This is a genomic window from Xanthobacter aminoxidans (assembly GCF_043193615.1).
Taxonomy (GTDB): domain Bacteria; phylum Pseudomonadota; class Alphaproteobacteria; order Rhizobiales; family Xanthobacteraceae; genus Xanthobacter; species Xanthobacter aminoxidans.
Window position 1 is genome coordinate 561,047 of record NZ_JBAFUS010000002.1, and the last position, 111,916, is coordinate 672,962.

The 111,916-nt window shown below is 69.0% G+C and carries 98 protein-coding genes and 2 tRNA genes (1 of these 100 only partly in view); 57 read left to right on the top strand and 43 right to left on the bottom strand.

Going from position 1 to position 111,916, the window contains the following annotated elements; genetic code table 11:
- Positions 1-129 precede the first annotated feature (129 nt).
- Entirely contained in the window at positions 130-2,016 is a 1,887-nt protein-coding gene (locus V5F74_RS11635; protein ID WP_250166371.1) for a methanol/ethanol family PQQ-dependent dehydrogenase, read from the bottom strand.
- 508 nt (positions 2,017-2,524) lie between these two features.
- Here V5F74_RS11635 and V5F74_RS11640 point away from each other — a divergent pair.
- The 3 genes from V5F74_RS11640 to V5F74_RS11650 are packed head-to-tail and all read left to right on the top strand — an operon-like array spanning position 2,525 to position 5,393.
- Positions 2,525-3,229, top strand: coding sequence for a hypothetical protein (locus tag V5F74_RS11640; protein ID WP_394008184.1), 705 nt, complete (start codon positions 2,525-2,527; stop codon positions 3,227-3,229).
- Entirely contained in the window at positions 3,226-4,743 is a 1,518-nt protein-coding gene (locus V5F74_RS11645) for an ATP-binding protein (protein WP_394008185.1), read from the top strand. Before V5F74_RS11640 ends, V5F74_RS11645 begins: the two co-directional genes overlap by 4 nt.
- Positions 4,740-5,393: a response regulator gene (locus V5F74_RS11650; RefSeq protein ID WP_024278271.1), complete on the top strand. Its 654-nt coding sequence runs from the start codon at positions 4,740-4,742 to the stop codon at positions 5,391-5,393. The genes V5F74_RS11645 and V5F74_RS11650 overlap by 4 nt, the downstream gene beginning before the upstream one ends.
- A 178-nt stretch (positions 5,394-5,571) precedes the next feature.
- Here V5F74_RS11650 and V5F74_RS11655 read toward each other — a convergent pair.
- Positions 5,572-5,647, bottom strand: a tRNA-Ile gene (locus tag V5F74_RS11655).
- 193 nt (positions 5,648-5,840) lie between these two features.
- On the opposite strand from V5F74_RS11655, the gene V5F74_RS11660 reads away from it, so the two are divergent.
- On the top strand, positions 5,841-6,593 hold the full coding sequence (locus V5F74_RS11660; RefSeq protein ID WP_029559091.1) for an SIMPL domain-containing protein: 753 nt from the start codon (positions 5,841-5,843) through the stop codon (positions 6,591-6,593).
- 109 nt (positions 6,594-6,702) lie between these two features.
- Complete coding sequence (locus V5F74_RS11665; RefSeq protein WP_394008187.1) at positions 6,703-8,055, top strand: NUDIX domain-containing protein; 1,353 nt, start codon at positions 6,703-6,705, stop codon at positions 8,053-8,055.
- Positions 8,056-8,095: 40 nt separating this feature from the next.
- Here V5F74_RS11665 and V5F74_RS11670 read toward each other — a convergent pair whose 3' ends face one another.
- From V5F74_RS11670 to ltnD, 4 genes are all read right to left on the bottom strand, one after another.
- Positions 8,096-8,893 carry a DUF2189 domain-containing protein gene (locus tag V5F74_RS11670; protein WP_394008189.1) on the bottom strand — a complete coding sequence of 266 codons (798 nt, stop codon included), beginning with the start codon at positions 8,891-8,893 and terminating at the stop codon, positions 8,096-8,098.
- A 163-nt stretch (positions 8,894-9,056) separates the two neighbouring features.
- A complete protein-coding gene (gene glsA, locus V5F74_RS11675; RefSeq protein WP_394008896.1) occupies positions 9,057-10,892 on the bottom strand; it encodes a glutaminase A in 1,836 nt (611 codons plus the stop codon).
- Positions 10,893-11,053: 161 nt separating this feature from the next.
- On the bottom strand, positions 11,054-11,311 hold the full coding sequence (locus V5F74_RS11680) for a cysteine rich repeat-containing protein (protein ID WP_029559087.1): 258 nt from the start codon (positions 11,309-11,311) through the stop codon (positions 11,054-11,056).
- A gap of 139 nt (positions 11,312-11,450) precedes the next feature.
- On the bottom strand, positions 11,451-12,389 hold the full coding sequence (ltnD, locus tag V5F74_RS11685) for an L-threonate dehydrogenase (RefSeq protein WP_394008191.1): 939 nt from the start codon (positions 12,387-12,389) through the stop codon (positions 11,451-11,453).
- Between the two features lie 165 nt (positions 12,390-12,554).
- Between ltnD and otnC the strand changes: the two genes are divergently transcribed.
- Positions 12,555-13,256 (top strand): 3-oxo-tetronate 4-phosphate decarboxylase, encoded by a 702-nt coding sequence (otnC, locus tag V5F74_RS11690; protein ID WP_029559085.1) that lies wholly within the window; start codon positions 12,555-12,557, stop codon positions 13,254-13,256.
- Between the two features lie 66 nt (positions 13,257-13,322).
- On the opposite strand, the gene V5F74_RS11695 is transcribed toward otnC, so the two are convergent.
- From V5F74_RS11695 to V5F74_RS11710, 4 genes are all read right to left on the bottom strand, one after another.
- Positions 13,323-14,351, bottom strand: a complete 1,029-nt coding sequence (locus V5F74_RS11695; RefSeq protein ID WP_394008193.1) for a polysaccharide deacetylase family protein — start codon at positions 14,349-14,351, stop codon at positions 13,323-13,325.
- Positions 14,352-14,526: 175 nt separating this feature from the next.
- Positions 14,527-17,826 (bottom strand): error-prone DNA polymerase, encoded by a 3,300-nt coding sequence (locus V5F74_RS11700; protein WP_394008194.1) that lies wholly within the window; start codon positions 17,824-17,826, stop codon positions 14,527-14,529.
- On the bottom strand, positions 17,823-19,430 hold the full coding sequence (locus tag V5F74_RS11705) for a Y-family DNA polymerase (protein WP_394008196.1): 1,608 nt from the start codon (positions 19,428-19,430) through the stop codon (positions 17,823-17,825). Before V5F74_RS11705 ends, V5F74_RS11700 begins: the two co-directional genes overlap by 4 nt.
- Positions 19,312-20,130 (bottom strand): ImuA family protein, encoded by an 819-nt coding sequence (locus tag V5F74_RS11710; protein ID WP_029559081.1) that lies wholly within the window; start codon positions 20,128-20,130, stop codon positions 19,312-19,314. Before V5F74_RS11710 ends, V5F74_RS11705 begins: the two co-directional genes overlap by 119 nt.
- 259 nt (positions 20,131-20,389) lie before the next feature.
- Here V5F74_RS11710 and V5F74_RS11715 point away from each other — a divergent pair, with 259 nt between their 5' ends.
- The 5 genes from V5F74_RS11715 to V5F74_RS11735 all read left to right on the top strand — a co-directional run bounded on the left by V5F74_RS11715 (position 20,390) and on the right by V5F74_RS11735 (position 26,896).
- Entirely contained in the window at positions 20,390-23,392 is a 3,003-nt protein-coding gene (locus V5F74_RS11715) for a DNA translocase FtsK (RefSeq protein ID WP_394008198.1), read from the top strand.
- A 151-nt stretch (positions 23,393-23,543) separates the two neighbouring features.
- Positions 23,544-24,356 (top strand): ABC transporter ATP-binding protein, encoded by an 813-nt coding sequence (locus tag V5F74_RS11720; protein WP_029559079.1) that lies wholly within the window; start codon positions 23,544-23,546, stop codon positions 24,354-24,356.
- Between the two features lie 3 nt (positions 24,357-24,359).
- Entirely contained in the window at positions 24,360-25,169 is an 810-nt protein-coding gene (locus V5F74_RS11725) for an ABC transporter permease (RefSeq protein WP_029559078.1), read from the top strand.
- A 20-nt stretch (positions 25,170-25,189) separates the two neighbouring features.
- A complete protein-coding gene (locus V5F74_RS11730) occupies positions 25,190-26,206 on the top strand; it encodes an ABC transporter substrate-binding protein (RefSeq protein ID WP_029559077.1) in 1,017 nt (338 codons plus the stop codon).
- A gap of 483 nt (positions 26,207-26,689) precedes the next feature.
- Positions 26,690-26,896: a cold-shock protein gene (locus V5F74_RS11735; protein WP_024278308.1), complete on the top strand. Its 207-nt coding sequence runs from the start codon at positions 26,690-26,692 to the stop codon at positions 26,894-26,896.
- A gap of 233 nt (positions 26,897-27,129) precedes the next feature.
- Here V5F74_RS11735 and V5F74_RS11740 read toward each other — a convergent pair whose 3' ends face one another.
- Positions 27,130-27,714, bottom strand: a complete 585-nt coding sequence (locus V5F74_RS11740) for a L,D-transpeptidase (RefSeq protein ID WP_029559075.1) — start codon at positions 27,712-27,714, stop codon at positions 27,130-27,132.
- A gap of 153 nt (positions 27,715-27,867) precedes the next feature.
- Positions 27,868-28,728: an alpha/beta fold hydrolase gene (locus V5F74_RS11745; RefSeq protein ID WP_394008201.1), complete on the bottom strand. Its 861-nt coding sequence runs from the start codon at positions 28,726-28,728 to the stop codon at positions 27,868-27,870.
- Positions 28,729-29,113: 385 nt separating this feature from the next.
- On the opposite strand from V5F74_RS11745, the gene V5F74_RS11750 reads away from it, so the two are divergent.
- The 3 genes from V5F74_RS11750 to V5F74_RS11760 all read left to right on the top strand — a co-directional run bounded on the left by V5F74_RS11750 (position 29,114) and on the right by V5F74_RS11760 (position 31,672).
- Positions 29,114-30,427: a hypothetical protein gene (locus V5F74_RS11750; protein ID WP_394008203.1), complete on the top strand. Its 1,314-nt coding sequence runs from the start codon at positions 29,114-29,116 to the stop codon at positions 30,425-30,427.
- Between the two features lie 311 nt (positions 30,428-30,738).
- Positions 30,739-31,044 carry a KGG domain-containing protein gene (locus V5F74_RS11755; RefSeq protein ID WP_394008205.1) on the top strand — a complete coding sequence of 102 codons (306 nt, stop codon included), beginning with the start codon at positions 30,739-30,741 and terminating at the stop codon, positions 31,042-31,044.
- Between the two features lie 121 nt (positions 31,045-31,165).
- A complete protein-coding gene (locus V5F74_RS11760) occupies positions 31,166-31,672 on the top strand; it encodes a YciE/YciF ferroxidase family protein (RefSeq protein WP_029559072.1) in 507 nt (168 codons plus the stop codon).
- Positions 31,673-32,249: 577 nt separating this feature from the next.
- Here the strand turns inward: V5F74_RS11760 and V5F74_RS11765 are convergent.
- The 3 genes from V5F74_RS11765 to gph form a co-directional block, all read right to left on the bottom strand.
- The gene (locus tag V5F74_RS11765) at positions 32,250-32,606 is read right to left on the bottom strand and encodes a hypothetical protein (RefSeq protein ID WP_156026420.1); all 357 of its coding nucleotides are present in this window, start codon (positions 32,604-32,606) and stop codon (positions 32,250-32,252) included.
- Positions 32,607-32,897: 291 nt separating this feature from the next.
- Positions 32,898-32,972, bottom strand: a tRNA-Val gene (locus V5F74_RS11770).
- A gap of 123 nt (positions 32,973-33,095) precedes the next feature.
- The gene (gph, locus tag V5F74_RS11775; protein WP_051679327.1) at positions 33,096-33,812 is read right to left on the bottom strand and encodes a phosphoglycolate phosphatase; all 717 of its coding nucleotides are present in this window, start codon (positions 33,810-33,812) and stop codon (positions 33,096-33,098) included.
- Positions 33,813-34,075: 263 nt separating this feature from the next.
- On the opposite strand from gph, the gene V5F74_RS11780 reads away from it, so the two are divergent.
- The 3 genes from V5F74_RS11780 to V5F74_RS11790 all read left to right on the top strand — a co-directional run bounded on the left by V5F74_RS11780 (position 34,076) and on the right by V5F74_RS11790 (position 35,987).
- A complete protein-coding gene (locus V5F74_RS11780; RefSeq protein WP_051679326.1) occupies positions 34,076-34,543 on the top strand; it encodes a hypothetical protein in 468 nt (155 codons plus the stop codon).
- Positions 34,544-34,694: 151 nt separating this feature from the next.
- Positions 34,695-35,402 (top strand): ribose-5-phosphate isomerase RpiA, encoded by a 708-nt coding sequence (gene rpiA / locus V5F74_RS11785; RefSeq protein WP_024278317.1) that lies wholly within the window; start codon positions 34,695-34,697, stop codon positions 35,400-35,402.
- Between the two features lie 24 nt (positions 35,403-35,426).
- The gene (locus V5F74_RS11790; protein WP_029559067.1) at positions 35,427-35,987 is read left to right on the top strand and encodes a DUF2059 domain-containing protein; all 561 of its coding nucleotides are present in this window, start codon (positions 35,427-35,429) and stop codon (positions 35,985-35,987) included.
- Positions 35,988-36,224: 237 nt separating this feature from the next.
- Here V5F74_RS11790 and V5F74_RS11795 read toward each other — a convergent pair whose 3' ends face one another.
- Positions 36,225-38,327 (bottom strand): glycosyltransferase family 2 protein, encoded by a 2,103-nt coding sequence (locus tag V5F74_RS11795; protein WP_394008208.1) that lies wholly within the window; start codon positions 38,325-38,327, stop codon positions 36,225-36,227.
- A 155-nt stretch (positions 38,328-38,482) separates the two neighbouring features.
- Here V5F74_RS11795 and gor point away from each other — a divergent pair, with 155 nt between their 5' ends.
- Positions 38,483-39,844: a glutathione-disulfide reductase gene (gor, locus tag V5F74_RS11800; protein WP_394008210.1), complete on the top strand. Its 1,362-nt coding sequence runs from the start codon at positions 38,483-38,485 to the stop codon at positions 39,842-39,844.
- A 211-nt stretch (positions 39,845-40,055) separates the two neighbouring features.
- On the opposite strand, the gene V5F74_RS11805 is transcribed toward gor, so the two are convergent.
- A complete protein-coding gene (locus V5F74_RS11805; protein WP_394008212.1) occupies positions 40,056-40,982 on the bottom strand; it encodes an SHOCT domain-containing protein in 927 nt (308 codons plus the stop codon).
- A 157-nt stretch (positions 40,983-41,139) separates the two neighbouring features.
- Entirely contained in the window at positions 41,140-42,429 is a 1,290-nt protein-coding gene (locus V5F74_RS11810) for a multidrug effflux MFS transporter (protein WP_394008214.1), read from the bottom strand.
- A gap of 425 nt (positions 42,430-42,854) precedes the next feature.
- Between V5F74_RS11810 and V5F74_RS11815 the strand changes: the two genes are divergently transcribed.
- Together V5F74_RS11815 and V5F74_RS11820 are read left to right on the top strand one after the other, a co-directional pair.
- A complete protein-coding gene (locus V5F74_RS11815) occupies positions 42,855-44,291 on the top strand; it encodes a class II 3-deoxy-7-phosphoheptulonate synthase (RefSeq protein ID WP_029559062.1) in 1,437 nt (478 codons plus the stop codon).
- A gap of 311 nt (positions 44,292-44,602) precedes the next feature.
- Positions 44,603-45,055 carry a DUF6790 family protein gene (locus V5F74_RS11820; protein ID WP_394008216.1) on the top strand — a complete coding sequence of 151 codons (453 nt, stop codon included), beginning with the start codon at positions 44,603-44,605 and terminating at the stop codon, positions 45,053-45,055.
- A 118-nt stretch (positions 45,056-45,173) separates the two neighbouring features.
- Here the strand turns inward: V5F74_RS11820 and V5F74_RS11825 are convergent, their stop codons facing one another.
- The 4 genes from V5F74_RS11825 to V5F74_RS11840 form a co-directional block, all read right to left on the bottom strand.
- Positions 45,174-46,394 carry an ABC transporter substrate-binding protein gene (locus V5F74_RS11825; RefSeq protein WP_394008217.1) on the bottom strand — a complete coding sequence of 407 codons (1,221 nt, stop codon included), beginning with the start codon at positions 46,392-46,394 and terminating at the stop codon, positions 45,174-45,176.
- Between the two features lie 184 nt (positions 46,395-46,578).
- A complete protein-coding gene (locus tag V5F74_RS11830; protein ID WP_024278326.1) occupies positions 46,579-47,079 on the bottom strand; it encodes a GNAT family N-acetyltransferase in 501 nt (166 codons plus the stop codon).
- Positions 47,080-47,609: 530 nt separating this feature from the next.
- Positions 47,610-48,797, bottom strand: coding sequence for an FAD-dependent monooxygenase (locus V5F74_RS11835; protein WP_394008219.1), 1,188 nt, complete (start codon positions 48,795-48,797; stop codon positions 47,610-47,612).
- A gap of 169 nt (positions 48,798-48,966) precedes the next feature.
- On the bottom strand, positions 48,967-49,227 hold the full coding sequence (locus tag V5F74_RS11840; RefSeq protein ID WP_024278328.1) for a zinc-finger domain-containing protein: 261 nt from the start codon (positions 49,225-49,227) through the stop codon (positions 48,967-48,969).
- Between the two features lie 465 nt (positions 49,228-49,692).
- On the opposite strand from V5F74_RS11840, the gene V5F74_RS11845 reads away from it, so the two are divergent.
- A complete protein-coding gene (locus V5F74_RS11845) occupies positions 49,693-51,492 on the top strand; it encodes an ABC transporter ATP-binding protein (protein ID WP_394008221.1) in 1,800 nt (599 codons plus the stop codon).
- Positions 51,493-51,777: 285 nt separating this feature from the next.
- Here V5F74_RS11845 and nth read toward each other — a convergent pair whose 3' ends face one another.
- Positions 51,778-52,740, bottom strand: a complete 963-nt coding sequence (nth, locus tag V5F74_RS11850) for an endonuclease III (RefSeq protein WP_394008223.1) — start codon at positions 52,738-52,740, stop codon at positions 51,778-51,780.
- Positions 52,741-52,762: 22 nt separating this feature from the next.
- On the opposite strand from nth, the gene V5F74_RS11855 reads away from it, so the two are divergent.
- Positions 52,763-53,302 (top strand): DUF2244 domain-containing protein, encoded by a 540-nt coding sequence (locus V5F74_RS11855; protein ID WP_394008225.1) that lies wholly within the window; start codon positions 52,763-52,765, stop codon positions 53,300-53,302.
- 152 nt (positions 53,303-53,454) lie between these two features.
- On the opposite strand, the gene V5F74_RS11860 is transcribed toward V5F74_RS11855, so the two are convergent.
- The 3 genes from V5F74_RS11860 to fae form a co-directional block, all read right to left on the bottom strand.
- Positions 53,455-54,150, bottom strand: coding sequence for a ChrR family anti-sigma-E factor (locus tag V5F74_RS11860; protein WP_394008227.1), 696 nt, complete (start codon positions 54,148-54,150; stop codon positions 53,455-53,457).
- Positions 54,147-54,728 (bottom strand): sigma-70 family RNA polymerase sigma factor, encoded by a 582-nt coding sequence (locus V5F74_RS11865; RefSeq protein WP_250168684.1) that lies wholly within the window; start codon positions 54,726-54,728, stop codon positions 54,147-54,149. The genes V5F74_RS11860 and V5F74_RS11865 overlap by 4 nt, the downstream gene beginning before the upstream one ends.
- A 241-nt stretch (positions 54,729-54,969) precedes the next feature.
- Positions 54,970-55,509 carry a formaldehyde-activating enzyme gene (fae, locus tag V5F74_RS11870; protein ID WP_394008228.1) on the bottom strand — a complete coding sequence of 180 codons (540 nt, stop codon included), beginning with the start codon at positions 55,507-55,509 and terminating at the stop codon, positions 54,970-54,972.
- 188 nt (positions 55,510-55,697) lie between these two features.
- Here fae and V5F74_RS11875 point away from each other — a divergent pair, with 188 nt between their 5' ends.
- Entirely contained in the window at positions 55,698-55,841 is a 144-nt protein-coding gene (locus V5F74_RS11875) for a hypothetical protein (RefSeq protein WP_024278335.1), read from the top strand.
- Positions 55,838-56,797 (top strand): site-specific tyrosine recombinase XerD, encoded by a 960-nt coding sequence (locus V5F74_RS11880; RefSeq protein WP_394008230.1) that lies wholly within the window; start codon positions 55,838-55,840, stop codon positions 56,795-56,797. Before V5F74_RS11875 ends, V5F74_RS11880 begins: the two co-directional genes overlap by 4 nt.
- A 216-nt stretch (positions 56,798-57,013) precedes the next feature.
- Here V5F74_RS11880 and V5F74_RS11885 read toward each other — a convergent pair whose 3' ends face one another.
- Complete coding sequence (locus tag V5F74_RS11885; protein WP_394008232.1) at positions 57,014-57,589, bottom strand: nitroreductase family protein; 576 nt, start codon at positions 57,587-57,589, stop codon at positions 57,014-57,016.
- A 267-nt stretch (positions 57,590-57,856) separates the two neighbouring features.
- Between V5F74_RS11885 and V5F74_RS11890 the strand changes: the two genes are divergently transcribed.
- The 3 genes from V5F74_RS11890 (at position 57,857) to V5F74_RS11900 (ending at position 60,106) form a co-directional block, all read left to right on the top strand.
- Positions 57,857-58,852: a hypothetical protein gene (locus tag V5F74_RS11890; RefSeq protein WP_394008898.1), complete on the top strand. Its 996-nt coding sequence runs from the start codon at positions 57,857-57,859 to the stop codon at positions 58,850-58,852.
- A 32-nt stretch (positions 58,853-58,884) separates the two neighbouring features.
- Positions 58,885-59,247 carry a c-type cytochrome gene (locus tag V5F74_RS11895; protein WP_394008234.1) on the top strand — a complete coding sequence of 121 codons (363 nt, stop codon included), beginning with the start codon at positions 58,885-58,887 and terminating at the stop codon, positions 59,245-59,247.
- Between the two features lie 169 nt (positions 59,248-59,416).
- On the top strand, positions 59,417-60,106 hold the full coding sequence (locus V5F74_RS11900) for an outer membrane protein (protein ID WP_394008236.1): 690 nt from the start codon (positions 59,417-59,419) through the stop codon (positions 60,104-60,106).
- Between the two features lie 64 nt (positions 60,107-60,170).
- Here V5F74_RS11900 and thrS read toward each other — a convergent pair whose 3' ends face one another.
- Positions 60,171-62,147 (bottom strand): threonine--tRNA ligase, encoded by a 1,977-nt coding sequence (gene thrS, locus V5F74_RS11905; RefSeq protein WP_394008238.1) that lies wholly within the window; start codon positions 62,145-62,147, stop codon positions 60,171-60,173.
- Between the two features lie 457 nt (positions 62,148-62,604).
- Here thrS and V5F74_RS11910 point away from each other — a divergent pair, with 457 nt between their 5' ends.
- The 3 genes from V5F74_RS11910 to V5F74_RS11920 all read left to right on the top strand — a co-directional run bounded on the left by V5F74_RS11910 (position 62,605) and on the right by V5F74_RS11920 (position 65,508).
- Positions 62,605-63,237, top strand: coding sequence for a L,D-transpeptidase (locus V5F74_RS11910; RefSeq protein ID WP_250168690.1), 633 nt, complete (start codon positions 62,605-62,607; stop codon positions 63,235-63,237).
- A gap of 38 nt (positions 63,238-63,275) precedes the next feature.
- The gene (locus V5F74_RS11915) at positions 63,276-64,289 is read left to right on the top strand and encodes an amino acid ABC transporter substrate-binding protein (protein ID WP_029559042.1); all 1,014 of its coding nucleotides are present in this window, start codon (positions 63,276-63,278) and stop codon (positions 64,287-64,289) included.
- A 172-nt stretch (positions 64,290-64,461) separates the two neighbouring features.
- A complete protein-coding gene (locus V5F74_RS11920; RefSeq protein WP_394008240.1) occupies positions 64,462-65,508 on the top strand; it encodes an MBL fold metallo-hydrolase in 1,047 nt (348 codons plus the stop codon).
- A 142-nt stretch (positions 65,509-65,650) separates the two neighbouring features.
- Here the strand turns inward: V5F74_RS11920 and cutA are convergent, their stop codons facing one another.
- Positions 65,651-65,971 (bottom strand): divalent-cation tolerance protein CutA, encoded by a 321-nt coding sequence (cutA, locus tag V5F74_RS11925; RefSeq protein WP_394008242.1) that lies wholly within the window; start codon positions 65,969-65,971, stop codon positions 65,651-65,653.
- 143 nt (positions 65,972-66,114) lie between these two features.
- Between cutA and V5F74_RS11930 the strand changes: the two genes are divergently transcribed.
- The 3 genes from V5F74_RS11930 to V5F74_RS11940 are packed head-to-tail and all read left to right on the top strand — an operon-like array spanning position 66,115 to position 69,444.
- A complete protein-coding gene (locus V5F74_RS11930; protein ID WP_374250262.1) occupies positions 66,115-66,891 on the top strand; it encodes an NAD kinase in 777 nt (258 codons plus the stop codon).
- 21 nt (positions 66,892-66,912) lie between these two features.
- Positions 66,913-68,331 carry an MBOAT family O-acyltransferase gene (locus V5F74_RS11935; protein ID WP_394008244.1) on the top strand — a complete coding sequence of 473 codons (1,419 nt, stop codon included), beginning with the start codon at positions 66,913-66,915 and terminating at the stop codon, positions 68,329-68,331.
- 15 nt (positions 68,332-68,346) lie between these two features.
- Entirely contained in the window at positions 68,347-69,444 is a 1,098-nt protein-coding gene (locus tag V5F74_RS11940; RefSeq protein WP_394008246.1) for an alginate O-acetyltransferase AlgX-related protein, read from the top strand.
- A gap of 166 nt (positions 69,445-69,610) precedes the next feature.
- On the opposite strand, the gene V5F74_RS11945 is transcribed toward V5F74_RS11940, so the two are convergent.
- The 5 genes from V5F74_RS11945 to folE all read right to left on the bottom strand — a co-directional run bounded on the left by V5F74_RS11945 (position 69,611) and on the right by folE (position 74,311).
- Positions 69,611-70,249 (bottom strand): flavin reductase family protein, encoded by a 639-nt coding sequence (locus V5F74_RS11945; protein WP_029559037.1) that lies wholly within the window; start codon positions 70,247-70,249, stop codon positions 69,611-69,613.
- A gap of 87 nt (positions 70,250-70,336) precedes the next feature.
- Positions 70,337-71,431, bottom strand: coding sequence for a patatin-like phospholipase family protein (locus V5F74_RS11950; RefSeq protein WP_394008248.1), 1,095 nt, complete (start codon positions 71,429-71,431; stop codon positions 70,337-70,339).
- A gap of 130 nt (positions 71,432-71,561) precedes the next feature.
- Positions 71,562-72,467, bottom strand: a complete 906-nt coding sequence (locus tag V5F74_RS11955) for an AraC family transcriptional regulator (protein ID WP_394008250.1) — start codon at positions 72,465-72,467, stop codon at positions 71,562-71,564.
- A gap of 557 nt (positions 72,468-73,024) precedes the next feature.
- Positions 73,025-73,513, bottom strand: a complete 489-nt coding sequence (hisI, locus tag V5F74_RS11960) for a phosphoribosyl-AMP cyclohydrolase (RefSeq protein ID WP_394008252.1) — start codon at positions 73,511-73,513, stop codon at positions 73,025-73,027.
- Between the two features lie 72 nt (positions 73,514-73,585).
- Positions 73,586-74,311: a GTP cyclohydrolase I FolE gene (gene folE, locus V5F74_RS11965; RefSeq protein WP_029559033.1), complete on the bottom strand. Its 726-nt coding sequence runs from the start codon at positions 74,309-74,311 to the stop codon at positions 73,586-73,588.
- A 365-nt stretch (positions 74,312-74,676) separates the two neighbouring features.
- Between folE and V5F74_RS11970 the strand changes: the two genes are divergently transcribed.
- Entirely contained in the window at positions 74,677-75,120 is a 444-nt protein-coding gene (locus tag V5F74_RS11970; protein WP_374250265.1) for an iron-sulfur cluster assembly scaffold protein, read from the top strand.
- Between the two features lie 3 nt (positions 75,121-75,123).
- Here the strand turns inward: V5F74_RS11970 and V5F74_RS11975 are convergent, their stop codons facing one another.
- Positions 75,124-75,723: an HD domain-containing protein gene (locus V5F74_RS11975; RefSeq protein WP_051679321.1), complete on the bottom strand. Its 600-nt coding sequence runs from the start codon at positions 75,721-75,723 to the stop codon at positions 75,124-75,126.
- A 165-nt stretch (positions 75,724-75,888) separates the two neighbouring features.
- Here V5F74_RS11975 and yidD point away from each other — a divergent pair, with 165 nt between their 5' ends.
- Positions 75,889-76,257: a membrane protein insertion efficiency factor YidD gene (yidD, locus tag V5F74_RS11980; RefSeq protein ID WP_394008255.1), complete on the top strand. Its 369-nt coding sequence runs from the start codon at positions 75,889-75,891 to the stop codon at positions 76,255-76,257.
- 16 nt (positions 76,258-76,273) lie between these two features.
- On the opposite strand, the gene V5F74_RS11985 is transcribed toward yidD, so the two are convergent.
- Positions 76,274-78,448 carry a transglycosylase domain-containing protein gene (locus V5F74_RS11985; protein WP_394008900.1) on the bottom strand — a complete coding sequence of 725 codons (2,175 nt, stop codon included), beginning with the start codon at positions 78,446-78,448 and terminating at the stop codon, positions 76,274-76,276.
- Between the two features lie 247 nt (positions 78,449-78,695).
- On the opposite strand from V5F74_RS11985, the gene V5F74_RS11990 reads away from it, so the two are divergent.
- Positions 78,696-79,025, top strand: coding sequence for a hypothetical protein (locus V5F74_RS11990; protein WP_081837760.1), 330 nt, complete (start codon positions 78,696-78,698; stop codon positions 79,023-79,025).
- Between the two features lie 32 nt (positions 79,026-79,057).
- Here the strand turns inward: V5F74_RS11990 and V5F74_RS11995 are convergent, their stop codons facing one another.
- Genes V5F74_RS11995 through gspD form a run of 3 tightly spaced genes read right to left on the bottom strand, consistent with a single transcriptional unit; the run spans position 79,058 to position 82,560 of the window.
- The gene (locus tag V5F74_RS11995; protein WP_394008257.1) at positions 79,058-79,678 is read right to left on the bottom strand and encodes a tetratricopeptide repeat protein; all 621 of its coding nucleotides are present in this window, start codon (positions 79,676-79,678) and stop codon (positions 79,058-79,060) included.
- A gap of 3 nt (positions 79,679-79,681) precedes the next feature.
- Positions 79,682-80,326 (bottom strand): prepilin peptidase, encoded by a 645-nt coding sequence (locus V5F74_RS12000; RefSeq protein WP_394008259.1) that lies wholly within the window; start codon positions 80,324-80,326, stop codon positions 79,682-79,684.
- Between the two features lie 8 nt (positions 80,327-80,334).
- Positions 80,335-82,560: a type II secretion system secretin GspD gene (gspD, locus tag V5F74_RS12005; protein WP_394008261.1), complete on the bottom strand. Its 2,226-nt coding sequence runs from the start codon at positions 82,558-82,560 to the stop codon at positions 80,335-80,337.
- 489 nt (positions 82,561-83,049) lie between these two features.
- Between gspD and V5F74_RS12010 the strand changes: the two genes are divergently transcribed.
- The 12 genes from V5F74_RS12010 (at position 83,050) to V5F74_RS12065 (ending at position 92,620) form a co-directional block, all read left to right on the top strand.
- Positions 83,050-84,723 (top strand): GspE/PulE family protein, encoded by a 1,674-nt coding sequence (locus tag V5F74_RS12010; RefSeq protein WP_374250271.1) that lies wholly within the window; start codon positions 83,050-83,052, stop codon positions 84,721-84,723.
- Between the two features lie 4 nt (positions 84,724-84,727).
- Complete coding sequence (locus V5F74_RS12015; RefSeq protein ID WP_029559024.1) at positions 84,728-85,936, top strand: type II secretion system F family protein; 1,209 nt, start codon at positions 84,728-84,730, stop codon at positions 85,934-85,936.
- A 27-nt stretch (positions 85,937-85,963) separates the two neighbouring features.
- On the top strand, positions 85,964-86,416 hold the full coding sequence (gene gspG, locus V5F74_RS12020; RefSeq protein WP_374250273.1) for a type II secretion system major pseudopilin GspG: 453 nt from the start codon (positions 85,964-85,966) through the stop codon (positions 86,414-86,416).
- A gap of 15 nt (positions 86,417-86,431) precedes the next feature.
- Complete coding sequence (locus V5F74_RS12025; protein ID WP_394008264.1) at positions 86,432-86,908, top strand: Tfp pilus assembly protein FimT/FimU; 477 nt, start codon at positions 86,432-86,434, stop codon at positions 86,906-86,908.
- Positions 86,895-87,296: a prepilin-type N-terminal cleavage/methylation domain-containing protein gene (locus V5F74_RS12030; protein WP_394008266.1), complete on the top strand. Its 402-nt coding sequence runs from the start codon at positions 86,895-86,897 to the stop codon at positions 87,294-87,296. The genes V5F74_RS12025 and V5F74_RS12030 overlap by 14 nt, the downstream gene beginning before the upstream one ends.
- Complete coding sequence (locus V5F74_RS12035; protein ID WP_394008268.1) at positions 87,293-88,021, top strand: PulJ/GspJ family protein; 729 nt, start codon at positions 87,293-87,295, stop codon at positions 88,019-88,021. Before V5F74_RS12030 ends, V5F74_RS12035 begins: the two co-directional genes overlap by 4 nt.
- Positions 88,018-89,019 (top strand): type II secretion system minor pseudopilin, encoded by a 1,002-nt coding sequence (locus tag V5F74_RS12040; RefSeq protein ID WP_394008270.1) that lies wholly within the window; start codon positions 88,018-88,020, stop codon positions 89,017-89,019. The genes V5F74_RS12035 and V5F74_RS12040 overlap by 4 nt, the downstream gene beginning before the upstream one ends.
- Complete coding sequence (locus V5F74_RS12045) at positions 89,016-90,098, top strand: PilN domain-containing protein (protein ID WP_394008272.1); 1,083 nt, start codon at positions 89,016-89,018, stop codon at positions 90,096-90,098. Before V5F74_RS12040 ends, V5F74_RS12045 begins: the two co-directional genes overlap by 4 nt.
- A complete protein-coding gene (gspM, locus tag V5F74_RS12050; protein WP_394008274.1) occupies positions 90,095-90,706 on the top strand; it encodes a type II secretion system protein GspM in 612 nt (203 codons plus the stop codon). Before V5F74_RS12045 ends, gspM begins: the two co-directional genes overlap by 4 nt.
- Positions 90,703-91,389 carry a hypothetical protein gene (locus tag V5F74_RS12055; RefSeq protein ID WP_394008276.1) on the top strand — a complete coding sequence of 229 codons (687 nt, stop codon included), beginning with the start codon at positions 90,703-90,705 and terminating at the stop codon, positions 91,387-91,389. The genes gspM and V5F74_RS12055 overlap by 4 nt, the downstream gene beginning before the upstream one ends.
- Positions 91,390-91,490: 101 nt before the next feature.
- Positions 91,491-92,111 carry a TIGR02466 family protein gene (locus V5F74_RS12060; RefSeq protein ID WP_394008278.1) on the top strand — a complete coding sequence of 207 codons (621 nt, stop codon included), beginning with the start codon at positions 91,491-91,493 and terminating at the stop codon, positions 92,109-92,111.
- A gap of 26 nt (positions 92,112-92,137) precedes the next feature.
- Positions 92,138-92,620, top strand: coding sequence for a copper resistance CopC family protein (locus V5F74_RS12065; protein ID WP_394008280.1), 483 nt, complete (start codon positions 92,138-92,140; stop codon positions 92,618-92,620).
- Here the strand turns inward: V5F74_RS12065 and V5F74_RS12070 are convergent.
- Together V5F74_RS12070 and V5F74_RS12075 are read right to left on the bottom strand one after the other, a co-directional pair.
- The gene (locus V5F74_RS12070) at positions 92,517-95,162 is read right to left on the bottom strand and encodes a fused MFS/spermidine synthase (protein ID WP_394008282.1); all 2,646 of its coding nucleotides are present in this window, start codon (positions 95,160-95,162) and stop codon (positions 92,517-92,519) included. The genes V5F74_RS12065 and V5F74_RS12070 overlap by 104 nt on opposite strands.
- A gap of 121 nt (positions 95,163-95,283) precedes the next feature.
- On the bottom strand, positions 95,284-97,218 hold the full coding sequence (locus tag V5F74_RS12075; protein WP_394008284.1) for a hypothetical protein: 1,935 nt from the start codon (positions 97,216-97,218) through the stop codon (positions 95,284-95,286).
- 262 nt (positions 97,219-97,480) lie between these two features.
- Here V5F74_RS12075 and V5F74_RS12080 point away from each other — a divergent pair, with 262 nt between their 5' ends.
- From V5F74_RS12080 to V5F74_RS12115, 8 genes are all read left to right on the top strand, one after another.
- On the top strand, positions 97,481-98,344 hold the full coding sequence (locus V5F74_RS12080) for a peptidyl-prolyl cis-trans isomerase (protein ID WP_394008286.1): 864 nt from the start codon (positions 97,481-97,483) through the stop codon (positions 98,342-98,344).
- Positions 98,341-99,330: a HupE/UreJ family protein gene (locus tag V5F74_RS12085; RefSeq protein ID WP_051679312.1), complete on the top strand. Its 990-nt coding sequence runs from the start codon at positions 98,341-98,343 to the stop codon at positions 99,328-99,330. The genes V5F74_RS12080 and V5F74_RS12085 overlap by 4 nt, the downstream gene beginning before the upstream one ends.
- 37 nt (positions 99,331-99,367) lie before the next feature.
- Complete coding sequence (locus V5F74_RS12090; protein WP_024278378.1) at positions 99,368-99,979, top strand: HupE/UreJ family protein; 612 nt, start codon at positions 99,368-99,370, stop codon at positions 99,977-99,979.
- Positions 99,976-100,641 (top strand): HupE/UreJ family protein, encoded by a 666-nt coding sequence (locus tag V5F74_RS12095; protein ID WP_051679311.1) that lies wholly within the window; start codon positions 99,976-99,978, stop codon positions 100,639-100,641. Before V5F74_RS12090 ends, V5F74_RS12095 begins: the two co-directional genes overlap by 4 nt.
- 140 nt (positions 100,642-100,781) lie before the next feature.
- Positions 100,782-102,365, top strand: coding sequence for a Do family serine endopeptidase (locus V5F74_RS12100; protein WP_029559009.1), 1,584 nt, complete (start codon positions 100,782-100,784; stop codon positions 102,363-102,365).
- A gap of 209 nt (positions 102,366-102,574) precedes the next feature.
- The gene (locus V5F74_RS12105) at positions 102,575-103,294 is read left to right on the top strand and encodes a response regulator transcription factor (protein ID WP_024278381.1); all 720 of its coding nucleotides are present in this window, start codon (positions 102,575-102,577) and stop codon (positions 103,292-103,294) included.
- Between the two features lie 74 nt (positions 103,295-103,368).
- On the top strand, positions 103,369-104,748 hold the full coding sequence (locus V5F74_RS12110) for an ATP-binding protein (protein WP_374253543.1): 1,380 nt from the start codon (positions 103,369-103,371) through the stop codon (positions 104,746-104,748).
- A gap of 156 nt (positions 104,749-104,904) precedes the next feature.
- Complete coding sequence (locus tag V5F74_RS12115; RefSeq protein WP_394008289.1) at positions 104,905-107,868, top strand: bifunctional [glutamine synthetase] adenylyltransferase/[glutamine synthetase]-adenylyl-L-tyrosine phosphorylase; 2,964 nt, start codon at positions 104,905-104,907, stop codon at positions 107,866-107,868.
- A 160-nt stretch (positions 107,869-108,028) separates the two neighbouring features.
- Here V5F74_RS12115 and pepN read toward each other — a convergent pair whose 3' ends face one another.
- Together pepN and V5F74_RS12125 are read right to left on the bottom strand one after the other, a co-directional pair.
- On the bottom strand, positions 108,029-110,659 hold the full coding sequence (gene pepN / locus V5F74_RS12120; protein WP_394008291.1) for an aminopeptidase N: 2,631 nt from the start codon (positions 110,657-110,659) through the stop codon (positions 108,029-108,031).
- A 102-nt stretch (positions 110,660-110,761) separates the two neighbouring features.
- Positions 110,762-111,583: a sulfite exporter TauE/SafE family protein gene (locus tag V5F74_RS12125; RefSeq protein WP_029559005.1), complete on the bottom strand. Its 822-nt coding sequence runs from the start codon at positions 111,581-111,583 to the stop codon at positions 110,762-110,764.
- 207 nt (positions 111,584-111,790) lie between these two features.
- Here V5F74_RS12125 and V5F74_RS12130 point away from each other — a divergent pair, with 207 nt between their 5' ends.
- Positions 111,791-111,916 carry the 5' portion of a hypothetical protein gene (locus V5F74_RS12130; RefSeq protein ID WP_394008293.1) on the top strand. It continues 147 nt past the right edge of the window, so the window shows 126 of its 273 coding nt (coding positions 1-126); it begins with the start codon at positions 111,791-111,793; the stop codon falls past the right edge of the window.

Below are 111,916 nucleotides of genomic sequence, written 5' to 3' on the forward strand. Positions count from 1 at the left end.
CGTCTGGCTCGCGTCCGGTCGCGCCGTCGTTCGGCGGGCGATCAGGGTGGCGATGGATGCGCTTGTGGCGAAAGAAGAAACCGGCCGCCGCCGAGGTGACGGCGGCCGGCAAGGGGCGGTTGTCGGAGGTCAGCCGCCGGAAGCGTATTCACCCACCTTCGGGTCGTCGTAGGGGCCCTTGCCGTCGAGCGAGAACACCATCACGCCGCCACCCATCTGGGTGTAATTCTGCAACTGCTTGAACGCGCCCACGGAGCCGAGGCCGGCGGTGGGGTCGTTGAGGTCGAACACCAAGCCCACGCCCGGCCAGCCGCCGACGCCGTAATAGATGGCGACGTACTGCACGCCCTTGTGGGTGTAGGTCATGGGATGGCCGATGACGCCGGACGGCAGCTTGAACTTCCACAGAAGCTCGCCGGTGTCGCTGTCGCGGGCCTTGATGAAGCCGTCCAGCGTTCCGTAGAACATCACGCCGCCGGCGGTGGCGAGCGTGCCGCCCCAGGCCGCGAAGCGCTCCATCACTTCCCACTTGTACTTGTTGTTGATGGCGTCGTAGGCCTTCACTTGGCCGAGGCCTTCATAGGTCTGCTTGTTGCCCTTCGGGCCGGGATACATCCACAGCGTGGCGCCGACGAAGAACTGACCCGCGCGGTAGGGGAGCATGAAGGGCTCCCAGTCCATGCAGATGTGGTTGATGCCCATGAAGAAGGACTGCCGCTCCGGGTCGTAGCTGTCGTGACCCTGGTTGTGGTAGCCCATCGCCGAGGGGCAGATGTCGCGGCCCTTGTGGTCCATGCGCGTCGCGTATTCCGGATCGCGCTGGGGCAGGCCGGTCTTCAGGTCCACCTGCTTCACCCAGTTCACCGTGTCGTCGATCTTGTCGGCAGACACGAGCGAGCCGTCGGTGCGGTCGAGGGTGTAGACGATGCCATTGCGGTCCGGATGCGTCAGGAGCTTGCGCATCTTGCCGGCCTTGTCCTTCTGCTCGGAGAGCATCATGACGTTGACGCCGGCATAGTCCCACTCGTCGTGGGGGGTCTTCTGGTAGCCGAAGTGCGCTTCACCGGTGTCGATGTCGCGGCCCCAGATGGTCATGGTCCACTTGTTGTCGCCGGGACGCATGGTCTCGTTCCACGGCGCGGGGTTGCCGGAGCCGTAGTAGATCATGTTCGTGCCGGGATCGAAGGCGTACCAGCCCCAGTTGGTGCCGCCGCCGATCTTCCAGGCGTCGCCTTCCCAGGTGCCGGTGCCGAGGCCCTTCTGGCCGTACTGGGGATTGGCCTTGTTGAAGTCGTCGGCGAGCTTCACCTGCTCGTCCGGGCCGGTGGCATAGGCCCGCCACTTCTGCGCGCCGGTCTTCACGTCATAGGCGGTGACGTAGCCGCGCACGCCGAGCTCGGCGCCCGAGGAGCCCACCAGCACCGTGTCCTTCACCACATAGGGGGCGATGGTGAGGGTGGAACCGACCTTGATGTCGGAATTCTCCAGCTTCCAGAACTCCGCGCCGGTCTCGGCATTGAGCGCCACGATGTGGCCGTCGAGCTGGGTCTTGAGGATGAGCGCCGGGGTCTTGCCGTCGCCAGGCCAGTAGGCGAGGCCGCGGTTCACCACGTCGCAGCAGGCGACCGCGCGGGCGGTGGGGTTCTGCTTCGGCTTGTGCTGCCACAGGATGTGGCCCGGATCATCCAGGCCCACCGCGAACGTCGTGTTCGGGTAAGGCGAGTGGATGAACATCATATTGTTGACGACGAGCGGGGTGCCCTCGTGGCCGGACAGCACGCCGGTCGAGAAAGACCAGGCCGGGCGAAGCTGTTTCACGTTCGCCTTGTTGATCTGCTTCTGCGGGCTGTAGTTGTTGGCGTCGTAGTTCTTGCCGGTCATCGGCCAGTTGTCGTCGCTCTTGGCGAGTTCGACGAGCTTGTCGTTGGCGAGCGCCTGCGAACTAACGGCCGCGGAACCCGCCGCCAGGGCGAGGGTCACGGCACAGAGGGAGACGGAAGAAAACAATCTCGTCATTTGGCGTTTTCCTTGGGTGGTTCCTCACTCGGTTGGACTTGTCCCTCCCGCACCCGTGCATGCCCCACGCGGCCGGATGGCAGCGGGAGCGACACGGGAGCCGAAGCTTCCCCTCCGCTTGCGCAGATGGTCCGCACCTCCGCCCCATGGCCGGGACGCAGGAGATCGCACCTCGCGGGAAGCAGAGCTGGTGATGGCCAGGGTGGCGGTCGTCCTCCGATTGCGACCTGAGACCCGTTCTTCTTTTTCTTATTGAATTCTTATGGTTCGTTATCTTGTGTGGCACCAGTTGAAGCGGTATCCGCACCTTTGTCTGCCGATCATTCGGCAATTCATTGTGGGAACACTTGGCAAAGACGGTTGCCGGACTTCCATAAGTGTCTGATAAGTATGTTGTTTGCCGACCGCTGCCGCAGCGTTCCAAGCCCCGTCCGGGTTCGTTTATTTGTGCTGTTGTCGGAGGTGTTGTGCTTTATATCATTCGTGTTTTCGCCAAGATGGAATCTGAATGCCTCTTGTTCTGAGAAAATATTCAGAGATCGTCGCGGCCTACGCAGATGGCCGGGCGATAAAGATGTCAGCAGAGACGGCAGATTACGTGGGAGAGACTGCTTTGCCGATGCGCCTTGGCCGTGCTTCCCATCGGCTGTCCATCGCCCGGCTCTTCGCAGTGTGCCTTCTGGCAACGGCGGGCACGCTCGTGCTGGCGTCGTGTGGCGAGGAGGAGGAGCGTCGGCCGGTTGCCTCCAGCGCGGCTTCTGCGCCGGAGGCGGCGCCACCGCCCGGGGCCGGCAGCGCCGCCAAAGGAGCCGGCCCGCGAGGCGGTGCGGCGCGCGAGTGGCTGGATGTCGGCGATAATACTCCGCCCGAGGTCTTTCTCGCCACGCGGTCCGTGCCAGCCGGAGCCCCCGCGTCGGCTGAGGCCGTGGCGGAGATCGCGACGCTCTTGAGCGAGGCCGACGCCGTGTTCGACGAGAACCGCCGCATGCTCGCCAACCGGACGCTCCAGCTGGAGCGGATGCTGGGCGAAATTTCCGTGGGCGAAAGCCCGCAGGCGCTGCTCGGGGGCTTCATCACCGTCGGTCGCGCGGTCCGGCGGATCGGCTATAGTGATTTGTGCCAGCACTATTTCAATCTGCGGGCCGCCGGGGCGAGTCGCGAGAACGCCCTCGCCGCGCTTGCCGCGCCGGCGGCCGAACGGAGGAACCCATGAGCGTCCACCCCGCCACGCGCGCCTCGTTGCCGCGGGGCATCGCGGGCGCGAAAGACGAGGCGGGACAGGCGGGCGCGGGGGAGGCGTCGGTGCGCCGCGTGTCGCTGCGCACCCGCGTGCTCGGCGCCGTTCTCGCCATCAATCTGGTCGCCGCCGTGGTTGCGGGCGCCGTGGTGGTGGTGAATGCGCGCGTCGCCGCCGGGCGCGAGATGGTGGCCTCCATCGAGATGGCGGAAAATATGGTCCGCGAGGTGGCCGAGCGTGTGGCCACGGAGCAGGGAACGACCCTCGCCGCGGCCTTTCCGCCCCACCTGCGCCACCTGCGCCATGTGCGCATCTCCCTCGAAGGGCCGGACGGGCGCCCAGCCGTGTTGCCCGCCGATGGCGCGCCGGCAAACAGCGAGGCGGCGCCCTCCTGGTTCGCCCGGCTCATCGGCGTGTCACAGGTCACGCGACGGATCGACGTGGTGGCTGACGGGCGTCTCATCGGCCGGGTGCGGATCGAGGGCGTTCCCGACGACGAGGTGGCGGAGGTCTGGGACGACGTATTCGATTTCGCCAGCGTCGCCCTCGCGGTGAACTTCGCCATCCTCTCGGCCCTGTTCGTCGCCCTGGGACAGGTGCGACGGGATCTCTCGCGCTTTCGCGGCGCTCTGGACGAGCTGGAGCACAACGAGTTCGCCTGCCGCGTCGAACCGCCCCGCACGCGCGAGCTCGCCGAGGTGGCGGAGCGCTTCAACGCCTTCGCCGAAACCCTCGGCGCGGCGCGGGAGGAGAATGCCCACCTCTATGGCCGTCTCGTGAGCCTGCAGGAGGACGAGCGGCGCCAGATCGCCGGTGATCTGCATGACGAGCTGGGGCCACTCATGTTCGGCCTGAAGGCCAGCGCCGATTCGCTCGCCCGCCTCGCGGCCACCGCACCTGCGGAGAATGCTGAGCGCATGGTGGCGCGGGCGAAGAGCCTCATTGAGATCGTCGAGCGGATGCAGGTCGCCAACCGCCGCCTGCTCACCCGCATCCGCCCCGCTGCGCTCGACCATGTGCCGCTGAAGGACGTGCTTTCCAGCCTCGTCGCCGATTTTCGCCAGCACGATCCCGAGCGGCGATTCGCGCTGGAGACAGGTGTGCTTGCCGATCATTACGAGCCGTCGTTCGACGCCACCGTCTATCGCTGCGCGCAGGAGGGCGTGACCAATGCGCTCAAGCACGGCAATGCCCGTTCCGTGCGCATCATCGTGGGCGAGGAGGGCCGACGTGGCGCAGGGGGCATGCTGCGCCTTGTCGTAGCGGATGACGGGCAGGGGCCGCCGGCCATTCCATCGATGGGTCATGGCCTCTCGGGCATGAAGGAACGGGTGCGCGCGCTGGGCGGCATCTGTCGACTGGAGCGGGGTAGCGAAGGAGGGGCGCGCCTTTTTGTGGAGCTTCCCATCCCGTTGGGGCATTCTGCCTCTGCGTCTTCGGCCTCCGCCGAGGGCAGGCGCGTGCGTTCAGGGCCAGGGCATTCGGTATGACCAGCGTTCTCCTCATCGACGACCACCCCATCGTGCTGCAGGGCTGCCGGCACTTGCTGGAGGACGCGGGCATCAGCGACCTGATGGAGGCGCAGACGGCGCTGGCTGGCTATCGCCTGTTCCGTCGCAAGCGGCCGGACGTGGTGATCGTGGATCTCGCGCTCAACGGCAGCGGCCTCGCCGGCCTCGCTCTGGTGCGGCGGCTCAGGGCGCAGGCGGCGCGCATGCCCATCCTGGTCTTCTCCATGCACGCCGACCCGGTGATCGCGAGCCGCGCGCTGGAGGCCGGGGCGACCGGCTATCTCCTGAAGGACACCTCGCCCGACGACCTCCTCGAAGCCTTCGAGAAGGTGCGGCGCGGCCAGCCCTACATCAGCCACGACCTCGCGCTGGAGGTGGCCCTGCTCGGCACACGCGGGCGCAGCGGCGTGATGGCCGATCTCACTCCGCGCGAGCTGCAGGCGCTGGCGCTGCTTGCCGAGGGCAAGGCCTATGGCCAGATCGCCGACGAACTGGGCGTCAGCTACAAGACGGTGGCCAACACGTGCTCTCAGCTCAAGGCCAAGCTCGGTGCGACGAATCTGGCCGAGCTGATTCACCGCGCCATCCAGTACGTGGCCGGCGCCCCGACCGGACGGGCGAAGAACTAGGCTCGCCTTCCCGGTGAGTCTGAGCTTCACAGGTTCGGACGCCGTCTGTGGACATTGTGGTAGCCGCTCTCAGCCAACAGAGTGAACGCGACACCCGAAAGCCATTCACAGGTGGCGTGCCTAGCCGCCGAATGCGTGAGCGCTCCAGAACACACTTCGTCCACAAGCCATTGAGATTTGGTGGGCCCGGCAGGACTCGAACCTGCAACCTAACCGTTATGAGCGGTCAGCTCTAACCATTGAGCTACAGGCCCCCAAAGTGCGGCATGTTCCTGCTGCTCTACCAATCCTGCCTCTCGGGAACAACAGATTCCCGTCCAGCCGGGAGACGCGTGCCCTTAGGGTGGGGACGGGGGCGGGCTCGCCGCAATGGCGCCGTGTTCGCGCTGTCGTCTGCGGGTCCAAGTCCCGGTGACAGAACGCCCGGGGCCGAACGAGGATACCTCCATGCGTCATTCGCCGGCCCGCATCGTTTCCCTTCCGCGCGCCGCGGCCAGCACGGCGGCCGTGTTCGCGGCAGCCCTGGCCGCAACGCTTGCCGTTGCGGGGCCTGCGGCAGCGGCGGCCACCATCACGGTGGTAGGTGAGGCGAAGCGCACCGCGCCGCCGGATATGGCGGTGCTCACCACCGGGGTCGTCAGCAACGCCAAGACCGCCGATGACGCCCTCGCCGCCAATTCCAAGGCGGTGTCGGAGGTGATCGCGGCGCTGAAGGCGGCCGGCATTGCGCCGAACGACATCTCCACCTCCTCCTTCTCCATCCAGCCGCAGCAGTCCTATCCGCAGCCGCCGTCGCGCGAGACGCCGAAGCTGATCGGCTTCGAGGTGCGCAATTCGGTGCGGATCACGGTGCGCGACCTGGGCAAGCTCGGCGGGCTCCTCGACAAGGTGGTGCAGTCCGGAGCCAACCAGTCCTCCGGCCTCTCCTTCGCCCTCGCCGACACCGACCGTCTGGAAAGCGAAGCGCGCGCCGCCTCCGTGAAGGATGCCATCGAGCAGGCGAAGGGCGTCGCGGCGGCTGCGGGGCTTCGGCTCACGCGCATCATGTCGATCCAGCCCGAGGGGCAGAGCGGTGGTCCCATCATGCCGGCGCCCATGATGATGAAGGCGGATTCGGCCCGCATGGCCGTGCCGGTCGAGGCTGGGGAGATCGAGGTGCGGGCCCGTACCGTCCTGGTCTATGAAGCCGAGCCCCAATAGGGGCAGGCCGTCGCGTTCCACGCCGATTTCTTGGCAGGAATGCTTTGTGATAGATCAGTCATAATGACCGATTCTACCGTCGGCGGGCGGAGAACGGGTCCCCCGTGTATTGCGTCTGTTTTTCACGTACCGCCGATGTTGGATCGTCATGGCGCCTTCGTCGGAATGGCCCCATCTCGCGGTCACCGGCGGGCCTTCGGGACGCAGGGTGCAATATGCTGCCCTGCCGTACCGTGTGCGGCGCGACGGCGAGGTGCAGGTCCGCCTCATTACTTCCCGCGAGACGCGCCGCTGGGTGATCCCCAAGGGATGGCCCATCAAGGGACTGACGCCTCCAAAGACGGCCGCCCGCGAATGCTATGAGGAGGCCGGCCTCGTCGGCGTGGTCTCCCGCGAGCCGCTCGGCGCATACACCTACGAGAAGCGCCTCGGCACCCGCTCGGTGCTCTGCGACGTGCTGGTGTTCCCACTCAAGGTCAAGCGCCTGCTGCAGAAGTGGCCGGAACGGTTCCAGCGCTATGGATTCTGGTTCTCCGTCGAAACTGCTGCTGCGGCGGTTCAGGAGGAGGATCTCTCCGAGCTGATTCTGTCCTTCGGAGCCATCATGGCGCGGCGCTGGGAGGAGGCGCAGGCCGAAGCCTCGAGCGCCGCCGAAGGAGCCGCCGCCAAGGCGAAGCCGGCGAAAGCGAAGGTGACCAAGGCCCGTGAAGGCAAGGCCAAGGTGGGCAAGGGCACGGACGCTGCAACCGAGCAGGCCGAGCCCGAGGCGACGAACGGAAAGCCGTCGAAGGCGCCGAAGCCGGTAAAGGCTGCCCCGAAGTCGGCAAAGGCGAAGGCGAGCAAGGCGAAAACGGCCAAGACGAAGTCCGCGAAGGGCGGGGCGGCGCTTGCCATGGGCCCGGAAAGCCCGTCGCTGGCCGATGAGGCGCAGGAGAAGGACGCTGCGCCGCCCGCCCGGACCAAGGGCGCCAAGGGCAAGGTGAGCAAGGCGCTTGCAGCACAGGCAAAGGCTGCTCAGGCCCCGGTGCCTGCCGCCGATGCCAGCCCGGCAAAAGCGGGGGCGAGGACCAAGGGCGTTGCCAAGACGACGGTCGCCAAGGCGGGGAGGACAGCGACGGTCGCAAAGTCGGTGAAACCCAAGGCCGTGAAGCCGAAGGTGGCGAAGGCCAAGGGCTCAGCGAAGCCGGCCAAAGTTGCGGCAGTCAAAACCGCCTCGGGCAAAGCTGCGCGGGTCAGGAAACCGGCTGCCAAGACCGCGATTGCCAAGACCGCGATTGCCAAGACCGCGGCTGCCAAGATTACGACGGCCAAGACCGCCACTGCGAAGGGCACGACGCCCAAGACAACGACAGCCAAGCCCGCTAAGGCGCTCGCGTCCGCCGCGGAGAGCGCTACCGCCAGCAAGAAGGCGCGGGCGCGCAAGGCCGCCGCGCCTAAATCTCCGTCCAAGCCGAAGCGCTAGGCGGCGTGCGCCAACGCGCCTTCGCGCCGGCGTGGCCGTTTCAGGGAAGCGGGGCCACGGCCCGGCGGTACAGGTGCCATGTGGCGTGCCCCAGAACCGGCAGCACGAAGATCAGCCCGAGGAAGGCCGGCGCCGTGCCGATGGCGATCAGCGCCACGACGCAGATGCCCCAGAGGATCATCGGACCAGGGCTGGTGAGCACCGCCTGCACGCTGGTGATCATCGCGGTCACCACGTCGAGATCCCGGTCCATGAGCAGCGGGAAGGAGATGACGGTGATGGAGAAGAGCCCCAGTGCAAGCGCCGCACCGATCACATGGCCCACCGCCAGGAAGGCGATGCCGTCCGAGGTGGTGAACAGCACCTTCAGGAAGTCGTTGAGCGTGGCGAAGGAGGCGAAGCCGAGGAACAGCGCGAGCAGCAGCCGCACCTGATACATCCAGATGATGAAGGCGAAGATGGTAACGAACGCCATCCAGCCAAGCTCGCGCTGGCGCTGGGCGAAGATGGTGGACAGGACACCCTGCCATGTGGGCTGGCGCCCCGCCTCGAGTTCCCGGCTGACATCGTAGAGCCCGGCCGCCACGAACGGCCCGATCAGCACGGATCCGGCGAAGAGCGGATAGGCGAGATAGCCCAGCTCGAAGAAGAAGACGCAGGCAACGATGGCGAGACCGCCCGCCGCATAAAGCGCGCCGAACGCAAGGCCGAAGGCCGGAGCCTGCGCGAAGTCTGACAGTCCCTCGATGAGCGAGGCCTTCACGTCCGCGAACGTCACCGCCCGGACCGCCGGCATCGCCTGCACGGCCTGTGGCCGGTTCTCCACCGTATCCACCATCTTCACCTCCCGAATTCTTCTCTTTGGAAGAAGACTGGGAGGGGAACGGGGGGTTGTAAAGGGCTTCGCTCAAGGCTGGCCGAAAGTGCTAGGCGCGGTGCGCGACCGGACGGCCTCCTGGGGCTTGTGCCTGTGATGATGCAAGCCAATGATGCGGAAGGGTTTATCCGGTCAGCATCTCGATGCGGGCGGTGGCCATGCGGATGCGCCCGGCAAGCAGGATGGCGAGGTTGCGCATGATCTTGTCGGCGGCGCGGGCGTGGGTCTCCTGGAAGGCATGGAACTGGTCGGCCGTCACCTCCACGCACACCGCCTCCGTGTCCGCCCAGACGTCCGTGCTGCGCGGCTGCTCGATGAGGGCCATTTCCCCGAACACCATGCCGGGGATCATGGTGGAGAGCCGCACGTCTCCCACCGAGCGCGCGCTGACCATGCCCCGCAGCAGGAAATAGACCCTGGCCGGCGGCTCGTTGGCGGAGATGATCCTTGTGCCGGCCGGGAATACGACGCGGGTGCCGAGCCGGGACAGATCGGCCAACTCCTGAGGGGAAAGGCCCGCGAGCAGCGCCTGTCGGCTGAGGTCCGCCTCCACCTCTATGCGCGAGAACCCGCCATGGCGGTACACCACCTGGTCCTCGGCCCACTCCACCGCCGCGTCGTAGGTGGGGAAGATGCGCACGCGCACGCCCTGCTCGCGCAGCGCCTTCAGCTGGGGATTGAGCGGGGAGGCCGCCTCCACGCCGGCGATGACCGCGGTGGTGGCGGCCGGCAGCTGGTTCTTGATGAGGCCGGTCAGCAGCCTCAAGCCGGCATCGGTGATGGTGGCGACGCGGTGCAGGTTGAGGATGAGGAACTCCGGCACGTCACCGGGGGCGGTGAGGCGTCGCGTGACATAATCCATGGAGGCGAAGGAAAGCTTGCCGGCCAGCTCGATGGCGCGGATGGCGCCGGAACGGGCGGAGAGGATGTCCTGTTCGTGCGGCTGCCGGCCGGGCTTGGAGGGCACGGTGCGGAAATCGTAATCGGCGACGATGCAGGTGCGCACATCGTCCCGCCGGGAGAGCATGTGCAGGTCGAAGGCCTCGGAAATGGCCTCGCAGGTACGGATGCCGCGCACGCTGTTGCCGTGCATGTCGAGCCGCGGAGAGAAGGTGCCGAGGCCGAGCTGGGACGGCAGCGCCGCGAGAATGCCGCCGCCCACACCGCTCTTGGCCGGCACGCCCACGCGGTAGATCCACTCGCCGGCGAAGTCGTACATGCCGGATGAACTCATGACCGCCAGCGTGCGCGCCACCGCGTAGCTGGAGGCCACGGTGACGCCGGTGAGCGGGTTGACGCCGTGGTTGGCGAAGGTCGCGCCCATCACTGCAAGGTCTCGGGCGGTGACGAGCACGGAGCACTGGCGGAAATAGACGTCGAGCAGCCGGTCCACGTCTCCCGTGACGCCGCCATAGGTGCGCAGGAGGTAGGCGATGGCGCGGTTTCGGTCGCCGGTGGAGCGCTCGCTCTCGAACACCGCCTCGTCCAGGCCGAGGTCGCGCCCGGCGAAGCGGCCGAGGGCTTGGCGGATCAGCTCGAACGCATCCCCGCCGGTGCTCTCGGCAATCAGGCCCGAGCAGGCGATGGCGCCCGCATTCACCATGGCGTTGAACGGCTTGTTGTCGGCTCGAAGGCGGATGGAGTTGAACGCCTCGCCGCTCGGCTCCACGCCGATGGCCGCTTCCACCCGCTCCGCCCCCAGCAGATCGAGCGCCAGGGCGAACACCATGGCCTTCGACACCGACTGGATGGTGAAGGGCACCTGCGTGTCGCCCGCCTCGTAGACATGCCCGTCCGTGGTGGCGACAGCGATGCCGAAATGGTCGGGATTGGCCTTGCCCAGTTCGGGGATGTAGGAGGCGACCTCGCCCTCGTCGATGCGGGAGAAGTCCGCGTGCGTGTCCTTCAGGAACCGCAGCAACGGGGTCTCGAGGGTGGTCGAGGGATGGGGCAAGGTCAGGCTCCGAATTCACCTCCAGTGAAACGCCACCTGAGCCATGATGCAATGCCGCAAAACCATCGTCGCGCTGACGGAGGGAGAGCAGAGCAAGTCAGCGCGCGAGCCGCCGTGCGCTGCGGCAGATAACGCCAGCCTCGCGCGCCTGAGGTTCGCTGAGGAAACTACTTCTTGCCGAGGGCGCCGAGGGCGGCCTGGCAGGGCGGGGTCGTCTGTTCCTTCTTGCTCTGCATGCACTGGACCACGCGGCCGCCGCCGGGTTGCACGTCGCCGCACAGCTTCTTCACGTCCGCCGAACAGGCGGTGCGCAGGGCCTGGGCCTGCTCTGCGGTGAGATTGGCGGCGGTCTGCGCCGGAGCCGGGCCGGCGCAGAGGGCCAGAAGAGGGAGCGCGAGGAAAGAGGCGCGCAGGGAGAGGGTCATCGGCAGGATCCTCGTGTGGTTGCGTCGGTTCTATGCCTGACCCTCGCGGGGCGAGGTTGCACAGGCATTCCCCGAAGGTAACGAATCGCGACGGAGTGTAACGTCCCTGCCGCGGCAAAAAAGCGACTCCCGCCGCGCCTCAGCTCTCTTCGCCTGGGAGCTTGGTGCCGGTGATGCGGGCATAGAGGCGGGCGACGGAGGCGTCGTCGTCGCGGCCCATGCCGGCGGCGGAAGTGGCGAGAAACATCTGCAGGGCGGCGGCCGAGACCGGCACCGGGAACTTCGCGCTGCGCGCCATGTCCTGGATGATGCCGAGGTCTTTCACGAAGATGTCCACGGCGCTTTTCGGCGTGTAGTCGCCGTCGAGCACATGCGGCATGCGATTCTCGAACATCCAGCTGTTGCCGGCCGAGGCGGTGATGACCTCGTAGACTTTCTTCAGGTCCAGCCCCTGCCGCGCGGCGAAGGCCATGGCCTCGCTGGCGGCGGCGATGTGCACGCCGGCGAGGAGCTGGTTGATCATCTTGAAGGCGGCACCCTGACCGGGAGCGTCACCCAGCGCGTAGAGCTTGGCGGCCATGGCATCGAGGGCTGGCTTCGCCCTGGCGAAGGCGGCGGGGCTGCCGGAGGCGAGGATGGTAAGCGCCCCTTCCGCCGCCCTTTGGGCGCCGCCGGAGATGGGGGCGTCGAGATAGTGCCGCCCAGTGGCCTCCAGCCGTGCGGCGAGGCTGCGGGCGATGTCCGGGTCCATGGTGGCGGAGGAGATGAAGACGGCGCCCTCGGGCAGCGTCTCGGCGACGCCGGAAGGCCCGAACAGGATGGCCTCCGTCTGCGCGGCGTTGACCACCACGCTCACCACCATGTCCGCCCCTTCGGCCGCCTCAGCCGGCGAGGCCACACCACGCCCGCCCGCGGCGCTGAAACGCTCCACCGCGGCCGCGCCCACATCGCAGCCGGCCACATGGAGCCCCGCCCGCAGCAGAGACTGCGCCATGCCGAAGCCCATGGAGCCGAGGCCGATCACGCCCGCGCGTCCGGCGCCCTGGTTGCCCGCTGTTCCTTCCGCCTGCTCGACCATGGCCGTTTCCCCGTGTCTCGGCCGCCTGTTGGCCAGACGGCATCCGGAGCCTTTGTAAGAGTCCGCCGATGGTGGATCAAATCGTTTTAGCCGCGGTGCGGTTCACGCTTGCCAAGGGAGTTCCGCTTCGCTTTGGTGCGTCGGCGGAACAAGCGGAGGCCGGCCATGGACGAGACCAGACTGCGGGAGGAGATCTGCCGCTTCGGGCGCTCCCTGTTCGAGCGGGGGCTGACGCCCGGCTCGTCCGGCAATATCAGCCTGAGGCTCGACGATGGCGGATGGCTGGTGACGCCCACCAATGCGTCCCTCGGCTTCCTTGATCCCGCGCGCATCTCCCGCCTCGATGCCGCTGGACGGCTCCTGAGTGGCGATCCGCCCACCAAGGAAATCCCGCTGCATTCGGCGCTCTACGAGACCCGCGGGACGGCCCGGGCCATCGTGCACCTGCACTCAACCCACTCGGTGGCGCTCACCATGCTGCCGGAGATCGATCCGCGCGCGGCCTTGCCGCCCATGACGCCCTATTACCTCATGCGTGCCGGGCAGACGGCGCTTCTGCCCTATTATCGGCCGGGCGATCCCGCCGTCGCTGACGCGATCCGGGGCCTTGCCGGCCGGTACACGTCAGTGCTCTTGGCCAATCACGGTCCGGTGGTTGCGGGCGACACGCTGGAGGCGGCGGTCTTCGCTACCGAGGAGCTGGAAGAGACAGCGAAGCTCTATCTGCTGCTGCGCGGCCTCAATCCGCGTTATTTGTCGCCGGCACAGGTGGACGATCTGGTGAAGACCTTCGGCCTCACGCTCCCCGCGCCGGATGCCCACCACGACCACGACCATCACGGGCATGCTCATTCGACCGAGGACTGACCGGTCCGAAACGAGAAACGGCGCCCCGGGGACCGGAGCGCCGTTCGAAGGAATACCCCTCTCGCGTCAGTAGACGCCGGCACTGCGGGCCGGGGCCGGGGATGCGGCCGGCTTCGGCGCGGCGGCGGCCGGCTTGGAGGTGCCGGTGGGCTTCGCCGCATCGGGCTTCGCGCCGGCGGGCTTCGGCTTCTTGGCGGCGGCTGTTCCGGGGGTGGCGAGGGCCACCTTCAGCGGCTTGTCCATGGCCACCATCTGCGACAGCGTGGCGAACTTGTAGCCCTTGGCCGCCAGCTCATCGAGGATGCGCGGCATGGCATCCACGGTGGTGGCGTAGATGTCGTGGGAGAGCACGATGGCGCCGGGCTTCACCTGCGCCATGATGGCGTCATGCACAGCCTGGCTGTTGCGGTTCTTCCAGTCGTTGGGGTCCACCGACCAGTTGACGATGGTCAGGCCGTACTTGTCCTCGATGTAGCTGCGCAGCGACGGCTTCATGGAGCCGTAGGGCGGGCGCAGATAGATCGGGCGCTTGCCAGTGACCTGGAAGATGGCTTCGGAGGTGTTGCCCAGCTCCTTGTCCACGGCCGCCTGGCTGATGCGGGTGAGCTGCGGATGGCTCCAGGAATGGCTGCCGATCTCGTGGCCCTCGTCGGCGATCATCTTCAGCACTTCGGGGTGCTTGGCGACCATGTTGCCGAGCACGAAGAAGGTCACCTTGATGTTGCGCTCGCGCAGGATCTGCAGGAGGCGCGGCGTCGTCTCCGGGTTCGGGCCGTCGTCGAAGGTCATGGCGATGTAGGAGCCATCCACGTCGAACGACTTGTAGGTGTAGTTCTTGCGCGGCGTGACCGGCGGCGGAGCCGCGGGCTCCGGCGCGGGGGCCGGCACCGGCTGGGCCGATGCGGCCGCGCTCTTCTGCGCGGCGGTCGCGCCCTTGCCCTGGGCGGCCTGTCCGGAAGCCGGGTTCGCCGGCTGGGAAATGGACTGCGTGGTCGCCGGGCCGTCATCCCTGGCCGACAGAAGCGGGCTGATGGCCATGCCTGCGCCAACGGCGGCGGCGGCCACAAATCCGGTAACGATGAGGAGCGGCTTCACGGCGGCGGTATCCCGGCCTTAGGTTCCATCTGTCTCGAAGCCTCACGTGTTTTTGTGGATAAATCGTGAAGTGCGCGGGACCCTCGCGCCTTTTTTGCCCGATTTGTCGGGTTTTCACCTGCCCCCTCACGGACTTGGGCTGCTGGATACCTCTGCGGCATCGCGGGCGTGGTGCTCAGTGAAAGTCCCGCGACTTGGGAAGTACCCTTACGTCACGCGGATGCTTGCGCGGATGCTGGGGGTGGGCGAACTCGTCGGCCCGCGCCACCTCCATCCGCGGCTGCCGCACCTGGGAGAGCAAGGCGAGGTCGGCGGTGCGGTCGGTGAGGCGCTGGGCCATGAGATGGACCACCCCCTCCGGGCTCTTCTGGATGCGTCCTTCCACCAAAAGCAGGCGCGCGCCCATCACCTCGCGGCGGAAGCGCTCCAGCGTCCGCTCCCACAGAACGATATTGGTGATGCCGGTCTCATCCTCGATGGTGATGAAGATGGCCTTGCCGTTGCCCGGCCGCTGGCGCACCAGCACCACGCCGGCGGTGCGGGCAAAGGCGCCGTCCTTCAGTGCTGATGCCTCGGCGCAGGAAAGAATGCGTTCTTTCCGGAAATGCTCGCGCAGTTCGCCCATGGGATGCCCCTTCAGGGAGAGGCGCACCGTCTGGTAGTCGGCGACGATGTGCTCCGAGCGCGCCATGCGCGGCAGCGTCACCTCCTCTTCAACGCCCAATTCACGGGCGTCCGCCGCCGCGAACAGGGGCAGAGCGTCGTCGTCCGGCAGGCGGCGGGCGTGCCACAGCGCCGCGCGGCGGTCGAGGCCCATGGAGCGGAAGGCATCCGCATCGGCGAGCAGCTTCACCGCGCGGGTGGGCAGGCGGGCACGGCGGGCGAGGTCCTCGATGCTTGCGAAGGGAAAGGCGCGGGCGGCGGCGAGGCGCCCGCCCCAGTCCTCGTGAAAGCCATCCACCTGTCGGAAGCCGAGACGCAGGGCGAGGGTGCCATCGTCGCGGTGTTCCAGCGTGTTGTCGTGATGGCTGAAATTGACGTCGATCGGGCGCACCTCCACGCCATGCTCGCGGGCATCCCGCACGATCTGCGCCGGGGCGTAGAAGCCCATGGGCTGGGCGTTGAGCAGTGCGCAGGCAAAGGCGGCCGGGTGGCGGCACTTGATGTAGGAGGAAATGTAGACGAGCTTGGCGAAGGAGGCAGCATGGCTCTCGGGAAAGCCGTAGCTGCCGAAGCCCTTGATCTGCTCGAAGCAGCGCGCAGCAAATTCCCGCTTGTAGCCGCGCGCCACCATGCGCTCCACCATCAGGCTCTCGAATTCGTGGATGGTGCCGAGGTTGCGGAAGGTGGCCATGGCCCGGCGCAGCTTGTTGGCTTCCACATCGGAGAAACGGGCGGCGACCATGGCAAGCTTCATGGCTTGCTCCTGAAACAGCGGCACGCCGAGCGTTTTGTGGAGGACGTCGCGCAGTTCGTCCTTGTCGCCGAGATGCGGGGCGGGGGAGGGGTAATCCACCGCCTCCAGCCCGTTGCGGCGCCTCAGATAGGGGTGGACCATGTCGCCCTGGATCGGTCCCGGCCGCACGATGGCTACCTGGATGACGAGGTCGTAGAACTCCTTCGGCTTCAGGCGCGGCAGCATGTTGATCTGCGCCCGGCTCTCCACCTGGAACACGCCGATGGAATCCCCGCGCTGGAGCATGGCGTAGACATCTGCTCGCCCGCTTGGCACGTCGGCAAGACCCCAGTCGATGCCCTCGTGGTCGCGCATCAGGTCGAGCGCCTTCCGGATGCAGGTGAGCATGCCGAGCGCCAGGACATCCACCTTCATCAGGCCGAGCACGTCGATGTCGTCCTTGTCCCATTCGATGAAGGTGCGGTCCGCCATGGCGGCGTTGCCGATGGGCACCGTGTCATCCAGCCGCTCACGGGCCAGCACGAAGCCGCCCACATGCTGGGAGAGGTGGCGCGGCGCGCCCATCAGCCGGCCGGCCAGCTCCACCGCGCGGCGGATGAAGGGATTTGACGGGTCGAGCCCCGCCTCCCGGATATGCGCGTCGGAAATGTCCCGCCCCCAACTGCCCCACTGGGTGGAGGCGAGGCGCGCCGTGACGTCCTCGGTCAGCCCGAGGGCCTTGCCCACGTCGCGGATGGCGCTGCGCGGGCGGTAGTGGATGACGGTGGCGACGATGCCGGCGCGGTGGCGGCCGTATTTCTCGTAGATGTGCTGGATCACCTCCTCGCGCCGCGCGTGCTCGAAATCCACGTCGATATCGGGCGGCTCGCGCCGTTCCTCGGAGATGAAGCGGGCGAAGAGAAGATCGTTGTCGGCGGGGTCCACGGCGGTGATGCCGAGCACGTAGCAAACGGCTGAATTCGCCGCCGAGCCCCGCCCCTGGCAGAGGATGCCCTGGCTCTCGGCGAAGCGCACGATGTCGTGGATGGTGAGAAAGTAAGGCGCGTACTCGAGCTTGCGGATGAGGGCCAGCTCGTCCCTCAGCAGCTTTTCCACCTTCTCCGGCACCCCTTCGGGATAGCGCACGGCGGCACAGCGCCAGGTCAGTTCCTCAAGCCACGCCTGCGGCGTCCAGCCGGGGGGCACCGGCTCCTCGGGATAGTCGTATTTCAGCTCCTTGAGGGTGAAGTCGATGCGGGCGAGGAGGGACGCGCTTTCCGCCACCGCCTCGGGGGCGTCGCGGAACAGACGCGCCATCTCGGCGGCAGGCTTGAGGTGGCGCTCGGCATTCGCCATGAGCCGCCGCCCGGCCTCGGCGATGGTGGTGCCCTCGCGCACGCAGGTGAGAATATCCTGCAAGTCGCGCTCCTTGGGCGTCGCATACAGCACCTCGTTCATCGCCAGCAGAGGCACGCCGGCGGCGTGGGCGACGGATTTCAGCGCGGCCAGGCGGCGGCGGTCGGCGCCATGGAAGGGCATATCGGCGCCAAGCCACACCGCACCGGGGGCGGCCTCGGCGAGGCGGGAGAGGAGGGGCGGAAGATCGCTTCCGTCTTCGCCCGGCAGCACGATGAGCATCAGGTCGCGCGCGTCGGCGAGGAGGTCGGCGAGGGAAAGGTGGCATTCGCCCTTCTTCGCCCGCCGGTTGCCGGTGGTCAGGAGACGGCAGAGCCGGCCCCAGCCGGCGCGGGTCGAGGGATAGGCGATGATATCCCCCGTGCCGTCGCAGAAGATGAGCCGTGCACCCGTCACCAGCCGGAAGGCGCGGGCACGGGCGGCGACGGCGCGCTTGGCCTCCGCCTCGGGATCGTCGGTTTCCAGATTCTCGTCGAGGGCGCGCAGGTCCTCCAGGGCGCTATAGGCCCGCACCACGCCGGCCACCGTATTGCGGTCGGCGATGCCGAGACCGTCGAGACCGAGAGCGACGGCGGTGCGCACCAGATGGGCCGGCGCGCTCGCCCCGCGCAGGAAGGAGAAATGCGAGGCCGTCGCCAGCTCCGCATAGAAAGGTGCGCTCACGGGAACAGCCCGTGCAGGAACCAGCGGGGCGCCGACGTCTCACGCCCGTAGGTGCCCTCGCGATAGAGCCAGAAGCGGCGGCCTTCAGTGTCCTCTACGCGGAAATAGTCGCGGGTCAGGCCCGGCCGGTTGCCATCGAGGGCGGTCCACCATTCCGGCGCGATGCGTTCCGGCCCCTCGGCCCGCGCCACCTCGTGCAGCACCCGCCGCCAGCGGAAGCGCAAAGGCGGGCCGTCGGGCACCTCGGCCAGCGTTTCCACCGGCTCGGGCGCGGGAAACAACGCCGGCGGGCGGGTGAGGGGCGCATCGGCGGCGGCCGGCTCGGCCCAGTCGTGCGCCAGGGAGGTCTGGGCGCGTGTTTCCCGGCTGCGCCACGTCTTCTGCGCTGGCACCCGCACGGCGGCGCGCTCGGGAATATGGCTGTCCAGCGCGGCAAGGCAGGTGACGCGTCGTGGTCCGAGCCGGGCGGAGAGAATGTCCACCAGCTGGTCGAGCCCTGCGCCGTCCGGTTCGGCGTCGAAGCCGGATTGGGTGGCGGCGAGCGGCTCGGCGGCGGTGACGGACAGGCGGATGACGTCATAGCCGAAGCCGGGATCGAGCGGGTCGGCCAACGCCTCCAGCCGCTCGCGGAACAGGGCGGCGAGGCGCGCGCCGTCGCGCAGTGGCGCAGCCGTGCCAGCCGCCACCCGCCGCACCGCGCCGTCGCTGCGAAAGAAGGCGGCCTCGAAGCGCCGTCCGCCCTCGCCGTGCCGCTCCAGCACGCCGGTGAGGTCGCGGGCGAGGTCGGCGAGGACGGCGCGGGCGGTCGCCTCGTCACCCATGGGTTCGGCGAAGCGCCGCTCCGCCACATAGACGGGCAGGGGATTGAGCGGGGAAATGGGCGGAGAGGCGGCGCCGCACAACTCGTCCAGCCGCTCCACCAGGGCGCTGCCGAAGCGGGCGGCGAGGGCCGCGCGGGGCTTGCCGGCGATGTCGCCGATGCGCACCAGCCCGAGATAGGAAAGGCTGCGCGCCGCCTCCGCATCCAGGCCGAGTGCCTCCACCGGCAAAGGCGCCACGGCCTCCCGTTCGCCTCCCGCCAGCACCACCCGACCCGGCCTCCAGTGGGCGAGGGCGAGGGCAGCTCGGGCGGTGCCTGCCACAGCCCCGCAGGCGGTGAGACCGGTGGCGGCGAGCCGTTCCGTCATGGCAGACAGTAGGTCCGCCTCGCCACCGAACAGATGGGCGCAGCCGGTGATATCGAGCACGATGCCGTCCGGCCCGGACACGGCGACGAAGGGCGTCCAGCGCTCGCACCACGAGGCGATGGCGGCGAGCAGCGTCGCGTCCGCCGCCGCATCCGCCTCCACCGCCTCGATCTTCGGCACGCGGGCCTGCGCATCCGCCAGCGTGAGGCCGGGATGGAGCCCGAGGCGGGCCGCGGCGGCGTCCACCGCGGCGAGGCGGCGGGCATTGGCCTTCACCTCGACCGTGACCAGCGGCGGGTCAGCCGGTGCGGCGCCAGCCGACGACATGCGACGTCCCCGCCGGCTGCGGTGCAGCCGGTCGGTCGGCAGGCGCGGCAGGAAGAGCGCGGCGAGGCGTCGGGACGAAGCGTCGGGCATGGGCATTCCATTCCACGGTGAATCGGCCGGTGGGGCCGAGGCGGTTGCGCTCGATCTCCAGCGCGAAGGCGGGTGGGCCGAGGCAGAAGGCCGGCACATCCCCCGTCACCCGGGAGGGGGCCGCGGCGACCCGCCAGCGGGTGGCGGCGGCGGAGGGACCGGGGTCCGCCCCCGGCCGCAGCAGAAGGGACGGCACACCGGAGCGCTCGCTGCGTAAGGCGAGGCGGCGGGTGGCGGTGAGATCGATGAGGCGCGGGGATCCCCAGGGCTCGGCCACCACCAGCCCGAGGGCGCCATGGCCAAGGGCTTCCTCTGCGGCGCCCAGCGTGTCGGCGGCGTCTGCTGCGGCCACCAGGATCAGGCGGGACGGATCGAGCCCGAAGGCGGCGCAGCCGGGGCCGTAGATGTCGCCGCCCTCCAGCGCCGCCATATCCTGCCGCACCCACAGCACCGGCTTGCGGGTACCGGCCGCGAGCGCGAGGGCGAAGCCGAGCACGGCGGCGGCATTGCCCTTCTCCGCCGGAAAAGCCTCGTGCAGCGCATCGCGGGCGAGGCCACCCCCCAACGCCTCGTCCAGCGGCCCCCCAAGGGACAGGCGCGGCCGGGCAGGACCGTCCGGAGGGCCGGACAGCCGTTCCATCTCGACGATGCGGCGGCGAAGGGCCGCCAGATCCTCGCGGGGAGCCTGCTCGGGGTGCATGAATGAAGGACCAATGTTCCTATTTTGTTCTTTTTAAAAGGACTCCGGGAGGGCGGAATGTCAACCGTATGGAGGTCCGGCAGCAGGGCCTGCGGGGGCTGGAGCGAGCCCTTCGCAGGCAGGTGAAGCGGCGCGGTCTTGTCCCCGTAATTCACAGATAAGGTATTCTGAAACCGTTGTTGTGAGGTGCAAACCTCCCCTTAACGCCCCCGCCCTAGTGTCCTCGAAACGGCGCCGGTGCTGCGGATTTCGGATTCCCATGTCTTCCTTCAACCGTCCTCCGAGACCTCTTGCGTATCCTTCCTACGCTCCGGACGACTCGTTCGATCCACCAGCCGATTCCGGCACCGAACGTGGCCTGCCCTCGTTCTACGAGCGGATTCCGGAATACGACCCGGCCATCCACGACGGCGCCTTCGAGGCTGCCGAAACCCACAGCTGGATCGACCTGGAGCTGGTCCCGAGCTGGCTGCGGCCGTTCACCCTCGACGCCAACACCCGCTTCACCCGCACCCCGGACCATCTGCTGCGCCCCCGCGAGCCAGGCGCGGCCCCGTTGCCGCCAGTCTTGCCGCAGGTCCCCACCCCGGTCACGACCCAGGGGTCGAGCCGCGGCTGGCACTTCCTGTTCGAGCCGGCGGACGACGTGGTCCAGCCGGTGGCACAGCCCGTCGCCAAGCTTGCGGATATCCCCACGGAGACAGCCTTCGCCGCGCCTGCCTCCGTGCCGGAAGAGGTGACGGCGGCTCCCGTCGTCCTGCCTCCCGTCGAGGAAGAAACAGCTGAGGCCTACGAGGCTCCCGCTTCCGAGGTCGCGCTTGCAGAGGCTGCCCCGGGCGAGGAGTTTCTGACTGAAACGACAGCGCCTGTGCTCCTTGAAGCCGACACCGCGCCGCAGGCTGTGGCCGAGGCGGCTTCGGAGGTCGACACGGCTGATGTCCCCGATCACCTCTGGAGCTTGCTGCGCCTCGTCGTTCTCGGCCGCGCCGCCACCCCGCCCGCTCCGGCCGGGGAGCAGGACCTTGATCCGGCGCCCGCAGAGGCGGTCGATGCGGAAGACGACCTTGTGAAGAACGAGGACACGGCTTTCGAGGCGCTGTCCGATACCGAGGAGGCTGCCGACTTCGACGAAGACGAGGTCTTAGAGGCGGCCGCCTCCGAGGAGGATGAACTCGAGGATGACGCGTTCGAGGACGAGGACGCCGAGGATGATGAGGTCGCCGAACTGGACGGCGACACGGACGACGCCGAGGAGGAGGGCGATGAGGTCGACCTTTCCGAGGACGACGACGAACTGGACGAGGACGACGCGGAGCTCTCCTCCGAGCTGGAGGAGGATGACCTCGAAGACGACGAACTCGAAGACGATGCTTTCGAGGACGCGGAGCTGACGGAAGACGAGGAAGACGAGGAAATCGACGCCGAACTCGACGAGGACGAGGCGGAAGACGCCGCCGCGCTTGAAGACGACGATCAGGCTGATGACAAGGCCGAAGCCGAGGACGAAGCATTACCCCTCGCGGCCACGCCGATCCTTTCGGGTGAGGCGTTCGCATCCTGGCGGCCCTACCAGCAGAGCATCAGCGCCCAGTTCTTCGGCGCCCTGCATTCGGCTGCCACGTCCGCTCCCGCGGCTTCGGCCGCGGCGCCTGCAGTGTCGGATGCCGTCGCCCCCGTTCCGGTGCAGGCCGTTGCAACCCTCCCGCCCGATCTCGCGCCCGCAGCTGCGGAGGGCACGGAAGGCCCCTATTTCCTCCCGCCCCTCGACCTGCTGCGCGAGCCGCCGGTGGTGGAGCCGGACTATGAGCTGTCCGAGGAGTTCCTCGACCAGTCCTCCAGTATGCTGCAGCAGGTGCTGCGCGACTTCGGCGTGCGCGGCGAGGTGATCGATGCCAATCCCGGCCCTGTCGTCACGCTCTACGAGTTCGAGCCGGCACCGGGGGTGAAGTCCTCCCGCGTCATCGGCTTGTCGCCTGACATCGCCCGCTCCATGAGCGCCGTTTCCGCCCGCGTGGCGGTGGTGGAGGGGCGCAACGTCATCGGCATCGAGCTGCCCAACCGGCGGCGCGAGACCGTGTGGCTGCGCGAGCTTCTGGCGAGCCACGAATTCGCCGAGGCCCATCCCAAGCTCGGTCTCTGTCTCGGCAAGACCATCGGCGGCGTGCCGGTGATCGCCGACCTCGCGCGGATGCCGCATCTGCTGGTCGCCGGCACCACCGGCTCCGGCAAGTCGGTGGCCATCAACACCATGATCCTGAGCCTGCTCTACCGGCACACGCCGGAAGCCTGCCGGCTCATCATGATCGACCCGAAGATGCTGGAACTCTCGGTCTACGAGGGCATCCCGCATCTGCTCACCCCCGTCGTCACCGACCCCAAGAAGGCGATCATCGCGCTGAAGTGGGCGGTGAAGGAGATGGAGGAGCGCTATCGCAAGATGAGCCGCCTCGCCGTGCGCAACATCGACGGCTACAACGCCCGCGTCCGCGAGGCGGCAGCCAGGGCTGAGATCATCACCCGCAACGTCCAGGTGGGGTTCGATCGCGAGACAGGGGAGGCCCTGTTCGAGGAACAGGAGATGGACCTCACCGCGCTGCCCTACATCGTCGTCATCGTGGACGAGATGGCCGACCTGATGATGGTGGCGGGCAAGGAAATCGAAGGCGCCATCCAGCGCCTCGCCCAGATGGCCCGCGCCGCCGGTATCCACCTCGTGATGGCGACGCAGCGGCCCTCCGTGGACGTCATCACCGGCACCATCAAGGCCAATTTCCCCACCCGTATCTCCTTCCAGGTGACCAGCAAGATCGACAGCCGCACCATCCTCGGCGAGATGGGCGCGGAAACGCTGCTGGGGCAGGGCGACATGCTGTTCATGGCCGGCGGCGGCCGCATCAGCCGCGTCCACGGCCCGTTTGTCTCCGACGGCGAGGTGGAGAAGGTCGTCGCCTTCCTCAAGGCCCAGGGCGGGCCGGACTATATCGACGAGGTGGTGCTGGACGAGGATGCCGTGGCCGAGGACGATGACGAGGCGGTGTTCGACCGCTCCGGCATCGCCGATGCGGGCGGCGACCTCTACGAGCAGGCTGTGGCCATCGTCATGCGTGATCGCAAGGCCTCCACCTCCTACATCCAGCGCCGCTTGCAGGTGGGCTACAACAAGGCCGCCTCCCTCATGGAGCGCATGGAGACCGAAGGCATCGTCGGCCCCGCCAACCACGCCGGAAAGCGCGAAATCCTCACCTTCTCGCGACCGGGGTGAGGTTCGCTCCACCGGCGATCCTCCACCCTTGCCTCCCGCGCGCCCTGGGCTACCTTGTCCGCTTGATCCGGGCCAACCGGACGCGCGGTCGGGGCGCGGGATCGGGAGACGTTCAGTGGTGCAACCCTTCAGCGTGGTCCAGGGAGGCCGCATGGCTCAGGCATGCGCGGTCGGGCTGCGCAACATCTCCATCGCCTTTCCCGGTGCCAGCCGTGCGGCTTTGCCCTTCGTCGCGGTGCAGGGCGTCAATCTCGAGGTTGCGGATGGCGAGTTCGTCGCCATCGTCGGCCCTACGGGCTGCGGCAAGTCCACCTTGCTCAACGCGACGGCCGGCCTGCTGAAACCGGCCTCCGGCACGGTCACGATCCACGGCAAGCCCCTCGCCGGCCTCAACCGCGCGGCCGGCTATCTCTTCCAGGCCGAGGCTCTGTTCCCATGGAAGACGGCGCTCGACAACGTGGCCATCGGCCTCGAGGTCGCCGGCACCGACACGGACGAGGCGCGCGCCCGCGCCCGCAAGTGGCTGGCCCGCGTGGGGCTCGCGGCCTTTGCCGATCGCTACCCCCACCAATTATCCGGCGGGCAGAGGAAGCGCGTGGGCCTTGCCCAGGTGCTGATCCGTGACCCCAAGATCCTGCTCATGGACGAGCCTTTCGGCCCGCTCGACGCCCAGACCCGTCAGATCATGGGCAACCTCCTGCTCGATCTGTGGAGCCAGGACCGCAAGGCCGTGATGTTCGTGACCCACGATCTGGAGGAGGCGATTTCGCTGGCCGATCGGGTGGTCATCATGGGCGCGGGGCCGGCCTCGCGCATCATCGGCCAGTGGCGCGTGCCGATCCCTCGACCGCGTGACATCGATGTGCGGCTGGAGCCCGCCTTCCACCACCTTCACCGCGAGATCTGGGCGGCGCTGAAGGATGAGGTGGTGAAGGGATATCGCCAGTCCGAGGTCGCGAGCTGAACCATGCGCAACCGTTTCACGCTGTTCACCCTGCAGGTGCTGGTGGCGGTGGTGCTGATCGCCATCTGGCATTTCGGCTCCACGGTGAAGGTCTCGATTCCGGCGCTCTCGCCGAAGCCCTTCTACCCGCTCGATCCCTTCTTCTTCTCGACGCCGCTGGCCGTTTTCGAGAGGACCTTCAAGGACTTCTACACGGGAGTGATCTGGTATCACCTCGGCATCACGCTGCTGGAGACCATGCTCGCCTTCGCCATCGGCGCTTTCGGCGGGGTGCTGGTGGGCTTCTGGTTCGCCCGCAAGGCGGTGATCGCGGCGGTGTTCGACCCTTATGTGAAGATGGCCAATGCGCTGCCGCGCGTGGTGCTGGCGCCCATCTTCGCCTTGTGGCTTGGGCTCGGCATCTGGTCCAAGGTGGCGCTGGGCGTCACGCTGGTGTTCTTCATCGTTTTTTTCAATGTCTATCAGGGTGTTAAGGAGGTCAGCCCGACGCTGCTCGCCAACGCCCGGATGCTGGGCATGAGCGAGCGACAGCTCATGCGGAACGTGTTCTGGCCCTCCGCGCTCACCTGGATGTTCTCCTCGCTCCATACCGCCGTTGGCTTTGCTCTGGTGGGGGCGGTGGTGGGGGAATATCTCGGTTCGGCGGCGGGGCTTGGCTATCGCATCCACCAGGCGGAAGGGGTGTTCGATGTCACCGGCGTGTTCTCGGGCATGCTGGTGCTCTCCATCTTCGTCATCATCATCGACACGGTGGTGAGCGCAATCGAGAACCGCCTGCTCGTCTGGCGCCCCGCGCCGGCGACGCAGGCGTGAAGAAAAACGGGAGGAAAATCATGAAGATGCTCAAGCTCGCGGTGGCCGCCCTCGCGCTCGCCTTCGCCGCTCCTGCGGCGGCCCAGCAGGCCGCCAAGATCGAGAAGCCGAAGCTCACGCTGGGCGTCGGCGGCAAGCCGCTGCTTTATTACCTGCCGCTGACGATCGCCGAGCGGAAGGGCTTCTTCAAGGAGGAGGGGCTGGATGTCGCCATCAACGATTTCGGCGGCGGAGCCAAGTCTTTGCAGGCACTTATCGGCGGCTCCATCGATGTGGTGACGGGGGCTTACGAGCACACGATCCGCATGCAGGCCAAGGGCCAGGACATTGTTTCCGTTATCGAATTGGGCCGCTTCCCGGGGATCGTCCTGGTGGCGCGGAAGGATCGGCCGATCAAGTCGGTGAAGGACCTGAAGGGTGCCAAGATCGGCGTGACCGCGCCAGGCTCCTCCACGAACTTCTTCGTCAATTTCCTGATGGCGAAAGATGGCCTGAAGCCAGATGATGCCTCCTACGTCGGTGTCGGCGGTGGAGCCTCAGCTGTGGCGCAGATGAAGCGTGGCGAAATCGACGCCATGTCCAATCTCGACCCGGTCATTACCAAGCTGGAAGACGATGGGGACGTGATTGTTCTGGCGGACAGCCGAACGGAAGCCGGAAACGACAAGATTTTTGGCGGAGCGAACCCGGCCGCCGTGCTCTACATGAAGCGCGACTTCATGGAGCAGAATCCCGTCACTACCCAGAAGCTCGTGAACGCATTCTACAAGGCGCTTCAATGGCTTAAGACCGCCACGCCCGAGGATGTGGCGGCGGTGGTGCCGGAGGAATATCTGCTCGGGGACAAGGCGCTCTACCTCAACGCGGTCAAGAACTCCCTGCCGATCTATTCGCGCACCGGCCTCATCCCCGAAAAGGGCATGCAAAATGCCCTCAACATGTTGGTGGAGTTCGATCCTGAGCTGAAGGCGGCGAAGATCGACCTCGCCAAGACGTTCGACGGCACCTTCGTGGCGAAGGCGGCGGCAGGCAAATAGTCCGGCCCCGGTTCGGGTGTGTTTCACCACCTTGCCGGTGGGCGTTCACCCCCGGTATCGGGTGGGTTCGGCAAAAGGTTCAGGAGCGGCGGGCAAAAATCTTCCCCGCCGCCCTTGAACCGCCGCGATTGATCCCTATCTTCCCATCAACCCCAGCCGATGGATGCGGCGCGCTTTTGAGCGCAGACGCTTCCGGGAGACGGACGGATGTACTCCGATCCCGCCTGAGCAGATTGCACCAAGGCATGGGGCGTTCGTTCCTCCGCTTTCCATTTCATGGATGTGCGGAGGGGCGAGCCGAGCGGACAAGTTCGTCGACGGCCTTCTTCGTTTCCTTCGGGCCGCGACGCAAAAGCCTTCCCCAAGTACGAACCTGTCCTGAACTGCGTCCCGTTGCGCCGTGACTCTTTTGTGGTCGCGTGTCGCCGGGACGATCGGCGCTTTTCGGGAAACTCCCGGAGAGCGTTTCCACAGGAGGCCTCCATGGCCACGGGTACTGTCAAGTTTTTCAACGCCCAGAAGGGTTTCGGCTTCATCGTTCAGGATGAGGGCGGCCCCGACGTGTTCGTCCACATCTCCGACGTGGAGCGCTCCGGCATGTACAGCCTGAACGACGGCCAGAAGGTCTCGTTCGATGTCGTCCCGGACAACCGCGGCAAGAGCAAGGCTGCGAACCTCGCCGCCCTCTGACGCGGCTTGAAGCCGAGGGTGCGTGAGCCTGCTCACGACCCTTCGGCCAAGTCCGCCTTAGGCCCGCGGCCAAGCCCGCGCGGCGCCTGAGCGAACCCGCTCGGCGCTGATCGCGGGCCGGGACCGATGGGTCTTGTCGCTGACAAGAATCTCGGCGTTGACAAGAAAAGGCCCGGTCGTCGCAAGACGGCCGGGCCTTTTTCGTGCCTCGACTTTCGTGCCTCGATGGAAGATCAGCGCAGCACGTAGACGGTCGCGCCCACGCGCACGCGGTTGTAGAGGTCCACCACGTCGTCGTTGGTCATGCGGAAGCAGCCCGACGACACCGCCTGCCCGATGGTCTCCGGCTCGTTGGAGCCGTGGATGCGGTAGAGGCTGGAGCCGAGATACATGGCGCGGGCGCCGAGCGGGTTGTCGATGCCACCGGGCATGTAGCGGGGCAGATCGGGGCGGCGCTTCAGCATCTGGGAGGGGGGCGTCCAGGAGGGCCATTCCTTCTTGGCGCTCACCGTCTTCACGCCGGACCAGCGGAAGCCGTCGCGGCCGACGCCGATGCCGTAGCGGATGGCCTGGCCCCGCGCCGTCACATAATAAAGGCGCCGCTCCGAGGTCATGATGACGATGTTGCCCGGCGCATATTTCGGGTCGATGGAGACCATCTGGCGGCCGATGGGCGAAGTGCTGCCCACCACGCCGACATTGCCGCCGCCGAAGAACTTGTTGAAATTGAAGATGTCGTAGCGATCGTCGGCCTTGGCCGAGCCCGTCGCCACCAGCGCGGCGATGCCTGCGAAAACAAGCGATTTCAGCTTCATCATGGCTCTGCGTCTCGGATGGACCGGAGCGCGAACGACCATCGAGCACGCCCGGAAACGTCGGCAACACCGCTTTGTCGCCACAAAACGGACAAGACTGCAACCGCTTTGTGGCGAACGGGTTCCCGTCCCACGTGAGTGTGAAGCCGTCTTCTCCTAACGCGCTACCATCCCTGAAGTTGCTGCCGCAGCGGCAGCAAAAGCCGCGAGCGTGGTGTTGAAGCGGTCCGCCGCCTCGATGAAGGGGGCGTGGCCGACCCCCGCATAAAGGTCCAGCCGGGCGCCGGGAATGGTCGCGGCGATATGCTCCGCCATGGCCGGGGCCACCACCTCGTCCAGCGCGCCCTGGGCCACCAGCACCGGCACGTCGAGGCGCTTCAACAGGTCTTCATACTCCGCCGTCCGGCCGAACAAGGCGGAGCGCACCTGCTGCGGCACCATCATGTTCACCGCCAGCAATTGCTCGAACAGCGGCTGGGGGATGGGGGCGGCGAAGCAGCGGCGCAGGAAGGTGCGGGTGGCCGCGATGTTCTCCTCCACGTCCGTGCTGCACATGAGGCGCATCAGCCGGTTGCAGGTGCCGTAGAAGCGGCGCTCGTTGGCGGTCACGGCATCCACGAAGACGATGCCGCCGATGCCCGCCGTGCCATGCACCGCCAGATAGTCGCCGATGATGCGCCCGGCATAGGACCAGCCCACCAGCACCGGCCGCGTGAGCCCCCAGCCGCGGATCACCGCATCAAGCTCCCCCGCCCACACCTCCGCCGACTGGTAGGCGGCGGGATCGGACGGACGGTCGGAGGCGCCATGGCCCCGGAAATCGTAGGTGACGAGCCGCAGGCCGGCCAGCGCCGGGCTGGATGTCTGCCGGTTCCAGCACAGGCCGGACTGGGAGAAGCCATGGATGAACACCACCGGCGTGCCCCCGGGCGGGCCGAAGGCGGCGCTGGCGATGCCCACGCCATCGGGGGTGAGGATGCGGCGGACCTCGCGGTCGGCGGGGGGAGGAGTGGTCATGGCAGGGTTCCGGCGCGAGGTGTTCGGCGACCGCTTTAGCATCGACAGGGCGCGGGCTTAAGGGGTGGAAACGGTTCTTGCCCCGGACCAGCGACGGCGCAGCCGGAGCGCCGAGCCGGGGTCCAGGGGAAAAGTCGGCGAAGCCGGCCATGCCCCGACAGCGTTTCCGCTTGAGCCGCCTGCGGCGTACCCTTGCGCTGGGCCCCGGATCAGCGATCCGGCTAAGCCGTCGCTTGTCCGGGGCGCGACGGCTGTTCCCAGGCCATCGCCTTCCTGCTACCGGCCGACCGGCCGCCGCCTTTGGGGCGCCATGTGGCAGTGCTATACAACGCCTTGCACAGCACAGCTCGAATCGAAGACCAGCATCACAAGGAGAGGCGACGGAATGCGCACCTCAGCCGTGACACGCACCGCCCACCGCCGGACGGTTCTCGCCGCCCTTTCCGCCCTTGCGCTCGTGCCCGCGCTCGTCATGCCGACGGTGGCCGATGCCGCGAGCGAGCGCTTCATGGTGCTGGGCCTCCCCTTCTTCAAGCCGTACCGGGCGGCCATCGCCACCCTCGATGTGGACGGCGCCGGCAAGGTCTCCGGCACCCTCGCGCCGCCGTCGGGCGATGCGCGGGCTGCGATTCCGGTGTCCGGCACGCTGGCCGGCGGGGCGCTGAAGCTCACCATCGGTCAGGGGGACGACAGCTACGCCCTCGCCTTCACCGAGAACCAGCGCGGCCTGCACCACATCTATGAGGAGACGGCGGCCATCCCCGGCCTCGCGGCGGTGACGGTGTTCCGTCCGGAAGGCGGCTTCTCCGAGCCGGCGCTGGTGCTCCAGCACGACGAGGACAATTGGTGCGGCCTCGTCACCGGCGGCCTCGCCGTGGACCTCAAGGCGGCCGACCTCGCCCGCACGCCGGTGGCGCCTGCCGAGCTTGCCGAGATCGATCTCGTGGTCACGCCCCAGCAGGGCGGCACCGCGAAGGTGAAGCTGAAGGAGGCCTGGAGCCGCCTGCGCCTCGCCGCCCGCGACGGCGACGACGTGTCGGTTGATGTGGCCGTGCCGCTGGGCGCCGAGGCGAAGATCGCGCAGGAGCTGCGCAAGGTGCCGCTGGTGGCCACCGTCACGCTGCCCTCCGTGTGCGGGGAGATGGCGTTCGCCGCCGTTCCGCGCGCCAAGCTGATGGACGGCGACAAGGTGTCCGAGGCGAAGCTCAAGGCCTATGGCGACACCATGCTGGCGCGCGTCCTCTCCGGCGCCGCGCCCGAGGGCGGCAACGGCACGCGCAAGTTCAAGGTGGCGGGATCGGTGGTGCCGGGCGAGGCGGGGCCGGCCTACAAGGCCACCGTCTCCGCCGAATCCGAGGCGAGCCGCCTCGCCAAGGGCAATTGGGACCAGTTCACCGTGCTGCTCCAGCCGGTGGTGACGCCGGCGGATACGGCCGCCTCGGTGTCGCTGGTGCCCCTCGTCATCGATCTCAAGGTGGCGAAGAAGTCCGGCCCGCAGGCGCCGGCGGATGCCGCCTTCAAGCCGGCTGATGATTCCACGCAGGTGGCGGCCATCAGCCACCGCCTCGTCTCCTACATCGCCGCCGCCGAAGGCACGCGGTGCAGCTTCCTGACCCAGACGGCGTTCGACGAGCCGGACGGCAGCCTCTCCTGCACCAACCTCGCCCTCGACGACGTGAGCGCCGCCGACGACAACTGAGGCCATCGGCCCCGGGTGCCGCGCGGGCGGCTGAAGCTGTGCCGCTGTCCTGATCTTGCGAAATGCCCGGCCCTGTGCCGGGCATTTCTGTTTCCGGTGTTTAGTCACGCTTGGCGGTGGTGCCGTTCCGGTCAAGTTATGAACGGTCAAGCTGTGCGATATTTGTGATCCATTACTTTTTGGAAAGTGCTTGCGTCGGGCTCAAGCTGCGCATTAAAGCCATGATTGCTTCTGTTTTGTAATGTTTGTCATCGGAACCATCCTCTCCACCCTCCGTTCTCTGACGGGGACACAAGAGAGGATACGAACCGATGAACACTCGTCAGCAGGGCGGATCCGGGAACTTCGAGAACGATCGCGACCGCGCCTCCGAGGCCGGCCGCAAGGGCGCCGAGCAGGCCGCCCAGAACCGCCAGCAGGGCGGACAGGGCGGCGACAACCGCCAGCAGAGCCAGCAGGAGCACGATCGCGGCCAGCAGGGCGGCTCGGGCAACGCCCAGGACCGCGAGCGCGCGGCCGAAGCGGGCCGCAAGGCCGGGCAGGGCATGCCGGAGGAGAAGCGCTCCCCGCAGGCTCCCGACGCCGCTTCGGACGCCGGCCGCAAGGGCCAGCGCTGAGGCTGAACGGGGCGCGGCCTGGAGCGCGATCCGGGCGGATTTCGATCCGCTCGGTGAATCGCCCTCTACTCCAAGAGAGAGGTCGCGCCCCCTCTCCATTCATTCTTCCGGGAGGTGCCACATGGGCTTTTTCTCCAAGGACATCCATTCCATGGACGACCTGTTCGTCCACACGCTGCGCGACATCTATTATGCCGAGAAGCGCATCCTGAAGGCGCTTCCGACCATGATCGAGAAGGCGCAGAATTCCACGCTTCGCCAGGCCTTCCAGTTCCATCTCGGCGAGACCGAGGGGCATGTGAAGCGGCTTGAGGAAGTGTTCCGCATGCATGGCGTCGAGGCCAGCACGGTGAAGTGCCCGGCCATCGACGGCATCATCGCGGAGGCCGAGGAGATCGCCTCCGAGGTGGCGGACCAGGAAGTGCTGGACGCGGCCCTCGCCGCCGCCGCGCAGGCGGTGGAGCATTACGAGATCACCCGCTACGGCACCCTCATCGCCTGGGCCAAGCAGCTCGGCCGCAACGACTGCGCCGCCGTGCTCCAGCGCAACCTGGACGAGGAAAAGGCCGCCGACGCCAAGCTCACCGGCCTCGCCGAGGCCAAGCTGAACATGCGCGCCGCCGAATAGGGCGCCGCACGTCTCTCCGCGAAAACCCCGCCGGTCCGCCGGCGGGGTTTTTTATTGGCCCGGCCGGGCGCGCGCGATTGTCCACGGCCAAGCCGGGAGCAACATGCCGGTGTCCTTCGGGAGGGTAGGGCGATCCATCCGGGGGAACACTGACAACCTGAAGGCTCTTCTTGTCGCAGCGTCGCTCGCCGCACCGACGCTGTCCGCTACATCCGGCTTCGCGGCCGACGATGTGCAATGGAAAGCGGCGAACGGCCCCTCCTGCGATCAGGTCTGCGACGCCGCCGGCCTCACGGCGATCTAGACCGGCGTGTACACGCCCCGCAATCAGGTGATGTAGGACAAGTTCTACGTCTGTGCCGCCAACATGAACGGCGTCCGCCCCGGCTACAATCTCAAGCCCAAATGGTCCAACGCCTGCTACGTGGGCTATGGCGGCAAGGAAGTGGGCGCGAAAGACTACGAGTGCGGCTGCCGCTGACGGCTCCGGCGCGGCGCTTCTCGCGCCGGGTCTTTGCCCCAGCGCGAGCTCATCCTTGTCTAAGATGGGGTAGCTTCTTCAAATTTGATGTGCAGGTCAATCGATGCCCGGAAGGTGCACACGCTTACGATTCATGCCACCCAACTTTTCCCACAAGCCCTTACGGTTGCGAGCTGCGGTCTGGGTAATACCGAGAGCTTTCGACGCTCGGTTATAACCTGCGCCATGATCAAATAGTCTGTAGAGAATTTCAGCGCCGCGTTCGGTTAAATTGCTTCCAATCTTGTTTGCTGGGTCTTGGCATGCTTCATTTGTCGGAAGTTTTGGCGCGGTAACAGAAGGTTCGGTAATCAATTTATCTTTTAATTTATCGAATGATCGATCAATATAATTGTGCATTTCGGCCCGAAAGATATCAATTGCGGCACTGATTTCTGGGTCAGTAGCGGACATAGAGTAGCTCCTTCTCTATACCCATCGCCCACTGAAGTTGGCGATGGCCCTGCGCTATGTGCAGTGCTCCATCTGTCTACAGAATGTAGACAGATACGTCAATGCTCCAGCTGTTATTCGAGGGGGCTGGTGTAGCGGGGCGGTCGGAGAGCAATTCCATTCGGTGCAATTACCGCATAAGGAATTTTGCGACGGGACAGCATGGAAGGGGCGGATTGCGCCGTGACGCATGCATCTTTCTGCGCTCTGGTGAGCCTGATCGATCTCTACTTTCTTGAGTTGAGCGCGGAATGGTGGGCGATGCAGGGATTGAACCTGCGACCCCTCCCGTGTGAAGGGAGTGCTCTCCCGCTGAGCTAATCGCCCGCGCCATTGCGAGGAGGGCCGTTTAGAGCCGCAGGGCCTCCCCTGTCAAGGGCGGGCGCGACGAGGACCGCGCCTGCCTGTGGATCATTCGGGCCGACACCCGCGCCTACGCCCGGCCGGAACCTACGCCGAAGCGTTGGCCAGCAAGGCGTCCACCGCCTCTTCCAGCTGGTCGAAATGGTGGATCAGCCGGTCGGCGCCGAGTTCGCCGGGGGGCGTCTCCGTATAGCCGAAGGAGACGGCCACCACCGGCACGCCGGTGGCGCGGGCGGTGAGCACGTCGGTGATGCTGTCGCCCACCATGATGGAGCGCGCCACGTCCGCCCCCGCCGCCGAGATGGTGGAGAGGAGCGGCAGCGGATCGGGCTTGGAGCGGGGATAGGTGTCGGCGCCGGTGATGACGGCGAAGCGCGGCGTCAGCTCCAGCGCGTCGAGCAGCAGGCGGGCGAGGTGCTCCAGCTTGTTGGTGCACACCGCCAGCGCCACGCCCTTGGCCTCCAGCCGGTCCAGCGCCTCCAGAAGGCCGGGGAAGGGGCGCGAGCCCACGGCGATGTTCTCGGCGTAATGGGCGATGAAGCGCTGCGTCATGGCGGCGATCTCGTCGTCCGGCAGCGCGATGCCCTCGCTCTTCAGCGCCCGCACGATGAGGAGGCGCGCCCCGCCGCCGATCATGTTGCGCGCCTCGGCGCGGTCCACGGGCGGGATCTTGTGGGCGGAGAGCACCAGGTCGAGGGCGTCGAGCAGGTCGGGCGCGGTGTCCACCAGCGTCCCGTCGAGATCGAACGCCACAAGAGGGCGCGCGGCTTGCGGGCGGGGGGCGGGCTGTGTGAGTTGGGTCATCGGGCGCGGTCCTTCAGCGTGGCGGTATCGGGGCAGATGATATCCGCAGGTTCCGGTCGGCTGCCCCTTCCGTTGCGCTCGCGCCGGCAGCGGGGAAAGGGGCGATGAGGAGGATATCCTCGCCTTCTGCCTTAAATCCTGCCGCTTTTTCGCGCCAGCGTCGCGGGGATTCGAGGGCTGCGGCCCCGGCGCGCAGTTCACGGCTGCGCCCGGGCGCGCGGCCTGTCGGCTAAGGCCGACGGCGGAACAGTCAGGAGGCATGAATGCGGACCACTCCCCTTCGCACCGGGCGCGCGGCGCGCCGCAACCCGGTGGTGCTGCTCGCGGTGGCGGTCGCCGCCGCCGGTCTCGGCGGGATCGGCGCCGTCGTCGCCCAGCCCGCGGCCGCACAGGGGGCGAACGGGCCCGGATTCGAGTTCGCCGCGCCCCCCTCCGCCCAGGCCAACCGCGTCTACGGCATCAACCGCCAGACCGGCGAGATGAACGTCTGCCAGTTCGAGCGGCCCAACGCGGCCGGCGTGGGCGTCACCTTCTGCTTCGCCCAGGGCGAGGGCGCGGGGCCGCAGAAGGCCGGCAATTACGCGCTCATGCCCACCCATTACGAAGGGGAAACGGGCATCTTCCGGGTCAATCGCGACACCGGCGAGATGAGCATCTGCTACGTGCGGGAGACCGCGCGCGCCGCGGGCGGCACGGATTCGAGCCTCGTCTGCACCCCGGCGGCGCGCTGAGGCACCGCGCCGGCTTGTCGGCGGCGCCGATCGGGGCTAGAGCCGGAGCAGGGGCGGCTGAAACCGTTCCGCCAGAAAAGAAGCGCCGTTGCGGCAAGGCCCGTCGGGCCGGCGCGCGGCGACGTTTCAAGGAAATCGAGGCAGAAATCCAATGGTCCACGCCGAAGACCTGAAGCGCCGGGCCGCCGCCCATGCTCTGACCTACGTGACCGACGGCATGCGCCTCGGCCTCGGCACCGGCTCCACGGCCCGGCATTTCGTCGAGCTTCTGGCCGAGAAGGTGCACGGCGGCCTCACCGTGCTCGGCGTGCCCACCTCCGAGCAGACTTTAGCCCAGGCGGTGTCCCTCGGCGTGCCGATCGCCACGCTGGACGAGGCCGGCCCGCTCGATCTGTGCATCGACGGCGCGGACGAGATCGGCCCCGGCCTCGCCCTCATCAAGGGCGGCGGTGGCGCGCTGCTGCGCGAGAAGATCGTCGCCAGCGCCGCGCGCGAGATGATCGTCATCGCCGACGCCACCAAGAAGGTGGACGTGCTCGGCCGCTTCCCGCTGCCCATCGAGGTGGTGGATTTCGGCGTCGGTGCCATCACCCGCCAGGTCATCGAGGCGATCCGCAGCGCCGGCTGCGCCGGTGACATCACCGTGCGACGCGACGGCGACGGTCATCCTTTCGTCACCGATCAGGGGCACCTGATCCTCGACGCCCATCTCGGCCGCATTCCCGACCCCGCCGCGCTGGCCGCAGCGGTGGCGCAGGTGGCCGGTGTCGTCGAGCACGGCCTGTTCATCGGCCTCGCCCGGCGCGCCGTGCTCGCGGGCAAGGACGGCATCACCGAGCTGGAGCCCGGCAGCTTCTAGCTTCTTCCCTTTCCGGAGACTTCCATGCGTCACCCCCTTTCCGGCCGCTTCGTCCGGCAGCTTTTCCTCGCTGCGGCCCTGTCGGTTCCGGCCGCCGCGCTCCTCGCGCCGGTGGCCGAGGCCCAGACCCGTCCGGTTCCCCCCGCCGCCGCGCCCGCGGCCAAGCCGTCCCCGGCGCTGCTCCAGCTCGCGCGCGATCTGGTGACCGCCAACGGCGAGGCGCGGGCCTTCGACGGCGTCATCCCGAACATCGTGGACGGCGCGGCCCTCTCCTTCCTCCAGACCAACCCCGACCTCGCCAAGCAGCTCCGCGAAGTGGCGGTGCTGGTGCGGCCCGAGTTCGAGAAGCGTCAGGCCGAGGTCATCGACATCCTCGCCACCTCCTACGCCACCCGCTTCACCGAGGCGGAGCTGAAGGAGGCCATCGCCTTCTTCCGCAGCCCCACCGGCATCAAGCTGGTGCAGGACCGTCCGGTGATCGTGCAGGAAGCGGTGCAGGGCATCCAGGTGTGGGGCGCGCAGATCAACGCCCAGGCCGTGGAGCGCGTGCGCGCCGAGATGAAGAAGCGCGGCGTCGATCTTTGATCGCGCGGCGGTTTCAAAGGTACGGAAAAGGCCGGTCCCGCTGGGGCCGGCCTTTTTCATTTCGCGAGCCGTCATGTCTTCGCGCCGTGATGCCTTGCGCCGTCATGCCCCGGCTCGTCAGGGGCATCCACCCGGCCGCTGGTCCGGTGCGAGAAACGGAAAGCCGGCCCGGCCACCCCGTGGATCCCCCGGATAAACCGGGGGATGACGGCTCTCCCCCTAATCCTTCGCTCCCGCCTATACCCCGCCCGTGCGCGGCGTGCGCGGGCCTTCCGGCGCCTCGGCCTCCGCGGCGAACAGGCTCTTGCGGTCGAGGTTCGGGCTGTAGTGCGGGTCCACCAGCGTGGAGGTGTGCCAGATGGCTTCCATCCGCGCCCGCTGCGCCTTCAGCCGCGCCCGGTGCTCGCGCGAGCGCTTCTTGCCGCGTGAGGCGGATTCGTAGTGGAGCAGGGTGGCGAAGGGCGTCCACACCACCTCAAAGCCCGCCCGCCGCGCCCTCAGGCATAGATCGATGTCGTTGCAATCCTCGGCGAAGCGCACCGCATCCAGCGGGCCGATGGCGTCCCACACGTCGCGGCGGATGAGGAGGCAGGCGGCGGTGACGGCCGAGAGGTTCTGCCGCACGCGCAGGCGATCCTCATAGCCCGGAGCATCGGCGGCGCTATGGGCGAACCAGTGGTCCGCATAGCGGAACAGCCCGGCGATGACGCCGGCATGCTGGATGGTGCGATCAGGAAACAGCAGCTTCGCCCCGACGATCCCGGCGCCGGGGAGGGCGGCGAGGGCGACCATCTCGTCCAGCCAGCCCTCTTCGATCACCTCCACGTCGTTGTTGAGGAGCAGGATCATCTCGCCTTGCGCCGCATCGACGCCGAGGTTGCAGATGCGGGGGAAGTTGAAGTCCCCGTCGTCCCGCACCACAAGCGTCGCCGGCCACAAGGCCTTGATCTCCTCGAACAAGGCGAAGGTCACCGGCTCCACCGAGCCGTTGTCGACGATGATGATCTCGAAGGCGCGATAGGCGGTCCGCGCGATGAGCGAGCGCAGCGCCACGGCGAGCAGCGCGGCGCGGTCGCGGGTGGGCACGACGATGGAGACGAGCGGGGCGGTTGCGGGCGTGGGATAGAGCGGGCGCAAATGGCGGCCGATGGTCTCCACCCCGACGCCGCGCAGCCGGGCGAGGGCCTCGGCGGCCGCGTCGATCTCCTCCGGCGCGAAGCCGGGCGGATGGCCCTTCAGCCCCACCGCCACCCGGGGCACATGGCGGATGCGGGCGTCGGGCAATGCGGAGGCGTGGCGCAGCAGCAGGTCGAACACGGCAGCCGGCCCGGCGGCGGGATCGAGGCCGAGGCGCAGGGCGTCCGCGCGGGGCAGGGCGGCGAAATGCCTGAGATAGCCCGAGGACTCCATGAGATGCCGGTTGAAGGCGGGGTGATAGACGCCGTGGAGCGGCGCGCCGTCGTCGTCCAGCCGCTCCTCGTCGGCATAGGCGAGGGCGCAGTCGGGGTGCTTGGCGAACGCGTCGCGGATCAGCGCCACCGCGTCCCGCGTCGGCTGCGCGCCGGCATCGAGGAACAGCACCAGCCCACCCTCGGCAGCATTGAGCGCGGCGGCGCGGCGCTGGGTGGGGCTGCCCTCGGCCGTCACAATACGCGCGCCGGTGGCGGCTTGCGTGAGGGCGGTCGGAGCGCCGGGGGGGAGGGCCACCACCCACTCGAAAGTCCGGTCGGTCTGCGCGGCGAGGGCGGCGGCGCAGGCGGAAAGATCGGCCGCGTTCGCGTTGCCGCCATCGGTGAGCAGGCTGAGCCGGGGCGCCGCGCCGGGTGCCGGCAGCTCGGCGAAGTCGCCGACGAAGCGGGCGCGGAAGGCGCGGTAACGCGCCGCCTCAGCCCGGCGGCGGGCGGGCGCGGCGGAGACGAGGGCGTGGAGCGCCCCGCGCAGGGTGCGGGCGGCAACGCCGGCCGCCTTCCAGCGGCGCGGCAGGCCGAGGCCTTCAAACCGGCCGTTGGCGAAGGCGTGCAGCTTGAGCGCCACCTTGTGCACGGGGTAATAGCCGAGCCGGAAACCGGTGGGCGCGCCCTCCACCTCGATCCGCGTCGCCCCGGCCGGCACCAGCGCAACCGTGGGCACGCCGGGCAGCAGCGTCTCGCCGTCGCCCCCGCCTGTTGTGGTGGCGAAGGTGAAGGGCAGGGGAGCGTTCGCGCCTTCGCCCGAGAGCACGATGGCGAGGGCCCCCCGCCGCGCGCGCAGCCGCAGCACGGCGGGCAAAGCGAAGCCCGTGCGGCCCGTCGCGGCCGGCGCGCGCTTCAGCCAGAGCGGGGGAATCTCGGTGTCGTGCATGCCTTGCGTATCGATGGGCGTCTGGATTGGCTGCCGCGTTGAAGCACCTATGTGCAAACGCGGCAAGCGGCCACCCCACGGCGAGTTTGCTTGACGCCCCGGCGAGGCTCCTTCAAGTCACCGGCCACGCATCGGGATCTGGCGGGAGCCAACACATGACACAGCGCGAGGTGGACCTGTTCGTGATCGGTGGCGGCTCGGGTGGCGTGCGCGCCGGCCGGATCGCCGCCCAGCACGGCGCCAAGGTGATGATGGCGGAGGAGTACCGCATGGGCGGCACCTGCGTCATCCGCGGCTGCGTGCCCAAGAAGCTGTTCGTCTATGCCGGCCGCTACGCCCACGACATCGACGACATGGCCGGCTTCGGCTGGCGGGTCAGCGCGCCCGAGTTCGACTGGCTGACGCTGGTGGCCAACAAGGACAAGGAGATCGCCCGGCTCGAAGGCATCTACAAGCGCAATGCCGAGGCCGCCGGGGTGGAGATCGTCGCCTCCCGCGCGGTGGTGGCGGGGCCGAATCTCGTCCGCATCCTCGACACCGGCGAGGAGGTGGCGGCGCGCCACATCCTGCTCGCCACCGGCGCCCATCCCGCGCTCGGGCCGCAGATTCCCGGCTGCGAGCTGGCCATCACCTCCAACGACGCGTTCAACCTCCGGGGCTTTCCCGACCGCATCCTCATCCAGGGCGCGGGCTATATCGCGGTGGAGTTCGCCGGCCTGTTCCGCGCGCTGGGCGCCGAGGTGACTTTGGTCTATCGCGGCGACAAGGTGCTGCGCGGCTTCGACATGGAACTGCGTGATCATCTGGAAACCGAGATGACCCGCGCCGGCATCAAGCTCGTCAGCGGCAAGACGTTGGCCTCCATCGAGGCCATCTCCGGCGGCAAGAAGGTGGTCCTCTCCGATGGTTCGGAGCTGGAGGTGGACGAGGTGATGCTCGCCATCGGCCGCATCCCCAGCACCCGCAACCTGGGCCTCGAGGGGGTGGGCGTGGCGCTCGACCCGCTGGGCGCGGTGATCGTGGACGCGCACAGCCGCACCAACGTGCCCTCCATCTATGCGGTGGGCGACATCACCAACCGCATCAACCTCACCCCCGTCGCCATCCGCGAGGGCCACGCCTTCGCCGATACGGTGTTCGGCAACAAGCCGTGGACGGTGGACCATTCGCTGGTGGCCACCGCCGTCTTCTCCGAGCCGGAGATCGGCACGGTGGGCTGCACGGAAGAGGCGGCGCGGGCCGCCGGGCGGCCCGTGGACATCTACAAGACCACCTTCCGCCCGCTGAAGGCGACCCTCTCCGGCCGCGAGACCCGCAACTTCATGAAGCTGATCGTGGATGGGGAGACCGACCGCGTGCTCGGCGTCCACATCATGGGCGAGGCCGCCGCCGAGATGATCCAGCTCGCCGCCGTGGCCATGGGGCTGAAGGCGACCAAGGCGGATTTCGACCGTACCATCGCCGTGCATCCCACCGCTGCCGAGGAGCTGGTGACGCTGCGCACGAAGGCGTCGTGAGGGGGAGGTGACGCGCTATCGAGGCTGCAATGTCGTCATGCCCGGCCTCGTGCCGGGCATCCACGTGGAACGGCTGGGAGTAGAGCTTCGGGCTGTGGCGCCATCGGCCCGACGTGGATGGCCGGGACAAGCCCGGCCATGACGGCGGTAAGGGATGGGAGGACGCGGGGAGGGCGGGCGACGCCGGTGCGACGGCCGCCCGACGCTTACCTCACAGCCGGCTGAGCAGCTCGGCCTTCTTGGTGCTGAATTCCTGGTCGCTGAGGATGCCCTTGGCGTGGAGATCGGCCAGCTTCTCGATGGCGGAGATGATCTCGCTCTGACCCAGAGGCTGGGCGGTGCCATACGCCTGAGGCTGCGGCGCGAAGGACTGCGGCTGCGGCGCGGGCTCGTAGACGGGCGCCTGCGGGGCGTAAGCGGGCGCCTGCGGCGTATAGGCCGGCGCCTGCGGCGCGCCGCTCACGATGGGCAGGCTGGAGACGAACACCGTGCCGTACTGGCTGGTGAAGGTCAGGCTGCCCGATCCGCCCTGCTGCTGGGAGAAGCCGCCGATCTGGTGATCGAGGCTGTCATAGACCGTCACCTGGCCATTGAGGTCGATGGCGAGGCGGCGCGTGCCGGGGAAATAGGCGTAGCGCACGCCGTTCTGCGCGCCGGTGCTGGCCGGCTGGCCGAGATCGGCCGGCCACCAGTTGAAGCTGCCGGAGGCATCCGGCACGAACAGGCTGGGCTGGCTGCCGCCCATGTTCCCCCCGAAGCTGCCGCCCATGTTGCCGCCGAACCCGCCGCCGCCGCTGGTCTGCCACTGGCCGCCGCCGGAATAGCCGCCGCCCTGGTTCTGCGACTGGAAGCTGCCGCTCTGGGTGAGGCCGGGCTGGCTGGCGACGAGGCTCGACAGCTCGCTGCACAGGCCGTCCACCCGGCCCTTGAGGTAGCTGTTGAACATGTCAGAGACCATGGTCATCCCGCCCGCCATCCACTGGCCGGAGCCGCCGAATTCGGGGTGGTTGAACTGGGCCATGGAGCCGTTGCCGGCGATCACCGAGTACAGCATGGAGGTGACGGCATCCGGGCTGAAGCCGGTGCGCTGGGAGATGGCGTTTATGGCCGCCTGGCCTTCGGGCGAGAGCTGGGGCATGGGGGCTCCTGGGGTCGTGCGATCGGCAGGCGCGGAATGGCGCAGGCGTGTCGGCGTCGCGCGTGTTCTACCACGGCTCGCGGACAGTTCCCCGACACACTTGGGCGTGGCCGGCGCAGGGCAGCCCTGCGCGGGGCCGCCCCCTCCCGCGCTGCGACTAATGCTGGTGGCCGAACAGCTTGCCCTTCTCCGCCCACAGCACGAACACCAGCGCCAGCGCGCCGAGCACCAGATAGCCCATGGCGAGGGGCAGCACAGTACCGTCGAAATGGCTGCCGACGACGAAGCCCAGCACGGCGGACAGCAGCGTCGTGAAGCCGCCGATGAAGGAGGAGGCGGTGCCCGCCACGGCGCCGAGGGGCTCCATGGCCATGGAATTGAAGTTCGGCACCGTGAGCGCGAACAGGAACTGCCCCGCCGCCACGAGCCCGCAGAACAGCACGAGCGGCGGCTTGCCGTCCCAGACGATGCTGGAGGCCACCATCAGCCCGCCCGCCGCGATGAAGCCGAGGATGCCGCCATGGGACAGCCGCCGCATGCCGACCCGGTGCACGAGGCTGGCATTGAGGAAGGAGGCCACCGCCATGATGCCCGCCACCGCCGCGAAGGCGACGGGGAAGAGGTTGCCGAGGCGATAGACGTCGGTCTGGAACACCTGCGAGGCCGAGCCCACATAGGCCATCAGCGAGCCCATCATGAGCCCGATGGCCACCGCATAGCCCACCGAGCGGCGGGTGGTGAGGGTGAGCATCGCCGCCTTGCCGATGGAGCGCATCGAGAAGGGGATGCGGTATTCCGGATGCAGCGTCTCCGGCATCCTCAGGCCGAACCACGCGAACAGCGCGAGCGCCAGCAGCAGCATGGCCACGAAGATGAGGTGCCACGAGCCGAAGACGAGGATGAGGCTGCCCAGCGCCGGCGCGATGATGGGCACGGTGAGGAACACCATCATGCTCAGCGACATGATCCGCGCCATGTCGCGCCCCTCGAAGCGGTCGCGCACGATGGCGATGGCCAGCACCCGCCCCGCCGCCGCGCCCATGCCCTGGATCAGCCGGGCAAGGATGAGCACGTCGAAATCGCGGGTGAACAGGGCGATGAGGCTGCCCGCCGCATAGATCGCGAGGCCCGCGAACAGGATGGGGCGGCGCCCCAGCACGTCGGAGATGGGGCCGTAGAAGAACTGCGCGCCGCCGATGCCGATGAGATAGGCGTAGACCATCACCTGGACGTGATTGGGATTGTCCAGCGCGAAATCGGCCCGGATGGCGCCGAAGGCGGGCAGCAGATTGTCGATGGAGAAGGCGGTCATCCCCATGAGCAGGGCGATGAGCGCGACGAACTCCACCGCACCGGGACCGACCGAGCCGGGCTGCCCGGGCGCGGGACCGCGCGGACGCAGGGCAGAAGCGGGGGCTGGCGCCGGCGCGCGATGGGACTGTGACATGACAGGCTCGGGCGTTGGCGTGTCCCGCAACAGACACGGACATTCAGGACAGTGCCGGAGGGAACGGCAGGCGCGCGCTCGCGCGCACGTCTCACGAGGCAAGGTGCGCTGGCGCGCACGTCTCACAAGGGAAGGCGCGCGCTGGCGCAGTCCCCTCATAGGCGATGGGGGCGGCCAAGAGAAGGCTCGCAGAGAAGTCTTTGACGGACGGCCTGAGCGCCAGGGCAGGGTTCGAGGGGAAACGGCCCCTCCGGCCCCATCTCGCGGGGCGTCGCGCTTGCGTTGCGGCGCATCCTTTCGGTGCGCACGTGCTTCGTGTATAAGCCCGCGTTCCGATCCCGCGAACACAAGAGGAACGCCGGAGGCGCACCAGCGGGACGGACCGGACCGGACAACCGGCCGGCCTTATGCAAATGGAGAGTCAAATGGTGACCCGCCCGCAGTCCGCTCCCGTCCCTGGCGCCGAGGCTCCCCGCCGCGCCGAAGGCTGGCGTCCGGATAGCTGGCGATTTTATCCCGGCCTCCAGATGCCGTCTTATCCAGACAAGGCGCAGCTCGAGGAGGTCGAGAAGAAGCTCGCCTCCTACCCGCCGCTTGTGTTTGCAGGTGAGGCGCGCCGCCTGAAGGCCGAGATCGCCAAGGTCGCCCGCGGCGAAGCCTTCCTCTTGCAGGGCGGCGACTGCGCCGAGAGCTTCGACGAGCATTCGGCCGACAACATCCGCGATTTCTTCCGCGTCTTCCTGCAGATGGCGGTGGTGCTGACGTTCGCCGGCGGCTCGCCGGTGGTGAAGGTCGGCCGCATCGCCGGGCAGTTCGCCAAGCCCCGGTCCTCGGACACCGAGACCGAGAACGGCGTGACGCTGCCCAGCTACCGCGGCGACATCATCAACGACATCGCCTTCACGGAAGCCGCCCGCATTCCGGATCCGCGCCGGCAGCTCGATGCGTACCGCCAGTCGGCGGCGACGCTCAACCTTCTGCGCGCCTTCGCCAACGGCGGCTACGCCAACCTCGCCAACGCCCATGCTTGGATGCTGGGGTTCGTGAAGGATTCGCCCCAGTCCTCGCGGTATCAGGAACTGGCGAACCGGATCACGGAGGCGCTGGACTTCATGCGCGCCTGCGGGATCGATCCCAAGAGCCATCCCGAGATGAGCTCGACGGATTTCTTCACGAGCCACGAGGCGCTCCTGCTTGGCTACGAACAGGCCCTGACCCGCGTCGATTCCACGTCGGGCGACTGGTACGCGACCTCCGGCCACCTGCTGTGGATCGGCGACCGCACCCGCCAGCCGGACCATGCGCATGTCGAGTACTTCCGCGGCATCCGCAACCCGATCGGCATCAAGTGCGGCCCCTCCATCTCCCCGGAGGGCCTCATCCGCCTGCTGGACATTCTCCAGCCGGACAATGAGGCGGGCCGCATCACGCTGATCTGCCGCTTCGGCGCCGACAAGGTGGGCGACTACCTGCCGGGCCTCATCCGCGCGGTGGAGAAGGAAGGCCGCACCGTGGCGTGGTCGTGCGATCCCATGCACGGCAACACCATCAAGGCCGCCTCCGGCTACAAGACCCGCCCGTTCGAGCGGGTGCAGTCGGAGATCCGCTCCTTCTTCGACATCCATGCGGCCGAGGGCACCTTCGCCGGCGGCGTGCATCTGGAGATGACGGGCAAGAACGTCACCGAATGCACCGGCGGCGCCCGCGCCATCTCGGACGAGGACCTGCGCGACCGCTACCACACCTATTGCGATCCGCGCCTCAACGCCGAGCAGGCCATCGAGACCGCCTTCCTGGTGGCCGAACTGCTCAAGCGCGAGCGCCTCGCCCGCGGCCGGCCGCAGGTCGAAGCCGCGGAGTGATCCGCGGGTTCGACAAAACGCCACAAGGTCGAAGCCGCGGAGTGATCCGCGGGTTCGACAGACGGTGCAAATGAACGAACGGCGGGCCTCGGCCCGCCGTTCTTCGTTTTGGGGCCGCCCTACTGCCGTCATGGCCGGGCTTGTCCCGGCCATCCACGTGGCACGGCTGGGAATGAATGCCTGGCACGTGCCCGCTCGGCCCGACGTGGATACCCGGCACAAGGCCGGGTATGACGATTGTGATGGCGGAAGCGCCTTTTGAATTTCCGAGCAAAAGCTAAGCTGTGCGCCCCCCGCCGGGAGCGACCGCCATGTATCTCTCCGCCATCCTCGTGCTGATGCTGATCGCCCCGCTCGCGAGCATCCTTGTCGAGGCGCTGGTGGCGGGTGGGCCGCTGGCGCCACTGGTGCTGAAGTGGTTCGTGGTCTGGGGCGTCGGCGCGCGGCTCGGCCTCGCCGGCCTGAAGCAGGTGACGCAGCCGGCCTTCACGGCTGAGACCATCTTCGAGATCTCCGATCCCAAGGCGCAGGTGATCGTGCAGGAGCTGGGCTTCGCCAACCTGACCTTCGGCCTCCTCGGCCTCCTCTCCCTCGCCTTTCCGTCCTTCCTCTTGCCGGCGGCGGTGGGCGGCGGGCTGTTCTATCTCCTCGCCGGGGTGAAGCACGCGCTGCGGGCGGGCAAGACCCGCACCGAAACCATCGCCATGGTCTCCGACCTCGCCATCGCTGCGGTGCTCGCGGTGGCGCTGGCGGTGGCGCGGTGAGGGCGAACCCGTTGCAACAGGTTGGGCGAAAAACCGCCTGAACCGTTGACGAGCCTGACATCAAACAAAAAGCCGGCGCCGCCCTCGCGAGGCGGCGCCGGCCCTTAAGCGTCGCGGCTCACTTCACCAGCGGGCAGTTGCCGTCCTTGAGGGGGCGGAAGGCCTCGTTGGCGGGGATGGTGGAGACCACTTCGAACAGGTCCCACTCGCCCTTGCTGTCGGCGGGCTTCTTCACCTTCAGCAGGTACATGGGGTGGATGGCGCGGCCGTCGATGCGGATCTCGCCCTTGCCGAACAGGGGGTCATTGATGGGGGTGGCGCGCATCTGCTCCATCACCTTGGGCGCGTCCTTGGTCTTGGCGTCCTTGATGGCGTTCAGATAGTGCATGGCGCTGGAATAGACGCCGGCCTGGGCGCTGGTGGGCATCTTGCCGTTGAACTTGGCCCCGAAGCGCTTGGAGAAGGCGCGGGTGTCGTCGTTCAGGTCCCAGTAGAAGGCGTCGGTGAGCACGAGGCCCTGCGCCGCCTGGAGGCCGAGGGCCTTCACGTCGGACGAGAAGATGAGCAGGCCGGCGAGCTGCTGGCCGCCCTGGGTGATGCCGAACTCGGACGCCTGCTTGACCGCGGTGATGAGGTCGTTGCCGGCATTGGCGAGGCCGATGACCTTGGCGCCGGAGGACTGCGCCTGCAGCAGGAAGGAGGAGAAGTCGGTGGTGGAGAGCGGGTGCTTCACGCTGCCCGCCACCTTGCCGCCGGCCGCCTTCACCGCCGCCGAGGCGTCGCGCTCCAGCGCCGCGCCGAAGGCGTAGTCGGCCACGAGGAAGAACCACGGCGAGCCGCCCTGCTTGGTGAGGGCCGATCCGGTGCCGTTGGCCAACGCCCAGGTGTCGTAGGTCCAGTGCACGGTGTTGGGCGAGCACTTGGCGCCGGTGAGGTCGGAGGTGCCGCCGCCGGAGACGAGGAAGATCTTGTTCTTCTCTTTGGTGATGTCGTTGACCGCCAGCGCCACCGAGGAGGTGGTCACGTCGAGAATGGCGTCCACATTCTCCTGATCGTACCACTTGCGGGCGACGGAAGCGCCCACGTCCGGCTTGTTCTGGTGGTCGGCACCGACGACCTCGACCTTGAAGCCCTTGTTCTTGGCCATGAAGTCTTCGGCCGCCATCTGCGCCGCGACCACCGAGCCGGGGCCGGAAATGTCGGCGTAGACGCCGGACATGTCGTTGAGCACGCCGAGCTTCACCGTGGTGTCTTCGGCCTTGGCCGCGCCCGTCAACAGGGCGCCGATCGCCGCCGCCGCCAACAGGGCGCGCGAGTGCCGCATGATCCCAGACGTCATCGTCCTTCCTCCCTCTTTCATCGCCGATGCGGTGCGCGGGAACGCCTTTGGCAGCGCCGTGGCGGCGCCGTCCTCCCCGGCCCAGCGGCGTACTGCCGGGCCGTTTCGCATCTCGGTACCACGCTAACGGAGCGCGAGGCGCCCCGCCAGTTGTGCCTTAGACCAAGGGCGTAACCGGCGCGTGTCAGCGGCTGCCGCTGACCATGCCGGACACGCCGGCGAAGGCGCCCTCGACCAGCTCGGCCACGAGGAGGCGGCCGGGGTCCACCGGGCCGGGCAGCGTCACCTGGCCGAAGGGCACGCGGCGGAAGCCGAAGCGGGCGTAATAGGGCTCGTCCCCCACCAGCACGACGAGGCGGTGGCCCTGCGCCCGCGCCACGTCCAGCGCATGCTCCATCAGCCGCGCGCCGATGCCCACCGACTGGAACGGCGGCTCCACCGTCAGCGGGCCGAGCAGCAGGGCCGGCGTGGTGCCGATGGAGATCCGCGTGAGTCGCACCGATCCCACCAGCATGGTGCCGACCCGCGCCGTGAAGGAGAGGGCGCGCTCGTGCCCCGTCTGCTCCCGGATGCGGAAGGCGGTGCGGGCGAACCGGCCGGGGCCGAAGGTGCGCTCATGCAGCCGGTCGATGGCCGCGTCGTCGGCGGCCGTCTCCACGGCGATGGACAAGGGAAGCTCGGTCATGGGGAAAACTCGCAAGGCAGGGCAGAAGGCCCGCGAGTTCGGCGGGCCGGCTTCAGGCGGGCGTGACGGCGCGTGCGCGCATGCGCAGCGTGTCCGGTCGTCGTCGCTGAAGCCGAAGGCCCATGGTCCCCTCACGAGAATGGGGCGGGCGGATAGCATGGCGCGGGCGGAAGGTCCAGCGGGGGCGCCGGAGAGCCAGTGCCGCCGCAGTGGCTCCCCTCTCCCCTTGCGGGAGAGGGGGCGGGGGTGAGGGGGCTGCTCGGACCTAGGCAGCGTTGGGGACAAAGGGCGCCACACCCCTCACCCCAGCCCTCTCCCGCAAGGGGAGAGGGGGCTCGGGCGGTTCGGGGGCGGAAGGGCCTGTTCCCCCCAAAGCTCCGTCATCGCCCGGCTCGTCCGGGCGATCCACGGATGGGCTGGGGCAATCCTTGGGGCATCGCGCAGGCGGCGGGGTGGATCGCCCGGACGAGCCGGGCGATGACGCGCGAAATCAGCGGATGGCAGCGATGAGTGGGCCTGAGGCCCGCCCCTCAAGCCTTATAAATCCACGCGTAGCGATCCAGCAGCGCCGCGCCCTGCCGGCGCAGCACCAGGTCTCGGGCGAGGCGGGGGGCGCCGGAGAGGTGGTAGACCATGCCGTTGCGCCGCGCTTCCGACTGGATGCGCGCGGTGCGGCCGAGCCGCTCGGCCTCGTAGGCCTTGAGGGCGGTGGCGGCGTCGGTTTCCTTCTGGAGGGCGCGGGCGAGGGCCGCGGCATCCTCGATGCCCTGCGCCGCGCCCTGGGCGAGGAAGGGCAGCATGGCGTGGGCGGCATCGCCCAAGAGCGTCACGCGGCCGGTGCTCCAGCGGGGCAGGGGATCGATGTCGTAGAGGCCCCAGCACAGGAAATGCGGCGCCGCCTTCAGCAGCTCGCGCACCTCCGGCGCCCAGTCGGCGAAGGCGGCGTGGACGGCGGCGCCATCGCCCGGCGCGCTCCAGCGGGCCACCGGCTCGGTGTGCTTGACGATGGCGACGAGGTTCAGCGTCGCCCCGCCCTTCACCGGATAGACCACGAGGTGCGCATCGCGCCCCATATAGAGCCGCACGTCCGGCGGATGGCGGGCCGGCACGGGAATGGTGGCCCGGTAAGCGAGGCGCTGGGCGAACACCGGTGGCCGCGCGACGCCGAGATGCGCCCGCACCGCCGAGCGCACGCCGTCGGCGCCGACGAGGATGTCCGCGCCGTGGGCGATGAGATTCTCGCCCTGCTTCACCACCGCCCGCACGCCGCCGAAGGCGGGCTCCACGGCGGTCAGTTCGGCCCCGAGCGCGATCAGCACGCCCTCGGCCTGCGCCGCCTCGGCGAGGAGGTTCTGCAGATCGGCGCGGTGCACGACGAGGAAGGGCGCGCCATAGCGCGCGGCGGCCGGGCCGTAATGGGCGCGGGTGATGGTGGCGCCGCTGGCGCCGCTCCTCACATCGAGGGAGCGCGGCGTGACCGCCACCTGTTCGAGGCGCGGCAAGAGGCCGAACTCGCGGATGATGCGGGTGGCGTTGGGCGTGAGCTGGAGGCCGGCGCCCACCTCGCGCAGCTTGCGCGCCTGTTCCACCACCTGGACGGTGAGGCCGGCACGGCGCAGGGCGATGGCGCAGGCGAGCCCGCCGATGCCTGCGCCGACCACCACGGCGCTGCGCGCGGCGGTGCGGGGTTTCGCCCGGAAGGGGATGGGATCGGCCATGGCAGGACCCGGCTCCGTGAAGGAGCCGGCCGGATAGTCTTTCTTTGCGGCGGCGATCAGGCCGCGGGGATCAGGCCAGGGGGCAGCAGGCCGAGGATAGGGTCAGACGGGTGTTCCGCGGCGGTCAGGCCGCAGGTCTTGTGAGCGGGGCCGTTACCGGGCCGGCGCGTCACGCGGCGGATTTGGCCGCGGGCTCGCCGTGCCACACGGCCGCTTCCGGCTTCGCCGCGCCGGCGGCGAGCGCCGGGTTGTAGCGGTAGAGCGTGGAGCAGTAGGGGCACACGTGCTCGTCGTCGTCGCCGAGGTCGATGAAGATGTGCGGATGGTCGAAGGGCGGCTTCGCACCGATGCACATGAATTCCTTGCTGCCCACCTCGATGACGGTGACGCCGAGGTCGTTGCAGAAGTGGGGAATGCCGGTGTCCGCCATGGTTCCGCCCATGCTTGTCCAAAAAAGCGCCGCGACCTTAGCGTCTCATGGCCGCCTGCGAAAGGGTCTGGACCGCGGCAGATCGGCCGTCCATACCGCAGGCGCCGCCCCGCTCCGGGGCCGTGCGGAATCAACATCCGGCAGGGAGGGGTCACGTCCATGAGCACTACCACGTTCTCCACCCCTGCTGTGCCACGCGGCATTCTCCGCCGCGCCCATTGCACGGATGTGATTCCCCGCCAGCCCGGCTTCCGCCGCTAGCTTTTCGGACATCCAGGGGCCCGTGGTCCGCCACCCGCCTGCGCTCCTGCGCGGGGCGGGCAGCCGCTGACGCGCCCCTGTCCTCATCCTTTCGCGGCGTCGCGCGCCGCGTGACCCCGTCATCTGCGGCGCCATGCGCCGCGTGTCCCCGTTCGAATCAGGGACCGGCCTCTGGCGCCCCATGCGGCGCGGCCGGATCGTGTCATGTCGTTGTTCCAGACCCACAAGCGCGGGGTGTCTTTCCGCGCCATCTTCGCCTTCCTCTTCACCCATTGGGCGAAGCGGAAGGGAATCATCGCGGCCACTCTGGCCGCCGTCCTCGTCTCCACCCTCGCCGAGGTGCTGGTGCCGCTGTTCGCCGGCCGGCTGATCGACGCTTTGTCCCTCGCCGACCGCGAGACGGCCTGGCACCTCGCGACCATGGCCTTCCTCGCCATCGTCGGCCTCGGCGTGACGATGGTAAGCGCGCGGCATGCCACCTACTTCATCATCGTGCGGCTCACCTTGCGCATGATGTCGGACGTGGCGGCCGACGCCTTCGCGCGGGTGCAGCGCTTCTCGTCGGACTGGCACGCCTCCTCCTTCGCCGGCTCGACCGTGCGCAAGATCTCGCGCGGCATGTGGTCCCTCGACGTGCTGCACGACACCCTGCTGGTGGCGCTGTTCCCATCCGTGGTGGCGCTGGGCGGCACGGCGTTGCTGCTCGGCTGGAACTGGCCGGTGCTGGGCGCCGTGGTGGCGGTGGGGGCGGTGGCCTTCATCGGCCTCACGCTGACCCTCTCGCTGAACTACGTCGCCCCGGCGGCGCGCCTCTCCAATGCGTGGGACACGCGGGTGGGTGGCGTGCTGGCGGATGCGGTGGGCTGCAACGCCGTGGTGAAGGGCTATGGCGCCGAGGCCCGCGAGGAGGAGCGGCTGGAGCGGGTGCTCGGCAAGTGGAACGCCCGCACCTACCGCACCTGGATGGCGGCCACCTGGGCCGGCACGGCGCAGCTTCTGGCGCTGGTGGCGCTTCAGGCGTCCATCATCGGCACGGCTTTGGTGCTGTGGCACCAGGGGCAGGCGAGCGCGGGCGATGTGGCCTATGTGCTCACCTCCTACCTCGTGATCCACTCCTACCTGCGTGACATCGGCATGCACGTCCACAATCTCCAGCGCTCCATGAACGAGCTGGAGGAGCTGGTGGAGATCCACCACCAGACCGTGGGCGTGTCCGATGCTCCAAAGGCGGTGCCGGTGCAGGTGAAGGAGGGGGCCATCGCGTTCGAGAACGTGACCTTCCACTATGGCGGCCACGACAAGCCGCTCTACGAGAACCTCTCCGTCACCATTCCGGCCGGGGAGCGGGTGGGCCTCGTGGGGCATTCGGGCTCTGGCAAGACCACGTTCGTCAAGCTCATCCAGCGGATGCATGACGTGACCGCCGGCCGCGTCACCGTGGACGGGCAGGACGTGCGGGACGTGACGCAGGGCTCCCTGCGGCGCGCCATCGCCGTGGTGCAGCAGGAGCCGGTGCTGTTCCACCGCTCGCTGATGGAGAACATCGCCTATGGCCGGCCGGACGCCTCGTTCGAGGAGGTCCGGCGGGCCGCGGAGCTGGCCAATGCGGCCGACTTCATCGCCCGCCTGCCGCGCGGCTACGGCACGCTGGTGGGCGAGCGGGGCGTGAAGCTCTCCGGCGGCGAGCGCCAGCGCATCGCCATCGCCCGGGCCTTCCTCGCGGATGCGCCCATCCTGATCCTGGACGAGGCCACCTCCAGCCTCGATTCGGAATCGGAAGCGGCGATCCAGGACGCCATGGAGCGGCTGATGGTGGGGCGCACCACCCTGGTCATCGCCCACCGCCTGTCCACGGTGCGCTCCCTCGATCGCCTGATGGTGTTCGACAGGGGCCGCATCGTGGAGGAGGGCGACCACGACGCGCTGGTTCGCCGCGAGGGCGGCCTCTACCGCCGCCTGTTCGAGCGGCAGGCCATGGAACTGGCCAAGGGATTGGCGGCGTGATGCGAAAGGCCTTCCCGCCTGCGGGCGGGGAGGCCACCAAAGACTGGCGCCGTGATGCGGCCGGCGTGCCCTCACCACCCTCGCGCCCCGGACGCATGCAGCGATAGCGGAATGCGAGCCGGGGCCCAGCGCAAGAGTTCGCCGAAGGCGGCTCAAGCGGAAAGGCGGTCGGGCATTGCCGGCTGCGCCGGACTGTCCCCTGGGCCCCGGCTCGGCGCTCCGGCTGCGCCGTCGCTGGTCCGGGGCGCGATGGGACGACAAAAAAGCGAGGCCGCCCCCAACCCCTCAGAAATTCTTCTCCGGCCAGCGGCAGAGGTCGGTGATGAGGCAGCGGCTGCAGGCGGGCTTCGTCGCCTTGCAGATGTAGCGGCCGTGCAGGATGAGCCAGTGGTGGGCGTGCAGCTTGAAGCGGTCGGGGATGCGCGCCTCCAGCCCCAGCTCCACCGCCAGCGGCGTTGCGCCGGGGGCAAGGCCGGTGCGGTTGGCGACGCGGAAGAGGTGGGTGTCCACGGCGATGGTGGGCACGCCGAAGGCGATGTTCAGCACCACGTTCGCGGTCTTGCGCCCGACGCCCGGCAGCGCCTCCAGCGCCTCCCGGTCCCTGGGCACGACGCCGGCATGGCGTTCCAGCAGCAGGCGGGACAGCTCCACCACATTCTTCGCCTTGCCCCGGAACAGGCCGAGGGTGCGGATGTGGTGGGCCACCTGATCCTCCCCCAGCGCCACCATGGCGGCGGGGGTGGAGGCGGCGGCGAACAGGCCCTTGGTCGCCTTGTTCACCCCGGTGTCGGTGGCCTGCGCGGAGAGCACCACGGCCACCAGCAGGGTGAAGGCGTCGGTGTGGTCCAGCTCGCCCTTGGGCTCCGGGTCCTGCGCCTCGAAGCGGGTGAAGGCCTCGGTGATCTCGGCATCGGACCAGGGCGAGACGGTGCGGCCGTGGACCGCCGCCGCTGCATTGGCCACCGCCTTGTTGCGGCGGGGGAGGGGGGCGGCGGTTTTGCCGGTGGGCTTGGTCCCGGAAGACGTCTTGCCGCCCGAAGCCTTTGACGCTGGGGCCGCCTTCGCCGTGCCGCTTGCCGGAGCCTTGGCCGCCTTGCCCTTGGCCGGGGCCTTCGCCCCCTTCCCGGTGGTTCCCGACGCGCCGGCCGCGACCTTTGCCCCCTTCGTCGCGCGCGTTGGGCGCGGGGGCTTGGCGGCGTCAGCCTCCGGGAGGACGGCGGGTTTGGGCGGATTGATCCTGCGCGGCATTTTTCGGGTATACTGCCGAGCAATGCCCCAGACCAGCGACCGAGACATCGCACCCGAGACGGACGCGCAGGCTCCCGACGAGCCCGTCGTCTATGCGGTCACGCTCGCGCCGCACCGGTCCCTGTCCCGGCGCGGCTTCTTCTGGGTGATGGCGGGCATCGGGGCGGTGAGCTTCGTGTCGGGCGTCGCCTTCCTCGCCATGGGGGCGTGGCCGATCTTCGGCTTCTTCGGCCTCGATGTGCTGCTGATGTACATCGCCTTCCGCGCCAGCTTCCGCTCGGCCCGGGCGCGCGAACATATCCTCGTCACGCCCAGCCTCGTGGAAATCCGCCGCGAGCCGGCGGCGGGGCGCCCCTCCACCACACGGCTCAACCCGTTCTGGACCCGCCTGTGGCGTGAGGACGACGAGGAGCACGGGACGCTGGATGTTGCTCTCATCAGCGGCAAGCGCACCGTGCCCGTGGGCCGCTTCCTCGGCCCCGTCCAGAAGGCGGAGCTGGCGAGCGACCTCACCGAGGCGCTGGCGGTGGTGAAGAAGGGCGTGACGCGTAGTCACTTCTGAGGGGGCGGGCCAAGCCCGCGCGGCGTTTGAGCGAAGGCAACGTCAAAGCCCGCGCGGCGTTTGAGCGGAGGCAACGTCAAAGCCCGCGCGGCGTTTGAGCGGAGGCAACGCCAAAGCCCGCGCGGCGCCTGAGCGAAGAAACGCCCAACCACTCAGATAAACGGCCGTGTCACCATGCCGAGCAGGCCGCGGAAGCGGATGCGGCCGTCGAAGGCGGCGAGGCAGATGCACTCGCCGTCGTCGTCCACGCGGGGGGAATGGTCCACGTCGCCATCGCATTCCACCAGATCACCGGGGCCGTAATGGCCATCGGGATCGCTGAAGCCACCGCAGATGACGTGGGTGAATTCCAGCCCCGCATGGGTGTGCTGGGGAATCGCCCGCCCCGGCGCGATGCGGAACAGCAGCACCTGCGCGTCCGGGTCTTCTTCCAGATGCACGAGGCCGAGCCGTACGCCGGGCGCCACCGGCACCAGACGGCCGATGCGGCGCGACGCAATGGCCGGCGGCAGCACCACGCCGGGTGGCAGCTTCAGCCCCTCGGGCAGCGGCCAGCGCTTCGGCGATGTTGCTCCGGCGGCTTCGGCATGATGGAGCGCAACGGGATTGCGGCGTGGGGAGAGGCCGTCGAGCCGCGCCAGTGCACGATCGAGGGCATCAGGGGCGAGGGCGAGGGGATCACAGGCGTCCAGCAGCGCGCCGCCGACGGACATCAGCCGCGCCACCATCGCGCGGCATTCGGGGCAGCCGTCGAGATGCACATCCACCAGCAGACGGGGACCGGCCGGCAGCGTGCCCGCCGCGTAGCGCAGCAGGGTCTCGGTGCCGGGATGGGTCGAAGCACTCATTTCAGGTCTTCCAGCAAAGCGCGCAGACGATTGAGCGCGAGGCGCACGCGCGACTTGGCGGTGCCCAGCGGAATGCCCAGCTCCTGCGCGATCTGCGAATGGGGCTTCTCCTGAAAGAAGGAGAGGCGGACGATGGTGGCCTGTTCCTCCGACAGCTTGGCGAGGGCGGCGCGCACCCGCGCTTCCCGCTCGGCGGTCATGAGGATGGTCTCGCCCGAGGTCTCGTCCACCTCGTCCTCGTGCGTCTCCGCTTTGTAGGTATCACCATAGCGCTCGCGGCGCTTGAGGTCGATGGAGAGGTTGCGGGCGATGGTGAAGATCCAGGTGGAGGCGGCGGCGCGGGTGGGGTCGAAATAGGCCGCCTTGCGCCACACCGTCAGCAGGGTTTCCTGCGCCAGCTCCTCGGCGGCATTGGCCGGGAGCCCGCTGCGCACGAGATAAGATTTCACCCGCGGCGCGAAATGGCGGAACAGCCGGCCGAAGGCCTCGCGATCGGCCCGCGTGGCGATGGCGACGATGAGCGCGCTCAGCTCGGCCCCTGAGGCGGCGACCCGTGGCTCCGCAGGCTGGACGCTCATGGCGCTCGCTCCGCCCGGACGAATGCCGCCGTCGGGCAGCGTTCGTGTGCGACGCGGCTTCGGCAGTTCGACGATGAGACTGGGCTCGGCGACATTCATGCTCTCGATACGCGGCACGCGGCCGGGCGGATGACGGGGCCGGCCCGGAAAAATCGTCCGGACCCGCCCCCTGACCACCGGCGCAAGCCGGACCCTAGCCGAGCGGCGGGTCCGGCTCCACCAACGTCACCGTGACCGCGCGTCAGTACTCGATGACGCCCTCAAGGGCGTAGTGCTTCACGCTCTTGCGGTTGGCGATCAGCTCGTCGATGGCGGGCTCGCCCTTGAGCGCGCGGGAGATGGCGAGCTTGGTCGCCTCGTAATTGGTGCGGTAGAGGTCGGCCTTGTCGAGGTTGGGGTCCTCGGCGCAGCGGGGGTCCAGCCACACCATGATGATCATGGCCAGCTCGTCCACCTGGTCCTTGGGGATGATGCCCTCGCTGACGCAATCGACGATGGCGTCGCCCATGGCCGCCTGCACCACGCCGCCCAGCAGTTCCACATATTCGGCGGTGTGGATGGTGGCCTTGGTGGTCATCATCGTCGCGGGGCGCACCATCTGGTTGAGGTCGCGCACCACGAACATGCGGGTGTGGCCCTGCACCTGCCCCATCATGGAGGCGAAGGCCTGACCCACCGGGCCGCGCACCGAGCCGATCAGCACTTCCGGCATGGCATCCGTCGCCTGCCCGTCCGCCGCCAGCACCGTCGCCTCGCCCGCCTTGAACCAGATGTCGCTCATCATTTCCTCCTCGTTGGGAGGCGGCAGCAAAGCACCCGCCGCCCCGCCCGTCCAAGGCGACGCTGCGTCGCTGGTGCCGAAAGGCATGGGGACAGCGCCTCGCCTTGAACGGCGGCGCAGGCCGTGGCACCTCTGGCGAAAGAGGGGTGCCCGCGGGCGATTCGCGCCCGCACCTGATGGAGGCAGCGATGCCCACGCTCTTCCGCATTCTGGTGGTGCTGGCCGTGCTCGGCGGCCTCGGCTATGCCGCCCTGTGGGCGCTCGCCACACGGGTGGAGCCGCAGGAGCGGGAACTCTCCTTCACCGTCGCCCCCGAAAAGATCGGCAAATGACCACGCCCGGCGCGACGGCCCAGGGCCCGCTCGCGCTGTTCCTCGACATGCAGGCGGTGGAGCGCGGCGCGGGTGCCAACACGCTGGACGCCTACCGGCGCGACCTGACCGACCTCGCCGATTTCCTCGCCCCCCGCGCCATCGCGACCGCCGACACGCAGGCCATCCGCGACTGGCTCGCCGATCTCTCAGCCCGCGGCTACAAGGCCACCACCGTGGCGCGGCGCCTCTCCGCCGTGCGCCAGTTCTTCCGCTTCCTCTATGCCGAGGGGCACCGGGGCGATGATCCCGCCGCCGTGCTGGAAGGCCCAAGGCGCGGGCGGCCCCTGCCCAAGGTGCTCACGGTGGAGGAGGTCTCCACCCTGATCGAGACCGCCCACGCGCGTGCGGCGGAGGTTCCGGCGGCGGAGGGGGAGGCGCTCGCCAAGGCGCGCGCGGAGATGCTGAAGCGCCGGCGCACCGCCGCCGTGGTCGAACTGCTCTACGCCAGCGGCCTGCGCATTTCCGAACTCGTCTCGCTGCCGGCCGCCGCCGCGCGGGCGAAGGGCGACGCCATCCTCGTCACCGGCAAGGGCCGCAAGGAGCGGCTCGTGCCCCTCTCCGACCCCGCGCGGGCGGCCATGGCGGCCTATCTCGACGCGCGCAAGGCGGCGGGGCTGGAGGCGTCGCGCTGGCTGTTTCCCTCCTCCAGCGAGAGCGGCTACGTCACCCGCCAGCAGGCGGCGCGCGACCTGAAGGAGCTGGCGCTGGCGGCCGGGCTGGATCCCGCCAAGCTCTCTCCCCACGTCCTGCGCCACGCCTTCGCCAGCCATCTTCTGGCGCATGGCGCGGATTTGCGCGTGGTGCAGACCCTGCTCGGCCATGCCGACGTCTCCACCACCCAGATATACACCCACGTTCTCGACGAACGCCTCAAGAGCATGGTGCGCGACCTTCATCCGCTTTCGGACGAGTGAGGGGGGCTGAGGCGCCCCGGTTCCCCGGACAAGCGACGGCGCAGCCGGAGCGCTGATCCGGGGGCCAGCGCAAGAGTTCCCGCGCAGCGGGGCAAAGCTCGAGGGCGGCGGGATCAGGAAGCGCCTGCGGCGGCGCCTTGCGCTGGACCCCGGATCGCATTCCGCTATCGCTGCATGCGTCCGGGGTGCGAGAGCGGGTGATGCGTGTTCGCCCCCTCAGAACCGCGTCACCACGGCGGCGAGGGGCGGGCGGGGGCGGTCTTCCAGCTTCTGGGTGGCGGTGCCGATATAGATGAAGCCGACGAAGCGCTCGAACTCTTCGAGGCCCAGCGCCGCGCGGGCGTTGGCGTCGTAGGTCGTCCATTCGGTCAGCCAGGTGGCGCCGTAGCCCAGCGCCGCGCAGGCGACGAGGATGTTCTGGCAGGCGGCGGCCGCCGACAGCAGCTGCTCGTATTCCGGGATCTTCACATGCGGCGCGGCGCGCGACACCACCGCCACCACCAGCGGCGCGCGCAGGAAGCGGGCGCGCTCATCCTCCAGCCGCTTCTCGCCGACACCGGGATCGGATGCCGCGAGCGCCTCCGCCAGCAGGGCGCCGGCCCGGTCGCGGCCGTCCCCCTCCAGCACGATGAAGCGCCAGGGGGCGAGCTTGCCATGGTCCGGCACCCGCGCGCCGATGGTGAGAATGGTGTCCAGCTCCTCCAGCGAGGGGCCAGGGGCGACAAGATCGATGACGCGCGAGGAGCGGCGGGTGGCGAGGAGGGCGATGGTCTCGGGGCTCACAACAGTCATGGGGCAACGGCTTCCGATGAAAAGGTTCCGGGGCAATCTACAGAGGGCCCACCCGGGAAGGAACCGCGCGGGCGCGGCGGCAACCGGCCGCAGGCTGACGCGGCGGGTGACTTGAATCCGCCCCGAATTTTGTGCACGTCAGGAGGCATGATCCGCTTCGCTCGTGCTTTCCCTCGCCTCCGCCGCCCCGGACCGGCCGCCCCGGCCGCGCGGATGCTGGCGGCCGGGCGCGCGATGCGGGTGGTTGTGCTGGGTTTCTGGGCCGTGATGGCCCCCCTGGGGCTCGTTGCGGGCACAGGGCCGGCCGCGGCGCAGTCCATGCAGTTCCTCGGCCCGTCCGCCGCGCCGCCGCCCGCCGGGCCGTTCGGCACCCCGCCCGCCGCGCGGCCGACCGGGCTGCCTCCGGGCCTGCCGCCGCCCCCCGGCCAGCCGGGTCCCTCGGCGCAGGCCGGCCCGTCGGGTCGCGAGCCCCATGCGGTGCTGCCGCCGGCCCCTCCCGGCAAGGCGGCGCTGGGCGTCTATGCCCGTTTCGGTGCGGAAGGCGGCCCCATTTCGCGCGGCCTCGTCTGGCGCGTCTTCGCCGACCAGCCCGAGGCCTCCACCGGCGCCTTCCCGCTGGTGGCGGAAAGCTCGGAGCACGCGCCCGTCTTCTTCCTCAATCCGGGCGGCTACATCGTTCACGTCAGCTACGGCTTCGCCACCACGGCGCAGCGGGTGCAGATGGGGCCGGTCTCGCGCCGGCAGGCGTTCGACCTTCCGGCCGGCGCCCTGCGCCTCGCCGCCGACGTGGACGACAAGCCGATCCCCGCCCAGAGGCTCACCTTCGACATCTTCGAGGGCTCGTTCCTGCAGGGCCGCACCTCCAGCCAGCCTTATTATCGCGGCGCCGCCGCCGGCGACGTGGTGCTGCTGCCGGAGGGCACCTATCACGTGGTCTCCACCTATGGCGACGCCAACGCCGTGGTGCGCGCGGACGTGATCGTCCAGCCCGGCAAGCTCACCGATGCCACGGTCCACCACCGGGCGGCGCAGATCAGCCTGAAGCTGGTGAAGGTGGCCCACGGCGAGGCGCAGGCCGACACCCAGTGGACGGTCATCACGCCCGGCGGCGACACCATCAAGGAATCCATCGGCGCCTTCCCGACCATCGTGCTCTCGGAAGGCGACTATTCCGTCATCGCCCGCAAGGACGGCAAGAATTACAGCCGCGACATCAAGGTCGAGGCCGGCAAGAATCAGGAGGTGGAGGTTCTGGCGAAGTGACGCCCGGCCGCCATCCCGTCCGGAGGGTTCCCATGGTGCGTCTTGTCCTGCGCGCGACCGGCGTCGTCGCGCTCCCCGCCCTCGTCGCCTTGAGCCTCGCCTCGCCGTTTCTCGCCGCCGCGCCCGCCCGCGCCGCCGACGCCGCAGCCGGGCGCTCGCTCGCCGAGCGCTGGTGCGCCAGCTGCCATGTGGTCGGCACCGCGCCCCAGAGCGCCGCCAGCGACGCCCCCACCTTCGCCGCCATAGCCGCCCGAGACGGCGACGTCTCCGGCGCTCCGTCTGGTTCCTGGCTGGCCTTCCGCCTGCTGAAGCCGCACCCCCAGATGCCGCAGGTCTCCCTCACCCGCGCCGAGGCGGCGGACCTCGCGGCCTATTTCGCGACGCTGAGGAAATAATCGGCCCCTCGGCCGGCGCGTGCGTTTCCCAAAAGACACACAAGCGAAACTGTTCAGCTCAAGTTCCCTGCCGCCTTGCGGGGGGGGGCGGGTGGGGCCGCATGCTGCACGCGCTGCGTTGCAGCAGTGTCTTCCAGTCCCCGTTGGTCTCCCCCCTTGAGGTCGCCCCATGCGCGCTCGTTCTTCCGCCGCCGTAGTCGCGTCGCTCGCCTTGATCCTCGGCGCCTCCCATGGCGCCCTGGCGGCGCCGCCGGTGGAGCAGCCGGCCTTTTCCTGGACCGGCTTCACTGTAGGTCTGGACGTCGGATATGCCTGGGCGCAGGCGAGCGGGCAGGATTGCAACTGGGGCCGCAACAAATGCCCGGCCTATTCCACCGGGGCCGACGGCATCGTGGGCGGTGCCTATGCCGCCTTCAACTGGCAGGTGGACCACATCGTGCTCGGCATCGAGGGCGATATCGAAGGGTCCGCAGTCACCGGCACCTCGGCCTTCTCCAGCCCTTTCACCAACTACCTCTACGGCCATGCGGTGGACGAGAGCTGGCAGGCCTCGCTGCGCGCGCGCCTTGGCTACGCATTCGACCGCACGCTCGTCTATGTGACGGGCGGCGTCGCCTATGCCGATGTCTTCAACAATCTGTGGCGGCTGGGAAAATCGTTCCACGCCTACAGCGAAACCCGTCCGGGCTGGACCGTGGGCGCTGGCGTCGAGCAGGCCCTCTCCGATCACTTCACCGCCCGCCTCGAATATCGCTACACCGGCTTCGACAGCTCCGAGAACTCGGTGGGCACCAATTCCACGATCCTGCAGGACCTGAACCAGCAGGCCATCCGCATGGGCATCGGCTACAAATTCTGACCGGTGCGCGCGGCGGGCAGGGCGTGCGGCGGGCGGAGCCTGAGCCCCGCCCGCGCGATCCAGCTTACGCCGCCTTGGCGGCCAGCACCTTGCGCTTGAGGTCCGGCGGCACGGCCTCCTCCACCAGCGCGGCGATCACCTCGTCCAGAGACCCCGAGGTCTGGGCGTTGGAGCCGAGGCGGCGGATGGAGAGGGTGCGTTCGGCCGCCTCCTTCTTGCCGGCCACCAGCAGCACCGGCACCTTGGCCAGCGAGTGCTCGCGCACCTTGAGGTTGATCTTCTCGTTGCGCAGGTCGAGCTCGGCCCTGAGCCCCGCCGCCTTCAGCGCGTCCACCACCTCGGCGGCATACTCATCCGCATCCGAGGTGATGGTGGCGACCACCACCTGCGTCGGGGCGAGCCACAGCGGGAAGTGCCCGGCGAAGTGCTCGATGAGGATGCCGGTGAAGCGCTCCATGGAGCCGCAGATGGCGCGGTGGATCATGACAGGCGTCTTCTTCTGGCCGTCCGCATCCACATAGAAGGCGCCGAACCGCTCCGGCAGGTTGAAGTCCACCTGCGTGGTGCCGCACTGCCACTCACGGCCGATGGCATCCTTCAGCGTGTATTCGAACTTCGGGCCGTAGAACGCGCCTTCACCCGGCAGGATGCCGGTCTTGATGCGTCCGCCCGACTGGGCCTCGATCTCGGCCAGCACGCGGGTCATCACCTCTTCGGCGTGATCCCACACGGCGTCCGACCCGACGCGCTTCTCCGGCCGGGTGGAGAGCTTCACCACGATCTCCTCGAAGCCGAAATCGGCATAGGTGGAGAGGATGAGATCGTTGATCTTCAGGCACTCCGCCGCCATCTGCTCCTCGGTGCAGAAGATGTGGGCGTCGTCCTGGGTGAAGCCGCGCACGCGCATGAGCCCGTGCAGCGCGCCGGAGGGCTCGTAGCGGTGCACCGCGCCGAACTCGGCGAGGCGCATGGGCAGGTCGCGATAGCTCTTCAGCCCGTGCTTGAAGATCTGCACATGGCCGGGGCAGTTCATGGGCTTCAGCGCGAACACGCGCTCGTCCTTGGTCTCGTCGCCCGCCGACTGGACCTTGAACATGTTCTCCCTGTACCAGCCCCAGTGGCCGGAGGTCTCCCACAGGGAGTGGTCGAGCACCTGCGGGGCGTTGACCTCGCTGTAGTCGGCCTTCAGCCGCCGGCGCATGTAGGCCACCAGCTCCTGGAACAGGGTCCAGCCCTTGGGATGCCAGAAGACGGTGCCGGGGCCTTCCTCCTGGAAGTGGAAGAGGTCCATCTCCCGGCCGAGGCGGCGGTGGTCGCGCTTCTCGGCCTCCTCCAGGCGGTGGAGATAGGCGCCGAGCTCCTTCTCGTCCTGCCAGGCGGTGCCGTAGATGCGGGTGAGCATCGGGTTGTTCGAATCACCGCGCCAGTAGGCGCCGGCCACCTTCATCAGCTTGAAGGCGGTGCCGATCTTGCCCGTGGAGGGCATGTGCGGGCCGCGGCAGAGGTCGAACCATTCGCCCTGCTTGTAGATCTTCACGTCCTGGTCTTCCGGGATCGCGTCGACCAGCTCGACCTTGTAGTTCTCGCCCTTGGCGGCGAACACGCGCTTGGCCTCCTCGCGCGTCCACACTTCCTTGGTGAAGGGGCGGTCGCGGGCGATGATCTCGCGCATCTTCGCCTCGATGACCGGCAGGTCTTCCGAGGTGAAGGGGGCGTTGCGGGCGAAGTCGTAATAGAAGCCGTTGTCGATCACCGGGCCGATGGTCACCTGCGTGCCCGGCCACAGCTCCTGCACCGCTTCCGCCATCACGTGCGAGCAGTCGTGCCGGATCAGCTCCAGCGCGCGGGGATCGTCGCGGGTGACGATCTCGAGCTTCGCGTCGCGGGTGATGGGCTGGGCGAGGTCGGCCAGTTCCCCGTCGAGGGTGACGGCCACGGCCTTCTTGGCGAGGGATTTGGAGATGGCGGCGGCGATGTCCGCGCCGGACGTCCCCTCGGCATAATCGCGCTTGGCGCCGTCGGGGAAGGTCAGGGAAATCATGTCAAAGCTCCTTGCGGCCCACTCCTGCGCACCTCGCAGGTAGGCCTTTTCGTTAAGCGCGCCCTTTTAGGCGAGGCCGTGGCGCCGCGTAAAGCGCGCCGCCCGACGCCGGGGCCGAACCGGGCGCCCCTGCAAGGCCGGCGACAGCTCCGGACCCGGAAAAACGCGCGATCCACGCTCCGGATACCGTTCAGCAATCCTTCAGGACCAAAATGCTTCAGTGCTTCGGCTGCGTCCCCCCTTTCCCTCGCGCGCGGCCTCGGCTAATCGGAATGCGGGGTCGTGAGTGTTCGCCATGCCGGCGTCGTTCCGGAAAGGTCCAGGGAGGGCCTTTTTTCGGAAGGCAGGGCGGGTCACGCGGGGTGGGAAACCGGTCGGGGCGCCTTGGGGGCGGCACGATCGGGAGGACACCGCTCGACCGGGTTCATAGCCCGGGATGCGTCTAGAAGAGGCCGGCATGATGCCTGTGACGATCAAGACCTTGACCTTCGCCGCCCTGCTTCAGGTGGGCGTGTTTGCCTTTGCGACCGGCGCCAGCGCCCAGGTCGGCCCGCGCGGCGGCCCCGGCGCGGTGATGGACATCGACGAGCAGCCGGGCCTCACTGCGCCGGATGACGACGTCGCCCAGCTCGACCCGCAGTTCCGCCACCAGCCGGTGTACTTCCGCACCACCGAGAAGCCCGGCACCATCGTGATCCACACGAACGAGCGCTTCCTGTACCTGGTGCAGGGCGACAACCGCGCCATGCGCTACGGCATCGGCGTGGGCCGTGACGGCTTCCAGTGGTCGGGCCTCAAGTCCATCGAGCGCAAGGCCGAGTGGCCGGACTGGACCCCGCCGTCCGAGATGATCCAGCGCCAGCCCTACCTGCCGCGCTTCATGGCCGGCGGCCCCGGCAACCCGATGGGCGCCCGCGCGCTCTACATCGGCGGCACTGTCTACCGTATCCACGGCACCAACCAGCCGCAGACCATCGGCTACGCCGTGTCCTCGGGCTGCTTCCGCCTCGTGAACAGCGAGATCATCGACCTCTACAGCCGTGTCCCGGTGGGCACGAAGGTCGTGGTTCGCCAGCAGGCCGCTCTCTGAGAGCGGCCCTTTCCGACACATTTTCACTGGGGGACTTCATGAAGACGATCCTGGCCCTACTGGCCGGCGCGGCCCTTGCGCTCGGCGCAACGGCGGCAACGGCGCAGACCCTCAAGACCGTGAAGGACCGCGGCGAACTGGTCTGCGGCGTCTCCAAGGGCCTCCCCGGCTTCTCCGCCCAGGACGCCTCCGGCAAGTGGACCGGCTTCGACGTCGACGTCTGCAAGGCGATGGCGGCGGCCATCTTCGACGACCCGAACAAGGTGAAGTACGTGCCGCTGACCGCGGACGAGCGCTTCCCCGCCCTCACCAAGGGCGAGATCGACGTGCTCTCGCGCAACTCCACCTGGACGCTGGAGCGCGAGGCCAAGCTCGGCCTGCTCTTCGCCGCCATCAACTATTATGACGGCCAGGGCTTCCTGGTGCGCGACGCCCGCAAGGTCACGTCCGCCCTGGAACTCGACAAGTCCAAGGTCTGCGTCCAGGCGGGCACCACCGCCGAGAGCAACACCAAGGACTATTTCGCCGCCAACGGCATGACGCTGGAACTGGTGACGCTGCCCACCTCCGGCGAGCTGGTGAAGGCCTACGAGGACGGCAAGTGCGACACGCTCACCACCGACGTGTCGCAGCTCTATGCCCTGCGCCTCACCATGGCCAAGCCCGGTGACCACATCGTGCTGCCCGACGTCATCTCCAAGGAGCCCCTCGGCCCCGTCGTCCGCCAGGGCGACGACCAGTGGTTCAACCTGGTGAAGTGGACGGTGTACGCGATGATCAACGCCGAGGAACTCGGCGTCGCCACCAACACCATCGACGCCGCGCTGAAGTCCCAGAAGCCCGAGGTGAAGCGCCTCGTGGGCAATGAGGGCAATTACGGCGAGGAGCTGGGCGTGACGAAGGACTTCGTCGTGCGCATCGTCAAGGCGGTGGGCAATTACGGCGAGAGCTTCGAGCGCAACGTGGGCGCCGCCTCCAAGCTGGGCATCCCGCGCGGCATCAACCAGCTCTGGAGCATGGGCGGCATCCAGTACGCCCCGCCGGTGCGCTGATCGGGTGCCGGGATCGGCGGTGCGCTGATCCCTGCGGCTAAGCTTCTGGTCCAGCTTACGATTCGAAACGCCGCGCTCGCAGGGATGTGAGCGCGGCGTTTTCGTTCCGGCATCGACCTGCCTTGAAGGCGTGTCCTAATCTCCCGGCGCGTCACGCCCCGAGGAGAATTGGATGACCGAGGTTTCCCGTCGGACCCTTCTGGCCGGTACGGCCGGCATGGCCGGTGCGCTGGTCGGCGCAGTGGGTGGTGCCGCCGCCCAGCCAGCCCCCGCCAAGAATGCGGCCCCGCCCGTCGCCGGCACCCAATCCACCCCCGCCCCCAATCCCGATACGGCGAAGGCGTCCGGTGCGATGCAGGTGCCCAGCGCCTATCGCTACAAGGTCGGCGACGTGGTGGTGACGGCCATCTCCGACGGCATGCGCACCATCCCCCTGTCCGACACGTTCGTGCGCAACCAGCCGAAGGACAAGGTGAACGCGGCCCTCAAGGGCGCCTTCCTGCCCGAGAACGAGGTGCCCATCTCCTTCACCGTCCTGCTGCTCGACATTGGCGGGCGCAAGGTGCTCGTGGACACCGGCAATGGCGGGCAGGCCGGGCCCGTGGGCCTCGTGCGCGGCACCCTTCAGGATCTGGAGATCGACCCCGCCTCCATCGATCAGGTGGTCATCTCCCACTTCCACCAGGACCACATCAACGGCCTCGTCCTCGCCGACGGCACGCCCGCCTTCCCCAAGGCCCAGCTCATGGTGCCGGAGAAGGAATGGGCGTTCTGGATGGACGACGGCCAGATGAGCCGCGCGCCGGATGGCCTCAAGGCCGGCTTCCAGAACGTGCGGCGGGTGTTCAAGCCGTTCGAGGGCAAGGTGGAGCGCTATGCCTGGGACAAGGAGCTGGCGCCGGGGCTGAAGGCGGTCGGCACGCCGGGCCATACGCCGGGGCATACCTCCTTCGAGCTGGAGTCGGGCTTCGACACCCTCTTCATCCAGTCCGACCTCACCAATCTGCCGGCCCTGTTCGTGGCCAATCCCGGCTGGCACGCTGCGTTCGACATGGACCCCGTGGCGGCCGAGGCGGTGCGGCGCAGGACCTACGACCGCCTCGCGGCGGAGCGCATCATGGTGGCGGGCTATCACTTCCCGTTCCCCGGCGCGGCCTTTCTGGAGAAGCAGGGCGACGGCTACCGCTACCAGCCGGTCTACTGGCGCCCGGTGCTGTGAGCCTCTGAGCGCAAGGCGGCGGGTTCAGCCCGCCGCCACCATTTTCACCACCGTCATGGCCGGGACAAGCCCGGGCATGACGGCGGTTGAGGCGTACAGGTCCGACCCCCCGCGCGCCCCGGCGCCTCACACGGCGGCCGCCTCAGCTCGCCGTCACCTCGCCGGCGATCCAGGCGAGATAGGCCGGCAGGCCGCCTTCCAGCGGCAGAACGACGATGGCTGGCACGTCGTAGGGATGGGCGGCGCGCACCGCCTCCACCACCTCGGCGGCCCGCTCTGAGGTGGTCTTCAGCATCATCACCGCCTCGGTGCCGCGCTCGATCTGTCCCTCCCAACGGTAGATGGAGACCATCTCCGGCAGGATGTTGGCGCAGGCGACGAGGCGCGCCTCCACCAGCGTGCGGGCCATCGCCTCGGCCTCCGCGACGCTGGGGAAGGTGGCGTAGACGATGCGCGCGGGCATGGGGTCCTCCGGGCGATGCGCTTGCCCCGCGACCCTACCATCCCTCCCGGCGCCTCGACAGACGGCGGCGGGAGGGCTAGACCGTTCCCGGCCCCTTCCGCTCCCGGCCCGCCGACCGGACGATCCTCCTGACCGACGCACCGATGAGCGAACCCCGTTTCCAGCGCATCGCCTTCGTTTCCAGCCAGACGCCCGAGGCCGACGCCGCGCGCGAGCGTCTCGTCGCCCGCTACGGCATGGTGGCGGAGGAGGAGGCCGACGTGGTGGTCGCCCTCGGTGGCGACGGCCTGATGCTGCAGACCCTGCACCGCTTCCGCGAGCGCGACCTGCCCATCTACGGCATGCACCGCGGCTCGGTGGGTTTCCTGATGAACACCTATCGCGAGGAGGGGCTGGTCGAGCGCCTCAGCGCCGCGCAGTCTGTGACCATCCATCCCTTGATGATGGAGGCCGTGACCTCCAGCGGGATGCGCCACCGCGCCCCGGCCTTCAACGAGGTGTCCCTGCTGCGCCAGTCCTACCAGGCGGCGAAGCTGCGCATTTCCATCGACGGCAAGATGCGGCTTGAGGAGCTGATCTGCGACGGCGTCATCGTCGCGACCCCGGCCGGCTCCACCGCCTACAACCTCTCCGCCCACGGGCCGATTTTGCCCCTCGGTACGGCGCTTCTGGCGCTGACCCCCATCTCGCCCTTCCGCCCCCGCCGCTGGCGCGGTGCGCTGGTGCCGGACCGCGCGCGCATCGACATTGCCGTGATGGAGGCCGACAAGCGCCCGGTGAGCGCGGCGGCCGACCATTTCGAGGTGCGCGACATCATCGCCGTCTCCGCCCGGCTCGATACCACTTCCTCCGTGGACATGCTGTTCGACCCCGACCATGGTCTCGACGAACGCATCCTGCGCGAGCAGTTCGTCTACTGACGCCCCGGGCGCCGGCGAGCCATGGTCTTCTCTTCCGTCACCTTCCTGTTCTATTTCCTGCCGGCGTTCCTGCTGTGCTACTTCGCGACGCCCGGCGTGCGCGCGAAGAACATGGTGCTGCTCGCCTTCTCGCTGGTGTTCTACGCCTGGGGCGGCCTGCCCAACGTTCTGGTGCTGGCGGCCTCCATCGTCGGCAACTATTTCCTCGCCCTCGCCATCGACCGCCGCAGCGAACGCTGGCGGCTGCGCGTGCTGGGCCTGGCGGTGGCGGCGAACCTTTGCGGCCTCATCGCCTTCAAATATTCCGGCTTTCTGGCGCAGAATTTCAACGTGCTGCTGGCGCCGACGGGCCTCGCGCTGCCGGTGGTGCATCCGGCGCTGCCGCTGGGCATCTCCTTCTTCACCTTCCACGCCATCTCCTACCTCGTGGACGTCTACCGCCGGAAAGCCTCGGCCAACGGGCGGTTCGAGGAGATCGCGGTCTACATCACCATGTTCCCGCAGCTGGTGGCTGGCCCCATCGTCCGCTACTCCACCATCCACCGCCGCATCCGGCAGCGGCGCACCACGCTCGGCCGGGTCTCGGCGGGCCTGCGCATCTTCGTCATCGGCCTGTCCTGGAAGGTGCTGATCGCCGACGAGGTCGCCCCCGTGGTCAGCGCGGTGTTCGACCACACCGCCACCCCCAATCTCGGCGAGGCGTGGCTCGGCGTCACCGCCTATGCGCTGCAGATCTATTTCGACTTCGGCGGCTATTCCAACATGGCCATCGGCCTCGCCATCGCCATGGGGTTGAAGTTCCCGCGCAACTTCAACCTGCCCTATGGCGCGCGCTCCATTTCGGATTTCTGGCGCCGCTGGCACATGAGCCTGTCGAACTGGTTCCGCGACTATCTCTACATCCCGCTCGGCGGCAACCGGCACGGCCACTGGCACACGGCGGCGAATCTCTGGACCGTCTTCCTCCTGTGCGGCCTGTGGCACGGGGCGAGTTGGACCTTCGTGATCTGGGGCGCCCACCACGGCACCTTCCTGGTGCTGGAGCGCACCCGCTTCGGCGCGTGGATGAAGACGGCGCCGCGCGTGCTCTCCCACCTCTACGTGCTCTTGGTGGTGCTCACCGGCTGGGTGTGGTTCCGCGCCGACAGCCTGCCGCAGGCGCTGGAGCTGTTCCAGGGCCTCGTGGGCATGAACGGCGCCGGCTATCTTTCCACCCAGCTGGAGGTGGAGCTGAAGCCGGTGACGCTGGCCATCCTCGTGCTGGCGTGGCCGCTCGCCATGTTCGGCCTGCCGCGTCCGGGCGGGCGGAGCATGGCACCGAAGATGCGCCTCGCCGTGTTCGGCGCGGTGGACAGTGTGGTGGTGTGGGGCCTGTTCGTGCTCTGCGTGCTCTCGGTGGGCGCGGCGACCTACTCGCCGTTCCTGTACTTCCGCTTCTAGATACGGAGGGACGCCATGCCGCTTCTGATGTCCTTCCGCCGCTGGTGGGCGGTGATCTTCTTCGCCATCCTCACCCTGCCCACCATCGGCCTCGTCGCCCCGGACCTGCCGGCCCCGCTGCGCACCGTCGCCGCCCCTGAGGCGCGCTGGTGGGAGGATGCGGCGCGCCGGCTCGACCCTTACATCAACAACGTCTTCGGCTTCCGCGGTGCGGTGCTCACCGCCCACCGCTCCTATGTGCGCTTCATCGGCGACACCCAGGGCGACCTCGCGCTGAAGGGCGAGAACGGCTCGCTCTTCCTCAAGGACGAGCACGCGCTGGAACAGTCCCTCGGCCAATTGGTGCGGCCGGAGGCGGTGACGAGCATCGTCTCGCTCGCCGAGCGCATGAACGCCTATATGACCGCCCATGGCGGGCGCTTCGTGGTGCTCATCCCGCCCAACGGCCACACCACCAATTTCGAGAATTTGCCCGCCTATGCCCGGCGCCTGAAGGTCTCTCCCACCGAGTATGATCTCGTCGCGGAGAAGATGAAGGCGGCCGGCATCACCTTCGTGGACATGCGTCCCATCCTCGCCGAGGCGAAGAAGACCGGGCCGGTCCACTGGCGCTACGACACCCACTGGAACCAGCGCGGCCAACTCCTCGGCTTCAACGCCGCCATGGCCGCCGCCGGCCGCCCCGATCTGGAAGTGAAGCCGGAAGACGCCCTCGGCCCGCCCGAGCCGCGCCTCACCGGCGATCTGCTGCGCGCGACGGGCTCCCCCGTGCCGAACCCGCCGGACGTGATGTTCCCGCCCAAGGGACCCATGGTGGCGCCGAAGGACCCGAAGCTCATCCCCGGCATCTTCAAGCCGGTGCCGGACAACGATCCGTTCCAGCCCTATGCCATCGACACGGGCCATGCCGGCCCGCGCATCATGGTCATCGGCGACAGCTTCTCGCAGGGCTCGTGGCGCGGCCTCGGCGTGTCGCAGGCGTCAGCCTATGCCTGGATGCACCACCGCTATTGCCGCTTCGAGATGGGCGCCGTCGAGCGGTTCAAGCCCGACATCCTCATCTACGCGCCCACCGAGCGGGCGATGCCCTGCAAGGGCACGCCGGCGGAGTGAGGAGCGCACCGCTCCATTTCACTGCTGTCATCGCCCGCCTCGTGCGGGCGATCCACCGTTCCGCTGGTGCCGTGGCCGACGATGGGAATCAGCCACACCGTGGATCCCCCGGACGAGCCGGGGGATGACGGCGCAGTGCGCGGACTTCTGCTTAAAATCGCGAGGCTCAACCCTTCGGCGTCCGCGCCTTCAGGTCCATGCCGCCGCCCGGCGGGCGCTCGCGCTCGGTCAGTTCATCGACAAAGGAGTAGTCGAGATAGCCGCAGCGGGCGAGGGACTTCATGACCCGCATATCCACCCGCCCGTCCACGATGGCGGCATCATCCACGTAAACGCCGACGATCTCGCCGATGATCATGTGCTGGTCGGGCAGCGTGCCGTCCTTCCCCTTGGGGCGGAAGGTCTCCACGTAGACGCATTCGAGGGCGCAGGGGCTCGCCGCCACGCGCGGCGGCTTCACGAGGCGCGAGGGCGCACGCTCGAGGCCCACGAGGTCGAACTCGCTCACGTCACGCGGCGCGGGGGCGGAGGTGAGGTTCACCGCGTCGATCAGATCGAGGGTGGCGAGGTTGCAGACGAACTCGCCGGTGGCCTCGATGTTGGCGGCGCTGTCCTTGTGGCCGGCCGACGAGAACATCACCAGCGGCGGCGCCTCGCAGATCAGGTTGAAGAAGGAATAGGGCGCGAGGTTCGCCACGCCCTCGGGCGTCAGCGAGGAGATCCAGCCGATGGGGCGGGGCGCCACGATGGCCTTCAGTGGCGAGAAGGGCAGGCCGTGATTGCGCTTGGACGGCTCGTAGAACATTGCGGGGCAGATCCTGATCCGGGAGATCCCGGACCATAGCCGCTCCGCCCGCCGGGCGGCAGCTATACTGATGCATGGTGTGGGGCCTTAGCCCAGCGCCAGCATGGTCGATGTGATGTCCTCCAGCGCCCGCTCGGTCGTCTCCATGCCGGCGGCGATGGCCTCCTTCGCCCGCTGGAACTCGAACAGGCCGATGCGGCCGAGCTTGGGGGAGAGCGTCACGTCCGGCGGGTCGCCGGCGAGGCGCGAGCGGGCGATGCGGTCTTGGGTGATGTTGAAGGCGTCGATCATCACCGTGGTCAGCCCGCGCGGGCCGTCGCCCGAGGGACCGGCGAAGAACTGCCGCCGCAGCCGGTCGGGGCTGAGGATGCCGGCGAGGCCGTCCTTCTTCTCCGCCACCGCCATCTCGGCGACGCGCTCCACCACCCCGCCATGGTCCTGGATGACCGTGCCGCGGCCGAACACGTCGGCATTGAGGTTCACCGCGATCACCATGCGCGCGCCCATGGCACGGGCGGCGGAGACCGGCACCGGGTTCACCAGCGCGCCGTCCATCAGCCAGCGCCCGCCGACCTTCACGGGCGTGAAGATGCCGGGCAGGGCGTAGGAGGCGCGGATGGCATCCACGAAATCGCCGCGCGTGAGCCAGATCTCGTGGCCCGTGCCCAGCTCCGTCGCGATGGCGGCGAAGACGATGGGCAGGTCCTCGATGGAGATGCCGCCCACGTTGCGGCGCATCAGCTCCACCAGCCGGCGCCCGCCGATGAGGCCGGCGGCGCCGAGATTGAAATCGAGCAGGCCCAGCACGTTGCGCTTGGTGAGGCTGAGCGCCCATTCCTCCAGCGTGTCGAGCTTGCCGGCAGCCCAGATGCCGCCCACCACCGCGCCGATGGAGGTGCCCGCCACCACCGAGGGGCGGATGCCGGCACGATCCAGCGCCTTCAGCACGCCGATATGGGCAAAGCCCCGCGCCGCCCCGCCGCCGAGCGCAAGGCCGATGGCCGGGCCGTTGGGCACGGAGGTGCGCGGCGCCGCGTGCGCCGGCGTGCCGAGATCGGGCGGGCCGGCATCGGGCGGCTGCGACGCGGGATTCTTCGCCTCGGAAGCCGCAGAACTGGAGGCCGCAGTTTTGGGGGCGGCCGCTGCGGTGGGGCCGGATCGCCAGTGGAGGGACTGAAACATCGACGCCTCCCGTCGCGCCGCCCGCTTCTGGCGCCGTGGAAGCAGAGCCTCCGCCGGCACCGAAGCGTTTCCGGCGCACCGCTACTATGGCGTCACGTTTACTAAGGTCTGGTGTCCGAAGCGTGGCACCCTATGGCACCTCTCGGCGTCGGGCGGCCGAGGGCGCCTCGCCGAAATGGCGGCGGAACTGGCGGTTGAAGGTGGAGAGGTCGCGGAAGCCGGCCTCGAAGGCGAGGTCGGAGATGCGCCGGTGGGCGTGGCGCGGATCGTCGAGCATCCGGCGCAGCCATTCCATCCTGAGCCGGGCGACATAAGCGGAGAAGGTCTCGCCGCCTTCCTCGAACAGCACCTGCACATATCGTGCGCTGATGCCGAGCTGGGTGCCGATGGTGGTCGCGGACAGATCGTGGCGGTGGAGGGCCGCCAGGGTCGCGGCCTTGGCGGTGGCGAGGCGCGCGGCCTTCACGGCGCTGCGTCCGGGCGCTTCACGCGGGGGAGCGCTGCGCTTGAACGCCAGCGCGGCGAGTTCAGCGAGCTGCGCGGCCACCAGCCGGCCGCCTTCTTCCGAGCCGACGTGCTGCCGTTCGAGCAGTTCCGCATAGCCGAACATCAGATCGAGCGCCGGATCGCCGGCCGCGAAACGCAGCATGTCGAGGTCGTCGATGTGCGGCACCAGGGTCCGCAGCCGGGCGCGCGAGACCTGCACGGTGCGGAACGTCGTGCTCGACTGGATGTCGGCGGACGAACGCTGGCCGAGGTTCCAGACGCCGGTTTCGCCCGCGCCGAGCTCCATCTCTCGGCCGTCCGGCGTGGTGACGCGATAGGCGCGTTCGGAACGGCAGATCGTGAGATCGTCAATGCCGTCCGAGAGCAGCGCGGTCGTCCGGCTCGAGACGATGGCGCTGGTGTGTCCCTGTCCGACCAGGACGCCGGGCAGGTTGAGGAAGTGCCCCGAGATGTGGAAGGGGTCGCCGGAGCTTGGCACCAGGTCGAGGCCGATCAGCACGGGGCCGTAAAAGTCACGGACATAGGCCATCCGCTCCGCTGCCGGCACGTCGGCGGTGTTGAACCGCACGGGTGCAAAGGCACTGGCGTGATCGGGGGGCGTGTCCGCGGCTTTTTCAGCGGCCTGTTCAGCGGCTTGGGGCATCGAAACGGAGCTTGAAATCTGGTCCGATCGGCGACCGGGGTCATCTGTCCCACGTGCCGTCGAAGAGGTTGCGGCAATCGCCTGCCTGAAGCGGGCGACGACTTGCCGTCGCAAAGGAATGCAGGGGAAGCTTTGCCGCGTCAATGTCCCGGGCGCGCGCGGCGCGGTTGTGGCCCGCATTTTCTGCACCGGAAGAGGCGCGTTTCGCGCCTTGCACAGGGGGAGTGCGCGTAATGCCGAGCAACGCGGCCGGGAGTGGCGGATAAGAAGAAGCGGATCACAGTTTCAGCGCTTCCGTCAGGGCGATCGCCTGAAAACCTCCGCGGCCGGTGCAGTGCTTTTTCCGTTGCCGCGTTCTCGCAGGCGGCGGGCCGGCACTGTGCCGGCTATTTCCGTTCAGGTGGCAGTGTCAGTGATCGTGCCAGATCAGTGATCTTGCCCGGTCAGTGATCGTGCCCGTCGTGGCCCTTGCCGTAGACGGCGGCGGGATCGAAGCGCGGGGTGTCGCCGGTGAAGGCGAGGCGGGTCGCCTCGGAAGGCGCCGCCCCGATGGGCACGGAGCGGTAGAAGCAGGAGCGGCGGCCGGTGTGGCAGGCAGCGCCCGTGCCGCCCATTTCCACCTTGATGACCACCGCATCCTGATCGCAGTCGATCAGCATCTGCCGCACCTTCTGGGTGTGGCCGGAGGTCTCGCCCTTCTTCCAGAGCTTGCCGCGCGAGCGGGAGAAATAATGCGCCTCGCCGGTCTCCATGGTGAGGGCGAGGGCCTCCGCATTCATGTGGGCGAGCATGAGCACCTCGCCGGTCTCCGCATCCACGGCGACGCAAGTGACGAGGCCGTTGGCGTCGAAGCGCGGGGAGAGGATGGTGTCCTCCTCCAGCGCGGCGCCCTTGCCGGCGGCGGGGAAGGTGAAGGCGGTATCGGCGCTCATTCGCTGGACTCTTTCGCTCGCGTGTCGGGCGCTCCCGCCTCGGCAGGAACGCCTCTCGGCGGCGGTCCTGCGTCAGCCTTTGGAGCGCACCAAAGTGATGAAGCGCACCTGCTCGGCCGGATCATCCCGGAAGACGCCGGTGAACTGGGTGGTGAGGGTGGAAACGCCCTGCTTGGTGATGCCGCGCATGGACATGCACATATGCTCGGCCTCGATCATCACCGCCACGCCGCGCGGGCGCAGCCCCTCGTCGAGGGCATTGGTGATCTGCGAGGTCAGGTGCTCCTGCGTCTGCAGCCGGCGGGCGAAGATGTCCACCACCCGCGCGATCTTGGAGAGGCCGACCACCCGCTCCACCGGGAAATAGGCAACATGCGCCTTGCCCACGAATGGCACCATGTGGTGCTCGCAATGGGAATGGAACGGGATGTCGCGCACCAGCACGAAGTCGTCGAAGGTGCCGATCTCGCCGAACGTGCGGTCCAAGAGCTCGTCGGCGTCCTCGCCGTAGCCGGAGAACAGCTCGTCATAGGCCTTCACCACGCGCTTCGGCGTGTCGAGCAGGCCCTCGCGCGCCGGGTCTTCGCCGATATAGGCGAGCAGCGTCTTCACGGCGGCTTCCGCCTCGGCCCGGGTGGGGCGGGGGCTGCCGTCGGAGAGGGGCGGGTGAACCTTGGGGAGGGCAGGGGCACCATCCGGCGCAGGCGCGCGCAGAGCCGCCGCGGCCTTGGCCTTCAGCTGACGCTCCCGCTCCTCGTTCTCGGCCTGCGCCTTGAACAACTTGACTACCGCGTCCATGACCAACTCCGTTCGACCCGCCGCCCCGGAGCCGCGAAGCTGCCGGGAAAGGCGGGAGTGTCACCGGTTGTCGGCTCGCTTGCGCGGTGTCGCTCAAACCGCGCCCCGCCGGACCTGCCGGCGGCGGCTTTGCCGTCCGTTTCAAAAATGAAGGCCCAAAGTCGGGCCCAAGTTCCATGATGGGGCCGAAGGGCCGTTTTCGCAAGGGTGAGGGTGCCCGAATGTCCCGCACAGCGGTTCGATGACACCGCGCGACCAGACGGCACGCGCCGCCTTTGCGTCCGTTCCTCCCGTCTCTATATAAGATCGGAATGCTCGCGCGGCAGGCCTCTGGGCCTCGTTCGCGCCGCCGGATTGGTTCGCCCATGATCAACGACGTCTACAACGCCCGCATCCTCGCCCTCGCCGCCGATATTCCGCGCCTCGGCCGGCTCCCCGCGCCGCAGGCGAGCGCACGGGCGCATTCCCGGCTGTGCGGCTCCACCGTCACCATCGATCTCGTGATGGACGGGGACACGGTGGCCGACTTTGCCCACGAGGTGCGCGCCTGCGCCCTCGGGCAGGCCTCCTCCTCGCTCATGGCCAGCCACATCATCGGCGCCAGCGCGCAGGAGCTGCGCGAGGTGCGCGACACCATGTGGAAGATGCTGCGGGAGAACGGCCCGCCCCCCGCCGGCCGCTGGGAGGATTTCAAGGTGCTGGAGCCGGTGCGCGACTACAAGGCGCGCCATGCCTCCACCATGCTCACCTTCGACGCGGTGGTGGACGCCATCGGCCAGATCGAGGCGGCCCGCGCCGCGGCCGAGTAGCGGTTAGCCCGCCGCCCATTCCTCCGCCCGCCGCGTCTCGATGGCGGCGATGGCTTCGTCCGCCGCCTGATCGAAGGCGGTTTCGAGCGCCGGATTGATGCCGCGCAGGCCCGCCGCCACCGCCCGCGACCATTCCACATAGGCGCGGGCGCGCGATTGCGGCCAGTCCTCCGGCGGATCGTCGGCGAGGGAGCGCAGGTTGCAGGTCTTGTCGGCGAGCTTCAGCAGCTTGCCGCGCGCCGACAGGTGCGGCGCGTGTTCCACCTGAAGCCGCTTGCGCTCGACCGAGGTCAGCGCCTTGTCGTCCGTGACTTCCATGACGAGGCCGGCGATGTCCGGGCCGAAGGTGGTGGCGATCTCCTCCGGCGTCACGCTTTGGTCCTCCACCACGTCGTGCAGCAGCGCGGCGGCGACGAGTTCGGGATCGGTACCTCCCGTCGCCTCGCTCACCAGCAGGGCGACCTCCACCAGGTGGTTCACATAAGGCTGCGCCCGCCGGCCCTTCCGCCGCTGGTCGGTGTGGCGCAGGGTCGCGAAGGCGAGCGCGCGCATCACCGTGGACAGGGGCGGGACGGAAGAACCGGGCGGGAAGACATCAGGCATCGTCGATCACCTCGCGCGACAGTATAGCCCCCGAAACGGGAGCCGCGCGGGTCGTCGGGACCAGCTCGGCCCCGACTTCGACATGAAGGCTGGATAGGCGCATTCCGCTCCCCGGGGGTGGCGAATATGGGGCGGCGGGCCATCGAGGCAGGGACCGAGGCGGATATGGCGGCGGATCAAGGCGGGCTGAAGGAGACGGCGGGGCCGGTGCGCAGGATCGGCGCGCAACTGGCCCGCGCCCCGCGCCTTGCCTTGCGCGGGCTCATCCTGGTCTATCGCTACACCTTCTCCGCCTTCATGGGCCGGCAGTGCCGCTATCTGCCCACCTGCTCGGAATATGCGGAAGAGGCGGTGATGCGGCACGGCGCATTGCCCGGTGCGGTGATGGCCACGGCCCGCATCTGCCGCTGCAATCCCTGGGGCGGGCATGGATACGATCCGGTGCCCAAATGCCTGCCCACGGGGGGCCGCTGGTACAAGCCGTGGGGCTACGGCATCTGGCGCACGCCGAAGGCGACGGACGCGGAAGACTGATCCTCGGCGCGGAGAATCAGTTCCGGCGCACCGCCGTGGGCATGGGCGTCGCGGGCGCCGCCGGGGTGGGCGCGGCGGCCGGGGCGGTCTGTGCCGCTGCCGGGGCGGGCTTTGCCGCGGCGCCGGCGTCGGTCATCTTCACCTCGGCCTCCTTGAACATGCGCTCCAGCGCCGCCAGCCGCTCGGCCGAGCGGGGCGAGAGGGTCACCGGCCGCTCGCTGTCGGCGAGGCCGGGCACGTTCAGGGTGGCGGGCGGCTCGTCGAGCTTGGGGATGGGCGTGGTGACGCCTGGGATCGGCTTGATCTCGATGCCCTGGTGGGCATAGGCCATCACCTTCTGCCAGGTCATGGCGGGCAGGGTGCCGCCGGTCATCTTGTTCATCACGGCATAGTCGTCGTTGCCGAACCACACGCCGCAGACATAGTTGCCGGTGAAGCCCATGAACCAGGCGTCGCGATAGGCATTGGTGGTGCCGGTCTTGCCCGCCACCTTGGCGTTGGGCAGGCGGGCACGGCGGCCGGTGCCGTTCTCCACCACGTTGTTCATCATGTCGTTGATGTCGTAGAGCGCCTGCTGCGGGATGATCTGAACGGGCTTGGGCGCGTCGCGATCGAAGCGCCAGATCACGTCGCCGTTGCCGATGCGCATCTCCACCACGGCGTGGGGATAGACGCTCTTGCCGCCGTTCGCGAACACCGAATAGGCGGTGGTCGCGTCGAACAGCGTCACCTCGGCGGCGCCGAGCGGCAGCGGCGCGGAGATGGGCAGCGGCGTGCGGATGCCCATCTGGTGGGCGAGGTCCACGATCTTCTTGCGGCCGAACTTCTCCGCGAGACGCACCGCCACCGTGTTCAGCGAATGCTGAAGCGCGGTCTTGAGCGTGATGGAGCCCATGTAGGAGCGGCCGTAGTTCTGCGGGCACCAGTTGCCGAGGCAGATGGGCGCGTCCTGCACGATGGTGTTCGGCCGGTAGCCGTTCATCAGCGCCACTGTGTAGACGTAGGGCTTGAACGAGGAGCCGGGCTGCCTGAGCGCATCGGTGGCGCGGTTGAACTGGCTCTCGCCATAGTCCCGCCCGCCCACCAGCGCGCGCAGCGTGCCGTTGGGCTCCATCACCACGATGGACCCCTGCTTGACCTTGTAGTCGCGGCCGAACTCGTTGAGCGACGATTCCAGCGCCGCATCCGCCACCTTCTGGATGTTGGGGTCGAGGCCAGTGCGGACGATGAAGTTGCGCTCGATGACGGAGGGCGGCAGCTGGTCCACCAGCTTCTTCACCTCGCCGAAAGCGTAGTCGAGATAGAAGTCCGGCACCTCGTCGTCGCGGCGGTCCACCGGCGTCGCCGGGTTGCGCCGCGCACCGAACACCTGACCTTCCGTCATGAAGCCGGCCTCGACCAGATTGTCGAGCACGGTGGAGGCGCGGGCGCGGGCGGCGGGCAGGTTGATGTGCGGGGCGTATTTGGACGGCGCCTTGAACAGGCCGGCGAGCATGGCCGCCTCGGCGAGGTTCACCTCCTTCACCGACTTGCCGAAATAATAGCGCGCCGCCGCATCCACGCCGTAGGCGCCGCCGCCGAGATAGGCGCGGTCGAGGTACAGCTTCAGGATCTGGCTCTTGGACAGGCGCGCTTCCAGCCAGATGGCGAGGAAGGCTTCCTTGATCTTGCGCTCGATGGTGCGTTCGTTGGACAGGAACAGGTTCTTGGCGAGCTGCTGGGTGAGCGAGGAGCCGCCCTGCCGCACGCCGCCCGCCTTGGCATTGGTGACGAGGGCGCGGGCCGTGCCGGCGACGTCGATGCCCCAGTGTTCGTAGAAGCGGCGGTCCTCGGTGGCCAGCGTCGCCTTGATGAGGTTGTCCGGAATGTCTTCCAGCGGGATGGTGTCGTTCTGCTTGACGCCGCGCTCGCCGATGGAATTGCCGTAGCGGTCGAGGAAGGTGACGGCGAGCTCGGTGCGCTTCAGCCAGTCGTCGGAGGTCTCGCGAAAGGCCGGCATGGCGAGCGCCAGCATGACCATGGCGCCGGCGACGCCCAGGGTGAAGCCTTCCGAGGCCGCGCCGATGGCCCAGCGCCCCACGCCCGTGACGTTGAACCGCTCGGTGAAGGCGGCATAGGCGGAGAGGATATTGCGCGTGCGGGCACCGAGGCTGAACAGCGAGCTGTCCAGCAGCGCGTCGAAATCGAGCATCAGCCCGCGCAGGCGCTCGAGAAGGGAAGGACGCTTGCGCTCGGTCACGGTGCGGGCTCTGGTCTTTCTCAACGATGGCCCGATGGCGCCCCCGCGCCGCGACCGGACCTCTGCCCTATATAGCGTCCCCCGGCGGCGGGCGCGAGCGTTTGCCTAAGGAGCGCGTTCCTGATCGGTTGAGCAATCCTAATGCCACCGATAAAGTTGCAGTGCTTAGCTGAGAAGCTCTGCCAATGAGACACTGCTCATGACGAAACTCGAACAACAGTTTGATCAAGCAATGTTCGATATTTATCGCCGAGCCAAACAGGAGGCTGGCTATAATGCGACGCTTTTTCTCCAGATGATTTCCGATCGGAAAGGGCTTCGCACGGCAAAGACATTAATAAATGCAGAAAAGCCGTCAGATGGCTATACGGCATTGTATCTGAAGGGGCGTTTGGATCTAACGGTCGAAGCTGTGGTGGTCGAAAATGAATGCTGGCACCCGCTTTTTCTCGACATCGAAATTGAGCGCGCCCGCAAGAGACTCCGAGACTACCGCTATGAGCCTCGGCTACGACAATCGGGACCGTAAATCGGTACGGCGTCGGCTTCTCGATTCGGCTTTCAGAACGGCGTGAACGAGCGCGGCCGGTTCAGCCACAGGGGCTCGGGCACGTAGGGCGGCGCCGGCATCCACAGGATGGCCTGCTCCTGCGCGGCGGCGATCTGTGCCCGGCTCATCTTGGTGCGGACCGCATCGCGGATGCGGGTGAAGGTGTCGCGCTCCTGCTTGCCGGCGCGGGCGGCGGCGAGGATCAGCCATTTCTGCGAGAGCACCACGTCGATGGGCACGCCGCGTCCCTTGTCGTAGGCAAGGCCGAGGAGGTATTGCGCGGTGGGGTCGCCCTGCTCGGCGGCGCAGCCGTACCACTGGGCGGCGACCACGAAATCCTGCGGCACGCCTTTCCCGTTCTCATAGAGATAGCCAACCATCCCCTGCGCCTTGGCATCCCCCTGCCACGCGAGGGGAATGAGCAGCGCGGCGGCGGTCACATAGTCGCCCTTGGCATAGGCCGCATAGGCGCGGGACTGGGTGCCGTCCTTGCCGCCCGCGAGGGCCGGCCCGGTGAAGGTCAACGCCAGTGCCAGCGTCAGCGCACCTGCGATGCGGCGGAGTGGGGTGGGGCGCGAAGTCTCTTCCGGGCGCAAAGTCTCTTCCGGGCGCAAGGTCTCTTCCAGAGGCATGGGTCAGCTCGCCTTGAGGAGGAGGGCGTCGATCATGAAGGCGATCCACACTGCCGGCGCGAGGAACAGGCCGAACGGCAGGCGCCCGTCGAAGCGCAGCGCCCGGCCCGTGGCGCGGCGGCGCAGGGCATAGGCGAGGAGCGCGGACAAGGCGGCGATCTCGATGGCGATGGGGATGGCCGTCACGTCCAGCCAGACGCCCGCCAGCACCGCGAGCTTCACATCACCGAGGCCGAGCCCGTCGCGCCCGCGCAGCGCCCGGTATCCCGTGCGCAGGCCGAGGAAGAGCAGGCCGAGGAGCAGGCCGCGCACGCCCGCAGCGATCGGCCCCTCCGCCACGTCGTCGACGGCGAGGGCGACATAGGCGAGGCCGAGGGCGATGCCTGAGGCGTTGAGCGCATCGGGAATGAGGAAGTGCCGCGCATCGATGACGGCGATGGCCGCCAGCACCGGCACCAGAGTGGCGAGGGGCAGGCCGGTGGGAAGTCCCGCCACCGCGAGGCTCGCGCCCATGGCGGCGAGGCAGAGAGCGGCAAGCGCCACCGTCTCGGCCCGGCTGCCGGCGCGCGGGTGGGCGCCGAGGCCTCTGGCGACGGGGGCGCGCGGCGTCGGCTCGACCATCGGTTCGCCCGCTGCGGCGTCGGCCATGGCGGGCCTCACCGGTTGATGAGCGGCTGAGGGCCGCCCGGCAGCACGCCCACCGAGCCCTTGAGCTTGGCGCGCAATTCTTCCGCCACCGTGTGGGCATCCATGTTGTCGCGGATGATCTGGGGGCGGATGAAGATGATCAGCTCGGTGCGCTTCACCGTCGTGTCTTTGTGGGCGAAGGCATCGCCCACGCCCGGGATCTGGTCCAGCACCGGCACGCCCTGCCGCACGCCGTCGCTGCGCTCGCTGATGAGGCCGGCGAGCAGCACGGTCTGCCCGCTGGTCACGGCGATGGTGCTCTTGACCCGGCGCTGGGAGACGGTGGGCGTCAGGTTCGAGCCTTCGCTGGCGCTGCCGTTGGCGGTCGGCTGCTTGGTGACGTTGCTGATCTCCTGCTCGATATCGAGCCGGACCTGCCCGTTCACATTCACCCGCGGCGTCACATGCAGGATGATGCCGGTATTCTTGTATTCGATGGTGTTCACCACCGTGTTGGACGAGGTGAGCACGGTGGCGCTGCCGGTGGAGACCGGCACCTCGTCGCCCACCTGAAGGGTCGCCTTCTGGTTGTCCACCACCACCACGGAGGGATTGGACAGCACCTTCACGTCGGTGACGGTGTGCAGGGCGTCGAGGATCATCTTCGGCTGGTTCTCGCGGCCGATCAGCAGGTTGAAGCCGGGCAGAACGCGGTTGATGGCCTGATTGGTGATCTCGCTGGACAGCGTGTTCACTGCCGAGCCGTTGTTGCGGCCGAGGCCCAGATCCTTGCTGGTGAGGAAGAACTGCACGCCGTAGGCGAGCTGATCGTTCAGCGTCACCTCGGCCACGGTCGCCTCGATGGCCACCTGCAATTGCGGCTGGTCGAGCTGGAGCAGGGTGCGCTCGATGATCCGGTAGTTCTCCTGGCTCGCATAGATGAGCAGGGAGTTGTTTACCTGATCGGCGGTGATCCGCACGCCCGAGAGCAGCGCCCCGCCGCCGCCCGAGGGGCCGGAGCCGGAACCGCCCTGCAGCTCGTTGTCGGTCTCGCCCCGGTTCACGGGCTGGGCGTTCTGGCTCTGGTTCTGCGGCGGCGTCTGGCCGAGGCGCTGCTGCACGGACATGGGGCCGTTCGAGCCGCCGCCATTGGATGACGCCGAGGTGCCGGAGCCCGGCGCGATCTGGTTGGAGGCCTGATCCAGCCCCTGCGAGGAGGTGCCGTTGAACAGCTCGTTCAGCACCCGCGCCGTCTGCCGGGCCTCGCCGTAGCGCAGGCGATAGACGCGCACGCCCACAGAGCTGTCCGAGCGGTCGAGGCGCTCGATCCAGGTGGCGGCGGTGCGCAGCAGGTCCGGCTTCTTGGCCACCACCATCACCGAATTCATCCGGTTGATGGCCTGGAACTTCACCATCTTGTGGCTCAGCCCGCCCTCGCCGGCATCAAGCAGCGTCTCAAGCTCGGTGATGAGCGGTTCCGGCGCGCTGTTGCGCAGGGGATAGATGCCCACCGACTGGCCGCGCATCCAGTCGGCATCGAAGGAAAGGGCGGTGTTGATGGCCGCCTGCCGTTCCTGCGCCGTGCCCTGGATGAGCAGGACGTTGCGGCCGGGATCGACCCGCACCATGCCGGCCCGCGTGGCAAAGCTGTCGATGACCGGCATCAGGGTCTCGGCCGAGACATACCGCAGCGGCACCACGGAGACGCCATAGCCCGGCTCCGGCCGCGAGGTGCCCACATCGGTGGCGCCGGAGCCGGCGGCCTCGGTCAGCGGCATCAGCTGATAGCCAGAGGAGTCCTTCACGAGGGCGATGCCGTTGGCGCGCAGCGCGCTCTCCAGCACATAGGCGAGATCGGTACGGGCGACGGGGCGCGCCGAGGACAGGCTGATGGTGCCCTGCACCCTCGGGTCGATGATGACGTTGGCGCCGAGGATGTCGGTGAGCACCACCTTGGCGACGGTGGTCACCGGCGTATTCTCGAAGTTGAGATCGTATCCGCCGTCAGCTCCGCGTTGCGCGGTGCCCGCCGCGCCGACCGTCGTCGGGTCCGCCACCGGCTGCGCGCCGGGGGTCGCGAAATATTCGATGGGCTGACGATTGTCGGACGGCTGTTGCGGCTGCGCCACAGGCTGCATGGGCTTGGGCGACAGGTCGATATTGCGGACCTGATCGAATGTGCTCTGGGGCTTGGTGTCGTCCATGATGCCCGAGCAGCCGGACAGGATCGCGGCGAAGAGGATCGCGCACGTCAATACGAGAGTGCCCGGTCGTGGGCTCGACCGGCCGCGCCAATCCTCAATCACGCATCACCTGAATACTTCCGAACGCAAGAGCCGCGGAATCCGAGAGCCGCTACAAGGGCCGCCGGTCGCAGGAGATGGCCAGACGACCCTTGGCGCGCCTCTCTTAGCGACAGCATGTGACGGATATATAAGGGTTGACGGGCAGTGCTGCCAAGCTTCAGTTAGCTGGCTATCGCCGGTTCGCAGCCGTGTCCGGATGTCGTGACATTGTCATCACGGTGACGCGCGAGCGTCACGGGAGGCGGGAATACCAAGCCGGCCGCCGGGTGCTCCGTGTCGGCAGCCTGCTCCGGGCCGACGGCCGACCCGCAAATTGCTTTCCGGGGGCAACCTTCGCCGATGATGCGGCCCATGTTAATAGCAGCCAAGGTCCAGCTGTAGAATAGCGCCGCTGGATTGTACTGCTGGATTTGAATGCTGGCTTTCGGGGGCGCGGGCATGAGCGGGGAGGGGGGCGGCGATTTCCTGAGCTTCCTCGCCGCGAGCGGGCTGGCGCATCCCGCCGGGTCCGGAACCGCCGGCACGCAGGCCCGTCCGCTACGTCAGGTGTGGGAGGCGAGCGAGCTGACCGCCGGCGATTTCGCCGATGAGGTCGCCCGCTTCTATCGCCTGCCGCGTATCGCCCTGCCGGAGCTGATGGCGGCGCCGTCCCTCGTCTCCCACTTCACCCCGCGCTTCCTGCGCGAGATGACGGTGCTGCCCTTCCGCGCGCCGGACGGCACAGCCTGCCTCGCCGTCGGCGATCCCACCGACGAGACGGTGGTGCGCGCGGCGGAGATCGTGCTGGGGGGCAAGGTGACGCTCGTCGTCGCCTCCTTCGAGGACATCGCCACCGCGCTTGCCGAACGGCTCGGTGCCGATGAAGCCGCCGCCCGCGAGGCCGCCGGTCCCGCCACGGCGCGGGCCGAGGACGACATCGACAGCCTGCGCGACCTCGCCTCCGGCGCGCCGGTGGTGCGGGCGGTGAACGACCTGTTCGACAAGGCCATGGAGCTGCGTGCCAGCGACATCCACATCGGCCCGTTCCGCACCGGGCTTGAGGTGCGCCTGCGCATCGACGGCATGCTGCGGCCCATCCATGCGCTGGCCGATGTGCTGCCGCAGGCGGTCATCTCGCGCATCAAGATCCTCGCCGGCCTCGACATCGCCGAGCGCCGCCTGCCGCAGGACGGCGCCGCGCGCCTGAAGCTCGGGCGGGACGAGATCGACGTGCGCGTCGCCATCATGCCCACCCAGCACGGGGAAAGCGCGGTCATCCGCCTTCTGGCGCGCGATCGCGGCGTGCTTACGGTGGACAAGCTGGGGCTCGCCCCGCACGACCGCGAGACGCTCATGAAGCTGCTCGCGCTGCCCCACGGCATGGTGGTCGTCACCGGCCCCACCGGCTCGGGCAAGACCACCACGCTCGCCACCATCCTGTCGGTGCTCAACGAGCCCACGCGCAAGATCCTCACCATCGAGGACCCGGTGGAATACGAGATCCGCGGCGTGTTCCAGTCGCAGGTGAGGCCCCAGATCGGGCTCACCTTCGCGGCGGCGCTGCGCTCCTTCCTGCGGCAGGACCCGGACGTCATCATGGTGGGCGAGGTGCGCGACCCGGAGACGGCGCACATCGCCGTCCATGCCGCGCTCACCGGCCATCTGGTGCTCACCACGCTCCACACCGACACCGCCGCCGCCTCGGTGCCGCGCCTGCTCGACCTCGGGGTGGAGGGCTTCCTGCTGAAGTCCACTTTGCGTGCGGTGATTGCCCAGCGCCTCGTCCGCCAGCTGTGCGAGCGCTGCAAGCGGCCGCACACCCTGTCCGCCACCGACGTGCGGGACGATCCGCGCTATGTGGCCCTCGGCCTCAAGGCGGGGGAGACGGTGTACGAGCCGGTCGGCTGCGAGCGCTGCGGCGGGGCGGGCTATCGCGGGCGTATCGGCGTGTTCGAGGTGCTGACCCTCTCGGACGACATCCGCGAGATGATCGACCGCCATGCCGGCGCCGCGGCCCTCGACCGCGCCGCCATCGCTGGCGGCATGACCACCATGCTGGACGACGGCGTCGCCAAATGCCGCGCCGGCCTCACCTCGGCCGCCGAGGTGCTGCGCGTGACCACGGTGCGCTGAGCTGATGGCCACCTTCTCCTATCGGGCGCTGACCCAGGCCGGGCAGATCGTGAGCGGTGAGATCGCCGCCCCCACCGAGGCCGAGGTGCGCCGCCGCATCGAATTCCTCGGCCTCGTGCCGGTGGAGACGACGCCGCTGAAGGAGAAGAAGGAGAGCGCCTTCGGCTTCTCCTTCGGCGCGCCCAAGGCTGAGGATGTCACCCTCTTCACCCGCGACCTCGCTTTGCTGCTGCGCGCGGGCGCGCGGCTCGACGAGGCGCTGGAATTGCTCACCGGTGACACCGATCTCGGCCGCATGCGCACTGTCGCCCGCAAGATCCGCGCGGACGTGCTGGCCGGCGAGAGCCTCGCCGAGGCGCTGGCGTCCCATCCCTCGCTGTTCCCGCCGGTTTATGTGGCGCTGGTCAGGGTGGGCGAGGCCTCCGGCACCGTGGACCGGATGCTGGAGCTGGTCGCCGCCGAGCGCCAACGGGCCGAGGAGCTGCGCCGCAAGGTGGTGTCGGCGCTGCAATATCCCGCCTTCGTGCTGGTGGCGGCGGGGGGCGTGCTCGTCTTCTTCCTCATGTTCGTGATGCCGCAATTCTCCTCCGTGCTACGCGACATGGGGGCGAAGCTCGACCCCATGGTGCAGGTGCTGCTGGACCTGTCGGACGGATTGCAGGCCCATGCCGCCGCGGTGGGCGTCGCCGCGGTGGTGCTTCCGGCCCTCGCCTTCCTCGCCTTGCGACGGAAAGAGGTGCGTGGGGCGGTGACGGGCACGCTCTCCAAGCTGCCGCTGGTGCGCACGGTGCTTTTGTTCCGCCGCTCGGCCGTGTTCTGCCGCAACCTCTCCATCCTGCTCGGCAACGGCGTGACGCTCACCGCCGCGCTGCGCATCATCGTGGATGTGATGGCGGCGGGGGAGGAAGCCTCCGTCTGGGCCAAGGCGGCGGACCGGGTGCGCCATGGCGGGCGGCTGTCGGACGCCTTCGCCGAGGGCGACGTGCTGCCGCCCATGGCCATCCGCATGCTGCGCCTTGGCGAGGAGACCGGCCAGCTGGCCCTGCTCTCCGGCCGCATCGCCGATTTCTACGAGGAAAAGCTCCAGCGCGCCCTCGCCAGGGTGGTCGCGGTCATCGGCCCGGCCGCCATCGTCACCATTTCGGTGGTGGTGGGCGGGCTCATCGTCTCGGTCATGACCGCGTTGCTGTCGGTCAGCCAAAGCATCGGGTGACGAAACGTGATTGAAGGTCCCGCCCCCATGACGGCCAACACTGCCCCCTCCCGCTCCCGCCGCCGGAAGACGGAAGGCGGCTACACGCTGGTGGAGCTGCTGGTGGTCATCACCATCATCGGCCTCATCGTCGCCCTCGTGGGGCCGCGCGTGCTCGGCTATCTCGGCGACAGCAAGGTGAAGACGGCGAAGATCCAGATCCAGGGCTTCTCCAGCGCCCTCGACCTCTTCTATCTCGATGCCGGCCGCTATCCCTCCTCCTCGGAAGGGCTGAACGCGCTGGTGCAGCGGCCGGGCAACGTCTCCACCTGGAACGGGCCGTATCTGAAGGGCGGCACGGTGCCGGTTGATCCCTGGGGCAAGGCCTACATCTATCGCGCGCCCGGCCAGCATGGGCCGTTCGACATCGTGTCCCTCGGCTCCGACGGGCAGGAGGGCGGCACCGGCAACGCGGCCGACATCACGAGCTGGGCACGCTGAGGCGGGGCGAGGCGGATGGCACGCGAGCGGGAGCGCAGGCGCGATCATGAGGCGGGGTTCACCCTGCTTGAGGTCGTCTGCGCCCTCGCCATCGTCGCCGCGCTCGCGACCCTCGCCTTGCCGCGCCTCGCGCCCGGCACCTCGCGGGCGAAGCTGGAATCCCTCGCGGTCGAAGCCGCCGCGCTGCTGAAGGCCGACCGCGCCGCCGCCATCCGCCGGGGCGTGCCGGTGGCGACGGCGGTGGATACGGCCGGCCGGCGCATCACCTCCGGCGCGGCCGGGCGCGTGGTGCGCGTGCCCGGCGACGTGCAGATGGACACGGTGCTGCCCGCGAGCTGCGACGGAAGGCCGGCACGCGCCTCGGTGGAGTTCTTTCCCTCCGGCCTCTCCTGCGGCGGCGTGGTGGCCATGCTCAAGGGCGGGGCGGGCTATGAGGTGCGGGTGAACTGGCTCACCGGAGGCGTCGAGATTGTCCCCCGTGGCCGCTCCTGATCTGCGCGCGCGGCGCGGCGCCGCCGGCTTCACCCTCATCGAGGTGCTGGTGGCGCTGGCGGTGGTGGCCGCCTCCCTCGGCGCCATCGCCATGGTGGCGGGCAGTAGCATCCGCGGCACCCGGACGCTGGAGCGGCGGGTGGCGCTGCTCCAGACCGCCCGTGCGGTGGAGACGGGCATTCCCGGCCGCGATCTCCTCCAGCCCGGCCGCACCGAAGGCGAGATCGCCGGCCATCGCTGGCAGATGGACGTGCAGCCGCTCAAGATCGCCGGCCTGCCGGAAACCGGCCCCTGGACGCCCCTCGATGTCCGCATCCGCGTGCGCGGTCCCGGCGGCGAGATGGTGGCGCTGGAGACGGTGCGCATCGTGCGGAGCCAGCCGCAATGAGCGCGCTCGCGTCGTCGCGCCGCCGCAGCGCCGGCTTCAGCCTCATCGAGATCCTGGTGGCGATGACGCTCACCGGGCTGGTGCTCGCCGCCATCGCCATGGTCACGGCGAAATGGCTGCCGGCCTGGCAGCGCGGGCTCGGGCGGGTGCAGCAGAGCGAGCTCGTCGCCCTCGCCCTCGACCGCATGGCCGCGGACCTTTCCGCCGCCGCCTTCCTGCCCGTCGTTCGTGGCGGCGCCAAGCCGCTGTTCGACGGATCGGCGGAGCGCGTCGTCTTCGTGCGCGAGGTGCTCGCCCCCGGCGCGGCGCGCGGGCTGGAGATCGTCGAATTGGCCCCGGTGCCGGACGGGCGCGGCGTCGCCATGGTCCGCCGCACCGCGCCTTATGCGCCGCAGGCCGAGGCCGGGGGCCTGCCGCCCTTCGGCGCCCCGGTACGCCTGCTGCGCCCGCCGGTCAGCGTCTCCTTCTCCTATGCCGGACGCGACGGGGTGTGGCACGAGGCGTGGCGCGGCGAGGAGGAGCTGCCGCGCGCGGTGCGCATGGTGGTGCGCGAGGGCGGGCGGACCACCGCCGCGTCCACCGCCGTCTCCATCCGCTCCGATGTGCCGGCCTTCTGCGCCGCCGATGTCACCAAGCCGGTCTGCGGATCATCCGTCGGTTTCAGTGGAGCGCGCGCGAAAGCCGTCTCGGGGGCCGGGGGAAATAACGGGGGGGCCGCGCAATGACGGGCGCCTGCCTCAACGCCCGGCGCGGGACGGAGCGCGGCTTCATCCTGGTGACGGTGCTGTGGATTCTGGCGGCGCTCGCCGCCTTCACCGCGGTCTATGCAGTCTATGTATCCGACACGGCATCCGCCTCCGCGGTGCGGACGGAAACGCTGCGCGCGGACGGGCTGGTGGTCGCGGCGGTGGAATTGGCGGCGCTGCGCATTCTCTCCGTGCCGGCGCAGGACCGTCCCATCAGCGGCGAAGTGCGGTTCCGCATGGGCGAGGCCAACGTCTCCGCCCGCTTCGCCGACGAGGCCGCACGCATCGATCTCAACTCGGCCGCGCCCCCCGTGCTGGCCGGCCTGTTCCAGGTGCTCGGCGTGCCCGAGCAGGCGGCGAAAACCTACGCCGCGAGCATCGCCGCCTGGCGGACCCCGCCCCGGGGCAGCAGCGCCGGTGCGGGCGGTGCGACTTCGGTCAGCAGGACGTCCGCTCTGGGCGACGATGAGGCCGCGAAAGGGCAGGGCGCCTTCGCCCATGCGGCGGAGCTAGCCCGCGTGCCCGGCCTGCCGGCGGATGTGGTCGCGGCGGCGCTGCCTCATCTCACGGTCTATGCCGGGCGGCGGGAGGTCAATCCCGAGCTGGCGGGGCCGGTGGTGCGGGCGGCGCTGGCGAAGGCGGGGCAGGGGATGAACGATATCGACAACGCCACGTTCGCGACGGCCGGCGAGACTTCCGGCGAGGACAAGGCCGGCGGTGACAAGGCAGGCGGCGACGGAACCGCCATCGCGGGCGCCTCCGGCCTCACCACGGTGGCCGGCGACACGGCACGCGTGACGGTGCGCGTCGCCTTCGACAATGGCCGCAAGCAGGGCGCCGAAGCGGTGATCCTGCTGCGGGATTTCGGGATGGACCCCTACCGCGTGCTCCTCTGGCGCGACCTCTCCTGGCGCGAGCTGGCCGACCTCGATGCGGCGCCCGCCGCGCGGCGCAAGACGACGGGAGGACGGCCATGAGCATGATGCCCGGCGCGCCCGATGCGTCGCTGGTGACGCGCTTCATCGATGGCTTCTCGGCCTTCATCGACCTGACGGCGACGGCCGTGGACACCGCCATCGCCAGCGGCCGGGCGCGCCTCGGCCGGCTGCGCGCGGTGCGCATCGAGCAGGGGGAGGACGGCGCCTTCCACCTGCCCGGCGTTGCCCCGTTCCATCCCGATACCGGCGACATGGCGCGCGCCTTGCCGCCGGAGATGGCGGCCGCCCTGAAGGGGCGGGAGGTGGAGCTGGCGCTTGATCCCGCCCGCTTCCTTTTCCGCCCGCTCGATCTGCCCGAGGGGGCGAGGCCCTATCTCGACGGCATCGTGCGGGCGCAGATCGACCGGCTCACGCCGTGGAGCGCGGCCGAGGCTGCCTTCGGCTGGACCGCGCCCGAGCCCCTCGGTGACGGCCGCATCCGCCTGATGGTGGCCGCCACGCCGCGCGCCCGTCTCGCGCCCGCCCTCGATGCGCTCAAGGGGCTGGGCGTGGGCCATCTGCTGCTGACCACCCGCCAAGGGGAAGGCGCGCCGATCATCGTCCATGCCGGTGCTTCCGGAGAAGGCGGGGGCACGGCGCGGCTCAAACAGGTGTTGCTCGGCGTGCTTGCGGCTGCGGCCCTTGCCGCGACACTGGCCTCCAGCGTGTCCGGCTTCCTCGGCGGCAGCCTCGACGAGGAGCAGCAGACGCTGGATCAGGCCATCGCGGCCCGCCGCCGTGCCATCGCCGCCGCCCGCGACGGGCTGGGCGCGGAAGGCGCCGCCCTGCGCGGTCTGGAGAGGGCGAAGCGGGAACATGCGCCCACCGTGCTCGTGCTGGAGGCGCTGTCGCAGGTGCTGCCGGACCATACCTATCTGACGGCCCTGACCATCCAGAACGGCAAGGTGGAGCTGACCGGCGTCTCGCGGGAGGCGCCCTCCCTTGTGCGGCTGCTGGAGGAGTCGAAGCACTTCTCCGCCGCCACCTTCGTCGCCCCCACCACCCGCCAGCCGGGCGATGCGGGCGAGCGCTTCCAGATCCAGGCCGACATCACTTTGCCGTTCGAGGTGAGCCAGTGACCCCCGCCGCGCCCGCCCGTTCCCGCCGCACGCTGGCGCTGGCCGCGCTCGGCTATGGCGCGCTGGTCGCGGTCCTGCTGGCCGTCGCGTTCGGCGAGGTGGCGGACATGCTCGCCAAGCGCGCGGCGGTGGCGGAGGCGCAGGATCTGCTCGACCGGCTGGAGGGGCGCAGGCCCCCGAGGCCCGGTGCCGCCGGTGCCGAGGAGCGCGGCTCCCCCTTCCTCGAAGGCGCGAGCGTGACGGTGGCTGGCGCCGCGCTGGCCGAGCGCGTCGCCGCCGCGGCCGATGCGGCCGGCGGGCATCTCGTCTCCTCCAGCGTGGAGCTGGGCGCCTCGCCGCTCGGCCCGGGCTTCGTGGCGGTGGCCGCGACCGTCGATATCGGGCAGGAGGATTTGCAGAACCTGCTATATGATATCGAAAGCGGCCAGCCCTTCCTGTTCATCGACCCACTCGTGGTCCAGGCGCAGGGGCAGGGTGCCGCATTGGGGCAGCTGGACACCGAAGGGACCGAGGGACGGATGCAGGAGGAAGGCTCCGAGGGACGCGGGCAGGACGGGCGCATCCAGGTGATGCTGACCGTCCATGGCCGCTGGCGGGGGGCGCGATGATCGCCCCAGCTCAGACTCCCGCGCGCCCTTTGCCCGCGCGCCGCTTCCGCTGTCTCTCCCTCGTCGTGGCGGGCCTGATCGTCGGCATTGCGGCGGCCTCGGCCGAGGTGGAAGCCCCCGCGCCGCAGGTGGACTTCCTTGTCCCCGGCCAGCCCTCCACCCGCGCTGCGACGGCTCCGGCCGATCGCGAGCGGGGAAATCCCCTGTGGGCCGTTCCCATCGAAAGCCTCTCGGCGACCCGCGATCGCCCGCTGTTCACGCCATCCCGCCGTCCGCCCGAGCAGCCGGTTGCCCTCGCACCGCCGCCACCGCCCTCCGCTCCACCGGCCGCCGTCTCGCCGCGGCCGCAACTGGCGCTGATGGGCACGGTGGTGAGCACGGCGGGCAGCATCGGCATCTTCACGGATCAGGCGAGCGGGCAGATCGTGCGCCTGAAGGTGGGCGACGCCCATGGCGGCTGGACGCTGCGCAGCGTCGGCCCGCGCGACGCGGTGCTGCACACGGGTGCCGACGCTGTGACGCTCGTCCTCCCGGTGCCCGGCAAGGGTAGTCCCCAGCCACCGCGCGGGTCCGAAGGTCCGTTCGCCGCCGCGCAGGTGGGCGGGGCGAAGCCTGTCGCCGGGCAGGTGGTGGTGCCGCGCCGCACCAGGCCGTCGCCGGCGGATCTCGATTCCAGCCACTGAGCGTGCGGCCGGAGCCTCGCCGGCCGAAGCGTCATCGTCGGGTCATGGCCCATGGGGAAAGTGCGCCGTCTCCCCGTCTCGCGCACATCGGCCGGCCTGTCGTGACCCAGCTCATTGGACTATTCCCCACCCCCGTGATGCGCGTCGAGGGCCTCATCGGCCCCGCCGACGTGGAGGCGCTTGCGGCCGAGGTGGCGGACCGCACCTCCCTCACCAACGCCTATTCGGACCTCCTCTCCCACACCCCGGTGGCGGGCGACCAGTCCGAGACGCTGCTGTCGCGGCTCGGCGCGCTGGTGCTGCCCAAGGTGGCGGAGTTCGGCGAGGTGCTGTTCGGCGAGGCGCTGAGCTGGCAGATCAAGGAAATCTGGGTGAACGTGCTGGAGCCGGGCGGCCATCAGGCCATCCACACCCACGCGAACAGCTTCATCTCCGGCGTCGTCTACCTGACGGAGGCGCATCCCTCCGCCAACATCGTCTTCCACAAGGCCATCGGCGGCAGCGGCTTCATCTTCGGCAACACCAATCCCGGCGCGCGCATCAATGCGTTCAACGGCGGCAAGTTCGCCATGCCGCAGACGGGTGCGGGCGACCTCGTGATGTTCCCGAGCTATCTGCTGCACGAGGTGCCGGTGAACAAGGGCGGGCGGCGCATCTCGGTGGCCTTCAATGCCATTCCCGACCGGCTCGATAATTTCGGCTACGCCATCCACTTCTCGTGAACGCAAGCCTTTTCAGGGAGAGGCCCATGCGCCTTCATGCAGCAATCGCGGTGCTGGTCCTCACGTGCCTCGCGGCGACGGGGGCGCGGGCACAGTGCGCGTTCGACCAGTCGGTGCCCAACGCCAATGAGGTGCTCACGGAGACCCAGCCGGAAGTCACCATCGACTTCACCGACGAGTTCCGGCTCGATGACGTGCGCGTGGTGAGTCTCGACGACAAGGCCGAATGGCCCACCGACTGGGCCCGCCCTGCCGAGGAAGTGCGCCAGACCGCGTTCCGCATGGCGAGGCCCCTGCCGCCCGGCAAGTATCTGGTGGAGTGGAACGGCTATCTGCGCCGCCACCACCATGCGGATGGCGGCTCCATCGCCTTCACCGTGGCGAAACCCGGCGAGATCCCGCCCGCTACGCCGGCGGTAGCTGAGCCAAGAGCCGCCGCGCGTCGGGGCGGCTCGGGTTCGCCCTATCCAATGCTTCTAGGAGCCGCCGGGCGCCCGAAGGATCAGTGACGGCGAGCTGGCGCGCCATGGCCAGCACCGGCACGTAGGCGGCATCGAAATCCGGGCTGATGCGCACCAGCTCGATGAGTTGCGGGGCCAGCGTGCCGATCACGTCCCGCGGGCCCTTCGCCGCCAGCGCCCGGGCGCCCATGCCGATGTAGCCGTCGCGCGCTTTCCAGTAGGCGGCGAGGCGCGCCTGCGTGGCGGGATCGGCCCCTGCCAGCAGCGTCTGCGGCGCCGGGTGGAGCGCCGCGAGGAGCGCCACCAGCCGGTCGGCGGGCCGCTCGTTTGCGGCATAGGCCGTACCCGGCGCAGAGGCAGTCACCACCGGCCGGTCATCGGTGTTCAGGGGGGCATTGCCGGCGAAGCGGGCGAGGTCCGCCGGGCCGGCGAGGTGGAGGCCGAACAGGGCGAAGCTGCCGTCGAGATCGACGGCCTTCAGCCCCGTCGCCAGCGCGCGGTCGCGCACCCGGCGCTCCACCCAGTCGGACGGGTAAGTCGCGGGCGCGCGGCGGCCGATCAGGGCGACGAGGGGCGTCTCCACGCTGAACTGGGCGAGCCACGCCGTCGTGTCCGGGAACACGTCGAGGAAGGTGCGCACGATCACCTTCAGCGTTTCCATGTCCAGCTGGTGCAGCGGCAGCCACTGGCAGAACAGGCCGTCCGGCGCGAGGCGGTCGCGGATGGCGGCGAAATGCTCGCGGGCATAGAGCGCGCCGGAGCCGTCCACGGAGGGATGGTAGAGGTCGGCGACGATCACGTCGTAGGGCGCGGTGCCGGCGCGCACGAAGCGGCGGGCGTCGGCCACATGGATGCGGATGTCCGGGTTGCCGGCGAGGCGGGGCGGCGTGCGCTCGAAATAGGGGAAGCTCTCCACCACCTCGGGCACCAGCTCCACGCCCTCTATCCTGAGGCCCGGATGGTCGCCGGCGGCGGAGAGGGTCGCGCCGGTGCCGAGGCCGAGGAACAGCGCGCTGCGCGGGTTGGGATGCAGCAACAGGGGGATATGCGCCTGCCGGTGGTCCGAGCGCATGGAGGCACTACCACCCATGCGGAAATGGTTGTTCACCTGAAGATGGCGGTCGCCGGCGGCATTGCGCACCACGCTCACCGCCGCCATCACGCCGTCGCGGTGCCATTCCAGCGCGCCGCCTTCCGGCACCTGCACGAAGCGCAGGGAGACGGGCGCGAGCACCAGCGCCAGCGTCGCCGCCAGCGTCAGCCCGCCACCGGCCAGCGCGGCGCGGCTCCGGAGCGGCAGCGCCAGCACATAGGCGGCGGCGAGGAGCGCGAAGGCGTATTTCGCGCCCATCAGCGGCAGCAGGACCGGGCCGAACAGCATGGGCGCCAGCGCCGCCCCAAGCGTATTGGCCGCAAGCCCCGGCCCGACGCCGCCGAGGCGGTCGGATGCGCGCTGGGCAAGCGCCGTGAACAGGGCGCCCATGGCGATCGTCGGCGGCAGGAAGGCCACGGCGGCCATGGCGAGCTCGGCGGAGAGACGCCCGGCCACCGTCACCGGCAACGCGGCCTTGAGGGCCGAGAGAATCTGCCCCGACGCCCCGAGCAGCGCCGCGCCGGCGACGCAGGCGAGGGCGGTGAGGGTGACGAGGAGGGCCACTGAGCCGTCTGCACCCGGCCCGCGAAGCGACCGCCACCGGGCATAGAGGGCGGCGCCCAGCGCAGTGCCCGCGAGGTAGCAGGCCAGGAGCACGGCGAAGGTGTAGATGGTGTTTTCCAGAATCTGGCTCAGCACCCGCACCGTCAGCACCTCGTAGCCGATGCCGAGGAGGCCGGTGAGGAACAGGGGCGCCACCACCGGGAGCAAGGCGGAGCGGCTCTCACAGCCGCGAATCGGCCGTGCCGCCGCCTCTGAAGCCGAATCGCGGGCCACGGCCAGCATGGCCGCGGCGCAGACCGCATTCAGTACGGCGCACAGCACCAGCGTCGCGGAGAGGCCGAGCGCGGGGATGATGAGGAAGGCGGTGGCCAGCGTTCCCGCCACCGCGCCAAACGTGTTGGCCGCATAGACGTGCCCCACCGCCGCGCCTGAGGCGAGACGCGGCGCCAGCACGGCCTCCAGCGCCGGCAGGGTGGCGCCCATGGCCAGCGTCGCAGGCAGCAGCAGCACGAAGGGCAAAGCGAAGGCGACGGACCATTGCCGGAGCGCCGAGGCATCCACCGGCACCAGCGCTGGCACGAGGTCGCCGAAGAGCGGCGTTGCGCCGATGAGAACCAGCGCCCAGGCGCCGATGATCAGCTCCAACCCCGCATACCAGGCGGCCGGCCGGCCGCTCCCGGCGATGGCGCGGCCGAGCAGCAGGCTGCCCAGCGCGAGGCCGCCGAACAGGGCGGAGATGACCCCCAGCACCGCCACCAGTTCATGGCCGAGGCTGACCGCGAGCATGCGGGTCCAGACGATCTCGTAGCCGAGGCCGGCAAAGCCCGAGAGGGTCGCGACCAGCGCGATGGCGATGCCCGTGCGGGTGTTTTGGCCGAGCGTCAGGCGTTGCGGCGCGGCGGATTCGGGTTCCGAAGCCTGAACCTGGGACATGACAGAAACCGTTCCTGAAAGCGAAAGAAGCCGGAGGCCCGAAGGCCCCCGGCATCCGAAGGTCTCGCGCCGGCCGTGGCCGGCGCTTGTCTTCTGTCAGTTCACCATCACTTGGCGAACGTCACTTGGCGAGGGAGACCGCGAGCTTCTCGTTGGTCTCGACGAGGAGTTCCGGCTGGTCGGAGACGCGGATGAAGATGGGGTTCGTGTAGAACCACAGGTCCGACCACGCGGCCACGTCGTAGCTGGAGATCTTCTGGCCGTCGCGCACCACGAGGTGGGACGGGCAAGCAGCGTCGTTACAGGGCACGAACGGGCCCTGCGCGGCGTTTTCCGGATCCCAGTCGTTGAGCGGGTTGCCCTGGGCGTCCGTCTCGGCCGGCACGGAGGCCGGCAGGTTGGAGCCACGCACGCGGACATACATGTTGTTCTGCACGTTCGGGATGGTGACGGTCATGGTGCGCTTGGTGCCGCGCGCCTTCCAGGTGGTCGGGCCGAAGGTGGCGATGATCGCCGCCGAGGCATTGGTGCCGGCGGTGTAGTTGGCGCTGCCGGGCGCGACGACGCCGGTCACGTCACCCTTGATGAACTGCACCTGGCGGAGCGTCGGCTTGTTGAGGGGCTCCTGGATGCCGATCTGGGCCAGCGACGGGTTGTTGAAGGTGTAGGGCGAGTAGTTCGGGCTGGTGGGGACATTGACCTCGAGGGTCAGCGTCACCGACTTGCCGCGCTTCACCACCAGCGTGTCACCCATGCCCGCCTTGGCGCCGAAGCCGGCCTTGGCGTTGTAGGTCAGCTCGCCGGTGATGAGGTCGCCCTGCACCGAGTAGACGTTGCCGGAGCGCACGCCGTCGACCACCACCTGCGGGCGCAGGGCCACATTCCGCTTGGGACGCGGGATGTAGAGCTTCTGGAACTCGCCCGGATAGAAGTCGTTGGTGGTGCCCTTCTCGTAGATGGAGAAGGCGCCGCGGTTGTGCCAGTCGGAGCTGGCGAAGAAGAACCAGTTGCGGCCTTCACCCAGCATGGCGTCCCATACGCCGCCGATCTTGGCGGCATAGATGCCGGTGCCGCCGAAGGTGGTCACACCCACCGAATCGCAGCCCGTGCCGCAGAAGCCGGCGCGGTATTCGCCGCGGTTGTTCGACGCCTGGTGGCCGGGCTGGCTCTCGAAGCCCACCGCGACGGTCGGGCCGGCATTATTGAAGTCGCGGAAGTGCTCGATGTTGAAGCCGTTGTTCTTGTCCGGATTGAACACGCCGGCGCGCTCCACGTGCGCGGGCACGTAGTAGCTGTCGAGCGGGTAGTACTTCTGCAGCCACTGGACGGAGGGAACCGCCTTCGCATCGTGGTTCTTCTGGCCCGAGCCGGTGCCGGAGGCGTTGGCCACCTTGCCGGTCCAGTTATGGGTGGGCGCACCGAGGCTGAAATCGGTGTCAGAGCGGTCGAAGCGGTATTCGAACTCCGCCACCGCGCTGGCGTCGCCGGTGTCCTTGTCCTTGTTCTTCTTGCCGAACAGGCCCTTCTTCTCGATGGCGTTCTGCGGCTTCTGATTGCCGATCACCGCCATGGAGGTGTGCTCGTGGCCGGGCACGTTGGTCTCGATGCCGGCATAGAGCATCGGCACGCCGGTTTCCTTGGCGAGGCGGACGAGCTCGGGGAAGATGATCTCTTCCGCGCTCTGCCAGCGCCACATGGAGCGGTGGCCCTGCGAGGTGGCGGTGTCGCCCTTGATGACCAGGCCCTGGACCTGATCGAAGAAGCGGCCCTTGCCGGTGGTGGAGCCGTCACCTTCCGGATCGTCCACGCGGCAGTCGCGCGGGCTGGAGCCGCCGTGATCGGCAGCGCCGAGCCATTCCAGGCCGTAGCTCTGGACCGCCTTCTTCACCATGGTCTCGACCGACGAGCGGCCGTCCGAGCACGGCGTGTGATTGTGGAAGTCGCCGGCCATGTAGCTGTCGGCGAACGCCTGCGTCGGCGCAAAAGCCGCTCCGCCGGCAACAGCGAGGACCGACGCCCCCGCGATGAGCTGCTGTGTCAGCACCCCGCCCTTCATGCTCCAACCCCTAATTTCCCACGGACGCCAGTCCGCCCGTAGGGGCCTCCTAGCCGCGTTCTGTGACCGCGTGCTGAAGGTTCTGTGACGCCGGGGAAGGTGAGCCGGGAAACCTTGCGAGACCTTTCGGACCCTGCGTCCGCCGCAACGCTGTCATCAAGCCGACACCGGTCCGCCGCTAGGGGATGCGCCGTCAGCAGGCGTGGAAGCACGACGTGGCGGGGATGCGCTTTTTCGCGTCCCTGTGGGCGGGGGACGAGTCTTGACGTCATCGGGTTTGAATACGGGCGCGGATGCCCCGGCCGGCACCAGGAACAAGAGCCTCATCCGGCGGCTGATCGGCGAGCCGCTGCTTCAGTTCATGGTGCTCGGCGCCATGATCTTCGCGGCCCATGCGGCGGTGACGCCGGCGATCCCGAAGGAAAAGCTCATCGAGGTCACCCCCGAGGTGCGCCAGAGCATCGTCGATGCCTTCAAGTCCACCCACGAGGGCCGCGAGCCGGGGGCGGACGAGTATCGCAAGCTGGTCGACGTGTGGGTCCTGAACGAGATCACCTTCCGCGAGGCACTGGCGCAGGGCCTCGACAAGGGCGACGAGATGATCCGCGACCGCATCGTCCACAAGATGCGCCTGCTCATCTTCAACGGCGTGGAGGTCAAGGAGCCGACCCACGCCGAGCTCGAAGCCTGGTACGAGAAGCGCCGGGCACAGTATGACGTGCCTGAGACCATCAGCTTCATCTCCGTGCCCTTCACCGGCCCGAACGCCGAGGCGGACGCCCGCGCGACGCTGGAGCAGATCGTCGCCGGCGAGGAAACCGAAGAGACGCAGAACCGCGCCCTCATCTTCGGCGAGAGGCCGCGCAAGTCGCTGGAGCCGTCGTTCGGCATGCCGTTCGTGGAGACGCTGGTGGCGCTGCCGCAGGGCGAGTGGCGGGTGGTCCCGTCGAAGGACGGCTGGAACGTGGTGCGGCTCGATGCCTATGCGCCCGGCCATCCGACCGACCTCGACGAGGTGTCCGCCCAGGTGGCCCTCGCGTGGAAGGACGAGCGCCGCCGCATCCTCGGCATCGCCGCGACCAAGGACCTGGGCAACGCCTACGTCATCCGGCGTGGTGAGCCATGATCGCCGGAGCCATAACGGCGCGAGCTCCCCGCGCCTTCCGGTCCGGCCTGCTCGCGGTCCTGGCGCTGTTCTGCGCGCTCCTCCTGCCGTCGCTGGCCGCGCGGGCGCATGAGGCGACCATGGCGGTCATCACCCTGCGCGAGATCGCGCCGGGCCGCTTCATCGGCCAGTGGACCATGCCGCCGGCGGACGTGACCCTGCAGCCCATCTTCCCCGCCCACTGCCAGTGGAACCCGCCCGAGCTGGTCTGCGGCGAGCGCGGGCTCACCGGCCGCCTCAGCTTCATGGGCCTCGGCAGCAAGCAGTCGGTGGCGACCATCCGGGTTGTCCCGCGCGAGGGGCCGGCCGTCGTCTACACGGTGAGCGCCGCCAAGCCGACCATGATGGTGGCGAGCGAACCCGGCACCAATCTCGCGGTGTGGGCCGATCTTGCCGACACCTACGTCAATCTCGGCATCGACCACATCCTGCGTGGCATCGACCACCTCCTGTTCGTGCTGGGCCTGATCTGGATCGTGAAGGGCGGCTGGCGGCTGGTGAAGACCATTACCGCCTTCACCGTCGGCCATTCCATCTCGCTCGCCGCCGCCACCTTCGGCTGGGTCGGCGTGCCGGAGCGGCCGCTCAATGCCGCCATCGCTCTCTCCATCGTCTTCGTGGGCGTGGAGATCGTGAAGTTGCAACGGGGCGAGCCGGGGCTGACCGCGCGCTATCCCTGGATCGTCGCCTTCGCTTTCGGCCTCCTGCACGGCCTCGGCTTCGCCACGGCGCTGACGGCGCTCGGCATCCCGCAGGCGACGCTGCCCATCGCGCTGCTGTTCTTCAACGTGGGCGTCGAGATCGGCCAGCTGATGTTCGTCATGGCGGTGCTCGCCCTCATGTGGGCCCACCGGCAGGCTCAGGCGCTGCTGCCCCGCTGGGGCGCGGCCATCCCGGCCTATGTCATCGGCTCCGTCGCATCGTTCTGGTTCCTCACCCGCATCTGACCCTGCCTGGGGCGCACACCTTGGAAGGACATTCGTCATGAAGTCCCACAGCCCGAACCCGGCGCTCGTCCTCGCCGGACTTCTCGCCATGATTCCCCTGTCGCCGGCCCTCGCCCATACGGGCACGGGCACCCAGATCGGCCTTGAGAGCGGCTTTCTCCATCCGCTCTCCGGGGCGGACCACATCATTGCCATGGTGGCGGTGGGCCTGTGGGGCGCGCAGCTCGGCAACCCGGCCATCTGGGTGCTGCCCATCACCTTCCCGCTGGTGATGGCGGTCGGCGGCCTGCTCGGCGTCATGGGCATCGACCTGCCCTTCGTCGAGCTTATGATCGCGCTGTCGGGCATCGCGCTCGGCGCTATGGTGGCCCTGAACATCCGCCCGCCGCTGTGGGTGGCGGCGACCATCGTCGGCGTGTTCGCCATCTTCCACGGCTATGCCCACGGCAAGGAGCTCCCGGATGCGGCCGATGCGGTGGCGTTCGCGGTGGGCTTCGTGGTGGCCACCGGCATGCTGCATCTTCTCGGCATTCTCATCGGCGTCGCGGTGCGCTGGGAGGCGGGAGCCAAGGCGGTGCGCGCCTGCGGCGCCGCCATCGGCTGCCTCGGCGTCTACTTCCTGCTCGGTGCCATCGGGATCATCGAATGACACGCCTTGCCCGTCGCGCCGGCATTGCCGGCGCGGTTGCCCTGGTTCGTCGCGCCGGCTCCGTCGGCGCGCTTGCTCTCGTCTTCGCGCTCACCCCCGGCCTCGCCCATGCCCATCTCGTGGACACGCGGCTCGGCGATTTCTATTCCGGCGCGCTGCACCCGCTGACGGATTTCGAGCAGGTGCTGCCCTGGCTTGCGCTGGCGGTGCTCGCCGCCTTCCAGGGGCCGCGCACGGCGCGCTGGGTGGTTCTGGTCTTCCCGCTGGCGCTGGCCGCCGGTGGCGCGCTGTCGCTGGTGCTGCCGCCGCCGCCGTTCGCGCCGGTGGCGGGCGTGACGCTGGTGGCGCTCACCGGCCTTGCAGTTGCCGCGCAGCTGAGGCTGCCGCTCGTCGCGCTGCTGGTGCTGGCGGTAGGCCTTGGCCTGCTGGACGGATACCAGAACGGCGCCGCCATGGTCGCTACCACGGACCAGTTCCTGTTCCTGTCCGGCGTGACGGTCATCGGCTACGCCTTCGTCACCCTCGCGCTCGGCTGCGCCATCGCCTTCCTCGCTGGCGTCGGCGGCTGGCGGCCCATCGCGCTCCGGGCGGCGGGAAGCTGGGTCGCGGCGGTGGGCATCATGGTGCTCGGCCTGCATCTGGTGTCGCGCGGGGTCGGCTGATCCCGCGCCGGAGCGTGGTTCACGGCATCGCGAGCGACATTACGGAAGCTTAATCCGGCCGCCAGATTGCCGTAACGATCCAACGCATAGGTTGCGTCTCGAACCTGCCCGGCATGGCAGGCAACAGAGAGACGCGACGCATGACCCGCTCCCCCTCCACCCCTTCCGTGACGAAGCGCAACCGCCGTGCCATGCTCGCGAGCGTTTTCGGTCTCGCCCTCGCCGGCGTCGTTGCCGGCCAGTTCATCCCGCCTGCCAATACGCCTGCCCTCGCGCAGATCACCACCAGCCAGCCGGCCAACACCTTCTCCTTCGCCGACATCGTCGAGAAGGTCTCGCCCGCCGTCGTCTCGGTGAAGGTGAAGAAGGACATCGGCGACCAGCAGATGGCCATGGGTGGCGAGGGCCTCGGCGGCAACGTCCCGCCCCAGATCGAGGAATTCCTGAAGCGCTTCGGCTTCGGCCAGGGCGGTCCCGGCATGGGTCCCGGCGGCCCGGGTGGTCCCGGCATGGGCCCGCGCGGCGGCATGGGTCCGAAGGGTGAGCGTCCCGTGGTGGGCCAGGGCTCCGGCTTCATCATCTCGGCTGACGGTTATGTGGTCACGAACAACCATGTGGTGGACGGCGCCGACGAGGTGGACGTGACCACCACCGACGGCAAAGAATACGTCGCCAAGGTGATCGGCACCGATCCGCGCACCGACGTGGCCCTGCTCAAGATTGACAACGTCACCAACATGCCGTGGGTGAAGCTCGCGGATGGCGCCCCGCGCGTCGGCGACTGGGTGATCGCGGTCGGCAACCCGTTCGGCCTCGGCGGCACCGTGACCGCCGGCATCGTCTCGGCCCGCGGCCGCGACATCGGCTCCGGCCCCTATGATGACTTCATCCAGATCGACGCCCCCATCAACCGGGGCAACTCGGGCGGCCCGACCTTCTCGCTGAACGGCGAGGTGATCGGCATGAACACCGCCATCGTCTCCCCCTCGGGCGGCAACGTGGGCATCGCCTTCGCCATCCCCTCCGAGACGGTGAAGACCGTGGTGACCCAGCTGCGTGACAAGGGCTCGGTGGCCCGCGGCTACATCGGCGTCCAGATCCAGCCGGTGACGGAGGATCTCGCGTCCGGCCTCGGCATCAAGAGCGCCGAAGGCGCCCTCGTCGCCCAGGTTCAGCCCAACACCGCCGGCGCCAAGGCTGGCCTCAAGGCCGGTGACGTGGTGGTCAAGGTGAACGGCGAGCCGATCAAGGAAGCCCGTGAGCTGTCCCGCAAGGTGGGCATGATGAAGCCCGGCGCCGAGGTCCAGCTCTCGGTGATCCGCGACACCAAGCCCATGGACATCAAGGTGGTGCTCGATCAGCTGCCCAATGAGCAGGTGGCCTCCCGCACCAACACCCCGCAGGGTGAGGACGACAGCGCCGGCAACAAGGACATGCCGCGCCTCGGTCTGCAGCTCGCCCCTTCCAAGAGCGTGCAGGGTGCTGGCGGCGAGGGCGTGGTGGTCACCGGCGTCGAGCCCAACGGCCCGGCGGCCCAGCGCGGCCTGAAGACCGGCGACGTGATCCTGAAGGTCGGCGACAAGACCGTCGCCACCCCCAAGGACGTGCGCGACGGCCTTGCCGCCGCCAAGGCCGAGAACCGCAAGGCAGTGCTCATCCAGGTGAAGAGCGGCGAGGGCGTGCGCTTCGTCGCCATCTCGCTGGAAGGCAAGGCCAAAGGCTGAGCCCGCTCAGCCGGCCTGAGACAAGGCCCGACCGCATGACACGCCGGGGGCAATCCCCCGGCGACGGGCCTCCGGACCGAGGTGGATATCGCCATCGCCCCTGATGCCGCTTCGGCTCCGCAGGCGCGGGAAGCTCCAGAGGGCTTCCCGCGCCACTTTTTTCGGTGCGCACCCCTCGCATGGACCTGCCTGAAAGGTGAGCTAGAGTGATGACAACGAATCTAGATCCGGGTCCGCTCTCCGCCATGCGCCTTCTCCTGGTCGAGGACGACCGCGACGCCGCCGAATATCTGCGCAAGGCCTTCCGCGAGGCCGGTCACGTGGTGGACCATGCCGCAGACGGCGAGGAGGGACTCGCCCTCGCGCTCGACGGCAAATACGACGTGATGGTGGTGGACCGGATGCTCCCTGCCCGCGACGGCCTCTCCCTCGTCACCGAGCTGCGCGGGCGCGGGCACACGACGCCGGTGCTGATCCTCTCGGCGCTGGGGCAAGTGGACGACCGGGTGCAGGGCCTGCGCGCCGGCGGCGATGACTATCTGCCCAAGCCCTACGCCTTCACCGAGCTTCTGGCGCGCGTCGAAGCCCTCTCCCGGCGCGGCGTCAGCCAGGGCGCGGAAACGGTCTACAAGGTGGCGGACCTCGAACTCGACCGCCTTGCCCATCGCGTCACCCGCTCTGGCAAGGAGATCCCGCTCCAGCCGCGCGAGTTCCGGCTGCTGGAATATCTGATGCGCCACGCCGGGCAGGTGGTGACGCGCACCATGCTGCTCGAAAACGTCTGGGACTATCATTTCGACCCCCAGACCAACGTCATCGACGTCCACGTCTCCCGCCTCCGGTCCAAGATCGACAAGGGCTTCGACGTGCCGCTGATCCACACCGTCCGCGGCGCCGGCTACATGGTGCGGGCGGGGCTGGTGGCGTGAAGGGGGAAGGCGCCCCGGCGGGTGCGGGTCCGCTCGGCAACGGGGGGAGGGCGCACGGCGCGATCGCCAGCCCCATCGCCCACGCGGCGCGCCTGGTGCGCACCACCGCGTTCAAGCTGCTCGCCGCCTATCTCGTCGTCTTCGCGCTGTTTGCGGTCTCCGTCATCGTCTACACCGCGTGGCACACCCGCGCCCTGATCCAGGGGCAGGTGGCGGACGACCTCGACCGCGAGGTCGTGGGGCTCTCCGACCAGTACCGCATCGGCGGCATCCAGCGGCTGGTCTATGTCATCGACCGGCGGACGCGGCGGCCGGGCTCGTCCATCTACGTGCTCTCCAATTTCCAGGGCGAGGTGCTGGCCGCCAACGTGACGGACCTGCCCATCGGCCTGCTCGACAAGGAGGGCACCCGCTTCACCACCTACAACCGGCCGGATGATCCCGTGGCCAAGAGCCATGTGGCCTTCGTGCAGACCATGTTCCTGCCCGGCGGCTATCGCCTGCTCGTCGGCCGCGACATCGAGGAGCGGGACACCCTGCGCGATCTCGTGGCGCGGCCCGCCCAGTGGGCGGTGGTGCTGATCGTGGTGCTGGGCCTCGCCGGCGGCGTGTTCGTCACGCGGCGGGTGCTGAAGCGCATCGATTCCATGACCGCCACGGCCGAGACCATCATGGCCGGCAATCTCTCCGGCCGGCTGGCGCTGGCCGGCACCGAGGATGAGTTCGACCGCCTCGCCCACTCCCTCAACGCCATGCTCGATCGCATCGAGGGGCTGATGGTCGGGCTGAAGGAAGTCTCCGACAACATCGCCCACGATCTGAAGACCCCGCTCACCCGCCTGCGCAACCGCGCCGAGGAGGCGTTGCGCACCGCCCATACCGAGGAAGCCTGGCGGGCGGCTTTGGAGGCCACCATCGAGGAGAGCGCCGGTCTCATCCGCACCTTCGACGCCCTCTTGATGATCGCCCGCGCCGAGGCGGGGCAGGGGCGGGCGACCATGGGCGACGTGGATCTCGCCGAGATCGCCGAGGCGGTATCCGAGCTTTACGAGCCGCTGGCGGACGAGCAGGGGCTCGACCTCACCGTCAGCGCCGTGCCTGCCACCGTCCACGGGGTGAAGGAACTGCTGGCGCAGGCCCTCTCCAACCTCATCGACAATGCCATCAAATACGGCCGCCCGGCCGACGGGGGCCGGGGGCGCATCACCGTGACGCTGACGCGCGACGGGGCAGAGGCGGTGCTCGCGGTGGCCGACACCGGTCCGGGCATCCCGGCCGCCGACCGGGAGCGGGTGGTGGAGCGATTCGTGCGGCTGGAGGCGAGCCGCACCCGTCCCGGCTCCGGCCTCGGCCTGTCGCTGGTGGGGGCGGTGGCGCGGCTGCACGGCGGTACGCTGGCTTTTTCCGACAACAAGCCGGGGCTCGTTGCGACCTTCCGTTTGCCGACGAAATGACCGCGGGGCGTGAACCAAGCCGTCGGCGCGGGCGTTAACCTCCGTAATGACCTCTTCATTCCCCACTCACTATGATGCGTGCCGTGCCTCCCGCTGCGGCACTTCGATGAAAGAAGGCTTGCGCGCGGCAAGTCGCTGGTGCCTTTAGACCTGACCATGCGTTGGCCCACGGAACCGGATTCGGCGGACCGGCCGCCCCTCGCCCTGCAGATGCGGGAAGCGCCCGTCGTGGCGGATGCGAAGGCGGCAAAGATTAAGCTTTCCCACGCCATCGAACGGCTGGCGCCGGAGGCGCGCGCCGCCCTTGATGCGCTGTTCGCCGAGTCGCCCTGTGCCGAACAGGTCTGTCTCGGGATCGCCGAAAGTTCGCCCTTCCTCACCGAGGTGGTCCGCGCCGAGCCGGAGCGGCTGTTGCGCGTGCTCGGACGCTCGCCTCACGCCCACCTCGATGCGCTCATCGCCGAATGCGCGGCAGTCGAAGGCTCGGAAGCCGATGTGATGCGCGCGCTGCGGCGGATGCGCAGCGAGGCCGCCCTGCTGATCGCCGTCGCTGACATGGGTGGCGTGTTCGGCCTCGTGGAGGTGACGGCGGCGCTGACCGACGTGGCCGACGCGGCGGTGCGCAAGGCGCTGTCCTTCCTCCTCGGCGAGGCGGTGAAGGCCGGGCGGCTCATGGTGCCCGATCCCGCCGATCCGCAGGCCGGCTCCGGCCTCGCGGCGATTGCCATGGGCAAGCACGGCGCGCGGGAACTCAACTATTCCAGCGATATCGACCTCGTGGTGGTCTACGACCGCGAGAAGGCACAGCTCTCCGACAGCGTGTCCGCCTCGCCTTTTTTCGTGAAGATCACACAGGGGCTGGTGCGGCTGCTGCAGGAGCGCTCCGCCGACGGCTACGTGCTGCGCGTGGACTTGCGCCTGCGCCCCGATCCCGGCTCGACGCAGGTCGCCCTCTCCACCGTCTCGGCCCTCGACTATTACGAGCGCGAAGGCGCCACCTGGGAGCGCGCGGCCTACATCAAGGCGCGCCCCGTGGCGGGCGATGCGGAGGTGGGGCGGCAGTTCCTCGCCGATCTCTCGCCCTTCGTCTGGCGCCGCGTGCTGGACTTCCAGGCCATCGCCGACGTCCATGCCATGAAGCGCGAGATCCACGCCTTCCGCGGCCATGACGTGGTGGCGGTGGAGGGGCACAATGTGAAGCTCGGCCGCGGCGGCATCCGCGAGATCGAGTTCTTCGTCCAGACCCAGCAGCTCATCGCTGGCGGACGTGACCCCCTGCTGCGCACCAGCCGCACTCTGGACGCCCTCGATGCGCTCACCGCCCATCGCTGGATCGAGCCCAAGGTGCGCGACGACCTCGCCGAGGCCTATCTCTTCCTGCGCCGGGTGGAGCACCGCATCCAGATGGTGGCGGATGCGCAGACCCATTCGCTGCCTGAAAGCCGCGAGGCCATGGAGGGCTTTGCCCGCTTCATGGGCTATCCCGACCGGGACGCCTTCGCTGCTGCCCTCGTCCAGCGCCTGACGACCGTTCAGGGCCACTATGCCCATCTGTTCGAGGATGCGCCGCCGCCGGCCGTGCTCGACGCCGACCTGCTCTTTCCGCCGGACGAGAACGACCGGCCGACGCTCGCCGCCCTCTCGCGCCTCGGTTTCAAGGACCCGGCGGCGGCGAGCGGCATCGTCCGGCGCTGGCTTGCCGGAGGGCCGCGCGCGCTAAAGACCGAACCCGCCCGCGCCCATCTCGCCCGCATCGTGCCGCTGATGCTGGAGGCGCTCTCGCGCGGCGGCGACCCGGACGGCGCGCTGATCGCGGCCGACCGTTTCCTCACCGAGCTGCCGGGACCGCTCCTCCTCACCGCTTTGGACCGCCACCCGGACCTCGTGCGGCTGCTCGCCACCATCCTCACCGCCGCCCCGCGCCTCGCCGAGACCCTGGCCCGCCGCCCCTCCCTCACCGACGCGCTGCTCGATCCCGCCTTCTTCGATGTGCTGCCCGACGAGGCGAGCCTCTCCGAGCACCTCGAACTGCTGCTCGACACGTCCGAGACCGACGAGGAGCAGTTCGACCGCGCCCGCCGCTTCCGGCAGGAGCAGCATGTGCTCATCGGCGTGCGCATCGCCTCCGGCACGCTGCCGGCGGCGCGGGCGGGCGAGGCCTATGCGACGCTCGCCGAGGTCATCATCCGCGCCCTGCACCGGCGCGTGTGGGAGCGCTTCTGCGAGGCCCACGGCCGCATTGCCGGCGCCGAGACGGCGGTGCTCGCCATGGGCAAACTCGGCGGCCGCGAGATGACGGCGGGCTCCGACCTCGACCTCATCGTGCTCTATGATTTCGATCCCGAGGCCGATCCCACCTCGGACGGTCCGCGCCCGCTCACCGGCGCGCAATATTTCGCCCGCTTCACCCAGCGCCTCGTCACGGCGCTGACCTCCCTGACCAATGCCGGCAAGCTCTATGACGTGGACCTGCGGCTGCGCCCCTCGGGCCGCTCGGGTCCGCTGGCGACGCGGCTCTCCTCCTTCGCCACCTACCAGCAAGCGGATGCCTGGACGTGGGAGCACATGGCGCTGACCCGCGCCCGCGTGATCGCCGCCACGCCGGAGTTCGGCGCCATCGTGCGCGACGTCATCGGCGGCATCATGGGCCAGGCGCGCGACCAGCGCCGGCTGGCGGGCGACATCCTCGACATGCGCGGCGCCATCGCCGCCGAGAAGGGCGCGGATGACCGCTGGAACCTGAAGCACGCGGCCGGCGGGCAGGTGGATGTGGAGTTCCTCGCCCAATATCTCGTGCTCGCCCATGCGCACGATCATCCCGAGATCGTGGACACGGCGACCGCCCGCGTGCTCGCGACCGCCGAGCGGCTGGCCTTGCTTGAGCCGGAAGACGCGCACGTGCTGCTGCGTGCCTGCCGTCTCTACCAGAACCTGACGCAGGTGCTGCGCCTGTCGGTGGACGCCCACGTGGTGCCGCAGGATGCGAGCCCGGCGCTGCGCGCACTCCTCGCCCGCGCCGGCGAGATGCCCGACTTCGCCACGCTGGAAGCCGATCTGTTCGAGACCGAGCAGAAGGTCCGCGCCATTTTCGAGCGCGTGCTGGAGATGGCGGCGGAGTAGGGGCGGCGGCGCCAAAAATGACCGTCATCCCCCGGCTTGTCCGGGGGATCCACCCTTCCGCCCGCGCGCTGCCCGGAAACCCCAACCCGCCCAACCGTGGATCGCCCGGACATGCCGGGCGATGACCATGCCGAAGGTTCGCGGGCCCGACGCCCCGCTTTCACCCCAGCGCGCGGGTGGCGATGTCGGCCACATCCGGCGAGAGGCCGGGCGTCTCGGCCACCTTGCGCAGGGCCCGCTCCGCGCTGGCCCGGCGCACCGGCTCCAGCTGGCGGAAGGTCTTGAACGAGGCGAGGAGGCGGGCCGCCACCTGGGGGTTCTTGCTGTCGAGCGTCAGCACCACGTCGGTGACGAAGTCGTGCCCGGCGCCGTCCGCCCGGTTGAACTGGGTGGGGTTGGTGGCCGCGAAGGCGCCCACCAGCGAGCGCACCCGGTTGGGATTGCCCAACGAGAAGGCGGGATGCAGCATCAGGTCCTTGATGCGCTCAAGGGTGCTCGGCGCGGCGATCTGCGCCTGCAGCGTGAACCACTTGTCGATGACCAGCGCATCCCGCTCGAAACGGTCGTAGAAGGCCTGAAGCGCCGCTTCGCGCTCCGGCACCTCGTGCTGGGTCAGCACGGCGAGGGCGGTGATGCGGTCAGTCATGTTGTCCGCCGCCCCGAACTGCGCCTTGGCCCGCGCAATGCCCTCGGCCGCGCCGGTGACGGCGAGGAAATCCAGCGACAGGTTGCGCAGCGCGCGCCGCCCGGCGGAGGAGGCGTCCGGCGAGAAGGGGCCGGTGGCGGCCATGGCCGCATAGGTGGTGGCGAACGCGCCTTCCAGCGCGGTGCCCACCGCGATGCGCAGCGCCTTGCGGGCGGCGAACACGGCGTCCGGGTCCACGTCCTTCGCCAACTCCCGGGCCACCTCGCCCTCGCCGGGCAGGGCCAGCGCCTGCGCCTTGAAGGCGGCGTCGAGCGTGGTGTCGGCGAGGATGGCGCGGGCGGCCGTCACCAGCGCCTCCGTTGCCGGCAGGCTGCCCGTGCGCGCGCCGGTCTTCAGCATTTCCAGCGCGATGCGCTGGATGGCGTCGAAGCGGTTGAACGGGTCCGCGTCATGGGCGGCGAGGAACACCCGGTCGGCCTCGGTGAGGTCGCTCACGAGGTTCACCGGGGCCGAGAAGCCGCGGTTCAGCGAGGGCACGGGCCGCGCATCGAGGCCTGTGAAGAGGAAGCTCTGGCGCGCCTCGCTCACCTCCACCACGCCGTTCTCCACCGGCACGTTGCCGAGCGCCAGCGGCTGGTCGCGCCCGTCCGGGCCGACGAGGCCGAGGGCGAGGGGAATGAGCATGGGCTTCTTGGTGGGCTGGCCCGGTGTGGGGGGCACCTCCTGCGCCACGTCGAGGCGATAGGTGCCGGCCTCGGCATCCCACGCGCCGCTCACGGTGAGCACCGGCGTGCCGGACTGCGCGTACCACAGTGCGAACTGCGAGAGGTCGCGGCCGGTGGCATCGGCGAACGAGGCGACAAAATCCTCGATGGTCGCCGCCTCGCCGTCATGGCGTTCGAAATAGAGGTCCATGCCCGCCCGGAACCCGGCTTCGCCGAGCAGGGTCTTCAGCATGCGCACCACCTCGGCGCCCTTCTCGTAGACGGTCGCCGTGTAGAAGTTGTTGATCTCGCGATAGGTTTCTGGCCGCACGGGGTGCGCGAGCGGGCCCTGGTCCTCGGTGAACTGGGCGGCCTTGAGCGCCCGCACATCGGCGATGCGCTTCACCGGACGGGAGCGCTCGTCGGAGGAAAATTCCTGGTCGCGGAAGACGGTGAGGCCTTCCTTCAGGCACAGCTGGAACCAGTCGCGGCAGGTGATGCGGTTGCCGGTCCAGTTGTGGAAGTATTCATGGGCGATGACGCCCTCGATGCCGGAATAGTCCGCGTCGGTTGCGGTCTCCGGGGTGGCGAGGACATACTTGTCGTTGAAGACGTTGAGGCCCTTGTTCTCCATGGCCCCCATGTTGAAGTCCGACACGGCGACGATATTGAACACGTCGAGGTCGTACTCGCGGCCGAAGGCCTCCTCGTCCCAGCGCATGGAGCGCTTCAGCGCGTCCATGGCATAGCCGGCGCGGGCCTCCTTGCCGTGCTCCACATAGATGCCCAGCTCCACCTCGCGCCCCGAGCGGGTGAGGAAGCTGTCGGAGATTTTCGCGAGGCGCCCGCCCACGAGGGCGAACAGGTAGGACGGCTTCGGCCACGGATCATGCCACACGGCATAATGGCGGCTGGTGTCGTCCACCTTCCCGCTTTCCACCAGATTGCCGTTGCCGAGCAGCACGGGCGCCTCGGCCTCATCCGCCTCGACGCGGGTGGTGAAGACGGAGAGCACGTCCGGCCGGTCGGGATAATAGGTGATGCGGCGGAAGCCCTCGGGCTCGCACTGGGTGCAATAGTTGCTGGAGGTGCGATAGAGCCCCATCAACTGGGTGTTGGCGGTGGGGTCCACCAGCGTCTCCACCTCCAGCACGAAGGCGTCGGCCGGGGGATGGGCGAGGGTGAGGCGGTCCGGCGTCGCCTCGAAGCTCGGGCCGGCCACCGGCTTGCCGTCGATGGCGAGGCGCACGAGCGTGAGACCGTCGCCATTGAGCACCACCGGCGCGCCGGGGGCGCCCGCCGGGTTGCGGCGCAGGGACAGCTTCGACGTGACGCGGGTCTGCGAGGGGTGCAGGGAGAAATCAAGGTCCACCTTGTCCACCAGCCAGTCCGGGGCGCGGTAGTCGGAAAGGTGGATGGCCTTGGGTTCGGCATCACGCATGAACATGAACTCCCCGCGCGCCGCCGCATTGGGCGCGTCGCCTTGTGCGATGTGATCTTGGGCGGAGAGTAAGGCCCGGCGCGCCGGGAGGGAAGCGCGCCGCTATGCGCCCGAGGCCGAGCCGTGCCGCCAGATCTTCCATGCCGACATCACCAGGATGGCCCCGAGCAGCGGCAGCAGCATGGAGGCCGGCACGACGCCGAGCACCTGCCCGCCGAGAAACGCGCCCAGCATGGAGGCGGCCGTCATCACCCCGAGAAACGTGAGGTTCTCCCGCACGACGCCGAGGGTGTTGTCGCGGCCGAAACGGGCGAAGCCGACGATGAGGGTGGGCAGGCTCACCGCCAGCGCGACGCTGCCCGCGAGCTTCACCGGCAGGGCGAAGAGCAGAACCAGCGTCGGCACCAGCAATTCCCCGCCCGAAACCCCCATGAGCGCCACCGCGAGCCCGATGATGAAGCCCGCCAGCACCCCGACCACCAGCCGCACGGTGCCGTCGATGGCCATGTGCTTGAGATCGGGATCGTCCCCCAGCACCAGCAGGATGGCGGTGAAGACGAGCATGGCCGCAATGGTGCGGAACAGGGTGCGCGAGGCGAACCGGGTGGCGTAGGTCGCCCCCATCCAGGCCCCCGCGAGACTTCCGGCCAGTAGGGTCGCGATCACCCGCCAGTGCTCGGCCACCTCGGCGAAGGGAATGGTCGCGGCGCGGGACGGCAGGGCGAAGGCCACCACCACGAGGCTGAGAACCCGATTGATGATGATGGCGGGCAGCGCCTCGAACCCCAGCGCGATCAGCACCGGCAGCCGTATTTCCGCGCCACCGAGGCCGATGAGGCCGCCGACGGTCCCGATGGCCAGCCCAGCCAGTGATCCGTGCATCAGGCGACGCCGCAGGGACGTTGCGGAAGGCTCGAAAGACATGCCGATCACGCTCCCTTGAACGGGCCGCTTCGCACCGTCACCTCGGCCTCAGAATAGGACGTGAGCCGTTGAGATCAAAGAATTCTCGTCGATTGTCCAGAAATCCCCACCGATTGTTTCGCTAAGGGAGCCTTATCGAATTTTGCGGCGCACCCTAGCTCCTAGCCATCAAAGGGCGTGGTGGGGTTGGTATTTAAGGAGATCAACATGCGTAATCTGACTTTTAGCGCCGTCGCGCTCGCCGCCCTCCTTGCTTCCGGCGCGGCCTTCGCGGGTGACGAACCGTCCCTCGCCGCCGCCGATGCTGAGGCGCAGGCCGCTGCGACCCTCCAT

What these genes read in the sequence shown, in the direction of transcription:
- V5F74_RS11755 (WP_394008205.1), top strand. Translation starts at nt 30,739, where the DNA reads ATGAACACTCGTCAGCAGGGCGGATCCGGGAACTTCGAGAACGATCGC.
- V5F74_RS12035 (WP_394008268.1), top strand. Translation starts at nt 87,293, where the DNA reads ATGAGCGCGCTCGCGTCGTCGCGCCGCCGCAGCGCCGGCTTCAGCCTC.
- V5F74_RS11920 (WP_394008240.1), top strand. Translation starts at nt 64,462, where the DNA reads ATGACCGAGGTTTCCCGTCGGACCCTTCTGGCCGGTACGGCCGGCATG.
- V5F74_RS11900 (WP_394008236.1), top strand. Translation starts at nt 59,417, where the DNA reads ATGCGCGCTCGTTCTTCCGCCGCCGTAGTCGCGTCGCTCGCCTTGATC.
- V5F74_RS11995 (WP_394008257.1), bottom strand. Translation starts at nt 79,678, where the DNA reads ATGCCTCTGGAAGAGACCTTGCGCCCGGAAGAGACTTTGCGCCCGGAA.
- V5F74_RS11805 (WP_394008212.1), bottom strand. Translation starts at nt 40,982, where the DNA reads ATGCCCCAGCTCTCGCCCGAAGGCCAGGCGGCCATAAACGCCATCTCC.
- V5F74_RS12085 (WP_051679312.1), top strand. Translation starts at nt 98,341, where the DNA reads ATGATCGCCGGAGCCATAACGGCGCGAGCTCCCCGCGCCTTCCGGTCC.
- V5F74_RS12045 (WP_394008272.1), top strand. Translation starts at nt 89,016, where the DNA reads ATGAGCATGATGCCCGGCGCGCCCGATGCGTCGCTGGTGACGCGCTTC.
- V5F74_RS11810 (WP_394008214.1), bottom strand. Translation starts at nt 42,429, where the DNA reads ATGTCACAGTCCCATCGCGCGCCGGCGCCAGCCCCCGCTTCTGCCCTG.
- V5F74_RS11840 (WP_024278328.1), bottom strand. Translation starts at nt 49,227, where the DNA reads ATGGCGGACACCGGCATTCCCCACTTCTGCAACGACCTCGGCGTCACC.
- V5F74_RS11950 (WP_394008248.1), bottom strand. Translation starts at nt 71,431, where the DNA reads ATGTTTCAGTCCCTCCACTGGCGATCCGGCCCCACCGCAGCGGCCGCC.
- V5F74_RS11955 (WP_394008250.1), bottom strand. Translation starts at nt 72,467, where the DNA reads ATGGCCTATGTCCGTGACTTTTACGGCCCCGTGCTGATCGGCCTCGAC.
- V5F74_RS12115 (WP_394008289.1), top strand. Translation starts at nt 104,905, where the DNA reads ATGCGTTGGCCCACGGAACCGGATTCGGCGGACCGGCCGCCCCTCGCC.
- V5F74_RS11780 (WP_051679326.1), top strand. Translation starts at nt 34,076, where the DNA reads ATGCGGACCACTCCCCTTCGCACCGGGCGCGCGGCGCGCCGCAACCCG.
- otnC (WP_029559085.1), top strand. Translation starts at nt 12,555, where the DNA reads ATGGACGAGACCAGACTGCGGGAGGAGATCTGCCGCTTCGGGCGCTCC.
- ltnD (WP_394008191.1), bottom strand. Translation starts at nt 12,389, where the DNA reads ATGGTCGAGCAGGCGGAAGGAACAGCGGGCAACCAGGGCGCCGGACGC.
- pepN (WP_394008291.1), bottom strand. Translation starts at nt 110,659, where the DNA reads ATGCGTGATGCCGAACCCAAGGCCATCCACCTTTCCGACTACCGCGCC.
- V5F74_RS11710 (WP_029559081.1), bottom strand. Translation starts at nt 20,130, where the DNA reads ATGCACCCCGAGCAGGCTCCCCGCGAGGATCTGGCGGCCCTTCGCCGC.
- gph (WP_051679327.1), bottom strand. Translation starts at nt 33,812, where the DNA reads ATGACCCAACTCACACAGCCCGCCCCCCGCCCGCAAGCCGCGCGCCCT.
- gor (WP_394008210.1), top strand. Translation starts at nt 38,483, where the DNA reads ATGACACAGCGCGAGGTGGACCTGTTCGTGATCGGTGGCGGCTCGGGT.
- V5F74_RS11735 (WP_024278308.1), top strand. Translation starts at nt 26,690, where the DNA reads ATGGCCACGGGTACTGTCAAGTTTTTCAACGCCCAGAAGGGTTTCGGC.
- V5F74_RS11865 (WP_250168684.1), bottom strand. Translation starts at nt 54,728, where the DNA reads ATGAGCGTCCAGCCTGCGGAGCCACGGGTCGCCGCCTCAGGGGCCGAG.
- V5F74_RS11935 (WP_394008244.1), top strand. Translation starts at nt 66,913, where the DNA reads ATGGTCTTCTCTTCCGTCACCTTCCTGTTCTATTTCCTGCCGGCGTTC.
- folE (WP_029559033.1), bottom strand. Translation starts at nt 74,311, where the DNA reads ATGGACGCGGTAGTCAAGTTGTTCAAGGCGCAGGCCGAGAACGAGGAG.
- V5F74_RS11760 (WP_029559072.1), top strand. Translation starts at nt 31,166, where the DNA reads ATGGGCTTTTTCTCCAAGGACATCCATTCCATGGACGACCTGTTCGTC.
- V5F74_RS11730 (WP_029559077.1), top strand. Translation starts at nt 25,190, where the DNA reads ATGAAGATGCTCAAGCTCGCGGTGGCCGCCCTCGCGCTCGCCTTCGCC.
- V5F74_RS11660 (WP_029559091.1), top strand. Translation starts at nt 5,841, where the DNA reads ATGCGTCATTCGCCGGCCCGCATCGTTTCCCTTCCGCGCGCCGCGGCC.
- gspG (WP_374250273.1), top strand. Translation starts at nt 85,964, where the DNA reads ATGACGGCCAACACTGCCCCCTCCCGCTCCCGCCGCCGGAAGACGGAA.
- hisI (WP_394008252.1), bottom strand. Translation starts at nt 73,513, where the DNA reads ATGAGCGCCGATACCGCCTTCACCTTCCCCGCCGCCGGCAAGGGCGCC.
- V5F74_RS11975 (WP_051679321.1), bottom strand. Translation starts at nt 75,723, where the DNA reads ATGCCTGATGTCTTCCCGCCCGGTTCTTCCGTCCCGCCCCTGTCCACG.
- V5F74_RS11765 (WP_156026420.1), bottom strand. Translation starts at nt 32,606, where the DNA reads ATGTCCGCTACTGACCCAGAAATCAGTGCCGCAATTGATATCTTTCGG.
- V5F74_RS11990 (WP_081837760.1), top strand. Translation starts at nt 78,696, where the DNA reads ATGACGAAACTCGAACAACAGTTTGATCAAGCAATGTTCGATATTTAT.
- V5F74_RS11720 (WP_029559079.1), top strand. Translation starts at nt 23,544, where the DNA reads ATGGCTCAGGCATGCGCGGTCGGGCTGCGCAACATCTCCATCGCCTTT.
- V5F74_RS11860 (WP_394008227.1), bottom strand. Translation starts at nt 54,150, where the DNA reads ATGAGTGCTTCGACCCATCCCGGCACCGAGACCCTGCTGCGCTACGCG.
- V5F74_RS12055 (WP_394008276.1), top strand. Translation starts at nt 90,703, where the DNA reads ATGATCGCCCCAGCTCAGACTCCCGCGCGCCCTTTGCCCGCGCGCCGC.
- V5F74_RS11880 (WP_394008230.1), top strand. Translation starts at nt 55,838, where the DNA reads ATGACCACGCCCGGCGCGACGGCCCAGGGCCCGCTCGCGCTGTTCCTC.
- V5F74_RS11790 (WP_029559067.1), top strand. Translation starts at nt 35,427, where the DNA reads ATGCGTCACCCCCTTTCCGGCCGCTTCGTCCGGCAGCTTTTCCTCGCT.
- V5F74_RS12075 (WP_394008284.1), bottom strand. Translation starts at nt 97,218, where the DNA reads ATGAAGGGCGGGGTGCTGACACAGCAGCTCATCGCGGGGGCGTCGGTC.
- V5F74_RS11645 (WP_394008185.1), top strand. Translation starts at nt 3,226, where the DNA reads ATGAGCGTCCACCCCGCCACGCGCGCCTCGTTGCCGCGGGGCATCGCG.
- V5F74_RS11820 (WP_394008216.1), top strand. Translation starts at nt 44,603, where the DNA reads ATGTATCTCTCCGCCATCCTCGTGCTGATGCTGATCGCCCCGCTCGCG.
- V5F74_RS12105 (WP_024278381.1), top strand. Translation starts at nt 102,575, where the DNA reads ATGACAACGAATCTAGATCCGGGTCCGCTCTCCGCCATGCGCCTTCTC.
- nth (WP_394008223.1), bottom strand. Translation starts at nt 52,740, where the DNA reads ATGCCGCGCAGGATCAATCCGCCCAAACCCGCCGTCCTCCCGGAGGCT.
- V5F74_RS11890 (WP_394008898.1), top strand. Translation starts at nt 57,857, where the DNA reads ATGGCCCCCCTGGGGCTCGTTGCGGGCACAGGGCCGGCCGCGGCGCAG.
- V5F74_RS11750 (WP_394008203.1), top strand. Translation starts at nt 29,114, where the DNA reads ATGCGCACCTCAGCCGTGACACGCACCGCCCACCGCCGGACGGTTCTC.
- V5F74_RS11930 (WP_374250262.1), top strand. Translation starts at nt 66,115, where the DNA reads ATGAGCGAACCCCGTTTCCAGCGCATCGCCTTCGTTTCCAGCCAGACG.
- V5F74_RS11830 (WP_024278326.1), bottom strand. Translation starts at nt 47,079, where the DNA reads ATGACCGAGCTTCCCTTGTCCATCGCCGTGGAGACGGCCGCCGACGAC.
- V5F74_RS11855 (WP_394008225.1), top strand. Translation starts at nt 52,763, where the DNA reads ATGCCCCAGACCAGCGACCGAGACATCGCACCCGAGACGGACGCGCAG.
- V5F74_RS12100 (WP_029559009.1), top strand. Translation starts at nt 100,782, where the DNA reads ATGACCCGCTCCCCCTCCACCCCTTCCGTGACGAAGCGCAACCGCCGT.
- rpiA (WP_024278317.1), top strand. Translation starts at nt 34,695, where the DNA reads ATGGTCCACGCCGAAGACCTGAAGCGCCGGGCCGCCGCCCATGCTCTG.
- V5F74_RS12090 (WP_024278378.1), top strand. Translation starts at nt 99,368, where the DNA reads ATGAAGTCCCACAGCCCGAACCCGGCGCTCGTCCTCGCCGGACTTCTC.
- V5F74_RS11670 (WP_394008189.1), bottom strand. Translation starts at nt 8,893, where the DNA reads ATGGTGGATACGGTGGAGAACCGGCCACAGGCCGTGCAGGCGATGCCG.
- V5F74_RS11945 (WP_029559037.1), bottom strand. Translation starts at nt 70,249, where the DNA reads ATGTTCTACGAGCCGTCCAAGCGCAATCACGGCCTGCCCTTCTCGCCA.
- fae (WP_394008228.1), bottom strand. Translation starts at nt 55,509, where the DNA reads ATGAGCGACATCTGGTTCAAGGCGGGCGAGGCGACGGTGCTGGCGGCG.
- V5F74_RS11815 (WP_029559062.1), top strand. Translation starts at nt 42,855, where the DNA reads ATGGTGACCCGCCCGCAGTCCGCTCCCGTCCCTGGCGCCGAGGCTCCC.
- V5F74_RS11885 (WP_394008232.1), bottom strand. Translation starts at nt 57,589, where the DNA reads ATGACTGTTGTGAGCCCCGAGACCATCGCCCTCCTCGCCACCCGCCGC.
- V5F74_RS11895 (WP_394008234.1), top strand. Translation starts at nt 58,885, where the DNA reads ATGGTGCGTCTTGTCCTGCGCGCGACCGGCGTCGTCGCGCTCCCCGCC.
- V5F74_RS11740 (WP_029559075.1), bottom strand. Translation starts at nt 27,714, where the DNA reads ATGATGAAGCTGAAATCGCTTGTTTTCGCAGGCATCGCCGCGCTGGTG.
- V5F74_RS11875 (WP_024278335.1), top strand. Translation starts at nt 55,698, where the DNA reads ATGCCCACGCTCTTCCGCATTCTGGTGGTGCTGGCCGTGCTCGGCGGC.
- V5F74_RS11715 (WP_394008198.1), top strand. Translation starts at nt 20,390, where the DNA reads ATGTCTTCCTTCAACCGTCCTCCGAGACCTCTTGCGTATCCTTCCTAC.
- V5F74_RS12070 (WP_394008282.1), bottom strand. Translation starts at nt 95,162, where the DNA reads ATGTCCCAGGTTCAGGCTTCGGAACCCGAATCCGCCGCGCCGCAACGC.
- V5F74_RS12040 (WP_394008270.1), top strand. Translation starts at nt 88,018, where the DNA reads ATGACGGGCGCCTGCCTCAACGCCCGGCGCGGGACGGAGCGCGGCTTC.
- V5F74_RS11915 (WP_029559042.1), top strand. Translation starts at nt 63,276, where the DNA reads ATGAAGACGATCCTGGCCCTACTGGCCGGCGCGGCCCTTGCGCTCGGC.
- V5F74_RS11910 (WP_250168690.1), top strand. Translation starts at nt 62,605, where the DNA reads ATGATGCCTGTGACGATCAAGACCTTGACCTTCGCCGCCCTGCTTCAG.
- V5F74_RS11725 (WP_029559078.1), top strand. Translation starts at nt 24,360, where the DNA reads ATGCGCAACCGTTTCACGCTGTTCACCCTGCAGGTGCTGGTGGCGGTG.
- V5F74_RS12025 (WP_394008264.1), top strand. Translation starts at nt 86,432, where the DNA reads ATGGCACGCGAGCGGGAGCGCAGGCGCGATCATGAGGCGGGGTTCACC.
- yidD (WP_394008255.1), top strand. Translation starts at nt 75,889, where the DNA reads ATGGCGGCGGATCAAGGCGGGCTGAAGGAGACGGCGGGGCCGGTGCGC.
- V5F74_RS12015 (WP_029559024.1), top strand. Translation starts at nt 84,728, where the DNA reads ATGGCCACCTTCTCCTATCGGGCGCTGACCCAGGCCGGGCAGATCGTG.
- V5F74_RS11745 (WP_394008201.1), bottom strand. Translation starts at nt 28,728, where the DNA reads ATGACCACTCCTCCCCCCGCCGACCGCGAGGTCCGCCGCATCCTCACC.
- V5F74_RS11845 (WP_394008221.1), top strand. Translation starts at nt 49,693, where the DNA reads ATGTCGTTGTTCCAGACCCACAAGCGCGGGGTGTCTTTCCGCGCCATC.
- V5F74_RS11985 (WP_394008900.1), bottom strand. Translation starts at nt 78,448, where the DNA reads ATGCTCGATTTCGACGCGCTGCTGGACAGCTCGCTGTTCAGCCTCGGT.
- V5F74_RS11705 (WP_394008196.1), bottom strand. Translation starts at nt 19,430, where the DNA reads ATGCCCGACGCTTCGTCCCGACGCCTCGCCGCGCTCTTCCTGCCGCGC.
- thrS (WP_394008238.1), bottom strand. Translation starts at nt 62,147, where the DNA reads ATGATTTCCCTGACCTTCCCCGACGGCGCCAAGCGCGATTATGCCGAG.
- V5F74_RS12095 (WP_051679311.1), top strand. Translation starts at nt 99,976, where the DNA reads ATGACACGCCTTGCCCGTCGCGCCGGCATTGCCGGCGCGGTTGCCCTG.
- V5F74_RS11835 (WP_394008219.1), bottom strand. Translation starts at nt 48,797, where the DNA reads ATGGCCGATCCCATCCCCTTCCGGGCGAAACCCCGCACCGCCGCGCGC.
- V5F74_RS11795 (WP_394008208.1), bottom strand. Translation starts at nt 38,327, where the DNA reads ATGCACGACACCGAGATTCCCCCGCTCTGGCTGAAGCGCGCGCCGGCC.
- V5F74_RS11940 (WP_394008246.1), top strand. Translation starts at nt 68,347, where the DNA reads ATGCCGCTTCTGATGTCCTTCCGCCGCTGGTGGGCGGTGATCTTCTTC.
- cutA (WP_394008242.1), bottom strand. Translation starts at nt 65,971, where the DNA reads ATGCCCGCGCGCATCGTCTACGCCACCTTCCCCAGCGTCGCGGAGGCC.
- V5F74_RS12010 (WP_374250271.1), top strand. Translation starts at nt 83,050, where the DNA reads ATGAGCGGGGAGGGGGGCGGCGATTTCCTGAGCTTCCTCGCCGCGAGC.
- V5F74_RS11970 (WP_374250265.1), top strand. Translation starts at nt 74,677, where the DNA reads ATGATCAACGACGTCTACAACGCCCGCATCCTCGCCCTCGCCGCCGAT.
- V5F74_RS11635 (WP_250166371.1), bottom strand. Translation starts at nt 2,016, where the DNA reads ATGACGAGATTGTTTTCTTCCGTCTCCCTCTGTGCCGTGACCCTCGCC.
- V5F74_RS11650 (WP_024278271.1), top strand. Translation starts at nt 4,740, where the DNA reads ATGACCAGCGTTCTCCTCATCGACGACCACCCCATCGTGCTGCAGGGC.
- V5F74_RS11680 (WP_029559087.1), bottom strand. Translation starts at nt 11,311, where the DNA reads ATGACCCTCTCCCTGCGCGCCTCTTTCCTCGCGCTCCCTCTTCTGGCC.
- V5F74_RS12125 (WP_029559005.1), bottom strand. Translation starts at nt 111,583, where the DNA reads ATGTCTTTCGAGCCTTCCGCAACGTCCCTGCGGCGTCGCCTGATGCAC.
- V5F74_RS12065 (WP_394008280.1), top strand. Translation starts at nt 92,138, where the DNA reads ATGCGCCTTCATGCAGCAATCGCGGTGCTGGTCCTCACGTGCCTCGCG.
- V5F74_RS11640 (WP_394008184.1), top strand. Translation starts at nt 2,525, where the DNA reads ATGCCTCTTGTTCTGAGAAAATATTCAGAGATCGTCGCGGCCTACGCA.
- V5F74_RS12000 (WP_394008259.1), bottom strand. Translation starts at nt 80,326, where the DNA reads ATGGCCGACGCCGCAGCGGGCGAACCGATGGTCGAGCCGACGCCGCGC.
- V5F74_RS11825 (WP_394008217.1), bottom strand. Translation starts at nt 46,394, where the DNA reads ATGACGTCTGGGATCATGCGGCACTCGCGCGCCCTGTTGGCGGCGGCG.